Source organism: Streptomyces sp. 1222.5 (assembly GCF_900105245.1).
Taxonomy (GTDB): Bacteria; Actinomycetota; Actinomycetes; order Streptomycetales; family Streptomycetaceae; genus Streptomyces; species Streptomyces albidocamelliae.
Window position 1 is genome coordinate 8,345,323 of the sequence record NZ_FNSZ01000001.1, and the last position, 110,863, is coordinate 8,456,185.

Genomic DNA, 110,863 nt, shown 5'->3' on the forward strand with positions numbered 1-110,863 from the left:
CCTGGAACGGCCACCCCGCCCGGACGCGGAGCTTCGCGGTCACCTGCTTCGACCCGGACGCGCTGACGGTCAGCGGTTTCTGGCACTGGGCGGTCTACGACATTCCGGCGTCCGTGAACGAACTGCCGGCCGGCGCGGGCGACACCGGCGGAAAGAGGCTGCCCGCCGGTGCCCGGATGCCGGCCAACGACGCCGGGCGGCACGGCTTCCTCGGTGCCGGACCCCCGCCCGGGGAGGCCCCTCACCGCTACATGTTCGTTGTTCACGCGCTGCCTACGCCCCGGCTCGACATCACCACGGAGGCGACCCCCGCGTGGCTCGGCTTCCGGCTCGTGTCCCACGGTCTGGCAGGAGCGGGCCTCACGCCGGTGTTCGGGATCCCGGCCTGACCGCGGAGCAAGGCCGGGACCGAGAAATGAAGTCAGTCGAATCCCCCTGCACGTCGTGCGGGGACAAGGAGGCGGAGACCGATGGCGAAAGTCCTCTTCATCGTCAGTGGGGCCACCTACTGGGTGCTCAAGGACGGCAGCAGGTACGCGACCGGCTACTGGGCCGAGGAGTTCGCGATGCCGTACAAGGCGGTCACGGAAGCCGGCCACGAGGTCGTGGTCGCGACACCGGGCGGCGTGACCCCGAACGTCGACATGATGAGCCTGCGTCCCTCCATGGCCGGAGGTGAGGAGGGGGCTCTGGAGCTGGAGGAGATCATCCGGTCCGCCGAGGCGATGCGTCGGCCCCTCAAGCTCTCGGACGTCCGCCTGGAGGACTACGACGCGGTGTACCTGCCCGGCGGCCACGGCCCGATGTCGGACCTCGCCTACGACGCCGACGTGGGCCGGCTGCTGACGGCCCAGCTCGCCTCCGGCAGGCCGCTGGCGATCGTGTGCCACGCCCCCGCCTCGCTGCTGGCCACCAGGATCCACGGCGAGTCGCCCTTCAAGGGCTACCGGGTGACGGGCTTCACCAACGAGGAGGAGGAAGCCGTAGGTCTGGCGTCCAGGGCGCCATGGCTGCTGGAGGACGAGCTCAAGGACCAGGTGGGCGTCGAGTACAGCCGCGGCCCCATGTGGGAGCCGTACATGGTCGAGGACCGCAATCTCATCACCGGACAGAACCCTCACTCGGCGGCGGTCCTGGCGGATCGCCTGCTGGAGATCATCAAGTGAGGAGACCCGGAGTCCCCGCGGCCCGGCCGGAGGCCCGACGGCGCGGCGAGGGATCCCGCCGGCGTCCGTCGGGCTCCGGTTGCTGAGCGGACGGGGCCGCCAGAGGATTGTGTGTGTCGCGGTCGTTCCGCGACCACTTCCGCCCTGGCGGCACGTCGCGTTCGTGGGCTTGGCGAGACCCCATGGTTTCGCGATTCGGTGCGGGCCGAAGGAGGGATTTTGCTCGGCGCGTTGACCAAGGTGTTCGGAACCAGTGATCTGCGGAAGAAGCTGCTCTTCACGCTGGGTGTCATCGTCCTGTACCGACTGGGGTCGCACATACCGATCCCAGGGATCTCCTACAAGGACGTACAGCGGTGCGTGGACGCCGCTGCGGCCGGCAACGGTGGTCTGCTGGGCCTGGTCAACGTGTTCAGCGGCGGGGCTCTGCTGCAGATCACCGTCTTCGCCCTGGGAATCCTGCCCTACATCACCGCCAGCATCATCCTGCAGCTGCTGACCGCGGTCATCCCGAGGCTGGAGGCACTGAAGAAGGAGGGCGCGGCCGGGCAGGGGAAGATCACCCAGTACACGCGCTACCTGACCGTCGCCCTCGCCGTACTGCAGGGGACGGGTCTGGTCGCGACCGCGCGCAGCGGTGCCCTGTTTCCCGGTTGTCCCTCGGCGGCCGGCATCGTGCCGGACACCTCCATCCTCACGACCGTGGTGATGGTCCTGACCATCGCCGCGGGCACGGCCTGTGTGATGTGGTTCGCGGAGATGGTCACCGAGCGGGGTGTCGGCAACGGGATGTCGTTGCTCATCTTCATCTCCATCGCCTCCACGCTCCCGGCCGCGCTGTGGGCCGTGAAACAGCAGGGCAAACTCGCGGACGGCTGGGTCGGCTTCGGCGCCGTCATCCTCGTCGGGCTCGTCATGGTGGCGCTCGTCGTCTTCGTGGAGCAGGCACAGCGACGTGTTCCGGTCCAGTACGCGAAGCGAATGGTGGGCCGCAAGTCCTACGGCGGGACGGCGACGTACATCCCGTTGAAGGTGAACCAGGCCGGTGTGGTGCCGGTCATCTTCGCCTCGTCCATCCTGTACATCCCCGCGCTCGTCGCTCAGTTCTCGCATTCGCAAGCGGGCTGGGCGGAGTGGATCACGCGCAACTTCGTCCGAGGGGACCACCCCTTCTACGTGGTCGCGTACTTCCTGCTGATCGTGTTCTTCGCCTTCTTCTACGTGGCCATCACCTTCAACCCCGAGGAAGTGGCGGCCAATGTCAGACAGGCCGGCGGCTTCATCCCGGGCATCAGAGCGGGCCGCCCCACGGCCGAGTACCTGAGCTACGTCCTCAACAGGCTGACCTGGCCGGGTTCGCTGTACCTGGGTCTTATCGCGTTGGTGCCGACTGTGGCGTTCGCGAGTTTCGGCGGCGCGAATCAACTCACCGGCACCAGCATTCTGATCATCGTGAGCGTCGGGCTGGAGACCGTCAAACAGATCAACAGCCAGATCGAGCAGCAGAGCTACGCCGGCTTCCTGCGCTGAGCGCGCCTCCTCGCGAACGATCGCGGATCAGGCGCCGGCAGGCTCTTCGGCCAGCAGTTCCCGCACTCGCGGGGCTACCTCGCGGCCCAGCAGTTCGATCGTGCGGGCGCGCGCCTGACGCGGGAGGTGCAGGATGTCGTACTTGAGGTCGAAGCGGTTCAGCCGGAGGTCACGGGCCGTTCTGGCGATCTTGCGTGCGACGGTCTCCGGGGAGCCGACGAAGAGTGCGCCGTGGTCGATCTCGTCCCGGTAGCGTTCCCAGGTCGGGGCATAGAAGCCACGCTCCGTCGCCAGGCTGGTCACGACCGGCTTCCAGTACTGCCACCAGGTCTCGGCGGCCTCCTTGTCGGTGTCGGCGACGAGTCCCAGGGAGTGCTGCCCGATCGGCTGCGGAGAGTGTCCGGCCTCGGCCAGGGCCCGCTGGTAGAGATCGACGAGGCCGGCGAAGCGCTGCGGTCGGCCGCCGATGACGGCCAGCATGAGGGGGAGGCCGTAGCGGGCGGCGCGGAGCACGGAGTGCGGACTGCCACCCACGCCGATCCAGGTGGGTATGCCGCCCGTGGGCATCCGGGGTCGCAGCCGTTGCCCGACGAGCGGTGCCCGGAACGCGCCGGACCACGTCACCGTGTCTTCCCGCTGCAGACGCAGGAACAGGTCGAGCTTCTCTTCGAAGAGTGCTTCGTAATCGCCGAGTTCGTACCCGAACAGCGGGAACGAGTCGGTGGCGGACGCTCGCCCCACCACGAGTTGGGCCCGGCCGTCCGAGACGGCGTCCAGGGTCGAGAAGTCGTGGTAGAGCCGCACGGGGTCGTTGGTGCTCAGGACGGTCACCGATGTGCCGAGGCGGATGCGACGGGTGGCGGTGGCCATGGCGGCGAGCAGCACGGGAGTCGCCGTGTCGATGTGGTCCGGACGGTAGTGTTCGCCGACGCTGAAGATGTCCAGGCCCATGTCTTCGGCGCGTACGGCCTCCTCCACGAGCAGCCGTGCGGTCTCGGCATCGTCCTGGACGCGACCGCCGTCCGTGGCGACCTCTCCGAAGGAGTTGAGGCCGAATTCGAAGGTCGCGGCTGCCGATGTCGGGTCCGGCATGGTGTCCTCCTCCGGTGGTCCCGGACGGCGGACCACCTGTAGGGCATGGGGTCGGGGGTGTGTCGATGCGTCGAGCGCCGAGTCGTGGCGACCGCGGCTCTCAGGGCGGCATGCGTCCCACGGGCGGCTGGGCACAGCCTCTCCCTGAGAACCGGCGGGCGGTCGGCGTCAGCTGGCGCGCAGGGGAGCGAGGGCCTTGGCCCACGCCACGACCTGGTCCAGGGTCGTGACCAGCGTGTCCCGCTGGACGTCGGCCGGCTTGAAGGAGGTGAAGTTCTCGAAGTCGGTGAAGAGGGAGAGCGCCACCTGGGAGCGGACGTCGGCCATCTGCATCTCGGCCGCGATGCCGCGCAGGTGTTCCACGGCCCGGGTCCCGCCGACCGAGCCGTAGCTGACGTAGCCCACGGCCTTGTTGTTCCACTCGGCGTAGATGAAATCGATGGCGTTCTTCAGCGCGCCCGGCACCGAGCGGTTGTACTCGGGCGTGACGATGACGAAGCCGTCGAGAGAGTCGATCTTCTCGGCCCACGCCTGCGTGTGGGGCTGGGTGTAGTTGCCCAGCGAGGCCGGGTAGGCCTCGTCCAGTACCGGCAGCTTGTAGTCCAGCAGGTCGACTATCTCGAACTCCGCGTCGGCGCGCTGCGAGGCGATCTCGTGGACCCAGCGGGCGACGGCCTCACCGTTGCGGCCGGGCCTGGTGCTGCCGATGATGATGCCGATCTTGGTCATGGGTGGAGCCTTCCGTGGAAATGGCGGCAGCGCGAGAATACGTCTGCGGCACCAAAGAACTTGCTGAGCGAAGTAAATATGATTAGTGATTGACGCGTCAAGTAAACGTATGTGTGCAGGCGGGCGGGTCCCTGGCGGCGACGGGGGGTGTCCGTCGGCGATCTTCGCCAGTGCGCCCGCGAGTTCGTCCAGCTCCCCGTCGTCCAAGTGGTCGAAGATGTGCCGCCGTACGCCGGCGAATGGGCCGGCCGGGCACGCGTCAGGCGTGCGAGTCCGGCGGCGGTCAGGGGCGGTGCGGCGGGTGCCGCGAGATCAGCCGACGGGCGCTGCGGCTGCGGTGGTGCCGGGCTCGGCGATCGGTGCCGCGTCGAGGAGAACGGACGCGGCTGCGCGGGCCGTCGCGGCGGCCGAGGGATCGCGGTCCATGCGGGCGGTGTGGGCGGCGCCGTCGTAGAGGCAGTGCAACTGGCGGGCCACGTCCTCGGGGTGGGCGTACCCGGACTCGGCGGCCAGTCGGGTCAGCAGACCGCGCAGCCAGGCCCGGTGATGCTCGGCGATGCGGCGGAACGAGCCGTCCTCCGGCGCCTCGGCCGTCGCCCGCATGAACGGACAACCGCGGTATCCCGGGTCGGCGAACGCCTCACCCTGCGCGTCGAAGACGGCCAGCAGTCGCTCCCGCGGGTTCCCGCGGCGAGCCACGGCCCCGGCGATCCGGTCCCGGATGCGGTCGCCGCGAGATTCCAGATAGGCGCACACCAGCCCCTCCTTGCTCCCGAAGGCGTTGTAGAGGGACGCCTTGGCGACGCCGGCGTGCTCGATGACACGGTCGATGCCGACCGTCTGCACGCCTTCGCCGTAGAACAGTTCGTCGGCGGCGTCGAGGAGACGCCGGCGTGCCGTCGGCCTGTCCGCGGCCTTGGTGGCCATGGGATTCACCTGCTTCCAGCCGGTCCGGTTCACTCTGCCCGCGCCGAGGCGTCGGCCATGCACGCGTTCACGGCGACCGAGGTCCCGGAGGGTGATCCGGAAGCCGACCGCACCACCGACACGCGCTCCACGCGGCGACCGCTGAGAACGAGCCCGGTCAGTGCGACCAGCGCCAGTGCGATGACCGCCCCGCCGTACTCCCTGGCCGTCGGGACGAGCCCGCCGCCGTGGACGACCAGTATGCCGCCGATGACCGCCGGCACGCCCAGGCCCAGATAGCACACGACGTAGAGGAGGGACAGCACACCGGCCCGCTCGTGCGGGGCTACACGCGGCATCACCATCCGGATACCTCCCTGGAAGCCACTGCCGAAGCCGAATCCGGAGACCACGCCGCCCGCGAAGAACCCGGCGACGGAGAGCGCGCCGCCCGTCCCGGAGGCGATGGACACCAACGTGGTCGCGACGCCGGTGATCAGCGTTCCGATGCCGATCACCATGACCGTGCGGGTCGCGGTTCGGCGCAGCACCCAGACGGCCAGGCCGGCGGAGGCGGCGAGTACGAACAGCGGCAGCCCGCCCCACACGACGGAGTCCGAGTGCTCCAGGGTCCTGGCGATGGCCGGCCCGAGGGCACCGTAGAGGCCGGTGAGGGCCCACACCGCGAACAGGACGGGAGCGGCGACGGCCACCGAGGAGCGGGCGGCCGCGGGCAGTTTGATCTCGGGCGCCATGCTCGCCAGCGCACCGGGCTTCCGGGCGACGGTCTCGCGCAGGGCGAGCACGCCGAGCGCCTGCAGGGCGAAGACGGCGAGCAGTACGACGTACACGAGGCGGGTGGGTGCGGGCAGGTACTGGACGATCAATCCGGATGCGAGGGCGCCGCTTGCGGTCCCCACGGCAGGGGCGAACGAGTTCAGGAACGCGCCGCGTCGCGGATCGATGTCGAGCATGCCGGCGCCGAGCGCGCCCACCGCCGCTCCCGTGCTCAGGCCTTGAACGACCCGGGCTGTCAGTAGTGCGTCCACCCCGCCGGCGGTGAGGAACACCACCATCGCCAGGGCCTGTCCCAGCAGCGCGGCCAGGAGTACCGGCCGTCGGCCCAGGTGATCGGAGATCTTCCCGAGCACGAGGAGCGACACCAGTACGGCCAGGGCGTAGACGCCGAAGACGACGGTGACCGTGATCGGTGAGAAGCCCCAGCGCTGCTGGTAGATCGCGTAGAGCGGAGTCGGGGCGCTCGACGCGGCCAGCAGAGAGACGATGATCGAGGCCAGGAGGCCGACAGAGGCCACGGGCCCCAGCAAGGGCCTTCTCGGACCGGCGTGAGCGGATGAGGGGCCGGCCGGGTTGCGCGTGGAAGCGCTTCGGTTCACATCGGTTGCGTAGCTCATGGCTCACTTTCGGACTGCTCTGACGGCTCGGGAGCCACCACTAGACAGATCTGTCTGGTCCTTGCTGAACGGGTGGTGGACATCGGCTATTCCCGCCGTCCAGCAGGTTCGTCCGGTACTAGACGGTCGGTCGCCTATGGTGGTGAGAGTCGATCGCCCGACACCTTCCGCAGCCCAGCCCGGTCGTGGAGCGCATCGGGTCACCCCTCAGTTGCAAGGAGGCGCCCGGTCATGCGCGACGACATATGGACCGACATCGCCGGCCCGTGGTGCTTCGTCGCCAAGGCACGCTTCGATCAAGGACTCGGCGCCTTGGCCCACCGGGACCAGCCGGAGGTGGTGCACCGGTCGTACGAACTCGAGCCCCGGGCCGAGAACGGCGATGTGCCGATCATCGACGCGGTCGCCGCCCCGTGCGGACGCACCGGTGAACAGCAGTTCCCGGTCGTAGACCGACGCCTCTCAGCGAAATTCAGCCGGAAGGCGAGGTCCATCAGCTCGCTTTGGCGGCCCCAAGTGGGTCTCGCGGTCGAAGCGGAATTGGACGGGGTGGAGGCCCGGCAAGTCCTGGACAATCCGGCCGCGTTCGCCGATGAGGTACGGGCGGACGAGCGGCTCGCGGCCGAACCGAGTGCCGGAGGCGTCCCCTCCTTCGTGCTGAACCGGCGCTACGGAGTGACCGGCGTCCAGCCGCCCGAGACATTCACGCGGGCACTGGACCAGGCCTGGGCAGATCACCGGGCGGCTTGAGAGGCGCTGTGCAGGGCAGCGGCGGGACGGGGCGAGTAGCGCCGCGCCGCTCCGAGGGCGGTGCCGCCCCCCCCATCATGCCGACGGGGAGGAGCCGCGGCAGGTCAACGGGCGGTGTCGTCGTACAGCCCCAGGTGATCCAGGGGGACGCCGCTCGCCCAGCGCCGCAGCCGGCTGCCGTCGAGGAGGTGGACGCCGCCCTGCTGTGAGGCCCGGACGACGTCCGCCCGGCTGACGGTGCCGGGATGGATCACGATCCGGATGACACGGTCGGCACCAGCGTGAGCCGCCGTCCAGCGCAGAGTGGGGGCCTCGGCGTTCTCCTCCTCGGCCGCCGGGGCCACCGGCCTGAGTTCCATCTCCAGTTGGCGGTCTCGATCATCCCGTGCGTACAGGCGCGGCCGGTCGCGCAGGCTGACGTCGGTGACCTGCCAGCCGTCGCGCTGAAGCATCCGCGACGCCGCCAGCTTCAGGGCCCGGTCGCTCAGCACGGCGATCTCGGCCGGGGTGTAATGGCCGCTCCGCCTGCGGACCAGTGGTCGGCGCAGGATCCGGAGGGCGGTACCGGCGGCCGCGAGGCCCACGACGCCCAGGACCAGTCCGGTGACGCCGAGCGTGCGGTGGAACGAGGTGAGCAGCAGAGCGGCCGTGAGCGCGGTCAGGCAGAGACCGACGAAGGCGGGCAGTACATCGCGCAGCTCAGGTCCGTACCGTCCCTGGGCGCGGACATCGGACAGCGCCTGCTCGCGCTGTGACCGACGAGCGCCGGGGCCGTACGGCGGCCTCGAACGCTTCGCGATGTACGGCCGCTTCCTTGTCTCCGGGGCCAACTCTCCACCTCTCCCAGGGGCATCCCATCGTGCCGTACGGATTCCCACGTCCTGTGCGCGGCCCCGGTCGGGGCGAACTTCCGCACGCCGCTGCCGGATTCTGCACTGCGATCGCAACGGTACGTCCCCGGCTTCCCCCGACTACCGGATCTTCACCGTGCAACGGCAGCGCCCTTGAGTCAGCCGGCCCGACGGTGCTGCGATGTCGGGGTTGGCCCGCAGGTTGTCCTGACCGACGAAACGGCTTGGTCAACTCCCGGCTCTCCACTGGAGCAGCCCGCGCCGGTCGGCGCGTGGTACTGGCCTCCGCCTTCGCGGGAAGAAGTGGCAGCCTGGCAGGACCGGTTGCCTCCCACCTCGTAGGCGCAGGCTCCCAACGCAGGTCAGAGGCTTGACCGTACGAGTCCGCCGGAAACGGGGGTGGAATGTAGTCGACCGGTCGTCCAGTTGTGTCCGGTGACCGGTCAAGGTGACCGGACCTCCTCCGGAAGGACAGCTCATGACCACTCCCGACCAGAAGGTCGCCGTCATCACCGGCGCGTCGCAGGGCATCGGCGCGGGTCTCGTGGAGGCGTACCGCAAGCTCGGCTACGCCGTGGTGGCCACCTCGCGCACCATCGAGCCCTCGCAGGACCCCGACATCCTCACCGTGCGGGGAGACATAGCCGATCCCGCCACCGCCGAACGCGTCATCGCCGCGGGCGTGGAACGGTTCGGCCGGATCGACACCTTGATCAACAACGCCGGAATATTCGTGGCCAAGCCCTTCCACGAGTACACCCAGGCCGACTACGAAGCCGTGACCGGCATCAACCTGACCGGGTTCTTCCGCATCACCCAGCTCGCGGTGGAGCGGATGCTCGCGCAGGGCGGCGGCCACGTCGTCCAGATCACCACGAGTCTGGTGGACCACGCCAGCTCCGACGTGCCCTCCGTGCTGGCCTCGCTGACCAAGGGCGGCCTGCAGTCGGCGACCAAGGCCCTGGCCATCGAGTACGCCACGCGCGGCATCCGCAGCAACGCCGTCGCCCTGGGCGTGATCAGGACGCCGATGCATGCCGAGGAGTACCACGAGACCCTCGCGGCCCTGCACCCGGTCGGCAGGATGGGGGAGGTCAGCGACATCGCCGACGCCGTCGTCTACCTGGAGAACGCCCCCTTCGTCACCGGTGAGATCCTCCACGTCGACGGCGGCCAGAGCGCCGGACACTGACGCCGGCGGTGCGACGTGCAAGCCCCGGCACACCGCTGGGGTGAGCGGCGGGGTGCGGACCGGTCGTCCGAAGTGCTGGACGACCGGTTCTGCACCACGTCACAGCAGGGGAGAGCGGACCGGTGACGGCCGGACGACCGCTTGATTCCGGTCAGGGACCGGGTTGTCGGGGTGGGGCGGCCTGTCGGCGCTGCAGTCGCCGCGTTTCGCGTATCACCAACGCCAGGACGGTCGCCAGCAGTGCCGCTGCCACGGCTACCGCGGGAGGGCCGAGGACACGGGTGAGAACGGCGCCGAGGACGGCGCCGCCGACGAACCCCGTGATGATCGCCGTGTATTGTGCGGCGCGATGTGCGGCTTCCGGTTGTTTGTGGGTGAGCCACTGATGTGCGGCAGCGAGCCCTTTCTGCAGGTTCCCGCTCTCCGCGAGGGTGGTGTACGGAATGCCGCGCAGAGTGGTGAAGGTGGAGAACTGCAAGGCGGCGACGAACGACACCGTGACGGTGGTGATCTGTTCGGGTGCGTCGTCGGGCAGGGCGGCGATCGCCGTCAGCAGAGTGATCTGAAGGGTCAGGACGAGCCGGAGCGGCCGACGCAGGACCCGTTCGACCCGGGACAGGCCGAGTACCTCCACGAGCAGCACGCCGATGCAGAAGGCCGCGATGGGGATCAGCAGCAGGACCGCGCGGTGCCAGTGCCGGGCGGTGGCTTCGACGCAGAACAGCAGGACATTGCCCGACTGCAGGTTGGCGAACACGGTGTGCCGGATGAAGGTGTAGGCGTCCAGGAAGCCACCGACGACTGCCAGGAGCACCCCGACGGCAAGTGTGTCGGGGCGACGGTGGATCGTGGCCATGTCGGGTGCTGCGACTATTCGAGGAGGCCGCGTCGCATGGCCTCAGCGACGGCTGCGGCTCGGTCGGACACCTTGAGTTTCTCGTAGAGCCGCTGGGCGTGTGTTTTCACGGTGCTGGTGCCGAGAAAGAGTTCTTGGGCGATTTGCGGGATGCTGCGGCCGCGGGCCATTCCGTCGAGCACCTGGCGCTCACGCTCACTGAGTGACGGGGTGTTCTGGGATCGCCGCATACGAATTTCCTCGGCCAGCCCTCCGGTGACTTCCGGCGGTACGACGGTTTGCCCGCGAGAAATAGCATGCACTGCTTCCACGACTTCCGATCGCTTGCTGTCCTTGGTGAGAAATCCCGCGGCCCCTTCTTCGAGGGCGCGGTAGACCGAGGAGCTGTCGGTGAAGGCGGAGAGCAGCAGGACGCGGGTGTTCACCTGGTCGCGGACGAGGGCGTGAAGTACGGCGATTCCGTCGAGTTCCGGCATGCGCAGGTCGAGTACGGCGACTTCGGGTAGCTCCCTGCGAATGATCTCCAGTGCGTCCCGACCGTTTTCCGCTTCGGCCACGACATCAATGGTTCCGCTGAGCTGCAGCGCGCGGGAGATTCCCTCCCTGAACAGTGGGTGGTCGTCGGCGATGACCACTTTGATACGGGCGGGGCTCGGTGTTGCCACGGCAATCCCGACCTTTCCTCTGCGCGGAGCTGCTCTATTTCGGCCGTCGACAGGGTTTCCGAATGCTGTTCCGGTCTCTGATTACTGTTCTCAAGGGTATGGGACCCCTTGCCGCCGGGCCAGCGAAGCCCCGACGCCACCAGGCGCGCATTTGGTGTTCGTGCACCCCTCTGCCCTCGGCTCGTGGGCACCGTGTCGTACCCCGGACCTGACCCTGCCGGTCTCCCCGGTCCCGGGCCCCTGCTCGTGGTCCCGAGTCCCCTTGCCCTCCGCGTCACCCGACGAGGGGACGACCCCGTTCCCCCGGACGGTCCACCGGCCGGGGGACGTACAGCGGCGGCCCAGATGGCTGAAATGAATGTAGGCAGTCGCTCACCAGGAACTGCATCCATCCAGACTCAGAAATCGAAATCCGAGGAATTCTCATGATGAACGCCCGACGTCACCTGGCCCGTATCGCCGGTATCTCCTGCCTCGCCGCTCTGGCCGCGGGATCGGTCGGTGTGGCCAGCGCCGAGGCCGCACCCATGGTGAGGCACCACACGGCGTCCCACGCCAGCGAGCATCACCACCGGCACAGCTCCTCCCACAACAGCTCCAAGAGCTCCATGAACAGCTCGTCGAAGAACAGCAGCTCCAACAGCTCGTCGAAGAGCAACTCCTCGAAGAGCATGCCCAAGGGCGGGAACACCCAGGGCGGGACTCAGGGCTCCGGCAACGGAAACACCCAGGGCGGGACCCAGGGCTCCGGCAACGGAAACACCCAGGGCGGGACCCAGGGTGGCGGGAACGGGAACACCCAGGGCGGTACGCAGGGTGGCGGGAGCGGCAACACCCAGGGCGGTACGCAGGGTGGTGGCAGCGGGAACACCCAGGGCGGTACGCAGGGTGGCGGGAGCGGCAACACTCAGGGTGGCACCCAGGGTGGTGGCAGCGGGAACACCCAGGGCGGTACGCAGGGTGGTGGCAGCGGGAACACCCAGGGCGGTACGCAGGGCTGACGGTTGAAGGAAGGCCGGTACCTCGCACAGGGCGACCTGTGTGAGGTACCGGCCTGTCGGGCACGAGCCCGGCCGCCGATCGGCGGCGACCCCCCTGACAGGTCTTCACGCGGCCGCCCAGGTTCGGAACTCGCCACAAGGGACGTTTGTTCGGGCGGAGACGGTGCACACGAAGAGCTAACAAAGTCTTTATACGACGAAGTGGAGACGCACATGGGCATCCTCGCGTGGATCATCATCGGCCTGCTGGCCGGCGCCATCGCCAAGGCACTGATGCCGGGCAAGGACCCGGGGGGCATCATCATCACGATGCTCATCGGTATCGCGGGCGGTCTGCTCGGAGGCTGGCTCGGCAAGGTCATCTTCGGAGTCGACTCCGTCGACGGGTTCTTCGAGCTCTCCACCTGGGTCGCCGCGATCGTCGGCTCCCTCATCCTGCTCATCATCTACCGCCTCGTCACCGGCAATCGGCACTCGCACCGTCACGCGTGACAGCGCACGGCCGCACACCGGATCGGCTCCCTCCCGCACGCGGGACGGGAGCCGATCCGGTGTTCAGGGGCATCCGGCCCCCCGCTCGGGCGAGGAGGCCCGACCGAGCGACTGTCCGCCGAGCGAGTGCCGGTCGAACGACCGCCGATCAAGAGACCGGGCGGCTCGTCAGGCGCGACGAATGCTGACGCCGCCGATCAGCCCCCAGGCGTCCACGCGGACCGTGGGGCCGCCGGGTTCGCTGGGACCGTCGTCTTTCACTCCGCCCAGGCGCAGCCCACGGACGTCCACCCGGACGTTGTGGGGAACTTCGAGGCTGACACCGCCGATCAGGCTCAGCTTGGTGATCCGCAGCTCGGCACCGTCCGGGATGTCGACGTCCGTCAGGTCGATGTCGGCCCCGCCGATGAGGGAGGCGGTCACGGTCCGCTCGTGAAGGGCGGCTCCCGCCAGGCGGTGGCCGCCGATCAGGCTCACCTTGACATCGGTCTTCTGCGGATCCGCTCCGCCGCTCTTCGTCATGGAACTACCGTATGGGCGCGGGGGAGCCGGTCCCCAGTGTCCGCGGTCCGGAATTGCGCATGACAAGTGTCATGTCGCTGGACCCACTTCTCCGGGCGTCGGCCGAGGGTTCGCCGAGCTGCCGGCTTCGGCTGCTCACCGTGCGCCTACGCCGGGGATCACCGTGCGCCTACGACGTGGCTCGGCGTGCGCCGACGCCGCGCAGGAAGGTGTCCGCGACGAGGTCGGCCGCCTGCGGGGCATCCATGGACGGGAAGTCGTGGGCGACGGTGTCGACGAGTCGGTCGAGGACCCCCCGTGTCCAGGCCGCGTCGACGTCGGTGCGGAGATGGCCCTCGTCGGCGGCACGCCGAAGGAACGCGCTCAACCGCTCACTCAGCGCGTCTCGGCGGGCCCGTGCCTCCGGGTCCTGCCGCATCATCTGCCGGGTGTCGACCGGCCACTCGCGGCTGACAGGGATGATCCCTTCCAGGTAGCGGTGGAGCGCCACGGGCACCGGTGCCTCGGTCAACCGCGCCTCGTCCAGGACTCGTTCGGACGAGTCGAGTTTCGCCTGGAAGACCGCGTGCAGCAGCGCCTCGCGGCTCGCGAAGCGGCGATGAACGGTGGTGCGGTCCACCCCCGCGGCGGCGGCGATGGCCGCCATCGACGTGCTCGGATCCTCCGCGAGGAGGCGGGCGCCGGTGCGGAGAACGGTGGCCAGGTTGCGGGCGGCATCAGCTCTCATGGTGACCGGAAGCCTACCAGTGTGGCGTTTCGTAAGACTATGCACCCGTAAATGAAGCATCTTCCCGTCTAACTGCAACATCGAAGTTGCATTTATATCGGGAACGGCTACATTGAAGTGGTGCCGCTGCCCGTCGGGGCGGAGGGAGAGAACACCGTGAGGAGTACGTCATGACGCAGACTTGGCTGATCACAGGAGCTTCCCAGGGGCTCGGCAAGGCGCTGGTCGTCGAGGCGCTGGCGGCCGGGAACCGCGTTGTCGCGACTTCGCGGAAGCCCGAGGCGCTGGCCGACCTCGTGGCGAGGCACCCGGAGAGGCTGGCGGCCGTGTCACTGGACGTGACGTCGCCCTCCGAGGCGCGGGACGTGGTGGCGGCCGCAGTGGCGCGGTTCGGCACCGTGGACGTCGTCGTGAACAACGCCGGCTACGCCACCAGCGGCTCCATCGAAGATTTTCCGGAGGACGAGTTCCGGGCGCAGATCGAGGCGAACCTCTTCGGCGTGATCAACGTGACCCGCGCCGCGCTGCCCGTGCTGCGCGGCCGGCGATCAGGAAGCATCGTGCAGATCTCGTCCATCGGCGGCCGGGTCGGCGGCACCCCAGGACTCGGCGCCTACCAGACCGCGAAGTTCGGCGTCGAGGGCTTCTCCGAGGTGCTGGCGAACGAGGTGGCGCCGTTCGGCATCGACGTGATCATCGTGGAGCCGGGCGCCATCCGCACCGGCTGGGGTGCGGGCGCGGCGACGGCGTCCGGACCGGTGGCTCCCGACTACCGGCAGACGGTCGGCGCGTGGCTGGAGCGCAGGACCGACCACAGTGGCAAGGAGTCCGGCGACCCGGTGAAGATGGCCCGTGCGGTCATCGAGGCGGTGGCGGCGGAGCAGCCTCCGCGCCGGCTGCTGCTGGGCGGTGACGCCCTGGACCTCGCGCTCAAGGCGGAGGAAGGCCGCCTGGCCGAGGCCCACGCGTGGAGCGAGGTCAGCCGCTCCGTCGCACACCGGTGAGCGGCGGAGCGGAACGGTCGCCGTGCGTGCCGCCGGGTCTGACCGCGGACGCGTCGCAGACTCCACTGGTCACAGCAGTGCGTCCAAAGTGATCGGCAGGTCGCGGAGCCGTTTCCCGGTGGCATGGTGGACGGCATTGGCGATCGCGGGTGGAATGCCGACCAGGCCGACCTCGCCGACGCCCTTGGTGGCGGTGGCGGTCCCGCGGTCGGGCTCGCCGACGAAGATCACGTCGAGGTCCGGTACATCGGCGTTCACGGCCACGAGGTAGTCGCCGAACGTGCCGTTGGCTATGCGCCCGGTGCGCGGGTCGGTGACCGTGTCCTCGAACAGGGCCATGCCGATACCGCCGACCGTGCCGCCGATGATCTGGCTCCTCGCGGTCTTCTCGTTGAGGATGCGGCCCCCGTCGATCGCGGACACCACCCGTGCGACCCGGATGAGACCGAGGTCCGCGTCGACCCTGACCTCGACGAACTTCGCGCCGTAGGCGCCGGCCAGCGACATGCCCAGGTCCTCGGCGTCCGGTGGGGTACTGCTTCCGTTCGCCGTGAGTTCGGACAGTCCGTGCCGGGCGAGAACGGCGGCGTACGACTCCCCGCGGTCAGGGCGGCCCGCGAGATGGATCCTTCCGTCGGTGCACTCCACGTCGTCCGGGGAGGCGCCCTGAAGGGGCGACTCGGCATCGCCGCAGGCGAGTTCGACGAAGGTGCGGACGAGCTGCCGGCAGGCGTCGTGCACGGCGTTGCCCAGGCCGCCGGTCAGCCCCGAGCCGCCCGCCATCATGGAGTTCGGCATGTCCGAGTCGCCGAGGTCGAAGCGGACGAGGTCCAGCGGCAGGCCCAGTTCACCCGCTGCCAGTTGGGCCATCACGGTGTAGGTGCCGGTACCGATGTCGGTGGCCGCGCTGCGTACCAGCGCACTGCCGTCGCTGTTGATGGTGGCCTGCGCCGCGCAGGGCCGCGCGAAATAGGGGAACCACGCGCTCGCCATGCCGTAGCCGACGAGCCAGTTGCCGTCCCGCATGGAGCGCGGTTCGGGGTCCCGGTCGGCCCAGCCGAAGCGTCGCGCACCGACCTCGTAGCACTCCAGAAGCGCCTTTTCGGACCAGGGCAGCCCGTTGCGCGGATCGACGTCGGTGTGGTTGCGGCGCCGTAGCTCCAGCGGGTCGACGTGCAGTTCGAGGGCCAGTTCGTCGAGTGCCGACTCCAGGGCGAAGTTGCCCTGCGCCTCCGCCGGGGCGCGCATGGACGTCGGCACGGCGACGTTCAGTCGGGCCTGCCGATCCTGCGTGACCACGTTCGCACACCGGTAGGCGAAGGCGCTCGCCGACGCGAACGGTTCGAAGTCGGTCTCCTCCATGCTCAGGGAACTGAGGCTGCGGTGGTCGACGGCGGTCAGTTCGCCCTCGCGGGTGGCGCCGACGCTCAGCCACTGCACACCGCTGGGGCGATGGCCGATCGAGGTGAACATCTGCGGTCGGGTCAGGACCAGTTTGACCGGTCGCTTGATCATCCGGGCGGCCATGGCCGTCAGGATCACGTGGGGCCACGCGCGCAGTCCGGCACCGAAGCCGCCACCGACGTAGGGCACGAGGACCCGTACCGAACTCTCGGGGATGCCGAACACCACGGAGAGGGTGGTGCGCACCATCGACGGCCACTGACTGGTGTCGTGCACGGTGAGGGTGTCACCCTCCCAGGCGGCGAGCGTGGCGAAGAGCCCCAGGGGGTTGTTGGTGTTGTCGGCCGTGGTGTACATGGCCCGCACCGTCACCTCGGCGGACTCCAGCGCCGCGGCGACGTCTCCGCGTGCGGTGTCCGTGCCCCAGGGGTCCACGAGTGTCTCGGCGCGCGGGTCGCGGAGGTCGAGCAGCGGCTCCGTGGCGTCGTAGTCGGCATGTACCAGGCGTGCCGCTGCCACCGCCTGCTCGGGTGTCTCGGCGACCACGAAGGCGATGTGCTGTCCGTGGTGCACGATCCGGTCGTTGCGCAGGGGTGACGGCGGGGACGCCCCGAGCGCGGTCGTGGGGCCTGTTCCGACCGGGGGGCGGTTCTCGTGGGTGAGGACGCTGAGCACGCCGGGCGCGCCCTCGGCCGCGTCGGTGTGCATGCGGACGATCCGGCCCGCGGCGACGGTGCTCTGCACCAAGGCGCCGTAGGCCTGACCGGGAACGCTGAAGTCCATCGGATACGGGGCTGTGCCGGTGACCTTGCGCGGGCCGTCGACCCGGTTGACCCCCGTGCCGACGAGTGGCCTGCTTTCGACGGTGCTCATACGTCAACTCCGGATACGTTCTGCAGCTCCCGCACCAGGGTGCGCCGGGCGAGTGGCACCTTGAAGGCCGTTCCGGGCACGGTCCAGGCGTCGCGCATCGTCGCGTCGGCGGCGTCCAGGAAGGTGGCCGTCGTCGCGGGCGCGTCCGTCAGTACGTGTTCCGCCTCGTAGGCGCGCCACGGCTTCGTCCCCACGCCGCCCAGGCCGACGCGTGCCTGACGGATCGTGGCGTGGTCGACGACGATGAGCACCGCCGCCGACGTGAGGGCGAACTCGTACGAGGTGCGGTCCCGGACCTTGAGGTATCCCGACCGGGCCGCCGCCGGCGGCAGCGGGATCTCGACCTCGGTGATCAGCTCGGCGTGTTCCAGGACGTTCTCGCGCTGAGGGCTTTCGGCGGCCGTCAGGTAGAACTCGGTGAGGGGAACGGTGCGGGAGTGCGACGGCCCCTGGATGTGTACGGCCGCGTCGAGCGCCACCAGAGCGACGGCGAGGTCCGACGCGTGCAGCGCGATGCACCGCTCGCTCGCGCCGAGGACGGCGTGCATGCGTGCCACGCCTTCGACGGCGGCGCAGCCGGTGTCAGGTGTGCGTTTGTTGCACGCGCTGACGGTGGGGTCGCGGAAGTGGCGGCAGCGGGTGCGCTGCAGCAGGTTGCCGCCGATGGTGGCCATGTTCCGCAGCTGTACCGAGGCCCCCAGGAGAAGTGCCTCGCGCACCATGGGCAGCCGCTCGTCCACGGTCGCGTCGGCGGCCAGCTCCTCCATGGTGACCAGCGCCCCCACATGGAGGGTCTCGCCACGCCGTTCGATGCCGTGCAGGGGGAGGCGGGTGATGTCGATCAGCGTGGGCGGCTCGAGGACCCCGTCCTTCATCAGGTCCAGTTGCGTGGTACCGCCGGCCAGGCAGGCAGCTGCCGGGTCGTCGGCCAGCAACTGCACCACCTCGCGGGTGTCGGTGGCCCGGACGTACTCAAAGGTGCGCATCGGGGCCTCCCTGGGAGGCGGCCTGGCGTACGGCCGCCACGATGTTGCTGTATGCCCCGCAGCGGCACAGGTTTCCGCTCATGAACTCCCGGATCTCCTGGTCGGAGCCCGCGCGGCCTTCGGCCATCAGCGCTACGGCGGACATGATCTGCCCGGGTGTGCAGAAGCCGCACTGGAAGCCGTCCTGGTCCATGAACGCCTGCTGCACGGGGTGCCGTCCGTCCCCACCCGAGACGCCCTCGATCGTGGTGATCTCCCGGCCCTCGGCCTGAGCCGCCAAGGTCAGGCAGGCCAGTACCCTCCTGCCGTCCAGATGGACCGTGCACGCACCGCAGGCGCCCTGGTCGCAGCCCTTCTTCGTACCCACCAGGCCGAGCCGGTCCCGCAGCGCGTCCAGCAGGGTGACCCGGGTGTCCAGGCGCAGTGTGTGTGACCGTCCGTTGACGGTGAGTGTCACGACCCGTTCGGTGATCGCGGGACGTTCGTCAACGTCCCGCGAGCTCGCCACATCGCCCATGCGCGTCCTCCTCCGGATGGGTCGTGCACGGCTCAGGTCCCACCTGGGAGCGAGTCCTGTCCGATGAACTGCTTCGACCACGGGGTACGAATTGCACGTGTTTGCCACCCTATAGTCCGAACGGGCGATCCTGCATGTGGTCACACGGACGGGACCGTCGTCTACTCGGCACCGCCGGGCGCGTTCGCACCGGCGGACGACGGCGGCACCTCTACGACGAAGAACAGGAAGCAGGGTCTGGTGGAGAGGGCGTGGAAGTCGTCGGGGAACAGTTCCCGCGCGGCCGGGTCGGGCTGCGGCTCGCTGATGACGGAAAGACGGAAGCCCGCGGTGGTGAAGGCGTCGGTCATCGCGTGCAACGACTTGCGCCAGAAACGCATGGTCGAGGACTGCCCGTCGAACGTCCAGTCGAAGGTATAGCTGGTGGTGGCGAAATAGTCGGGCCGGGGCTCCTCGAAGGTGTACGCCACGATGGGGTGGTCCACCGAGGCGATCAGCCGGCCGCCGGGTCGGAGCACTCGCCGCATCTCGGCCAGCGTCGGCCCCCAGTCCTCGAGGTAGTGCAGCACCAGCGAGGCGATCACGTCGTCGAAGACACCGTCGTCGAACGGCAGGGGGTCCTTCACATCGACCATGTGCAAGGCCACGCCGTCACCGAGCCGCCGGCCGGCCAGCGCCAGCATCCCGGCGCTGGCGTCGATGCCGGTGACCACCGCTCCGCGGTCACGCAGGGCGGCGGACAAGGCGCCCGAGGCGCAGCCGGCGTGCAGGACGCGACGGCCGGCCACATCTCCGGCGAGGGCGAGTGTCGCGGGCCGCGCGTAGTACGCGTTGACGAGGTTGTCCTCGGTCGCCGCCGAGTAGCCCTCGGCGATTCTGTCGTAGTCGTTCACCCGCGCGGGATCCGCGGGCTGGGGAAAGCTCTCGGGTTCATCGGCTACAGGCTCATCGGCTGGGGGCTCCATCGCCGCAGCCTAGTAGTCACCTGATCCGCCGACCAGGAGCGCGCTGTACGGCCCCCTCACACGGAGGGAGTCTGTCGGCCCCCTGTCCAACGGGTCAGCATGCCGACGGCCTCCGCGCGGTCGGCGGGGGAGAGCTCCGCGATCGCGGTGCTGTGGTTGCTGTCGGGCGCCCAGAGGATCCGGGAGTCACGCGGGCCCGGCCGGAACGCCTCGGCGACGGCGGGATCCTGGGCGCCGTTGACGAACAGCAGCCGGCTGCCGTGCCTGCGGACCCAGCGGTCGACGTCCGGCATGGCGTCACGATCGAAGCGCATCGGGATGTCGCGCGGGACGAACGTACGGGGCTCGACGGCGTCCGGGTAGCGGAGAAGACCGGACAAGTGCCGGACGGGAAAGCCGACGTACCCGAGCTGGGTGCCCAGTTGGTAGAAGTAGGGGACGTAGTGCTGCAGCGCCGTGTCGGCGTAGAGGGCCAGGCCCGTGATGTCGTCCAGCCACGCGTACAACTCGTCGGTACCGGAGTCCGGGCCGGGTATGGAGGCGCCGTCCGCCGTGGTGTTGCGCTGCCAGAACATGGACGCGGCTCGTACGACGGCTATTTCGAGGGCCTTGTCGGCGCTGCCGACGATGCGGAACGAGGTGCTGTTCGCGGCGGCCCAGGCTTCGTACCGGGCGACCAGGTCGGAGCGGCGCAGCAGAGCCTCCCGCTGCACGGTCCGCAGGGCCTCGCGGCACTCGGCGCTGCCTACGCTCTCCAGGAACCGCACGTAGGCGCTGTCGTCGCGGTCGTCGACGTTGTCGGGGGCGGAGTAGGCCACGGTGCCGTCCACGTCACGGGGGTGGAAACGGCGGTGGTAGACGCTGGTCATGCCGCCCTTGCTGCTGCCGGTGGAGATCCACGCGCCGCGGTACAGCCGACGGAAGAGGTGTACGACGCGGTGGTGGTCGTCGGCGGCCTGCCGGATGGTCAGCAGGGAGAAGTCGGCGTTCGCCGGGCGGGAAGTACCGAAGAAGCGGTGCTCGACCTGAAGCTGGTTGCCGCCCAGGATCACCGTCGGTTCGGCCCGACGGGGTGTGAGCACTGCCTCGTAGCCCGTGCTGAACAGGACGGTAGGCCGATCGACCGAGGTGTGGAGCAGGGTCAGGCGCTGCTCGAAGGAGCCGGCCTCGGGGTTCGCGTGGTCGGCCGGCTGGCGCAGCCCGAGGACGAAGAAGCGGTATCCCGGCTCGGCGCCTTGGCGTTCCTCGATCACCCGCAGCCCCGGCAGGGCGTGCAGGGCGGTCAGGATGTCGTCGTCGCCGAGGCGGGTGCGCGACCGCGTCCCGGCAGTCGCGGGCGCGGCGGCCGTGACGGCGAGGCCGGCGGCCGTCGCCGTCGAGGTGAGAAGCCGTCGTCTCGTCCACGTGCGCATCGTGAATCCTCCTGAACCGCGGTCATGGCGACCGTCATTGACTGACGGCTCCAGTACAGCCGTTCGGCACCGCAGAAAGATCCCGCGCGCGGGGGGGACCGTCTCCCCCGGGCGGGGGAGGACCACGTTGTCGTGCCGGGCGCTGTGGGAGGGTGACTGGCCGCTTCGGGCGGCACGGTCAGGGACAGGGCAATTCCGGTCGTTCTCCCGGCAACATGCGGACACACACCGGGAGATGAGCAACGGAGTCACCCTGCTATGGTGCGCCGATGTCATCGATCAAGCAGGTCCAGATCACCTTCGACTGCGCGGATCCCGAACGTGTCGCTCGCTTCTGGTGCGAGGTGCTGGGGTACGTCGTCCCGCCGCCACCGGAGGGGTTCGCCACGTGGGGCGATTTCGATCGGTCTCTGCCGCCTGAGCGGCAGGGGGCGGCATTCGCGTGCGGTGATCCCTCGGGCGTCGGCCCGCGACTGTTCTTCCAGCGGGTTCCCGAGGGCAAGGTCGTCAAGAACCGGGTGCATCTCGACGTGCGGGTCGGCACCGGGCTGGTGGGTGAGGAGCGCCTCGCCGTACTCCAGGCCGAGTGCGACCGGCTGGTCGCGCTCGGCGCGGTACGCGAGCGAGTGCTCCTTGCCGACGACTACAACGAGTCGTGCATCGTGATGCAGGACATCGAGGGCAACGAGTTCTGTCTCGACTGAGTTTGCGCCCCCGGAGACGGCGGGGTGGGTGCCGCCTCCGGGGGACCGGCACACATGGTGCATCCCCTGTGTGCCGATCGGGAGCCGGACTCCGGAGGGAATCGAGGTTCGCTGGCCCGCGAGTCATGGGCGGCGGAAAGCGGACGCCCCGAGTCGTGCGTCCTTGTACGGCTCGGCGGACGTCCCGCCTGGACAACAGGTGGACGAGACTCCGTCCTGTCCCGCGTGCCACCGCACGATGCCGTTCGTCGTCCAGCTCCCGTGAGCCATGTGGGCGCGCGTCGCTCATGTGGCAATGCCGAGGTGGACTCGGACACGTCCACGGTGGTGCGGCTCTACCGGGTCGACCCCGACCGCCGGCTCGGGGTCTGTACCGGGCCGGAGCGGTCCCAGCCGGGGATCAGCTCCTCCCGGTGGACGTCCTCGGCGTGAACCTGCTCGCCACAGGTCTCGCAGACCGCGTGGGTGGCGAGTGCGTGGTCCCGGTGGAGGAAGCGAACGGGGGGCGTGGTGACGGCCCAGCGGTCGCCCCAGCCGATGAGCTCGCGGGTGATGCCCGCCAGGTCCCGCCCCGCCTCCGTCAGGTAGTAGCCCTGGTGGCGTGCGTCGTCCGGCAGGGGGCGCCGTTCGAGGACACCGCTCTCCACCAGCGCTTTCAGGCGCGCCGCCAGACGGTCGGTGGGGGCGCCGGTGTTCCTGGCGATCTGCCGGAAGCGGTGGTTTCCGAGCATCACCTCGCGGATCGCCGGCAGGGCCCAGCGGTCGCCGACCACCTCCAGGGTGGCGGCGAGCGAGCACGGGCGTCCGTTCATGCCCTGCGGATCGATGTGCTTGGTCACGGGCCCAGTATCACCCCGTGGGGTTTGATTTCCAAACCATCCCATGCTTGGCTTGCGGCATGCCCATGATGCTTCGGTTTTCAAAGCACCCTCGCATGGCCACGTCGGTCGTACTGGTGGCCGTCTTCATGACCAACCTGGATCTGTGGATCGTCAACGTCGCGCTTCCGGCCATGGGGACGACCTTCTCCGGGGGCGGCGCGGGTGCGACCCTCGGTTCGCTGTCCTGGGTCCTCAACGCCTACGCGATCACCCTGGCCGCGCTCCTGGTGGTGGCCGGGCGCGCCGGTGACCGCATGGGTCAGCGGCCGGTCTTCCTCGCCGGGATAGCCGTCTTCACCCTCGCGTCGCTGGGCTGTGCCCTGGCCCCCGACCTCGGGACCCTCGTGGTGGCTCGTGTGTTGCAGGCCGTCGGGGCGGCCGCCCAGATCCCGACGTCCCTCGCCCTGCTGCTCGCGACGGTGCCGGCCGAGCGCCGTACCCACGCCACCCGCAGCTGGGCCGCGGTCGGCGGACTCGCCGCGGCCGCCGGGCCCGTCGCCGGTGGCCTGCTGGTCGAGATCGACTGGAGGTGGGTCTTCGCCGTCAACGTGCCTATCGGCATCGCGGCGCTCCTCGCGGGCCGATCGGTCCTGCCGAGGCCGACCACCCGGGAGGCCGGACCGCTGCCGGACTTCCTCGGCGCGCTGCTGGTCGTCTCCTCGGTCGCGGCGCTGTCTGGAGGGCTGGTGCAGGCGCCCGACTGGGGCTGGACCAGCGGCAGGACCGTCCTGCTCCTGGCCGTCGCCGTGATCTGCGGCGCCGGGTTCGTCCTGAGGTCCCTGCAGCATCCGCACCCGCTGTTCGAACTGCACCTGCTGCGGCTGCCGCGCTTCGGAGCGGCGAACGCGGGCAGCTTCCTGTTCGGCGTCGCTTTCGCGATCATGCTGTTGTCGAATGTGCTGTGGTGCCAGGAGGTCTGGCACTGGAGCGCGCTGCGCACCGGGGTCGCCCTGGTGCCCGGTCCCGCCCTGGTCCCGGTCGTCACCCTTCTGACGGCCCGCACCGCGCAGCGCTTCGGGCACGGTCCGCTGGTCGCCGTGGGCGGGTTGCTGTTCACCGGAGGCATGGTCTGGCGGGCGGGCTTCGCGTCCGTCGACCCGGACTATCTACGTGACCTGCTGCCGAGCCAGGTGATGACCGGCACCGGTGTCGGGCTGGCCCTGGGCACTCTGGTGGCCGCCGGTGTGCACGCCCTGCCGGGCCACCGCGCGGCGACCGGGTCGGCGCTGGTCAACTCCGTCCGTCAGATATCGGCCACGGTCGGCGTCGCCGTCCTCGTCGCGGTGGTCGGTTCCCACGTAGGTACCGACTCCCGCCAGGACTTCCGGATCGCCTGGTGCGCCGCCGCCGTACTGAGCCTGGCGACGTCGGTGATCGGCGTGCGCCTCAGTCGCGGCGGCGGACCGGCCCGGACGGCGCCCGTCGCCTCGAAGGAGTCCGAGGCGGACACACAGGCCTTGGCCTGATCACGCTCGCGACGCCGGTCGGGCCGGCGTCGCGAGGCTCGTCGTCGTCCTGCGCGGTCGGCTGCGCAGGACGACGGATCTGCCGACCGAGATCGACGAGGTGGTGCGAGGGCGATCGTCGTCGCCCCCGATGTCCTGCGCCGCCGTCGAGGTGGGGCCGCTGGCGCGCAGCCTGCTCGCGCGCGTTCCCGTCGACTGCGGAAGGGGTGCACCTCAGCGCAGTGGGGTGGCCGAGAGCCGCACGCCGAACCACTGCTCGGCGCCGTGGTCCTCGTACCGCTCCACCTCCGAGAATCCGAGCTTCGCCGCAACACGCATCGCGCGGGCGTTGGCGGTCTGGGTGCGGAGCACCACCGGCTCGCGGGGAGACGCGCCGGCGAACCAGTCGAGTACCGCCGCGCACGCCTCGGCGGCGTACCCGCGTCCCCACGCCTGGGGCAGGAACATGTAGCCGAGTTCGGCCCCTTCGGCGTCGGGACGCACATGACGTGGACTCTCCGCGTCCCGCCGCTCGAGCGTGACCATGCCGATCATCGCTCCGCCGAGGTCGATCACGAAGCAACCGGGGCGCCGGCCGGGCACCTCGGGCATCACGCGTTCGAGTTCCTCACGCGGTCGAGGGCCACCGGTGTAGGCACCCACCTCCGGTGATGCGAACAGCTCGACGAACGCCGCACGGTCCCGGGCTTCTGACCCGCGGAGCAGGAGCCGTTCGGTCCTTATCGGCGCAGGCGGCCAGACACCGGGTCCGAGTTCACTCATGGCGGGCAACCTGGCGCAGGGCTGTGGGAGTGATCCGAGGACGCACCCTAGCGCTTGGTGATGTGTGTCGCACTGGCGAACCTCAACGGAGTGGGAAGCGCACCGGAGTTCAGCTTGGCGGCCAGGTCCCGTGCCTCCTTCTCGGTGAAACCTCCGGAGATCTGCGCGGTACCGTCGGTCAGCGCCTGGTTGACGTAAGGTGCGGACACCACGCCGCCGTCGACGACGATGGCGAACTCGTTCTGCGGCATCTGGTTCTGGGCAAGCCTGCCGGTCGCGTCGGCGAACTTCTTGGCTCCTGCGGCGGTGAAGTCCAGCTGGACCATCCAACCCGCCCCGTTCGTGGTGTCGTTCACCGCCTTGGCCGAGGTGAGTTCGCTGCCGGTGAGAATGGCCGGCCCGAGCAGGTACTTCGAGGGTGGTTGGCCGGCGGAGTGTTCGGTGGCACAGGCGACGGCGGGGCTGTCAGGGTTCGCGTCCTGTTCGGCCTCGGAGTACGTGTGGCCGGCGGAGCAGTCCAATGCCGTGTACTTCGCCAGGAGGGAGGCGGACGTCCCGTCGGCCCCGCCGGAGGCACTGGCCCACGGGGAAGCGGCAGGGTCAGCCCGGAGTGCTCCAGTGGTCGCGCGCCCCTGTGCGTGACTGGCGCTGGGACCGGCCGTGGGGGTCCGGGCGCCGGCGGTCTCCTGCGCCAGCACCGGCCGGAAACGGAGTTGCCCCAGAGCTCCCAGCTTCTCCAACTGCTCAGCCGTATAGGGTCCGACGACGGTGAGGGACGTGCCTTCGGTGGTGACCCGGGTACCTGTCATCCCGAGACTCCTGACCCGTTCCCGCACTCGGTCGGCGGTCCGGTCCAGTCCGTCCGCGGACCCGGACGTCGACGCGGTGAAGGTGACCGACCAGTCGGTGCCGGCGGCGGCCGTCTGCCCGCCGGACGCTGTGCCGGACGGTTTGGAGTCCGGCCGGGACGGGGCCGACGAATGCGAGCAGCCGGTCGATGTGGCCAGGCCCAGGCACAGCAGAACGGTCGCGCTTCTCACGTGAAGGGTATGCACGGTGTGCAGCTTCCCAGGCGTAATGCCGGGTGTGCAGGCAAATGGCCGACTCTCGGGCGGTCCTCTCGGTGAGACGTTAACCTTGCTCCGCCTTCCGGCCGCCCAGGCCGACAAGAGTGCGTAGTGAGACTGCACAATGGCCCTGTGACGGGTGGGGACGAGCAGGCGCAGATACTCCGGTACGACCGAGGGGCGGAGGAGGACGACGGCCGTCAGCGCTCGCGGCGTGGCCCGATCCTGCTCACCACTCTGGCCGTCCCGGCCGTCGGAGCCGCCGGGGTCCAGGCCGGCTCGCTGCGGGCTGGGCAGGGCGGCAACGGCATCCTGCACATGGTGGTGATTGTCGCCCTGCTCCTCATCGCCTTCGTGGTGGTGGCACTTGGCATCATCTGGGCCATCAACACGGTCGCATCCCTGATCGGCGGGATCGCCGCCGGCTGGCGCAGGACGCGCCGAGACGTCACTCGCTAGCCCTGTCCCGCCCGACGACGCGCCAGCCCGACCGCCCCCAACGTCGTTCCTTTCAGGCCGAACTGGCCAGAGCTCAGTGAGTTGCGGCGTCATTTCGGGTACATACCCCGCCATGGGCGTACATTTCATCACAGGTGCTGGTTCAGGTATCGGAGCGGCCCTGGCCGCGGCTTTCGCGGCTCGGGGTGAGGAGTTGTGGCTGCTGGCTCGTAACGAGACGCGGGCGCAGGCGCTGCGGGCCAGGTTTCCCCACAGCCGGACGCCGGTGGCGGACCTGGCGGCAACGGGGTCGCTCCGCGCTGGGCTGGCCGCGCAGGAACTGCCCGCTCGGCTCGACTCGTTGATCCACGTCGCCGGCGTCGCGGAGTCCGGGACGGTCGCGGAACTCGGGGCGGACGTCTGGCAGGACGCGCTCGCGGTCAACGTGGCCGCTCCGGCGGAACTCACCCGGCTCCTGCTTCCCGCACTGCGCGCGGCACGCGGCCACGTCGTCTTCATGAACTCCGGTGCGGGGCTGCACGCGCCGCCACGACTGAGTGCCTACGCGGCATCGAAGTTCGCGCTGAAGGCGCTGGCCGAGTCGCTGAGAGCCGAGGAGTACGGGAGCGGGGTCCGGGTCACCACCGTCTACCCGGGAGAGACCGACACTCCGATGCAGGTCCGCTTGCACGAGCAGTTCGGCCTCCCTTACGACCCCGAAGCCCACATGAGCCCGGATTCCGTCGCCGCCGCCGTGCTCACGGCGCTGGATCTGCCGAGGGACACGACGATGAGCGATCTGATGCTGAGGCCGGGGCGCTGACTGCGCGGCCGGCGTTCCCGGGACACACCTCGTCCGTCCCGGGAACACCGGTGTCCCAGTGGCCGACCAGGTCGGCGTAGAGGGGTGCGGACGCCAGCAGCGTGTCATGGGTACCGGTGAGCGGCCGTACGCCGTCCAGGAGCAGCACCCGGTCCGCCCGGCGGGCCGGAGCGATCCGGTGGGCGATCGTCACCACCGTCCCGGGCCGGCGCCGGAACGCCTCCTCGACGCGGTGCTCGGCCACCGCGTCGAGGTGCCGGGTCGCCTCGTCGAGGATGACCAGCCTGGCGGGGGACAGATAGGCCCGGGCCAGGGCGATCAACTCCGCCTCGCCCGAGGACAGTTCGGCCGGTGTGAGAATCGCGTCGAGGCCGCCGATCCGCTGCACCGCGCCGGCCATGCCCAGCTGCTCGACGGCCGCGACGACGGCGTCGTCCGGAGTGTCCGGGGCGAGGTAGCACAGGTTCTCCCGTACCGATCCGGCGAAGACGTAAGGATCTTGAGGAAGGAGCACCCGGGCGCGGTGCAGATCGCCGCGCGCGATGTGCTCCAGGGGGACGCCGCCGAGCAGGACCTGTCCGCGGTCGGGCGCCAGGATGCCGGCGAGGACGTCCGCCATCGTGGACTTGCCGATCCCGGAGGGACCCACGACGGCCAGGTGGTCGCCGTCGGCGAGCGAGAGGTCGAGCCGGTCGAGCACCGGTTGCGCGTCCGGCCCGTACGCGAAGGTGAGGTCCGACAGTTCCGCCGAACCGTCCAGGGGCGTCCGTCCGGGCTGCGGATCGGTGCCCGGCGCGGGATGGCGCGCGGCCGTGGACAGGCGTTCGGCGGCCACGGCGAGGCGCAGCCAGGACGCGCCGACTCCCTGGATCAGCAGGCGGACAGCGGGTTCGAGGGTGGACAGCACATAGGCGACCACGCCCACGACGTCGCCGGACGTCATGCCGTGTCGGACCAGGGTCGGTGCGGCGAGGACGATGAGCAGGAGAGGGGCGTGGGCGCCCAGTGCCACGATCAGCCTGCGGACCGCCGCCAACCGCGCGAGGGCCCGCGACGCTCGCAGGTGGGCGTCGATCGCGTCCAGCATCTCGCGTTCCGCCTTCTCCGCGGCGCCGCACGCGACGAGGTCGCGCAGCGCGTGCAGGGTCCCGACGGTGCGGTGGGCCAGGACTTCCTCCGCGACGAACACCGTGCGCTGCCTGCGGACGGTCGCGGGGGCCAGGACGGCGAACACCGTCAGAGCGAGCACCAGCGGTGCGGCGACGAGGGGTACCGCGCCCGGGGCGATGGCGGCGGTGCCGGCCACGACGGCGGCCACGGTGAGGACGAACTGCCACACGAGCATCAGCTGACCGGCGAGCGAGTCACGGACCGCCTCCACCTGGCGGGTGAGCTGGGCGACCGCGACAGAGGCGGAGTCGTCCCGCCGCCGGGGGCCCCGCGCCACCGCTCGGCGCAGGGTCCCCGTGACGACGTCGCGCAGCAGGCGGTCGCGCTGGGGCTCCACGATCTCGGCCAGCGACGGGTAGGTCTGCCGTCCCGCCCAGGCCCCGGCAAGGGTGACCAGGGCGAACACACCGAGCCACAGCGCTGCCGTCCTGGGCCGGTGCAGGAGGAAGCCGTGGTCGACGGCCAGGGCGAGCGTCTTGCCGGCGGCCAGTGCGGGCGCGGCGTGGAGCAGCGTCCACAGGGTCAGGCGCACGGCAGCGGCTCGGCTGTGCGACAGGCTGCCCCGCACCAGGCGCATCGCGCTGCCCGTGATGTCGGCGGGCGGTCGGGCCGTCCGGTCGGGTTCCGGCTGGGGGTGCAGTGTGTCGGCCGTGGGGTCGCCCACTGGCGGTCTCCTTTCGTCCGGTCGCGTCCGCCGTCCGTCGCCGCGGAGACGATGCGTCGCTTCGCGTGGTGACGGCGCGTCAGTCGTCGCCGTCGCGGAACACGCTTCGGTAGGCCGGGAGTTCCCAGAGTTCGTCGTGGTGGGCGAATGCCCGGATGCGCCCCTCGTCCAGCCATGCCACGGCATCGGCGCGGGCGGCCGTCGAAGCGCGGCGGGTCACCATCAGCCGGGTGCGGTCCCGGTGGGTGACGGCCATCGCGCCGAGGACCCGGGCCTCGGTGCCGGTGTCGAGACTGGACGTCGCGTCGTCGAGGATGAGCAGCCGGCTGTCGCGTGCCAAGGCCCGTGCCAGCCCGAGCCGTTGACGCTCACCGCCCGAGAGGGGAGCCTCGGACAGCGGAGTCCGGTAGGTGTCGGGCAAGCGGCTGACGAAGGTGTCCGCCTGTGCCGTGCGGGCCGCGGTGCGCACCTGGTCGGCGGCAACCGGGTCCGCGGCGAGACCGACGGCGTCCTGCACCGTGTCCCCGGTCAACGCCGGGTCGGCGAAGGCGAAGCCGACGGTGCTCCGCAGCCGGTCGGGTCGGATGTCGTCCATGGGCACGCCGTCGAGCAGGGCGAGCCCCGTGTCGGGGACCAGGAGCCCGCCGGCCACGGCGGTGAGCAACGAGGTGCCCGAACCGGAGCGACCGACCAGGGCGACGAAACTTCCGGCCGGGAGCGTGAGGTCCAGCCCGTTCAGGACGGCACGGCCGGATCGGCGCACGGTCACCCCGCGGAGTTCGAGGAGTCCCGGACCCGGCGGCAGATCGCGGGTGCCCGGCGGCTGGACGGGCGTGGCGAGCACTTCGGCGACACGGTCGCGGCCCGCGCGGGCGCGCGCGTGGTCCAGCAGACTCTGTGCCGTACCGAACCCGCCGAGGCCGATGGTGGCGTAACCGAGCGCGGCGATCAGGCCGCCCGCGCTCAGCCGGCCGACGGACAGCTCGTACCCGGCGATGGCGAGCACGGTGATCTGCGTGGCGGGGGCCAGGAGTCCGGTGGCCCAGGCCACGCGGCGCTGGCTGTCCCACAGGGCGCGCCCGCACCGGGAGAGCTCGGGGACAGGGCCCATGACCCGCGCGATCTCCTGGTCGACCGTGCCGGCGGCCGCGATGGTACGGCTGCCCGTGAGCGCATCCACCAGCCGTGCCGCCACCTCTCCCTGCGCGCGCTGGTAGCCCGCGCCCTGCTGTGTCGTACGCCTGAGATGGCGTCGCACCAGCACATAGCCCGCAGGGGCGGTGACGAGGAAGGCGGCGGCGAGTTCCGGGGCGAGCAGGCCCAACGCGACCACGGCGCCCAGAGCCATGAGGAGTTGGGCGACGGCGTACACCACCGCCTGGGTGGCGAGGGCGGCCTCCGCGCCGCTTCCGGTGAGGCGCGCCACCAGGTCGCCCGGTGCGGTCCGGCCCGGCGGGAAGGCACCGGCCGCCATGACGCGCCGTACCATCGCGCGACGCAGACGCGCCGTCTCCTCTGCCGTGGCACGCGGTCCGGCGTACTGCGCCGTCGCCTCGGCGGTGGTGAGCAGGGTGAGGACGGCGGCCAGCGGCAGGAAGCCCGCGCCGGTGCCGTCGGACAGGGCCTGGTCGACGGCCTTGGCGAGTACCGCGGGCAGGACCAGGCTCGCCAGGGAGCTGGTCGTCACCGCCAGCGCCAGCAGGGTGGGCCACAGCCAGGAACGTGCTCCGGGCGTGCGGCGGAACCGGTCCGGCCGGCCCGGCTCGCCCGCCCGGCCCTTGCCGGGCCCAGGGGCCGGCTCGCCACGGCGGTCGCGGTCGCTGTCCATGCGTGCCTCCTCGGTGAGCCGGCCGCAACGGGTCCGGACACGAGACGGAGCCGGTCCGGGCTGCGATGCAGTCCGGACCGGCCGTGCTACCCGGGTCGGCCGGCGGGGCCTGTGGCCGACCCGTCGCGTCCGCTAGAGGCAGAGCAGGGTGCTGACGGTGCTGTTGGTGCAGTTGACCGCGCTCAGCGAGCTGATCACCGACATGTACTCGGTGGTCTCTTCGGGGGTCTCCAGTGCCTGCAGGCCGAGGATCGACATGTTGCTCTCCCATCGCATGGTGTGGTGCTCCTGCTTTCCGGCGATCGCCGGAAATCTGTGGACCGCGGTGCGGTCGTCGCGGCGGACCGCCGCTGTCTTGCGTGGACCAGGCGCTCAGGGCGCCTGCAGGACCGGGGCGGACGCCGGCTTGCCGGCCCGCTCGGCGGTGAGGAAGGGAAGGGCCGGGGTGTCGGCGAGTGCCGAGCCCAGCGCCAGGAGGATGCCGGCCGAGCCGGTGGCCAGGTCCATGGACAGCCGCAGCAGCTGCTCGCCGGGGAAGGCGACGTGGCCCTGGTAGGGGATGAGATGCCAGGCGAGCCGCCGGATGTGCCGTCGGATGACCTGGCCGTGGACGTCGGTGCCGTCCTGCAGCGTGTGCAGCAGCGAGATCAGTCCGGCACGGCCGTTGAACAGCCCTGGCTGGACGATGAACTCGGGTTCCGCGGCACGGCGGATCCGTTCGACGTGCTGTCGCAGCTCCGGGTCCGGACGATGGCGCAGGAAGTCGTGGAGCACGGCGGCGATGCCGGCGCTGCCCGATTCGAGGTACGGCAGCACCCGGGTGCCGTCGTCGACCTGCAGGGTTCCGTCGTCGGCCAGGACGCAGTGGGCGAGGTCCTGCTCCAGCGCCTGTTCCGCGAGATCGAGCAGGCCGGTGTCGGCGGTGCTCTCGTAGAGACGGAGGAAGAACAGGGCGGCGCCGGTAGTGCCGTACATGAGCCCGGTGCGTCGGCCGGGTGTCGGATCACCGCTCGCGTCGGCCGGCTTCAGACGTGCGGCGAGGCGTTCGGCGGTGTCCAGCGCGGCGGAGTGCAGGCGCCCGTCGCCGGTCGTGCCGGCGAAGTGCAGGAGAGTCAGGCCGATTCCGGGGAGACCGCCCGCGAGATCGGTGCCGTGACCGTCCGGGGGATCCTGGAGCAGACGGTCCAGGAGGTGCTGCGCCTGCGGGGCGTGGCCCAGGCGGTCCAGGGCGTAGGCCACGCCGTGGGAACCGATGAACAGTCCGGGCCGGCACGGCTCGCGGGGGACGGCGTCCAAAAGCCACTGGACATGGTCCGGATCGACCTCGGCGCCGGTGGAGTGCAGGGCCCAGAGGACTCCTGCCGCGCCGTAGGCGAGCCCCAGCCCGTCGTGGGTGAACTGGCCGGGGTCGCCCGGGAACAGGCGGTCGGTGCGTTCGGGGGCCGCGCTGGCGCCGATGGCCGCCGTCATGGAGTCGCGCAGGGCGGGCCACATCGCGCTGTCGCCGCGGAGGAGGGCGGTGAGTCCGGCGCGCTCGGGATCTCTGGGGGGACCGGGAGGGTGGGGGGAGGGCAGCCCGAATCGGCCGGCCGCGGCCGTGGTGAGTTCCGCTCTCTTCCCGGGATCCAGCGAGGTCAGCTGCATCAGCGGCATGTAGATCCAGAGCCGGAGCGCGTCGAGGGCGTATTCGTCCACGGCGAATCCCTCGAGCTCCGGGGGTGCAGCGAAGCCGGCCGCTCCGAGTGCCGGTCTGACGAACTCCGCCGCCAGTGAGGCGAGTTCGAAGTCGATGAACGTCACCCGGCCGTCGGGACCGACGATGAGGTTGCGTGGGTGCAGGTCCCCGAAGACGACGCCGCGGTCGTGGATGGCGCGCAGGCCCTCCTCGATGCTCGCCAGGACGGCTTGTGCCTCCTCGCGGTACCGGGTGACCGTCTCCTCGTCCGGATCGGGGTGGACCAAGGGGTAACGCTGCCCGAACCAGCGGTTCAGGGGTTCCCCCTGCACGTACTCCTGTACCAGGAAGTGGTGTTCCCAGGCCGTCAGGTAGTCCAGTGCGGCGGGTACGGCGGGCAATCCCGCCAGCCGGTCGAGGATGTCGCGCTCCCGGCCGAGTCTGAGCACCGCGTCGTCGCCGCGCTGGTCGAGGCCGGCGTGCGGCCGCGCCTCCTTGAGTACCACTTGGCTGCCGCCGCCGACGGGCCGGCCGACGTAGATGCCCCCGCCGTTGGAGAAGTGCAGCGCACGCTCCACGGTGTACGGGAAGTCCGCCATGCTGGCCCGGCTCTGATCGGCGAGGGCCTGGGCGAGGACCGCCGGCACGGGGGCCCAGTCGGGCACTTCGAACACGGCGCGCCGTACGTCCGGGCGGAGGCGGCCCGACGGCTCGCGGAAGGCGAGGACGAGCTCTCCGGTCTCCGAGCGGCAGAACTGCTCGGTGAACCCGCCGTAGCGCAGGTGGAGCGGTCCCTCGCGCCAGCGTAAGTCGCTGAGGATGTAGGGCCCTTGCTGTCCGGTCAGTGCCGCGCCGAGGTCGTGGAGACATCGCTCCAGTGCGTCGTCGCCGACCGGGTAGAGCGTCATGAACTTGCCGCTCGAACCGCGCGAGGCGTATTTCGCGTTCTGCGTCTGCACCAGTGCGGGGCTGCGCAGGAACTTGAACGCCATCCGGTTCTCGAAGCAGTACGCGCTGACGACGGAGAGGATGTGCTCGGCGTTGTCCAGGCATGCGGACACATGGATCTTCCAGCCCTGTTCGGGCAGGTCCAGGTCCGCCGGCTGACAGCCCACCCATACGTCCCTCGCCCTGCCCACCCAGCCGTCGGGTAAGGGCTCGCCGGCAGCGGCGAACTCCTCGACGGTGGCCCAGCGGACAGGCGAGTCGTAGAACAGCTTGTCGGCGTATGAGTACGCCTCATAACGCATGTCCATAGCGACCCCCGATGTGACGAGCTCTCGCGACCACCCACATCGCGAATGACGTTCCCGGTCGCGGACGCCTCCACCGTGTGGTGGCTTCGCCGCTCGCGGCCTCTGATGTGAAGGTAAGGGAGGGGAACCGTGCCGGACAGGGCGCGCGGAGTGTACGCAGAGGGGGGCGCGAGGCCCGCACTCAAAAAGTAAGTGTATGTAAATGCGCCCGTATACTTATTCGAGAGCTGTTTTGGTGATTGTCTCTTCGGTATTCCTGCGTTTCCTGCGCGACGGTGGGCATCAGGCGTCACACCATCGGTCTGGCTTGACCCTGACACGGTGACAAGGCCTTGACTGCCTGGCCGAAGGAGGTGGTCGCAGATGACGATCAGCGCACAGGAATCGGACGCGGAACGAGCTCTCCAGGGACTGGAGGACGGTCGTGCGTCCGTGCGTCTGCGGGCCGCTCTGGCGCTCGGCACGGCGCCCGAGCCGCGCTTCGTGGACACGCTCGTCCAACGGAGTGCGATCGAGCCCGAGTTCTTCGTCCGTGACATGCTGACGTGGGCACTCACCCGTCACCCGGTGGCCGTGACCCTGCCCGCACTGCTTCGCGAGGTCCGCGCGGAGTCCGCGCAGGCACGGAGCCAGGCACTGCACACACTGTCCAAGATCGGGGACCGGCGGGTGTGGCCGGCGATCACTCGGACACTCCTGTCCGACCCCGACATCGAGGTGGCGCGGAGCGCCTGGCGGGCCGCGGTCGTACTCGTACCGGAAGGGGAGGAAAGCGTGTTGGCCACGGTGCTGGTCACCCAGCTCGGGCGTGGCGGACGGGAGACAAAACTGAGTCTCAGCAGAGCGCTGGTCGCGCTGGGGGATGTGCCTCCGCTGTCGGCCGCGACGACGGCTCCCGACCCGGTCGTACGCGCCCACGCACTCGCCACACGCCGGCTGCTGCGCGACCCTGATGCCGGATTCGAGTTCGCGATCGAGGAGGCCAAACGCGTAGTGGCCCTCGGTGCTCCCGACGAGGAGGGACGATAGGACGTGCTGATCGGTGAGGTGGCGCGGCGCTCCGGGGTCAGTGCCCGCATGCTCCGGCACTACGAGTCGCTCGGGCTGGTGCGTCCTTCGGGGCGTACCGTCTCCGGCTACCGGGAGTATTCCGGGGAGGACATCCAGCGGATCTTCCAGGTCGAGAGCCTGCGCTCGCTCGGACTGTCCCTGCGTGAGATCGGACGGGCGCTCGACGATCCCGGCTTCACGCCCCCGGCGCTGGTCGAAGACCTCATCGGCCGGACCCGCGAACGCATCGCGGCGGAGACCGAGCTGCTGACCCGGCTGCGTAGGATCGACGCCACGGACCCCGCGGGCTGGGAGGACGTCCTGCAGGTCGTCGCGCTCCTCCAGGCACTGGAGTCGACGAGCGCCGGCACACGCCAGCGCGCGGCCCTGTCCTCCGTCCACGACGTTCCGGTGCCGGTGGAGGCTTTGGTCGAGGCGGTACTCAGCGAGACGGACCCGAACGTCGCAGGGGCCCTCGGGTGGGCACTGGCGCGATCGGGTGATCCCGGCTCGGCGCTGCTGGCGGAGGGCCTCGGGGCACCGGTGGCCGCGGTGCGGGAACGTGCCGTACGGGCCCTGGCCGAGATTCCCGGCGACCAGGCCACCGCGCGGCTGCGGGACGCTCTCGCGAACCCTGACGTCGTCGTCCGTCGCCATGCGGCCCTGCGCTCGGGACGCGTGGTGTGGCCGACGCGGTCCCGACGCTCGTCGACATGGTGGTGGACGGAAGGAACGACACCGACGCGGCCGACGCGTTGAGCGTGCTGGCCGGAGACACCGAGACGGCGGACCGGATCGCGAGCGGACTCGTCGACCGCCTCACGCACGGGACCACCGAGGCGCCGGCGCGCGGGCGGCTGACCCAGGCCCTGGCGGGCATCCCGGGGACGAGGGCGTCGACCGCCCTCGCGGAGCTGTCACATGACCCGGACCGCGCCGTGGCGCTGACCGCCGCGTACGTCCTGCGGCTTCGCGGTGACACGTGAGGGGGCGGCGGCCGGAAACGCCGTGGGCGCCGGTCCGTGGCGCCTTGCACGGTCGGGACGTTGTTCCGTGGGGAGATCCGTGCCGGCCGGTTCAGCCGGCGAGCAGGAGCAGGGCCTTCTCGGACGGCGATCCGGGCTCGACGGTGTACAGACCGAGCGTCTGATCGGCATCGCCCAGGGGGGTGAACGCCTCGAATCCGAGGGTCAGGTCCCCTGCCAGCGGATGGCGGTACCGCTTGACGCCGAACCGAGGCAGGTACACCTCAGGATCGGCCCACCAGCTGCGGAAGTACCGGTCGTCGGCGGACAGATCACTCACCAACTGGTCGAGCTTCGGGTCGTGCGGATGGTCGCCGGCGTACAGGCGCAGCATGCCCACGATCTCCCGGGCCGTCTCGGCCCAGTCGACACACAGCTCGCGTGCGGCCTCGCTGAGGAACATGTAGCGAGCCATGTTCCATTCCTCGGCCGGACGGGCGTCGAAATCGAGATGCAGGGCGCGGGCCAGACGGTTCGTGGCCAGGACGTCCAGACGATGGCCGAGCAGTAGCGCCGGTACGTCGCCGATGTTGTCCAGCGCCCGCACCAGTCCCAGCCGGGCCTGCTGTTCCACCGCGGCACGGGGGCGCTGCCGAACGCCTTCGACCAGCGCGAACAGCTGGTCACGCTCCGTGTCGCCCAGTTGCAGCGCGCGAGCCACGGCCCGCAGCGCGGAGGGGGATACACCCGTGCCGCGTCCGGCCTCCAGCCGGACGTAGTAGTCGACGCTCAGGCCGGCCAGCTGGGCGACTTCCTCGCGCCGCAGGCCCGGCGCCCGGGGCGGGCCCGGGTGTGCGGGAAGACCGGTCTGCTCCGGCGTGAGGCGCGCCCGGCGGGTCCGAAGGAACTCCCGGAGAGCGGTCTCAGGCGCAAACTCACTCACGTTCTCAGGCTAACGGAGAGGCGGTGGGCACCGCCCGTCGTCATCGCCGTGGCCGACATGGGCGACGGGCCGTTCGAGCGCGACCATGACCGTTCCCCCATGCAGAGGCTGGATGGCGCGGGAGCCGGTCCGATGTGATGTGGATCATGCCCCGCGCGTCACATCCCTTTGTGGTGCCCCCGAGTCCGATGAGCGGACGGTCTTGTTTAAGGGGAAACAAAAGATGAGCAAGCGAACTCTCATGGCTGCGGCAAGTCTGTGTGTGACGGCGGTGATGGCCCTCACGGCCTGTGGTGGTGACAAGAAGCACGACGCCAACGGGGCAGGCGGCTCCGGCTCCGCCACCGCGGAGGCGTTCAAGGGGCTGACTGCGGCTCAGATCTCCGAGAAGGCCCGCGTGGCGATGACGAAGCTGGACTCGTTCAAGGTCAAGGGCGGCATGTCCACCGACGGCCAGCACATGACCTTTGATTTCGCCGTCGCCAAGAAGGGCGACTGCCAGGGGACCTTCACCACAGGGGGTGCGTCCGCGGAGATTCGTCAGGTCGGCGACGCCGCCTACATGAAGGGCGACGAGAAGTTCTGGCAGCAGATGGGCAGCGAGGGCGGCTCCTCCTCGAAGGAGACGGATGCCCTCGTCGAGATGCTCAAGGGGCGCTGGTTCAAGATGCCCGCGCAGGAGGCGAAGGCGGACGACAAGTTCCCCTTCTGTGACATCGGCGCGATGTTCGAGAAGGATGAGAAGGACGGCCACCTGACCAGGAAGGCGAACACCGAAGTCGGCGGAACGCCTGCCGTGACGCTCACGGGGAAGGACGGCGCCGCGACCCAGACCCTCCTCGTAGCCGCCAAGGGCGAGCCCTACGCGCTCAGGATGACTGTCGACGGTGGCAAGGAGCCCGGCTCGTTCGACTTCTCGGCCTTCGACGAGCCGGTGACGGTCACGGCCCCGCCGGCCGGCGACGTCATGGATCCGGAGAAGCTCAAGGGCTGACACCGTCGGCCCGCCGCCCCCTTACGATGCGCGCGGGGGCGGCGGGCCTCGTCGGCGGGATGCCGGTGTCTCCAGGCCGGGGCCGCCCGAGCACGAGCCGCACGGCAGGCATCACGGTCGCCGCCGTGCCCGGGGGAGCGGAGTCATGCCGTGGCGCCGACTCGGCCGCTCGCGAGCCGGGTGTGGGTCACATTCCCGACCGGCGGGCACGGAGCTTGCCGAAGAGCCTCTGGGCCTGGGCCCGGCGGCGTGGATCAGCCGCGGTACGGCGTACCTGTTCGATGGTGCGCTGACCCTGCGGACTCCTCGCGAACTGCTTGAGTCGTTGGAGAACTCCCGGCATGTCACTCCTCTCGTCAGGGGTGCCCTCTCGTCGGGCCCCGCAGCGTTCGCCTACCCGTTGACCGACGGTCCAGCCACTTCCGGCCGAAGGTGAGGCGTCGCGGTGCCGTGCTGCTTGCAGCCCTTCCGAAGCGCACTCGGCAGCGAGGCGCGCTGCCTGGGGAAACGGAGCGGGCGCAGCGGAGAGCACTGAAATGGTTGAAGGACCGCGCGGGACGCGGACGCGGTCCAGCTGCCCGGGTGCAGGGCAGCAGCCGGACACACGGTGCAAGCGTCCCCCTGTCCGAAGGCGAGCCAGGCGTGTTGCCTCCGACCGCGTCCCCTGATTCCTTCGAGACCTGAACGCATGACTGGCGTTCGTCCCCATGTCTTTGATCTACGTATCTACCTTCTGTCTAGAGCAAGGGAATCAAGTCGGTGCAGAACTGGATGAATTGGTCCGCTCGGACCGCTGGGTTCATCATGTCTTTGACGCTTCCGTTCGCCCTCGCGGAGCCGGCCTCGGCGCGCTCCGAAAGCCCTGAGCCGGCCCCCGCCTGCGTCACCATGTACGAAAGCTGGCGCTACACCCAGGCCGCCAACGGCTGCGCGGACACCCTGGGGCTGATGGTCGTCTACCAGGACGGTGCCACCGGCCCGTGCTACACGCTGCCGCCGGGTGCCTTCAGCACGGTCGGCGAGGGGTACCTCGGCCTGCACGGCCATCCAGACCACCTCGCCGTCTGCGCCATCGGCTGACCGGCGCGGGTAAGCCGGCCGTCATCGCGTCGACTTGGCGGCGCCGTTACGCGCATCGCCGCCCCGTGCCCTGAGCGGCGCGCCGGATTCGGTGAGGACGCGGTGCACGAAGCCGTACGACCGGCCGTGCGCCTCGGCTATCGCGCGGATCGACCGTCCTTCGCCGTACTCCTCGGTGAAGGTCTTGGCCAGGTCCTTGCGGGCGCTGCCCGTTATCCACTTGCCCTTGTGCATGGTGATCTCCTCTCGAATCGTCGAGACGTGATCACCGGTTGCCCACCTCGCCGCTCCTCATGCGGCCGAGGTGCGCGCGGACTTCCGACCGGCTGCCTGCGGGCAGCGACCTCGGACGGCCGGCAGCCGTACTGTCCGGGGGATAGCCCCCGGTGTCCGTGGGGGAATGCCTCGGGGGCAGAGGGTGGCTGGCAGGCTTCTTCGGGCGCCGAGGCCGACGAAAGACTTGCGGGCATGACGACTTCCCCTGATGTCTCCGTGGTGCCCGCGTCCGCCTCCGCCGCCGTGAAACGGGGCTCTGCCGGTACCGGCAGTGACTTCGCCCGGCTCTCCCAGCGGATAGCCGCGGCCGGTCTGATGCGCCGGCGCCCCGGTTACTACACGGCCCGCATCGGCCTGGTGGTCGCGCTGTACGCGGCGGGCTGGGGAGCCTTCTTCCTCCTGGGCGACACCTGGGGGCAGTTGGCGGTGGCGGCCTTCCTGGCGTTCGTGTTCGGGCAGGTCGCCCTGCTCGCACACGACCTGGCCCACCGGCAGATCTTCGGGCGGCGCCGGCCCAGCGAGATCATGGGCAGGCTCTTCGGCAATCTCGGCGTGGGCATGAGTTACGGCTGGTGGATGAACAAGCACACACGCCACCACGCCAATCCCAATCACGAGGACCTGGACCCGGACGTCGCCCCGGACATCCTGGTGTGGTCCACGGATCAGGCGCGTGCCAGCCGTGGAGTGGCACGTGTGATCGGCGGCCATCAGGCCCTGCTGTTCTTCCCGTTGCTGACCCTCGAAGGCTTCAACCTGCACGTGTCGAGCCTGCGGGCACTGCGTGCGCCGTACCTGAGGAAGCGCATGCTGGAGGGAACCCTGCTCCTCCTGCACATCGCGGGTCTGCTGTCCGCTCTGTTCCTGGTCCTCTCCCCGGGCAAGGCGATCGCGTTCCTGGCGCTGAACCAGTGCCTGTTCGGTGTGTACCTCGGCTGCACCTTCGCCCCGAACCACAAGGGCATGCCCACCCTCACCGGTGACGAGCGGCCCGACTTCCTGCGGCGCCAGGTCCTCACTTCCCGGAACGTGCGGGGCGGCTGGTTGACGGACGTGATGCTCGGCGGCCTCAACCACCAGATCGAGCACCACCTGTTCCCGAGCATGCCCACACCCCACCTGCGGCGCGCCCGGACCATCGTGCGGCAGTACTGCGCGGAGATCGGGGTGGCCTACCACGAGACCGGACTGATCCGCTCCTACCGTGAGGCCCTGACCCATCTGCACCGGGTGGGTGAGCCGATCAGGCGGCAGCGCAGGGCACGGTGACCCGTCGGGAGCAGGCCGGGACATGCCGCAGCCTGGGCACGTGTGACTGTGTCCGGGCTGCGGGATCGCCGGTTTCGCGTGGCCGTGGTGTCAGGCGGTGAGGGTCTTCCGGAGAGCTTCGAGGCCGTCACGGTAGATCCCGGCGAAGAGGTCCTCCGCTTCGGCGTCGCTCACTCCGTCGGGCGTGAAGCGGCCGGACCACTGGACCTCGGCGACGTCGTCCCGGCCGGCGACCGGGCGGACGCGGAGCGTGGAGAGGTAGCCGGTGACGGGGAAGGGCGCGTCGAGGATGGCGTAGGTGTACGAGCGCTCCGCCTCGCTGTAGGCCGTGAGGCGCTCGGTGATCACGTCGCCGTCGGGGTTGGTCAGACGGCGGACCCGGCCGCCTTCCAGCGGGGTGCTCTGGGGGATGTACGGGAGCCAGTCGGGGAGGGCGTCGAATCCGCCTATGAGGTCCCAGACCTGCTGGGGGGAGGCGGGCAGGACGCGGCTGACGGATGTGGAGGCCATGGTCGTGCTCCTGAGGGTCGTGCCGTGTGTCCGGGTGTGGGAGGAGGGGAGGGGTCAGGCGCCGTGGGGAAGCGGCGCGGCCGGGCTGACCAGGCCGGCGGCGCGGAGGTCGGTCCAGAACGCGGCGGGGATGTGCTCGTCGAGGGCGGCGGTGTCCTCGGTGATACGGCTCGGGCGCGTGGCGCCGGGGATGACGGCGACCGCTGCCGGGTGGGCGAGCGAGAACTGCAGGGCGGCGGCCTTGATGCCGACTGCGTGCCGCGCGGCGAGTTCCTTCAGCCGCCCGACGCGCTCGACGATCTCGGCAGGGGCCTGCTGGTACTCGAAGTGGGTGCCGCCGGCCAGGATGCCGGAACTGTAGGGGCCGCCGACGACCATGCCGACGCCCTGCTCCTGCGCCATGGGAAGCAGGCGCTGGAGGGCGTGGCCGTGGTCGAGGAGGGTGTAGCGGCCGGCGAGGAGGAAGCCGTCGGGCCGCGGCTCGTCGAGGGTGAGGGTCAGCTCGATGGGCTCGGTGCGGTTGACGCCCAGGCCCCAGGCCTTGATGACGCCCTCGTCGCGCAGTCGGGACAGGACGCGGAAGGCGCCGGTGCGGGCCTCCTCGTACTTCTGGAGCCACAGGTCCCCGTGGAAGTCCTGGGCGATGTCGTGGACCCACACGATGTCGAGCCGGTCGGTGCCCAGGCGCTTCAGGCTGTCCTCGATGGACCGCTCGGTGGCCTCGGCCGTCCACTGGTGGACCATCTTGTTGGGGTTGCCGTGTTCGAAGAGGCCGCCCTTCTCGCCGAGGTCGCGGATGGAGGTCTCGTGCTCGTCGAGGATGACCCGGCCGACCTTGGTGGACAGGACGTAGGAGTCACGGGGCTTGCCGGCGAGGACCTCGCCGAGCCGCTGCTCGGCCAGGCCGGCGCCGTAGAAGGGGGCGCTGTCGTAGAAGCGGATGCCGTGGTCCCAGGCGGCTTTCACGGTGGCGCGGGCCTCGTCGTCGGGGATCGCGCGGAACATGTTGCCGAGCGGGGCGGTGCCGAAGCCGAGGCGGCCGGGGATGAGGTCGGTGAGTGACATGACTGTGCCTTTGCGTGGTGTGGGGCGAAACCCCAGGGCGCGGCGGCTCCGTCGACGGGGCGGGCGCCGGGGATGCGGGTGGTCCACGGAGTGGCGCCCATATAGTTGCAGGCGCGCCTTACGTGCGATGACAATACTTGCAGACGCTGGCTATTGCAATGTGCGCTGAATCCTGGGTGGTGGGCGGCGGCCGTGCGGTGGGTATGCAGCGCGTTCGGGAGCCGTTCGGGGGCGCCACCTGCGCCCGGGCCCGCACTCGTGGTGATCGCTCTGCCCGCGGTTCACCCCGACAGCGTGTGGACCAGTTCCGCCGTGGTGACGATGGCGTGCGCGTAGGTGGGGCCGTTCAGCTCATGTGCGGCGCGCAGCATGTCGGCGCTGAAGGCCGCGGTCGCATCGGTGACGAGGGTGACGTGGTAGCCGAGTTCCATCGCGAAGCGGCCCGTGGACTCGATGCAGGTGTTGGCGAGCAGTCCGATCAGGATCACGTGCGTGATGCCGCGCTGCTTGAGCCGGCAGTCCAGGTCGGTGTTGGCGAAACCGCTCTGAGCCCAGTGCTCCGCGATGCGCAGGTCCCCCAGTTGCGGCCGGAAGTCCGGGTGGAACTCGCCTCCCCAGCTGCCGCGGGCGAAGAGCCGCAGGCGCCGCGTCTTCTGCTGGCTGGGATTCGGGTGGTCCCAGCCGACGTAGTCGCCCTCCTCGTGGCGCCGGTGCGGAACGAACGCCACCACCAGGCCGGCCGTGCGTGCGGCGTGGACGACCGCGCGCAGGTTGCGCAACAGGCCCACTTCACTGGCCACTGGAGCCAGGCGCGGCCACAACTTGCCCCCTTCGGAGAGGAAGTCGTTGTAGGGATCCACCAGGAGGACCGCTGTGCGGCCGGTGTCGTAACGGTCCGTCATGACGACCGCCTTCCGGGGGAGTGTGTAGTGATCCACCATCGGCCCCCGCATGCAACCCTGCCCTGAGGCTCGCCGACCGGCCGACACCCGCCCGTGCGGCCCGTGCTTCTTGGCCAATAGTGGTCCACAGCCGCGCGAAGCGGCGCGAATGCGGTACTACGCGTGGAGTGGGATGCTCGGGGGCGTTGGTGGTATATCGACGAGGAGAACGGATGACGACTTCTCACCGGGGACAGGAACTCCTGCGCCCTCCGTCATCACTGCCGACGAGGTGTGCGATGCGCAAGATCATGACAGGAACGGCCGCGACCCTGGTCGCGGCAGCCGTGCTCTGCACCGGATCCCCGGCCCAGTCGTTCGACGGCCCGCGAACCGCCCCGGGAGCGAGCAGGTTCTGCGGCACGGACCCGGTCTCCGGCCTGGCCGTTTGGGGCGACCGAGCCGACGCCTGCGCCGCCGCCCTGGAAGTGGCGAGCGCCTACACCAAGGCCGCGGCCGGCACGCCCAAGGGGCCCGGCACGGTCCGCGCGGGCGGAGCCACGTGGAAGTGCCAGGAGCGGCAGGGAGACCCCAACCCCTATCAGGAATGCGTCGACTCGAGCGACAGCGGCCGCAGGGTCATCCTCTCGTCCTGACCCGCCCTTAGCCCGACCTGGCGCCGGGCGCCGCGCGGGACTGCACTAGGGTGCTCGCTGCGCCGAGTCCGAGGGGGGCCATGAAGACTGTCGCCGAGAAGCCGCAGGTCATCAGTACGCCGTTGAAGATGGCGGCTTTCCGGCGGTTCGTGTCGGCGAACCTCATCTCGGCGGCAGGGTCGGCGATGGCCCCGCTCGCGCTGGCCTACGCCGTCATCGAGCAGGGCGGAGGAGCCGGCTCCCTCGGTCTCGTCCTTGCCACGAACACCGTTCCCACGATCGTGTTCCTGCTCGTGGGCGGCCTCTTCGCGGACCGCCTGTCCCGAAGCCGGATCCTCTTCCTCGGCAACCTGCTGGCGGCGGGCGCGCAGGGCGCTCTGGCCGTCACCGTGGCCACGGGGCACGCGACGACGGCGTCGATCGCGGCTTGTGGGTTCGTCTCGGGAACGGCGGCGTCGTTCATCGTCCCGGCCGCGCAGGGTGCCGTCGGGCAGATCGTTCCCGAGGAGCATCTGCAGCAGGCCAACGCGTTGCTCAGGCTCCCGAGCAACGCGGTCAAGGTACTGGGACCGGTCGTCGGCGGATTGGTCGTCGCCGCGACTGGCGCCGCATGGGCGCTGGCCTGGGACGCGTTCACGTTCGCCGTCGCCGCCGTCCTGCTTCTCGGTCTGCGCCTGGAGGTCCCACCCGGCGCGGCCGCCGGCGCCCTGGCCGACCTGCGGGCAGGGTGGACGGGCTTCTGGTCCCGCACCTGGCTGTGGACCTACACGGCCGCAGGCACGGTCCTCGTCGCGGCCTGGCTGGCCGGCTTCCAGCTTCTGGGCCCCCTTGTCGCCGCCCAGCGGTACGCCGGACCGCGCGACTGGGGCCTGATCCAGGCGGCCTTCTCCTGCGGACTACTGGCGGGAACCTTTGTCTGCCTGCGGTGGAAGCCGTACCGCCTGCTCGCGGTCGCGATCGCCACGAGCGGTGCCCTCGCGCTCCCGTTGGCGGCCATGGCCTGCGGCCTGCCGTTGCCCCTGGTGCTGGTGGCCGCCTTGCTGGCAGGTATCGGGCTCGATGTCGCGATCGTCGCCTGGACCACCGCGTTCCAACAGCACGTGCCTCAGGCGGAACAAGGGCGCATGAGCGCCTTCAACGGTGTCGGGGAACGCCTCGCCATCCCCCTCGGGTACCTCATCACCGCCCTCGCGGCCCAGACGTTGAGCAGTCAGGTGGTGCTGCTGGCCTGTGCCGGCATGATCGCCGTTGCCGCCGTCCTCAACCTCTGTGTCCGGGACGTGTACGGCATCAACCGCCGCACGCGAGAGGATCAGCCGAGCGCCTTGAGCGATCAACGCGAGGTCGAGCAGGCGTAGCGGCCGCAGTCCGCGGCACCACCCGGGCAGCCGGGCCGACCGCCGACTGCCGGGCGGGGTACACGGGAACAGGGCCTGCGCCAGGGGCGCCGCCGGGCACGTACCGCCCATCGAATGGATCGTGCGGCTCCGGACTTCGCGAGCCGAGGGGGACTTGACGGAGGAGAGCCATGGGTGCGGACACGACGACGGGCGGCGCGGTGGACGGCGAGCCGCCTCTCATCACAGCGGTTCGGGCCGGCGACATCGATCTGGTGACGAGGCTTCTCGACGACGGCAGCGATCCCGACGCCCGCGACGCCCACGGAACACCCGCGTTGTGGCTGGCCGTCGGCGCGCGCTCCGCGGCCGTCGCCCGACTGCTGTTCGACCGCGGCGCCGATCCCGGGCAGCATGGTCCCGAGGGCCCGCTCCCGCTGCGCGCGGCGGTCGACTGGGGATCACCGGCGCTCCTCGATGTGCTCCTGGAGGAAAGGATGCGCGGACGTCACCCCAGGTCCGAGCTTCTGGACATGCGGGACCTCGCGCGTCGGTGGCACGAGACCGGGGTCGAGGCAGAACTGCGCCGCCGCACCGGGGCCGAGGGCACCGTGGCCCGTACCCGGGTCCGGGACGACGAGTTCAACAGCGTCGACGAGTGCTCCCTCGGCGGGATGACCGTGCGGGACGGGCACGCGGCGATCCTCACACGACTGGAGGAACTGCTCCGCATCCGCGCCCCGTTCGAGATCCTGATGGACCGCGCGTTGGCCCACCCCGACCTGGACCACACCGCGTGGGGGAGTTCCGCCATCCTGCTGGGCAACCGGGGCGACGGAACGACCTGGGCGTCTGCCGCGGCGTTGCGCGCACATGACGATCCCCGTCGTAGGTTGTTCGGTGCCCATGTGCTGCGGCTGACCCACCTCTTCGACTGGAGCGAGGAGGATCCGTTCGCCGGCCCCGCGCTGGACATCTTCACCGACTGGGCGGCTGAGGAGCCGGACGCCTCGGTGCTCTGCGAGGTGCTGGTAGCCCTCGGAGAACACCCGGGCCGCCGCGCGGAGGCGGCCATCCTGCCCCACATCGGCCATCGCGAAGCCCGAGTACGCTGGGCGGTGGCCCACGGGCTCAGCGCGGCGTCCTCGCCGCCCGCGTTCTCCGGCCCCGCGCGCGAGGCGCTGCTCCAGCTGCTGAACGACCCGGAACCGGAGGTGCGGCAGCGCGCCTGCCTCACCGTGGCCGACGGCAGGGACCCCGCCCTCGCCGACGTCCTGGCCGCGCTGCTGGACGACACCGACCGCCGGATGCAGGTCATCGCCGTGTACGGGCTCGCCCTCGTCGATGACGACCGCTGCGTGCCGGGGGCCGGTCGTCTCGGCCCGCCGCGCCCGGGCCACCCGGAGGAGGAGACACACCTCGGCGCGGCGTGGCGCTACGAATGGCGCCGGGACGGCCGATGACCGTTCGGGCGAGTCGCTTCACCGCACCGGGGACTGCGCCGGAACCCGTGAGGACCGGTGGAAGGCCGATTCCCCCGCGACGGCTCACGACCGGCGGTGCCCTCGTTCCCTCCCCGCCCGGTCGACCGCCCTGTCGACCGGTCGTTCCTCCGGCCGGGGGACGTACAGCAGGGGCCGCCGAGGCTGGAATGGATGAGCAGGTTCACCCATCCCGTACTCGAGAACGACGAGGTCTCCTCATGCTCAACGCCCGACGTCATATGGCCCGCATCGCCGGTATCTCCTGCATCGCCGCACTGGCGGCTGGAGCCTTCGGAGTGGCCGGCGCCGAGGCGGCGCCGATGGTGAAGCAGCAGCCGGCCGCGTACTCCAGCAGCGACCATCACCATCACCATCAGTACCACTGGCGTCACCCGTACTGCCGGCACCACCGGGACAGCTCGTGGTCCGACGACTCGTGGAGGTACGACAACTCCGATCACCACGGCTCCCGGCACGACAGCTCGTACGACAACAGCTCGCGGCACGACAGCTCGTACGACAACAGCTCGCGGCACGACAACTCGGACCACGACGGCTCCGGGTCCGGCGACTGGTCGACGGGCGGCAACACGCAGGGCGGCACCCAGGGCTCCGGAGACGGGAACACCCAGGGAGGTACACAGGGCTGAGTGTCAGAACGGGCCGGCACCTCGCGGAGGACGACGTCCGCGGGTGCCGGCTCCGCGTGGGCCGGTGTGGTGCGGCGCGACATGCCCTGGAAGGACGGCACCCGTCTCGACCGGGACTAACTAGGCTCCACGTCATGACTATTCAGCGGATGGACAACGTCGCCATCGTCGTCGACGATCTGGACGCGGCCGTCGCCTTCTTCACCGACCTCGGCATGGAGCTGGAAGGCCAGGCACAGATCGAAGGCCTTTTTGCGGACCGCACCGTCGGACTCGACGGCGTGCGGAGCGACATCGTGATGATGCGGACCCCGGACGGCCACAGCAAGCTGGAGCTGACCAAGTACCACACCCCAGCGGTGTCCGACGCCGAACCGCGGAACCCTCCGCCCAACACGCTGGGCCTGCATCGCGTCATGTTCGCCGTCGACGACATCGACGACACCATCGCCCGCCTGCGCCCCCACGGCGCCGAACTCCTCGGCGAGGTGGCGCAGTACGAGAACATCTTCCGGCTCTGCTACCTCCGCGGCCCCGCAGGCATCATCGTCGCCCTGGCCGAACAGATCGGCTGACGCGGATCCGCCACGCGGAGCATGTCGGCGGTCACCACCGCGGCTGTGCTCAGGGGCTGATGGCCGGCGCCGGCAGGGGCTTGCCGGCCGGGTCTGCCGGAAAGCCCTCCACGCGGTAGACGGTGGAGTGCCGCGCGTGGAAGCCCAGGCGCTCGTACAGCCGGTTCGCGGCCTCGCGATCCGGCCGTGAGGTGAGGTCCACCGTGCGGGCTCCGGCCTTCTCGGCGATCCGCAAGGCCTCCTGGATGAGAAGGCCCGCAATGCCCTGCCCTCGCGCCGCACCGTCGACGACCACGTCTTCGATCCGGCCCCGCAGACCTGAGGGCAGGGGCAGGAGGGTGAGAGTCAGGGTGCCGGCGATGCCGTCCACCGTCCGGGCGATGAGCACGGTGTTGGCGTCGCTGGTGACCATCCGCTCGACCGCCTCGTGGTCGAGCGGCTCGGCTCTCGACGACAACTGCGGCAGCAGCCGGCCGAAGGCGTCCACCAGTTCCTGACCTGCTTCCCGGGCGATCTCCACACGCACGTCCATGGGCGGAGACTATCCGCCGTGCGACCGACGGCAGCGCTCATCCGGCTCATCCAGGAGTCGGTGGGGTCCTCGGTGAGCAGCCGGCCCGCGGGCACCTCGCGCTTCGTCAGCGGTGGTCGTTGAGCCAGTCGCCCGGGATCAGGTCACGTACGCGGTCCAGGTCTTCCGCCGTTCGGCCGCGGGCCAGAACGGCCATCCCGTCGTCGTCGCGCAGCAGGACGTCCCGGCCCAGGAACCACCGGGTCCCACGCCCTTCCTCGCCGGGCGGACACGCCGGGATCGGCAGCCGGGTGGCATTCGACTCCAGCAGTTCCACGCTGTGTTCGTCCGCGTCGAGGTAGTCGCAGAGCCGTTCGTCGGCGTGCAGGGACTCGGACAAGATGATCTCGACGAAACAGAGGGAAAGACGCTCCAGCCAGTCCTCCCATCGTTCGGCGCGCTTGTCGGCGAGGTCGAGCCGGACGAGCACCGCGGGATCATCGTTCCGAAGGCTGTCGAGCAGGATGCCCCAGGAGGCGGCTCCCTGGTTCTCGTGACGGAAGACCAGGGCCTCCTTGGCGTCGTCGACATACAGCTTCGCCGGGTCGAGCAGCGAATCGTGGTTGCTGGTCAGATCCCGCCGGCGTCCGAACAGCAGATACGCCTCGCGCAACGCCGCCGGCAGCCTGAGTCCCAACCTCACCTCGGCGGCGTCGAGTTCGGCCTGCGTGCATCCGTCGGAGCTTCCCAGGGCCGAGCCGTCCCAATGGGCGGCGAAACCCCGGATGAAGGCCCACGCGCCGCTGCGGCCCTCCACGGCTCCGGCGAGGGCCGCCGCAAGGTTGAACTGGTGTGTCATGCCTGGACGATATCCGTCCCGTTCATCAGCGCCGCCGTCCCCCACCTCTACGACGAGTGGCGCCTTCCGCACGTGCGCCCCGTGGATTGCGGTGGGGCACCCCTGGGGCATACTGACGCCCTCACTGATGCAACAAAATGTTGAAGGAGGCGGAGTTGGCAGCCTGTTTCAGGACGGTCACCGAGGTGGGAGAGGCACATCTCTCCCAAGCAGAGGCGCTGGGGCGTGCCTTCCAGGAGGCGATCGCGCCGGCCACGGTCAACTACGACTTCGGTCATATCCGTGATGCGGCCGCCGCGCTCCCGGACAGCGACATCGTCAAGATGGTCCGCGGTTGGGGGCTCAGGGAGGACGCGCCGATCCTGGTCATGGCGCTCTCCCTGAAGGAGGCGGTCCGTCAGGCTCTCCCGCCCGAGGCGGCGAAGGCCTCGTTCTGGGACACCGTCGAGCGAGGTCTCGTGGACGCCTTCACCGACCTCGCGGCCCAGGAGGGAGAACCGGGTCTGGCCTACTACGAACAGGAGCCGGACCACACGAGCTACTACCGTGACCTGTTCTTCGCGCTCCAGGACGAGGAAGCCGGCGCATACCTGTACGGCGTCGCCTTCTGCACCGATGTCACCGTCGGCCTGGAAAAGACCCGTGTCGGCACACTGAGCCTCACCGACACCGCACCGTTCGCGGTACGGCTCAACGCGATCGTCGTGCGCCAGAAGCTCGCGAACCCGGCCTGAAAGGTCCGCACACCGCGCGGCCCGCCGTCCCGGGCCGCGGCTGTGCGTACCGCCCAGGCGTGTCACCGGCCGGTCCGGCCGAAGTGCGAGGCTCGCTGGGCGAGAACGGTCACCCGTTGTTCCGCCGAGGACCGCAGAAGGTACTCCCCGGAGAATTCCCCGTCGGGGCTGTAGACCTCGAACCGGTCGGCGATCTGCTGGATCGTGAACCCGTTCCGGCCAGGAGCGGGAGCGTACTGAGCCGTCATGGTGGGTGATCCTTCCCAGGTGCGGTGGGGGCGGGAGTGGGGCTACCGACAGTCTTGCCGTGTGCCCAGGCGCCTCCGGTCAGCCGACCGGGGGACCGTACGGGGGGACGCGCTGTCGTCGGTACGGCGGGGCCGACGGGGGGAGCCGGGGGTCTGGACGACAGCCCGAGGAGCGACGGCCGGAGGACCGTCGCCGAGCCCGGCCGTGCGGGCCGCCACGGGCGCGCGGCCTGACCGCCGCTCGCCCCGGCCCACCGGGCTCCAGCGCCGGCACAGCCGCACCGGGGCCGGCGGCCGGGAGATGTCACGGCAGGCCCGGCTGCCGGGCGTGGGGGACCATGACCGTATGGAGACCGGGAGCCCGTCCTTCCGCCACGCGGATCAGGTCCCTGCCGGGCACGGGGGCGGCGGTGAGGTTCCGGTACGGCGCCACGGGAGTGCCGATGACCGCCGGCTGACAGGAGACGCCCCGGGCGGCCGGGGACGGCTGCGGACCCCGACGGGCGTACCCGCGTCGGGCCGGGCTGTGTCCGGGGGTTGCTCGTGCCGAGCATGACCGGGCGTGGTCGCCGGCGTACGGCGGGCCTGTTCGCTCCGGCGGCGGGGAGCCGGCCCGCGGTGGTCGCGGGGTTGGGCAACGGAGTCGCGATCAGCGTGCTGCTGCTGGCCGGTATCGCCGCGGGGAACGCGGCGGCCGGAGCGTGGGCCGCGCTCGGCGCGTACGTGACGGCCTTCACGAACAAGGGCGGCCCCCGCGGACCGCGTACCCGGCACCTGCTCGTCGCCGCCGTCGTCAACGCCGCCATGTTCTGGGTGGGAGTCGGGACGATCTCGCTGGTGCCCCTGACGGGGGTCGTGCTCGCCGTGCTGGTCTTCCTCGCCTCGATGGGCTCGGCGGTCCACCCGGTGCTGGAGCGGCTCGGCACCATGCCCGCCACCGCGCTGCTCGTCGCGGCGGGCAGCACCACCGCCGGGGTGGACATGGAGTACGCCACGCTGCTGGTACTGACCGGGGGCCTGTGGTACGCCGCTGCCACCGCGGTACTCACCCCGCCCGCCCGCCTGCGTGACGTCCTCGCCCACGTCGCACAGCCCTATCGCCTCATCGGCCGGCACCTGACCGCCCTCGCCCCCGGCTCCACCACCCCTCCGGACGCGGTGGGCGACCCTGCCCGCACGCCGCGTACCGCCCACGGCGCCGCCCGCCCGCGTTCCGGCGCGGGCCCGGCACCGCCGAACATCACCGTCGGTACCGTCCATCCGGACACGACGGCTGCCCTGCGCCGGGCCGAGGGTGCCACACGGGAACTGCGCGGCCCGCGCGGTGACGAGCACCTCGCGGACCTGACCGACTCGCTGGTGCGACACGCCGCCACTCTCGCCGACCTGACCACCGCGCTCGCCGCCACCGGTCCCCCACCGCCGGCCGTCCGTGTCCCGTACGCCACTCTCACCGACGCGGTCGGCCGGCAGCTCTCCCAGCTCGCCGACGTCCTCACGCGCCGCCGCCAAGCCACCGACAGCGTCGAAGGCGCCCCGGTCCCGGGGCTGGGACGATTCGAGGAGGCCTGCGACCGGATGCGTGCCGACATGCCGGCCGGCGCCCACACCTACCCGGAGATGGCACGCGCCGGCCGGCAGCGCCGCCTGCTGGACCGCATCACCGCCACCCTCGCCGAAGCCCGGGCCGAGGCCCGCACGCTGGCTCTGCTGGCGGCGACCCCGTTGTCGGCGCCGCCAGCCCGACCGGTGCGCCTGGACCGCGCCCGGCCGCGGGAGGCCATGACCCTGCGATCCGGGACGTTCCGCCATGCGCTGCGGACCACCGTGGTGAGCACCGCGGTGTTCGCCCTCGTCCACTGGACCGCACTGCCGCACGGCGAGTGGGCGGTGCTGGCCGTGCTCCGGGTGATGCGCCCGCAGTACGCCGTCACCCGCGAACGCGTCGCCCAGCGGGTCATCGGCAACGTCGTCGGCGGCACCTGCGCCGCCGTGCTGATCGCGGCCGTGCACGAACCGGCCGCGCTGTCCCTGATCCTGTTCGTGGTCATCACGGTCGGTTTCACGCTCCGGCCGGTCAACTACGCCTTCTGGGTCGTCTTCGGCACTCCTCTGGTGCTGCTGATCGGGGACGTCTCCCACCCCGGCAGCTGGCTGGACGCGGCCTCCCGTATCGCCATGACCCTGGTGGGGACCGCGACCGCCCTCGTCGGCAGCCGCCTGCTGTGGCCCAGCTGGGAGCACCCACGCCTGGACACCGAGACGGCCCACGCCCGCCACGCCTGTGCCGCCTACCTGGACACCACCCTGCGCTCCCTCGGTCAGGCCGGTCCCCGTCGCGACACCGACCCCGGCCCCGACGTGCGTCATGCCCGTACCACCGCGGAGAAGGCCCTCGCTCAGGCGGCCGCCACTTCCCGGCACGCCCACCGTGAGCCCGGCCACGACCGGGCCGCCCTCGACCGCGCGGCCACCACGGTGGACGCCCTGACCACGCTCAACCTGCTCGTCGCGGCCCTGGCCACGCACCGCACTCCCCACACCCCCCGCATCCCCGCCCTGGCCGCCTACACCGACCACGCGGGCCCGGCCCTCGCCGACGCCTCCTCGGAGGAGAGCCCGCGTCACGCCGACGCCCTCGCCGACGCTCTCGACGTCATGTCCCTCCACCTGGAAGAACTCCACGTCCGCCGCCACGAGGAACTGGCCGCCGGCCGTACGGGCGACACACCGGCGCGCGCCGCGATCCGCGAGTACGGGCCCGTCATCGAACTCCTCCAAGCGATCGCCGCCGTCGTGGACGACGCCCGCGCACGGCCGCAGCGGGCGACCACCGCCCCCTGGCCCTGACCGCGACCGGGCCTCGCCCGGCCGGCCGGCCCGTGTCTCCTTCCACCGGTCGACCCTCCGGACGGATGACAGTGGGCCGTGGTCCACCGCGGGAGTCTGGCGAGTGACGCCGCCCGGCGACACACCCTCCCGGCGCACATGCCTCCTCGGTGCACGTGCCGGCGGGTGAGCGGGTCGCCGGGCGGCCGTCCCAAGTCGTACGTCCCCTCAAGCCGCCCTGGACGAAGGAACCGGCCGTGACGAGCACCGTCCTCGACCCGCCCACCACTCCGACGCGCACCACCACGGCTCCGGCCGGGCCGGCCGCATCCGCTCCCCCCGGCTACCGTCGACTGCTGTCCTCCCCGCATGTCCCGCGCCTCCTGGCAGGCGCGGTCGTGGGGCACCTTCCGGTGGCGATGGCCCCGCTGGCGCTGCTGATCGCCGTACGCGCCCAGGGCGGGACCATCGGTCTGGCGGGGCTCCTGGCGGCCGCTTTCGGTGTCAGCGCGGCTGTGGCCCAGCCGGGGTGGGCGACACTGCTGGAGCGCCGCGGGCAGACCATGACCCTGGTGGCCTGCGGACTGGGGTCGGCCGCCTGTTTCCTCGCTCTGGCGGCCGTACCGCCGGCCGGGCAGCCGGTCTGGGCACTGGTGCTGACCGTCGCGGCGGGTCTGTGCACGGCGCCGTTGGAAGCGGCGCTGCGTGCGCTGTGGCCCGAGGTGACATGTGGACCCGCGCAGTTGCGGACCGCGTTGAGTCTTGACGCCTGCGCTCAGGAGGTCGTCTTCATCGCCGGGCCCTTGCTGGTCCTCGCCCTGGGCGTCACCGTCGGCGGGACCGCGCCCCTGGCCGCGATCGGTCTGCTGGGCCTGGCGGGCACCCTGGCCTTCGCCACCTCCCGTCCCGCCCGCCACTGGCGGCCGGCCCCCGCAGCGCCCGGCCCCACCTCCGCCGCTCCCACCGTCCCGGTCCGGTTCGTAGGCCCGCTGCGGTATCCCGGAACGCGGACTCTGGCTCTGGCGCTGCTCTGCGCGGGGATCGCTCTGGGTGCTCTCAACGTCCTGGCTCTGGCGTTCGCCGAGCACGACCACGCCCCGGCGCTGACCACGGTGATGCCGGCCGCGCTGGCCGCCGGCAGTCTGATCGGTTCCTTGGTGTACGGGCGTCTGCGGCGGACCGGCACGCTGGCCGGCCACGCCCGGGTGGCTGCTCTCGGCCTGCTGGCCGGGCTGGTTCCGCTGCTGCTGGAGCCGGCTCCGGCGGCCGCGGTCCTTGTGGCGGTCGTTCCGGGACTGTTCCTCGCTCCGCTGCTGATCAACGTCTTCGCGGGTCTGGACCAGGTGGCGCCGTCCGGCGTGCTGCACACCGCGGCGGCCTGGATGATCACCAGCCTCGGACTGGGGCAGGCCGTCGGCACCGCCCTGGCGAGCACCGCGGCGGGCGCCGTCGCGCCCCTCGCCACCGCGCTGACGGGCGCCGCCGCCGCGTACGCCGTGTTGCTGCTGCGCCGTTCCACCCTCGCCCCTCATGACCTCGTCCCCCTGCGACGGTGAAGAACGCACCGGCCAGGCCCTGGCCGATGACCGCGTACCGCCGCGCATGCCGCGGGCGCGGCCCGCGCGGGCCGGTGGCGGACGTGCGACGCCGGACCTGGCTTCGGATCATGGACTCGACGTGCGGCGGACCCGGCCGCTCGACGACCAGCGGGCCCGCGCTGGGGACGCCCCGCCTGTCGGCCGGTCTGGTCGCCCTTGCCTGGGTGACGCAGTTCCTGGTGGGGACCGACCTGTTCGTGGTGGCACCGCTGCTGCCCGACATCGCCGCCTCCCTGCACGTCGCTCCGGCCCGCACCGGTCTGCTGATCACGGCGTTCTCCCTGGCCTACGTGGTGGCCTCGCCGTTCGCGGGCCGGCTGAGCGACCGTTACGACCGCGTCCGCATCCTGTCGGCCGCGTTTGTGCTGTTCTCGCTGGCCAATGTCGCCACCGCGCTGGCTCCGTCGTTCGGGCTGCTCCTGGCCACCCGGGTGGTCGCCGGTGTCGCGGCGGCGGCCACAGGACCCACCGTGTACGCGCTGGTCAGTACACGTGCGCAGGCCACGGCCCGGGCTCAGGTGCTGGCGGTCGTGGGCTCGGGGCTGCTGACCGCGCTGTGGGTGGGGGCCCCGGCGGGAGCTCTGCTGAGCCGGCACGCCGGCTGGCAGGCGGCGTTCGTCATCCTCGCCGCCGGCACGTGCGTGCTGGCCGTCCCGCATGCCGTCGTCTGGCGGTCGGGCCGCACCACCACCGCCGGGCACAGGGCCGCTGCCGACAATGCCCCGGCTGCCGGCCCATCGGTGCTCAGCGGACAGCGGGGCGGGGGCGTGGCGGCCTTCGCGGTCGCGGTCACCGCGTTGTGGGCGTTCTCCGTCTACACCCTGTACACCTTCCTGGCCGTCGCCCTGCACGCCGACGGCAGGGCGGCCGATGTGTCGTGGCTGCTGGTGGTGTACGGCATCGCCGCCGTCGCGGGTGGGCAGGCGGGTGGCCGGCTCGCCGACCGCGCCGGTGCGGTACGGGTCACGGGAGTGGCTCTCGCCCTGCTGGCCGTGGCCGAGATCGCGGTCGCCCTCGTCTTCCCGACCACCTGGGCACTGACGGTGGCCCTCGTGCTGTTCTCGTCGGCCGCCTACGCCTTCTTCCCCGCTCAGCAGCGGCATCTGGTGGACGCCTTTCCCGAGCGGGCGACGGGGATGCTGTCGTGGAACAACAGCGCCCTGTTCGTAGGACTTTCGCTGGCCGGCGCGGTCGGCGGGCCGGTCGTCCACTCCTACGGCTATCCGCAGCTGTTGTTCCTGGGCGCGGCCGTGGCCGCACCGGCCTGGCTCCTCACCCGCCACCCCCCGGCCGACCGCCGTCCGCGGCGGCCCTGACGCGGCGCGGTCCTGGAACGGCTACCGGGCCGATCCCGAGGTTCTGGCGCAGCAGCGCCTGCGCGGTGGACTCCGCTTCGGTGAACTTGGTGTGTCCTGCGTCGGTCAGGGTCACCTCGACTGTCCTGCGGTCTCGGGCGCGGCGATTGCGCTCGATCAGTCCGGCCGCTTGCAGGCCCTTGAGGAGGTAGGACATCCGGTCGCCCGACTCTCGGACGAACGCCGTCAGCCGGGCGATGGGCACCGGTCCGCCCCGGGCTTCGGCGAGGGCGCCGAGTACGAGGTAGTCACCCAGGGACAGACCGTGCCGTACCCGCAGGTCGCCGTGCAGAAGTCCCAGGGTCCGCAGGATCCCGGGACACCCCTGTCGCGGGGGTGTCTCCGTCGGCTCGCGGTCGATCATGCTTCCTCCCGTGGGGGCGGTCGGTCGGCCGCGGGGCGCGGCCGGACAGTGACAACCCGGTGCCGTGGGGCGCCGATGGCAGGCGGACGGGACAGGCAGCCCTCGGATCCGGACATGGCCGCGTGCCCGCCGTGCGGCGTCGGGCAGCGTCAGTCAGCTGTACCGATACGGGGTAGTGGGGCCGTTGCCCGCGCTCGACAATTGGCCTTGCCCTCCCTCTAACCCGGTGACAGGCTCGGAGCAGGCCAGCAGTCGTACGGCCCGAAACACTCGTGCTGTCGGGCCGCTGCCGCGATGCTTGCGGCTTTCTGCTTCGGGGGAGGCGTCCCAACATGGTTGTCTTAGTCGTCATCGTGTCTTTCGTGATGTGCTGGTTCATCGGCGGCGCGATCGTCCACTACCTGATTCCCGAGGACTATGACTGGCGCCTGAGGGCGCGGCACATCGCCCTTCGCCGCAGCGAGCGGGAGCTGGCCGAAGAAGTGCTGCGTATCGTCCGGCAGCCGGGGTTCAGCGAGCTGACGCTTCTTGCCTCGTCTTATGGATCGATCGGGTTGATGGCCCGGGGCACCAGCCGTTCGCCACGTTTCCGTACCGTTCAGCGACGTGTGTGCGGCGCGTGCAGCTACTGCGTGATCGAGAACCTTGTGCGTGGCCTGCCGGAGGAGGCGTTCGGGGGAGCACAGGGGGGCGCGGACCGTGTGGTCACGGAGTACCGGGAGAAGCTTACTTCGCAGCTGGATGCCGTGCGGGTCCGTGTTTTCCACGGACTCGACCGGTCGGTCACAACCGGAACGGCGCGCAGCAATGTATCGCGATATGTGCCCGCCGACTGTCCGGTTCACTCGCGTATCGCAAGGCTGCCGGAGGGCTGCTACCGACGCGCCGAGGAGGAGTAGGAGTTGTCCACGGGCCGCAACGCCCAAGCTGGCAACTGATAGGCCGCCTGCCGAATACCGCAGGCGCCCGCTGGGCGGCGTGAGGCCGGTACCGGCCCAGCGGGGGCAGCGGTGATGGTGTCTGACGCACGCAGGTGCCCCTGGGAGGGGCGGGACCGCTGGGTCCGGGGGCACTGAGGCGCGCTTCGAGAAGCTCAACGGCCGGCAGGCGCAGCTGTCGGAGGAGCTGCGGCCCCAGGCGTTCCAGCAGGCCTTCAGCTGGCCTCGGACACCTGGGCGGCGCCGGGAGGGCTGACCTGACCATTCCGCCGGATCCTCCGACCTCCAGTTGCGTTCGGGACTGCTTGATCGTTAACCGGGGCACCCACGAAACGATCAGGAGAAACTCGTGAAGCAACGCAATCGACTCGCTGTACTTGCCACGGCGGTGGCAGCCGCCTACGCGTTAACGGTCCCGGGTGCCGGGGCCACCGCCTCGCAGGCCGGCGCGGAGAGGGCCCCGGCGGCCGCCGCCGCGACCGGGCCGTTCCAGGTCAGGAACACCGGTACGGGCCGCTGCCTGGGGATGCCGGCCGGTGACGACCGGATGCGGGTGTGGAACTGCGCCACGGAGGCCTACCAGCTCTGGGACCTGGTCCCCGACGGCCGGGGCCACTATCACATGGTGACCCGCAGGGACGGCCGCTGCCTCGCGGGCTACGCGCAGGGTCCGAGCGGCTGGGCGACCTGGCTGTCCATCTGCGACCCGTCCTTCTCCAACGTCGACGTCGACCCGGCGACCCAGTCCGACCCGGCCCGCATTGCGAACCTCTTCGGCCGTGTCCTCGAGCCCGACCGCGGCTGGAACGGCGCGAACGAGTCGCCGGTCGTGACCAGCGACAACCAGGGACTGCCGACCCAGAAGTGGACCCTCAAGAACATTCGGTAAGCGCCACTTAGCCCCGCGCCAGGTGCGGCCCTCGCTTCGACCCTTCACGGGATAGTGCGTCACACCCGATGCAGTGCGCTCGGGGCCAGGGAGAGGAGCGGGTGCCGCCGTCGCCCGCGCGGTCCGTCCCAGCGCCGTCGGGCTCGGGAGGGTGTGCCTTTGGGTAGCGCCGGGCGCGGCGACCGGTCGGTTATGCCGCTGCTGATCTGAGCATCGGAGTTGTCCGTCCGTGCCAAGTGCCGTGCTCAGCCACAGCAGACACAAGCCGCGTGGAACGACACCTACGACGCGCTTGCCGCACCCCGCCCCCGCGACACCACCGCCCTGCGCCGCCGCCTGCTTGCTCCTGTCCGTACGACTACTGTGGTGGCCCCCCTACTGGGAGACAGCGCCCTCGGTGCCCGCGGCACGCTCCGAACTGCGGCAGCTGACCCGCGCACGGCGAGCCGTCGCACGGCGAGCCGTCCAGGCCGTCTGACCGCGCGCCTCGGGCGACCAGGAGCGTCCCCCGTGCAGGCCAGCCCGCGGTCCCGTTGTGGCCCGCTCCGGATCACCAGAGAGAGCGTGCCGGTGCCCCGCGGATACTGTCTCCGCGGGGCACCGACCTGTCAGTGATCAGCCCTGGGTTCCGCCCTGGGTGTTGCCGTTGCCGCCGCCCTGGGTTCCGCCCTGGGTGTTGCCGTTGCCGCCGCCCTGGGTTCCGCCCTGGGTGTTGCCGTTGCCGCCGCCCTGGGTTCCGCCCTGGGTGTTGCCGTTGCCGCCGCCCTGGGTTCCGCCCTGGGTGTTGCCGTTGCCGCCGCCCTGGGTTCCGCCCTGGGTGTTGCCGTTGCCGCCGCCCTGGGTTCCGCCCTGGGTGTTGCCGTTGCCGCCGCCCTGGGTTCCGCCCTGGGTGTTCCCGTTCCCGCCCCCCTGGGTTCCGCCCTGGGTGTTCCCGTTCCCGGAGCCCTGGGTTCCGCCCTGAGTGTTCCCGTTCCCGGAGCCCTGGGTGCCGCCCTGGGTGTTGCCGCCCTTCGGCATGGCAGCAGCGTTCTTCGCCGCGCTGTTCTTGCTGTTGCTGTTGTTCTTGCCGTGGTGCTGCTGGTGGTGGCTGCTGGCGTGCGAGGCGCTGTGGTGCATGGGCGCGGCCTCCGCGCTGGCGACACCGAGGGTTCCGGCGGCCACAGCGGCGATGCAGGAGATGCCGGCGAGGCGGGCGGCCAGGTGACGTCGGGCGTTCAGCATGAGAGATCCTTCGGAAGCTATTCGGGGGACTGGGGCCGGTCGGCCTTTCGTGTCTTCAGTTCAGCCCACCCGGCCGCCCCCGTACGTCCCCCGACCGGCCCACCCACCGGCTGACCCGCCCCTCCACCACCCGACCACTGCTACGGGAGTGCGTCGAGAGTGCCGCGGTCTTCCTCGGCGGGGCCTTGCGCGCTCCGCTCGCTGGACTCCGAAGAGCTGTTCACGAAAGCCCTGACCAACGAGGGATGAGCCTCCGTACGCGACGGCACTCCACCACAGCGGCTTCCCTGTCCTCGAGCAAGGCACGTGCCCCGTCGACGTGCTCGCCCCGCGCGCCGGTGCCGCGTCTCGTGGAGGTCGACGCGGGTGTTGGCAGCGATGTGACGGGGCATTGCGTTGTCTGTCGAGCGAGTGGGCCTGGTGCGCTGGGAGACGGCGAGGACGCCGAGCGGCAGCAGGGCGGTGGCGGCGAGGACGAGGCCGGCCAGGGACGGGCCTCGCAGACCCCCGCCCCCGCGGTCACACGGCCAGCTGACCAGACCGGCCACGCCGACAGCCCTCATCGGAGCATCCAGCATGAGGGCTTCGCCGCTTCCCCGGCCCTGACCAGCAGCCCTCGCAGCACCACCTGGCCTTCGTCGACCATGACGGCTGCCCGGAACCCGTCCCACTTCGGCCTACCCCCCTACCCCGGCAGCAGAGCCGGGTCGGACACAGGGGCGGCGAGCATCAGTTCCGGCAGCGCCCGCGTCACAGCCCCATGCCTTCCACCGAGCCCGCCCGTCGACAAAGCGAGCGTACGCACCCGACTGTCGTCCCGACCATGGCAGGTCAGCGCACTGCAACGTCTCGCCGGGGGCTGTGTGTTGAGCTCCTGGCGCACGTCCAGGTGGCAGTGCAGCCGGACGCCGGGCTGTCCCGGCTCTCGTCTCGTACGGTCTGATGTCGCGGTCGCCCACCGTCCGCAACAGATCTCACCGAACCCGGCGGTGCCGCCGGTACTGCCGAAAGATCGCAACCAATACCGGGAATCAGGCCGCTACGAGCTCCTGCTCGCGGGCCGGCGTTTTTACCTTGGGCTCCTTGTTCGGCAGCGAGAGCCGGAAGACCTTGCGCCACGCGGAGAACACCTGCTTGGGCAGCGGCCCGGTGACGTACTCCAGCTCGTACTTCTCGAACAACGCGCGCACCTTCACCGCGACTTCGGCGTACCGGTTGCTCGGCAGGTCCGGGAACAGGTGGTGCTCGATCTGGTGCGACAGGTTGCCGGTCATGAAGTGCATGGCCTTGCTGCCACTGATATTCGCCGAGCCCATCATCTGGCGCAGGTACCACTGGCCGCGCGTCTCGCCCTGGATCGACCGGCGCTCGAAGACCTGTACGCCCTCGGGGAAGTGCCCGCACATGATTACCGAGTGGGACCAGATGTTGCGGACCAGGTTCGCGGTGAACGTGGCGGCGAGCGTGGTCAGGAACGACGGGCCCGACAGCAGCGGGTGGACCACGTAGTCCTTGAGCACCTGCTTGCGGATCTTGCGGCCCACGTCCTTGGCCCGCGCGCGGAACTCCGGGTTCTTGCGGCGGCGCTTGTGCAGGTTCTTGCCGAGCTCCAGGTCGTACGCTGCGATGCCGTACTCGAAGAAGCAGGCGTTGATGAAGTTCCACAGCGGCTGGCCGAGGTGGAACGGGTGCCACTTCTGGTCCTCGTCGACGCGCATGATGCCGTAGCCGAGGTCGTTGTCCTTGCCGATCACGTTGGTGTACGTGTGGTGCAGCTCGTTGTGCGAGTGCTTCCACTGCTCGGACGGCGAGACGTGATCCCACTCCCAGGTGGTGGAGTGGATCTTCGGGTCCCGCATCCAGTCCCACTGGCCGTGCAGGACGTTGTGGCCGATCTCCATGTTGTCCATGATCTTCGCCACGGACAGACCGGCGGTGCCGATCAGCCACGCGGGCGGGAAGATCGAGAACAGCAGCACGCCCCTGCTGACCAGCTCGAGCTTGCGCTGCGCCGCGATGACCTTACGGATGTAGGCGGCGTCCTTCTCGCCGCGGCTGGCGATCACCTCGTCGCGGATCGCGTCCAAGTCACGGCCAAGCTCCTCGATCTGCTCCGCGGTCAGGTGGGCGGTGGGGTCGATGGCGGTCAAGGTGCTCCTACCGTTCGATGTCGCAGGGGCCCGCCGCGGCGGACACGCAGGTCTGGATGAGGACGCCCGGCTCGGCCTCGGTGATCTCGCCGGTGCGCAGGTCGCGGACGGCGCCCGCCTTGAGCGGCGTGACGCAGCCGAAGCAGATGCCCATGCGGCACCCGGAGGGCATGAGCACGCCGGCCTCCTCGCCGACGTCCAGCAACGGCGTGGCGCCGTCCGCGTCGACGGTCTTGCCGGTGGCGCTGAACGTGACCTCGCCGCCGGCGCCGGCGACGACGACGCTGGGGCGGAAGCGTTCGGTGTGCAGGCGCTCTCGTACGCCGTGCTCGCTCCAGTGCCCTTCGGCGGCGTCGAGCAGGCCCGCGGGCCCGCAAGCCCAGGTCTCGCGCTCGGCCCAGTCGGGCACGAGTTCGTCGAGACGGGCGATGTCGAGCATGCCGTCTGTGTCGGTGTGCACCTCGGTGAGCTGCAGCTTCTTGTCCGCGACCAGGTCGTGCAGTTCGTTGCGGAAGATTACGTCTTGCGGCTGCGGCGCGCAGTGAACCATGACGACGTCGTTCAACTCGGTGTCGCGCAGCATGCCCATCACGGGCGTGATGCCGCTGCCGGCCGTCAGGTAGAGCACCTTGGCGGGCTTGGCCTGCGGCAGCACGAAGTCACCGGTCGCCTGAGTGAGCTGGATCAGCGTGCCCGGCTGCGCCCTGCGGACCAGGTGGTTGCTGACCTTGCCGTCCGGGATCGCCTTCACGGTGATCGTGACGCGGCCGTCCTGACGGTTTGTCGGCGAGGTGATGGAGTAGGCACGCCACAGGCGTACCCCGTCGACGTCGACGCCGATCCGCACGTACTGACCGGCCGTGTGGCCGCTCCAGCCCCGTCCTGGCCTGATCACGATGGTTGCGGCGGCACCCGTCTCGGGGTGCACGGCCTCAATGCGCCCACGCAGGTCAGCGCCCGCACGCAGCGGGCTGACCAGGTCGAGGTAGTCCGACGGCAGCAGCGGTGTCGTGACCATCTCCAGCAGTTTCCACGCCCTACTGCGGAGGGCTGCACTCGTCATGACTCCAGCTTGCTGCGCCTCACGGCGTAAAGTCCTGACCGCAGGACGTAAAGCTAGTCAGCCGAATTGTTCGCAGGGAACAAAAACGTGAGCCATGCAATCCAGAGGGCCAGCGAACTGGCCCTGGATGAGACGACGGTCACCGCACTGCGGGCCGCGCTGAAGAGCACCGCGGACGAGGTCGTCCAGGCGATCATCGACGAGGTCCCTCCCTACGCCAACGCCCTGTCGGGCCACATGGGCGCCACCATCCGCCGAGCGGTCCGCACCGCCCTGGGGCACTACCTGGACCTCGCGAGCGGGAACGCCACAGGCGGCGACGCCGGTGACGCGGCCTACGAGTTGGGCCGCGGCGAGGTACGCGACGGCCGTTCGATGGACGCCCTGCTCAGCGCCTACCGCGTCGGCGCCCGCGTGGCCTGGCGATGCCTGGCAGCGGGTGCCGTACCCGCGGGCCTGCCCGCCGCCGAGGTCGCCAAGTTCGCCGAGCTGACCTTCGCCTACATCGACGAACTCTCCGCCGCGAGCGCCGCGGGCCACGCCGACGAACTGGCCGCCCGGGGCCGGGCCCACGAGCGCCACCTGGAACACCTGGCCCGCGACCTCCTCGCCGGCGCGAGCCCGGACATGCTGCTGGCCTCTGCTCAACGGGCCGGGTGGCAGCCTCCCGTTTCGCTGACCGCGGTCCTGCTGCCCGCCGCCCAGGCCCGGCCTGCCTACCGCGCGCTCGACCCAGGCACCCTCGTCCTCGACGATCTGCCGGACGCCACCGGTGTGCTGCTCGTCCCCGATGCCGACCGATCACATCTCTTGCGGCAGCTGACCGACCGCACCGCCGTGGTCGGCCCGGCCCGGCCATGGACTCGTGCGTCCGCCTCCTACGCACGAGCCGTACGCGCGCGCTCCCTCTCCTCCGATATTCGCGACACCGAGGACCACCTGCCCGAGCTGGTGCTGAGCGCCGACGTGGACGCGTTCGCAGACCTGCGTGCCCGGGCCCTCGCACCGTTGCGGACCTTGCCTGTCGCGACCGCACGGCGGCTGGAGGAGACGTTGCGGGCGTGGCTGCTGCACCAGGGCAGGCGGGATGAGGTGGCGGCGACGTTGTACGTCCATCCCCAGACCGTCCGGTACCGGATGTCGCAGCTGCGGGAGCTGTTTCCGGATCTCGCGTCGCCGCACCGGGTCCTCGAACTGACGCTGGCGGTCGGTCTTGGGGTCAGCTGACGCGTTCTTCGACCGTCCAGGACCCGCATCCGCGAGCGGTCCAGGAATCGGCCTCGTCCCCGGTGCCCCCACGCCGTTACTACCTTTAGCTGCCCCACACGGAGACGCTGCTCCGGCACGCAATGAAACCCCGCACACCGCACACCAGAGTTACTCCACGCGCACCGTCTGGAGCAGACCACCTCACCCTTTGCCAGGCTCGCGCCGAAGGTGCCCAAGTCGTTGACCTGGGTGTCCACATCGCGGGTTCGGGCGACGACGCCCCCGTTGTCCGGGAGCGCGGCGTGTGCGTCGCGGGCCCGGGTGTTGTCGCGTGCGTGGAGCGCCACCGTGTGGCCCTGCCGCAAGAGCAGTTGGGCGGCCATCAGGCCGAGGCCGTCGTGAGTATTTCTGAAGGGTTTGGACCCCGGCCAGTCGCTGGTTCGGGTCGCTGGCCCGATGGCTGGTGGTGACCTTGAGGGGTACGGCGAGCGGCGGGAGGAGGCGATGGAGACCTGTCGCGCACCGGCGCCAAGGCCTCGCCCACCAGCCTTTCGTTCGCTTCCCCGTACCCCTCCGCGGTGTCGAAGAGCGTCACACCGCGCTCGGCGGCCGCCCGGATCAGCTGATGGCCTCACCCGTGTCCGCGGCCGGGCCGTAGCCGAAGGTCATTCCCATGCAGCTGAGCCCGATCGACGACACTTCGAGCCCGCTGTTTCCCAGTTCACGCTTCTTCATTTCGTTCTCCTTTCAAGTGGCCACGAGCGAGGACAACGCCCTGGCGGGTGTGGGTCCTGATGGTCGGTCCGCGTGGTCGCACGGGGTGTTGCTCCAGACGGGTCGGCGCGGGGTCAGCTCGAGTCGGCGCCCTCGGCGATGTTCTTCAGCTGGGTGATCGCGGACATCGCATTGGGCCAGCCGGCGTAGAACGCGATGTGGGTGATGGCCTCGACCAGCTCGTCCATCGTCACCCCGTTCTCCAGCGCCTTCGGCAGGTGGAAGGCAAGCTGGTCGGCCCGGTAGAGGGCGACCAGGGCGGCAACGGTGATCAGGCTGCGATCCCGCTGGGACAGGCCCTCGCTCGCCCACACCTCGCCGAACAGGACGTCGTCGGTGAGCCGGACCAGTTCGGGCGCGAAGTCGCCGAGCGGCTTTGTGCGAGGTCTCCTCGTCCACCGCAGGCAGGGACACCTGAGGCACGGCGTTCCGGGTGGCGCGTATCGCGGCGAGGACGAGCAGGGGAATCAGGCCCAGGTCGGCCATGACCGCGCCGACCACCTCCGGTCCGGTCACGCCCAGGAAGGTGTCCAAGGTCCTGCCCGCCAGCCAGGAGACGAGGGCGATCCCCATGTTGAAGGCCGACACCGTCAAGGCAGCGGCGAGGGCGGGCGAGGAGTGTCCGAAGCGCAGGGCCAGCGGGGTGGCGATCGATGTGATGCCCAGGCCCGTCACGCCCAGGAACACCACCAGGACGAAGGTCGCCGCAGGGCCGGTGGACAGCGGGACCAGCAGGAGCAGCACCAGCACCGAGGCGACGGAGGTGGTGATGAACGGGGCCAGCGGCTTACGGTCGCCGAGGCGGCCGGTGATGTTCGTGCCCAGCAGAGCACCGACGCCGAAGCCGACCAGGACGAGCGGTACGGCTCCTTCGGAGATCCCGGTCCGCTCGGTGAGCAGCGGAGAGATGTAGCTGGACGCGGCCATGAAGCCACCCGTGACGAGCTCGGTGGCGGCAAGGATCAGCCACATACGGCCATGGCGCAGTACGGCGAGCTGGGAGCGGACGGAGGGGGTCACCTCGGCGCGTTCCGCGGCGGGGATGAACCGGCCGACGACCAGCGCAGCCACGCCCGCGAGGGCGGCCAACGCCCAGAACGTGCCGCGCCAGCCGATCGCCTGACCGACCCAGGAGCCCAGCGGCACACCGGCCACGACGGCCAGGCTCATGCCGCTCATCATCACGCCCATGGCGCGGGAGGCGGCGGCCGGTCCCGCGGCGGAGGTGGCCACGACCGAGCCGACGGAGATGAAGGTACCGGTGGCCAGCGCGATGATCACACGGGCCGCGAGCACGATGGTGAAGGAGGAGCTGAGAGCGGCGATCACGTGGCCGACGGCGAACACGGCAAGCGCCAGGACCAGGGTGAAGAGCCTGGGCAGGCGCAGCGTGGCGATCGAGATCGTGGGCGCGCCCACGATCATGCCGACCGTACCGAGAGCCAGCAGCGGGACGACGAACGGCAGCCTGGCGGGCTTTTCTCGGTGAGAAGACATGCGGAGGTAGAGCGGCGAAACGCCGGTGGTTGACAGCCTGGCTCAGATGGCGGCGACCGTGAACGGCTGCGCCCGGGCGTTCATCACGCTGGTGGATGATCAGCGTTCCTTCTGGAAGTCCTGCATCGGCGTCGATGCCGCAGGTGCCGGTCAGTGGCGGAACCCGGTGTCGGAGAGCTTCTGCTACTTCCTCGTCGGCCTGGCGGGGGAGCGGTTCACGGTCGAGGACGCGGCCGACGATCCCCGCGCGCGGGATCACCCGTCGGTCGGCCCGACGAAGATCGGCACGTGGGCGCGTGTGCGTCATCGACGAGAACCACGCCGGGGCCGCTTGGGCGGTACCGGGCTGGTGGCTGTGTCAGGCGGCGAGGGCTTCTCGGAGGCTGGGGCAGCAGTCGATGACCGTGTCGACGCCGACGATCTGCAGGGTGCGCAGCACGGACTGCGTCACGCCGGCCAGGCGCAGCCAGCCCAACGGGGTGAGGTCGCGGTGGGCGGCGAGGAGGACGTTGATGCCGCTGGAGTCCATGAAGGGCACGTGCTGCATGTCGATGACCACGCGGGGTCGCTCGCCGAGCCCGGCGAGATCGAGGGCCTGGATGAGGGGGCCGGCGCTGGCGTGGTCGATCTCGCCGGTCACGACTACCACGGTGACGCCATCGGCGGCGGTGGAGGTCACCTTCAGCGGTTGGGGCTGGTATGGGTGCTCGGTCTCCACGACAACTTCCTCAGCATCCTCGACGACCACTACGAGCTGGCATTTTGCCCGAAGCGATGCCCGGCATCGTACGAGGAGACGCTGATGTGTGGCATAGGCAACAGTCCACGAACACGGTTGCATGGACGAGCCGATCGCGGGTATCTGCGTCTGGATATATGCGGTAGCAGAGGCGGCACGGATGGAACGAGTCTGGCCGGGCGAGGACAGCACGACGCCCTTTTCATATGACGCTCCTTTGAGTGCCACGCTGGCTCTGGACGGCCACGGTTCCTGCATCGCCGAGGCCCGCCACATGGCCGCCGGCTTCTTGATCCGGATGCGTGCCGAGCACGACGTCGCCGTCTCGCAGCGGGCGGTGGAAGTGACGCAGCTGGTGGTGAGCGAGCTGGTCACCAATGCGCAGAAGTACGCCGCCGGACCGATTCTGCTGGACCTGCGGATCGCCGGTGATCTGGTGGAGGTACAGGTGTGGGACTCCGACCCGGTCCTGCCAGTGGCGCGGGCGGCTGATGCAGGGCGTGTCGGGCAGCACGGCCTGGAGATCGTCATGGCCCTCTGCCAGGGCTTCGAAGCCATGCGGGAGCCGGTCGGCAAACGCCTCACCGCTCGCCTGGCTCTGACAGAAGACCCGCTCGGCAGCCGATAAGCAGCCGATAAGCAGCCGTCTCGGGCGACCTGACGGTGCTGCGATCGAATCTTCGGGCGAGACACTGCTCATGGTCACCCGCTAGCGCTCTGATCAGGTGAGCGGCGATGATCAAACGCTCCGCCTGATGCAGGGACTGCGCTCCGAACTGCTGGCTGCAGAGACCCGTACCGCCCTCGACGATGTCCCCACCGCGTGGCCAGAGACGACCGGGCATGTGGCCCCGTTGGCGGCGCTCTTCGTAGCCTCTTGCCGTCGTGGCCGTGCGAGGGCTTGGGCGTGCGGCCGGATGCTGGCTGGTGAGACGCTGGGTCCATGGTCGAGCGTGCCGTACGCGTGGAGGTCCCTCGCGGCTCCGGAGGGCGTCGGGTGTGCCTTGGTGACGAGGTTCTGGGCACGGCGCACTCGCTGCACGAGCTGACTCTTCTCCTGCGGCAGGCCGGTCTGGGCGGGGATGAGGTGGACGTCGCCGAGTCGGACCTCATCGAGTGGCACGGCGGAGGTCCTGAGGTGTGGCCGCACCAGGGCGGTGGGCCGGAGTGCTGGACCGTGCCGGGTGAGCTGCCTTCCCTGCTGCGGTACACGAGACGAGCCTGACCGCGACGACATCCTGATGTTCCGCAGCCCGCGGCGGCTGACCCGTCCAGCGAGCGCTGCTGTGAAGGTGGGCACCGCCTGCGCCCGCTGCGCATCGGACGCCGGACTGATCGTGGGGGCCGGGCTGCTTACCTGGCACCGTTCGAGGGGTATGCGCAGTTCATGAGGTTGCTGACGGGCCTGCAGAGAGCTGACCGGAGTCTGACCCGGCAGGCGGCTTCCCGTGTCCCGCGCGGGTTCGGCAAGGCTCTGTCGGCGGTGGAGGAGGCAGCGGAGGGCACGAAGCTGTGGTGGGCGGCTGCCGCCGCCATGGCCTGGCTGGGCGGGCGGCCAGGCTGCAGGGCTGCAGCGACCGGGCTGGGGGCGTTGGCAGTCGCGCAGTTGGCGGCGAACGGTGTGTGCAAGCAGCTCGCCGATCGCCCCAGGCCACCGGTGGAGTGGATTCCGCACGGCGAGGTTGCCGACCGCCCCGACTCTTCCTCGTTCCCTTCCGGCCATTCCGCGGCCGCGGTCGCCTTCACCGCCGCCGTCACCCCTGCCTGGCCGGCCGCGGGCGCCCTGTGTGCGGTGCCGGCCGCCATGGTGGCCCTCGAACGCGTGCAGTCGGGCGCCCACTACCCCAGCGACGTCGTTGCCGGCGCCGCCATCGGTCTGGCCAGCGCCTGGCTCACACGTCGCGCCTCAGCTGTCTGTCTGCGCCGCCGGTCATAGCCCGGGCCGACGCGAGCCCAACGCAGGCTAACGGCTCGCGCCCACTCGTCCAACGGCCGACTGATCGGCCGACGCTGGCCGTTTGCTACAAGTCAAAAGGGTTATTCGGGATGTGCGCTTCGGCCCGCAGGCGTCCGCCTCGCGGGTCCGACAACGGCTGTCGGCCCTCAATCCGGCAGACCGGACGGCGCCCGTGCGGCGAGCCCCAACCACCAGCACTGGTTCAGGCCCCGGCGAGCCGGCACTCCAGGCCCGGCCTCCGTGGTGCAGGAGGGATTCCGCATGCCGGCCAGTCCTTCGATGAGCCCCTTCGTTGCGCCCACCGCGCGCACAGCTCCCAGGCGGCACGGCCACGAAGACGCCCCCGACACCGCTGCCCTCTTCGCACGGCTGGCAGAACTCGGCGACGGACCCGAACGCGACGCCGTGCGGGAGGAGCTGGTGACCGCGTGGCTGCCCATGGCCCACCGCATCGCGAGCCGTTTCCGTGACCGCGGCGAGTCCGCCGAGGATCTGCGCCAGGTCGCCGCGATCGGCCTGATCAAGGCCGTCAACCGTTTCGACCCCTCACGGGGGGCCTTCGAAAGCTACGCCGTGCCCACCATCACCGGCGAGGTCAAACGGCACTTCCGTGACTGCCTGTGGGCCGTGCGGGTGCCCCGCCGGGTGCAGGACCTGCGCAACAAGGTGCGTCTTGCCCGCTTCGAGCTCCTGTGCGCACCCGGCGGCCGCGAGCCCACCGTTGCCGAACTGGCCGCCTACACCCGTCTGAGCACAGAAGAGGTGGCCACCGGCCTGGAGGCACTCGACAGCTTCAGCACCATCTCCCTGGACAGGGAACTGTCCCCGGCCGACGACAGCCCAAGCTTTGGCGACGCACTTGCCGCAGAAGACACGTCCTACGACCTCGTCATCGACCGCGAGAGCGCCAAGGACGCACTGCGCCGATTGCCCGAGCGCGAACGGGCCATCCTCTACATGCGCTTCTTCGAGGACATGACACAAACCCGCATAGCCGAACAGCTCGGCATCTCCCAGATGCACGTCTCCCGCATCATCAACCGCTGCTGCGCGCGCATCCGTGACGAGGCGCTGAACGACCCCCACGGCGACCCCGTCGTGCAATGACACCGAAATCGTGCCACCGCCGCGGCACGGTGGCACTCTGCGAGGGCTGCGGTGGTTGATCAGTGGATGAGCGGGGCGGTGGAGCGGGCGTGGTCCCACATGCCGTGGAGTTGCTGGAGAGGAGGCATCCGGTGAGAGCGGGCACCGCCCATTGCACGCAGGCGAGGTGGCGCTGGGCTTTGTGGCGCTGGGGTGCTGGGCCGCCATCTCGAGGTCGTGGGGGTCGACGGAGGTGGCGAGGTCGATCTTCTTGCCGAGGATGCGTGCGTAGGCGGTGGCGGCCAGCGCCGCGGCGGTGACGACCGTCTTCGCCGCGGAGGAGGCGGCCACGCCTTTCTGCTTGGCGAGGCGGTGGGCGTTGACGGCGAGCAGGCCGCCGCCGTACAGGTGGGCGCCGATCGCGGCGGCACTGACCGGCATCCACTTGGTCCACCCGGCCGACGCGATGCGCGCTGCGGGGAAGTCCCCTCGAGACCATCGAACCCGTGAAGGTCCGGCAGCACCTCAGTGGGAGGAACGCTTCGATGGGCGCGCAAAGCTGCGCGGGCCAGGATGAGCGTGGGACGACCTGGTTCCGCACCTACTACGAGGCCGATGACGAGGGCTGGGCCACGCGTCACGTCGAGGTCCGGGGAACAGACGCGCGGCCGGTGACGGCGGCCTCCCTGGAAGAGGTGCTGCACTTGCGCAACTTGGAAACTCGCAGGTCAGCGACTCAGCGCACCTTCGGTGCGCGCCGGGGGCGTGGTAAAACCCGTGGCGCGCTGGAGGTGCTTCTGTCTGCCCTGACGGCCATCTGCACGGGTGCATCCTGTCGTCACCGTTCCGTCACAAGTAGTCCCCGCACGGAACCCTGCCGCTCTCCCGCCCTGTCTGCACTCACGTACCACGACCACGCGTACCGCGGGGCAACGACCGACGACCGAAACCCGCGGACGAGACGACTCAGGGGGACCACAGCATGCGGCACAGCAACGGCATTCGCAGGGCGGCTCTGGCGACGACGGCGGTCACGGCCGTCGCGGCGGCGGTGACCGGCATCCTGCCCGGCACCGCCATGGCGGCGAGCACCACCACCTCCACCCCACCGCCCGCCTGCCCGGCCTCCGCCCTCCAAGTCAGCGCCTGGCAGGCCGCCCACCGGCCCGTCGGGACCGGGACCGGGGCGGCGGTCGTGCAGTTCACCAACGTCTCCCGGAGGACGTGCGTCCTGAAGGGCCATCCGACGGTCGCGGGCGCCGGCAACGGCTCCCCCGCCCACAACACCCCGCTCAAGGTCACCCCCACCGGCAGGGCGGCCACCGTGACGGTCCGGCCGCACGGCAAGGCGTGGGCGAAACTGACCTTCGTCCAGGTCCAAGGGGAGGCCGACGGCTACTGCGTGTCGGGCAAGGACCCGGTGACGTATCCGACGATGGTCATCGGGCTGCCGCACTCCGGGAAGCACCAGGTCGCCCTGAACGACGGGGTGTGGGCCGAGTGCGACAACAAGGTGACCGTCACCCCGGTCTCGGCGGTCAAGCCTTCCTGACCCCACGGTCCCCATAAAACGAGCAACCTGCACGACGATCGCAACGCTCTGACCTGCTGTTATTTACGCGACGGGCGATTACGGTGATCATGCCGATCCGCCGGCGACGGACCGCAATGAACAGCAGTACGGCGATCTCGCCGACGCCCCCTTGGACGGCTGGCAGATGCAGCCCAGGCGGCAGAGATCTCCGCGGAAGAGTTCGAGCAGCTGTGGGCTGACACACGGCGAGTCCTGGGCGGACCTGCCCGACCTGACGCGCTGAGGCCCGCCGGAGGTTCCGTCGCCTCGCACGACGCCGGCCCGGCGTCGTGCGAGGCAGAGCAGTGCATGGGTGTGGTGGCTCGCGACTACGGGATCCCTGGCCCGGGCCGGTGGGGATGCCGCTCAGCGCCCGGCTGGATCGGGGCCGCGGGAGGAACCGGCGCCGGGAGCCCGGCGGAGCGTCGCTCCGCCCGGCGGGCGACGCCCTCGTGCAGGCGGGCCGCCATCGCGTGGATGTCCGCCTCCCGGCCCTCGAACGGCGACGCCGTCTCCGCACGGCGTGGGCCCTGCCCGGGCAGCAGGTCACCGAGGTCGCGCTGTAGCGGGCCCGGTAGGAGACGCCGACGTCCCGCTGGTAGGCCGGTTTTGATCGCGGCGTCCAGCGGCGGGCCGAAGACGGCGCGGTGCGTGCGCCACGGCTGCTGCGCCTGGCGCCAGGACATGCCCGCCAGATGGACGTCGATGCCGGGGGAGTCGACGAAGGACACCCACGATGCCTTGACGTCGTGCAGCGGCAGATCCGCGCCCTCGGAAACGCGTACCTGGAACGTCAGGTGAGTCTCGGGCGGCCGCGCGCCGGTCTGGGCGCGTTCGAGCGCGGCCCGCCGGCCCACGGGAGTCCCCCCGTCCACCTCGATGGGCGGCGTGTCGAAGAGACGGTCGTGGGCGAGTTCCTCGAACGCCGCTCGTTCGGTGCTGCTCCAGGCGGAGTCGTGCGGCAGGTTGCCGTAGCCGACGTGGTCCAGTAGCAGCTCGGCGCCGTCGCGGCGGCTGTCGTGGACGATGCGGTGCAGCCCGGGCGGGAGCACGAGCCGCAGGGTGCCGTGCATATCGTCCCGCCGTACGTCCGGTCCCTTAATGTCCGGCTCACGGAAGGCGGGGGCGTAGCGGCGGGCCTCGGCCTCCAGCGCCTCGACGTAGCGGTAGACGTGCTCGCGGTGGCCGTGCCCTGGTAGCGGTTCTGGTAGGTGTTGCGCGCCCGCTGCCCGGCGACCTCGAAGTAGGCGGCCCATTCGGCCGGGGCCTGTTGTGCACGGTGCGCTCGGGCGCCGGCTCGTCATAGCGGTCCCACCACAGCGTGCCCTGCGGGGACCGACCGCCGTGGTTGCTCCACGCCGTGGGGTAGGCCGCATACAGCGCGTCCATCATCACCGACGCGAGCCCCTGCCGCCGAAAGCCGGGCTCGACCTCCAGATCGGCGACGCCGACCGCCTGCTGATCGGGGTGCACGAACACATCGAGGTGCCCTGCGTGAACGCCGCCGACCAGGGCGAGGATGCGGCGGCCCGACCAGGCGCCGCCGTCGTCAGCGGACTCATGGGCCATCAGAGGTCGCTTCTCGTTGACCTAGGACGAGCCCGTTCAGAGGTCACAGTTCGTGCGGCAGACCCCACCGCCGGACTCGGCGGTCGCCCGCCGGCTAGCCGCGTGAAGAACGCTTCAGGCCAATCCAGGTGTGAGGCGACCGCAGCTACTGATCGGTAACAAGATTGGCAAAGAAGTTTGTCCTTGTGGTCTTTAATCGGCGAAGACGTCACGATCGAACCTCAGATCAGGCTCAGCAAACAGTGTTCTCATATCGGACACACGGGTTCCATATTCGGACACGCGGGGTGGTTACTGGAGTTGTATGTTCCGATTGTGCCGGTGAGCTGGGCTTTCTGCCATGGTTCGATGTGCGGCGACGCGAGCAATGACCATGACTCGCCTGCCATTGGGGGAACCAATGTCTTCAGTCGCACAACGGCGCGGTACCACCGTTGCCGTTCAGGTGCTGAGTACGATCGTGCTCACCGCCGGTCTGGCAACTGCCCCGCAGACCCTGACCCCGGGTCATGCGGCTTCCGCAGCCGACGCCACCTCTCCGTGCCCACTTATGTGCTCGAGCCCTCCGGCAGCGGCACGGACGCCAGCAAGCGGGTCCTGCACAAGTACATGGAATGGGGCCCCAGGAGCGCGGACACCGACCTCCTGGACACGCAGTACACGGCATCCCTGCCGGCGACGAGCAAGGTGTTCACCGGCGGCGGCAACGGCATTGTCTACGAAGCCACCAGTGGTGGGCAGGTGAGGACTTATAAGGACAACACCGCCACCGGCGGCTCCCTGCTCACCCCGGTAAAGACTTACAGCCTCAACTGGTCGGCGGCCAAGCGGATCCTGACCAACGGCACCCGCATCCTGGTGATCGGCTCCGACGGCACCATGGATGTCTACAACCAGTCGAGCCCGGCGACCGGTGACGGGACGCTCACCAAGATCATGGATGACGTGAAGACGTCCGTCACCACCTCGCTCGCGGCCGCCGACGATGTGTGGATGGTCAACTCGGCCGTTCAGTGGCTCACGGGCGGCAAGGTCCAGCAGAGCATCATCAGCAACCTGCCTCCTGGCATCGGAAGCATCACCCCGCCAGGTATCCGACTGGAGACGCCCACCACTATGGCCACTGGCGTGGACGCGGCGCAGGCCTGGGCGCCGGGTCCGAACTCCCTGAGCACACAGGCGGTCACCGACGACCCCGACACCACCGGCCAGGTCCGGTCCTACACCACCGGCCCGCTCACCACCGCGGACGACGACGTCCGCTCCGGCATCGTCGGCGACATCATGGCCGACGCCGGCCCCTGCCTCACCGACCGGATCCGGAGACAGTGCCGTACTTCGGTACGGCACCGGCCGACGACACCGATGTGCCTACAGCACAGCAGCCCGGCGAGGACTCCTCGCCGGCCGCACCGTCCAACACCGTCAGCGGTAAATTCACCCTGGGCAACGGGCAGCCCGTGCAGGGCCTGACCGTCACGGTCACCGCGGCCGACGCCACTCCAGGCAGCGACAGCAGCGCCGGCGTCAACGAACCACTCCTGGGCACCGCGACCACCGCTGCGGACGGAACGTGGAGGTTGGACCTGCCTGCCAAGCTCCCCGCCGGCGTTCAGCAGGCCACCAACGACAACGGAGGTGCCCTCAACCTCAACGCCACCACCGCCGCCACCACGACCTCCGGTGTGCCGGTACTCGGCGTCGACGCTCTCACGGCCGTGCCCGTGCCCTCCCAAGGTGCCTCCCTCACCGTCGGGACCGCCGCCAACGCCAAGGCCGCCGAGGCGACCGACGACGACCACACGGTCCCGCTGGTCCCCGACACGGTGGACGACGCCGCCGCCAAGGACCCCTCCGCCTAGCAGGAGCAGCAGTCGCTGGCGGCGAAGGCGGAAGCCGAACCCCAAGCAGTCGGCGAGGAGACGCCCCTGTGGCAGAGCGACCACAGCGTCCTGCCCGCCGACTACAACCCCTACGCCGTGGGCGGCAAGGACGTCAGCGCCGAGGCGGTGACGCCGCGGGCCGGCGATTGCCAGACGGTGACCTACGAGCAGTGGCGCAAGATCAGGTACACCGTGGTCGGCGAGGCACACGCGAACTGGGACGCCAAGGCCTCGTTCCAGTACGACTCCTCCATGAACAGCTCCGTCGAACTGGCCATCAACAGCAACGGCAGCTGGAAGGCCGGCGCGAGCCGCAACTTGTCGAACGAGTTCGGACTGTCGACCGGTTACACGAACAAGGGCTCCTATTACGCCCACCAGTACAAGGTGCCGATCGAGTACCGCAAGTACAAGAAGCAGTACATCTGCACCATGGGTGTGAAGAGCACCTGGTACACGGTGGAGCCCAAGCGCTACAAACTGCCTGCAGGCGGGTCGGTCGGCAAGATCGGCAAGGACGTCTCCGCCAAGGACAGCTCCCGCAACTACAACCGCGCCCTCAAGAGGAATTGGGGCAAGGTCGAACGCGGCACCTTCTTCGAACTGACCCGCAAGAAGAGCACCAAGTTCGGCAACGCCGTCAGCCTCGTCGGCATCGGCCTGAGCGCGACCACCAGCTACGACAACAGCCACAAGCAGAAGATCACGGCAGGCACGCGCAGGAACGCCACGCACCTGATCTGGGGCAAGAACGGGCCGCTTGATGAGAACCCTGGCGTCTTCTATTCGAACTAGCCGTACGCGCATCGCCGCCTTGGGTGCGGCCGTCCTGCTTGTCCTGGCGGCTGGCTGCACACTCATCGGTAGCGGCGCGGGCGGCGCCACCGGCCCCGTCCGGGAGGGGAACGCCCTTGACGGAGGCATGCAGTCCGCTGGCAACGTGGGTTACGAACACGCGCAGATCGCTCACGAGTACTGGGCAGGGTTGCCGCTTCCGTGGGACACATCCAGCAGCGACATCCGACTCACCGCCGCCGAGTTCACGCACGTCCCCAAGAGGCTGCAGGTCGTGGAGTACCGCGCTTTCGACGCCGGCGAGACGGACGGCAACGTCATCTTCGCCAGCACGGACGCCGACGAGAGCAGCATGGGCGATCTGTTCAAGATGCGGAATTATGCCGGCCATGCCGTGACGGTGAAATCGGCTCCATCCTGCAACTCTGGAGGGAAGCCACCCGGCATCAACTCGTACTCATGCGCCCGGCTCCTGTCTGTGGAGCCGCCAGCGCCTCGGAAGGGGTGGAAACTCCGAGACGACCGGAGACGCGGCGCCATGACGACGCTTCATCTCATCACCAAGCAGCTCGAGCAGCTGCTCACCCCGGACCACATCGCGGAGGCGGTCGCCAGTGCGGCCTACACGCTTTGGGAACGGGGTTTAGTGGGTGCGAAGCGGTAGGCCGTCGAAGTCTGAGGTTCCGCCCGGGGAAGTCCTCCAGGAGGGCCGGAGGCCTTCCCGACCGGATGCGCACCGAGCGCCACGTGCCTGCCCTGCAGCGGGCTGGGGAGCGGACCACGGATCAGTGGGTTTCGGGACAACCCGGCTCCTCTAGAGGCTTGGTACCGCGACTACGCACCCAGATCGTGTCCGGAGCATTACGTTGACGGACACACGTTCGCAAAGGCGTGCGACTACGAGTACGGGGGCCGGATGAAGGCATCGGGAGGAGACGGCGTGACGGGGACGGGGGCGCAGAGCGATGCGCGGAGGAGCGAGGACGGCGACAGCCCAAGGGGGTGGCGTTTCCGGCTGGCGTCGCGGAGGCGCCGGGGTCTCCAAGGCGAGGCGACGGAGGCCGGCCTCGGTCGTGTGCGACGGGTGCACCGCTCGCGACTGCCGCTGTGGACACGTCCGTTCTCACCGGTACTGACAACTGCGGTGGGCGGCGTCTGCCTGGCCCTCCTGCTGATACGCCAGCCTGTCGCGGCTGTCTGCGTCGCCTTGCTCATACCGGCGGGGCTGTTCCTCTACGCCACAGCCACGCCGTCCCGGCTCCGCGGGGGCCGGCAGTGGATCGCGGTGTGCGACGGCGGACTGGTGATCGCTCACGAGTACCGGCCGGCACATGCCGTCACCTGGGCGCAGGTGGGGGAGTGGCGGACAGCGGTTGCCAGACCGGGAGTTGAGAGCCCGGACATGCTGATGGTCGAGGGCGAGGGCGAGGGCGAGGGCGAGGGAGAAGAGACGGAGATTCCGGTAGGTGCGGTCGGCCGGCGCGGCGATCTCGTCCACGCCCTGGTCACCCGTGCTCCGGCGCCTCCCAACCACAGGCGGGGCATCAGCATCGTTGCGGCTACGGCCGTATGGGTCGGTCTGCTGGGCTGGCTGGCGCACTGGCAGTACGATCCCCGCCACGAGGAGGCGCTGCCCGGCATCGACCGTCTGGGCGCGGCCTGCGGCAACCCGGGCGTCGCCTACGACGCCGCAGCCGCCTACGACAGTACGCGGCCACGGCCACTGGTCATCTATCAGAAGGCTACCGAGGACTACTACCACCACACGCTCGCGGAACCCGCGGCCGCGTCGTCGGCCATCAACCCCGCGGCGGCCGACAAGGTGCAACTGATCGCCTGCGTACGGCTCGGAGACGATCCCGTCGGTGACCCCACGAAAACCGAGTGCAAGTACGTCTTCAGCAACGGCATGGGCGCCGCACCCCTCTTCGGCCAGCAGCAGCCGGACAGGGTCGTCGCCCTGCGGATCGGCCACTATGTCGTGGACGTCTACGAGCTGCGCACCCACCGCAAGGTCGCCTCACGCCGCCTCGACGGCGACGAGAAAACCTGCCCGGGGTCCATCACGGCCACTCAGACGGACATCTTCAGCCGGATCAGCGACGCAGCCTTCCATCACCTTCTCGACCCCATGACGCGTTGACGGTCCGGCGCCGTTCTCGCACTGCTCGGCGACTCGGTCCCGGGCGTCGGCGTAACAGTTATCCGACAGGCCCGGCTCGGGCATCGGATCGCGCATCGCCATCACTGCGAGCGCGGCGATGGCCGGGCAACTCGACGTCGCGGTCGGCAACATCCTCGGCGGTATCGCCATCCAGACCGTCGTCCTGGCCGTGCTGGATGCGGCCGGAGTCCGCCCGCGCGCTCGTATCAGACCGACTCCGACGGGCTCCACTGGGCTGTCGGGCAGGTCAGCTCCTCCGGTAACTGCACGATCCGTGTTGTGCCCATACCTACTGGCCCCCTGGGCGAGAGCCCACAGGCGGTCCATCAGCGTTTTGCGCAGTTCGGGCTTGGAGGCGAGGTCTTCAGTGAGGGCTTCCCCATGGTGGCTTTCACCGTGCCAGCAGACGCGGACTTCGCCGGCATCAAGGCTCTTTTGCCACGGGGGCAGACGGAGGAGTGGTGGCACTACGAAGTCGGCTGCGGCACCAGCGAATGGTGGAGCGCCTGATTTCTGCGGGAGCCTGCCGCCCTGCGCTTCGAGCCCTGCCTCCCACTCGAAAGGGGAGTGTGAGGTTGCGGGGCTCTAGCGGCGGCGGGCCGGCACAACCCCGCCCCCGCATCCTAAGGACGTTGGCTGGCCGGCCGCGCGCAGATCCTCACAACGCCTGCCGTGCCGAGTCCAAATCATGGCCGGCGCGCACCTTATAGCTGCCTCTTGTTCACCTTGGCCTGCTGGGGTCGGCCTGTCGGGCGGATTCCCGTGCGTCGTCCATGGCTTTGGCGACGTCCTCGTCCCGGCCCCGCCGCCGGTAGATCGCTGCGCTGCTCACGCCGATGGCGGCGGCGGCCGCGATGACGGTGGTGCCCGCTCAGTTCCTCGAGGAAGCGGGCCACGCGCTGGGGAGTGAGCCGGATGACCCTGCTGGCCCCTCCTGGGGGTTAGGCGGCGCTGACCGCGTCGCATGCGGCGGCGAACGTCGGATCGTCTCGCCGCCATGCCCCCGCACCGGTGATACCGAGGATCAGCTCTGCCCGGCCGGGGGAGAGGCCGAGGGCCAGGAGGCGGAGGTAGTCGGCCCGCAGGGTGCGGCCGCGTTCCTCGAGGACGTCGGGATCCCGGCCGGCCAGAGCGATCGCCAGTCGCGTGTCGGTACGTGCCCTGGCCCACACAGCGCGCAGTTCGATGCCGAGTTCCGTGGCCGCAACATCCAGGTCCCGGCCGTGCCGCAGAGCGGTGATGAGTCGGTTGGCCTGGCGGCCGGTGAGCGGGACGGGGTCGGTCATGCCCGCACCCTACGGGCGCGACGTGCCGGTTCTAGAACAAGGTGTCAGTGTCCTCGGAGTCCTCGGTGGGTGGCGGAGCCGGCGTGCGGGGGCGGCGGGGCCGCGGCGGCTTCGGGTCCTTCCCGAACAGTGCTTGGGTCCCGCACTCGTCGGGCACGGCGGGCACCGGTCGGCACACGGCCGCGTCGACCAGGTCGAGCGGGGCGCAGTCGTCGAAGTCGGCGCGCTGCATACGGGTCCAGTCGCGGCCCTGAGGTGTGGCGCTCACTCGCGGCCTCCTGTCTGCGCTCGGGGCCGGGGCGCGGGCGGCGCACCCGGCGGCACATGGATGTCCGGTGCCGTGCGGCGCTCGCGTCGCTGCTGTCGGCCAGTACGAACGAGCCCGGACGCCTCATCGCGCGTCCGGCTCACTCGGCGGGGCGATCCCCCTCTTGACGATCTTGCCGGTCGGCCCCTTGGGCAGTGTGTCCACGATCCATATCTTTCGCGGATACTTGTAGGCGGCGACCTGGCGCTTGAGGTACTCGCGCAGTTCCTCAGCCGTCGCTTGCGCGTCCGGCTTGAGAACGACCGCCGCCCCGACCTCCTCACCGAGATCGGCGTCGGGGAGGCCGATGACCGCGGCTTCGGCGACGGCAGGATGTTCGTACAGAACATCCTCGACTTCGCGGGGGTACACGTTGTACCCGCCCCGAATGATCACGTCCTTCGTCCGTCCAACGATCCAGAAGTATCCGTCCTGGTCGATCCATCCGACGTCGCCGGTGTGCAACCAGCCGTCCCGGATCGTGCCGGCGGTCTCTTTCGGGCGCTGCCAGTACCGCTTCATCACGTTGTGCCCGCGGATCACGATCTCGCCGGTCTTTCCGTGCGCCACGTTCCTTCTGTCGTCATCGACCACCCGCATCTCGACGCCCGGGATCGGGGTCCCGACCGAACCCGGCCTGGGGCCGGCCTGCAGGGTGTTGAACGAGGCGACGGGTGAGGTCTCCGACAGTCCATACCCTTCGAGCACGACACAGTCGAACGCGGTTTCGAAGTCGTGCAGGACGTGGAGCGGCATCGCCGCGCCACCGGCGAGAGCCACGCGCATCCGGGAGAAGTCGTGGGCGTCCCGGCCGGGCTGCCGCACCAGCCGGCCGTACACCGTCGGCACTCCGGCGAAGACCGTCACCGCGTGCTCGTCGAGGATTTCCAGTGCCTGGCCGGCGTCGAAGCGGGGCAGCAGAGTGAGGCAAGCGCCGGAGGTGACGGTGGCGTTGAGGGTGCATGTCTGCCCGAAGGCGTGGAACAGGGGCAGCCCACCAAAAATCACGTCATCGGCGGTGAGTTGGAACAGTTCGGTGGCCACGATGCGGCAGTTGCGGATGAGGTTGGCGTGGGTCAGTTCAGCGCCCTTCGGCTGACCGGTCGTACCCGAGGTGTAGAGAATCACGGCCGTGTCGTCCTCGTGCCGGTCGGTCAGGTCGCGCACGATGTTCCCCTTCGTTGCGGCTGACGACCTGCTTCAGCAATCCGTCCTGGAAGTTGTCGATCTGCAGGCAGGGATTGCGCAGGCCGGTGACTTCCAGGACCGCGGAGTCGCCGATGCGCACCAACGTGCCGACCGGTAGGCCGAGTAGATCGATGCCGCATGTGGTGATGTTCTCGCCGAGTTCGCCGGGCGTCACGTCGAACCCTTCTTCGCCGACCTCGGCCAAGAGCTCTTCATGGATGAGGTGCACCTGGCGCAAATTCGGCTGGGTGGGATCCTGCGCGACACGTGAGCGGTGCTTGACTGTCACACCTGCATGTACGTCCCCCTCCACGCCGAGTCCGGTGAGCAGTCTGACGCTGTTCCGGTTGGGCTTGGCGAACGAGTACTCTCTGGCCGCTCCTGCCTGCGTCGCGCCGGGCCGGAGCCACTGGCCCGCGATGAGCAGGCGGTAGCCGTAGTCGACGGTGTCCCGGGTCAGCAGGTCGGCATGGCGGCGGCGCCAGACTCCTGAGGTCAGGTCTGTGCCACCGAGCCCATCGTCACCGGCGTCCGCAGCTGCGGCGAGGGCAGCGGCACCGGCCAGGACCAGGAAGAGCACGTTGTGCGACTGGGGGCATGGGTGAGTAATCAGCGGTCCAGAGACGCAGCTTTGTCACCCGAGCGGATCGAGCGGGTGGTGCCGGTGCACGGCGAGGTGACGCAGTCGTTTCTGGCCAGGGCGGCAGCCCGGTACGGCATGCAGGTCAGGGAGCTGCTGTCGGCCGTGGCTGAGGTAGGCGGGGTGTCGAACGTCATGGGCCGGATGCGGCCGGACAGCGAGGTCTATCTCAGTGGGGAGGCACGGGATGGTGTCGCTGTGCTGTGCCGTGTCGCGCCGCATCACCTGGAGAGGGCATTGCCTGCTTGGGCCCAGGAGGAGCCGCGGCGGCGGGTGGGCGCAGGGCCGGCGGCGCAGTTCCATCACTCACCGGAAGTCGTCCTGCCGTGGGGGCCGGGCTGTCCTGGATGCGTGGTGCGGCGTACCGGGCGGCCGGAGGGTGTGCGGTGGTATGTAGGTCCGGCCCGCGGGTGTGCGGGGTGCACCGCGTGTGGTTGATGCAGGTGCCGGGCACGGCGGGCTGCGTGGTCGCGTTGCCCGGGGGCGGTGAGCTGTGGGTTCAGGCTCAGCAGTGGCATCGGAAGCTGTTGCGTCTGGGTGTGGTGGGTTGGGTGCCTTCCAGGTGGCTCGGGCGGAAGTAGAGGCGAATACCGCCGGTCAGGCAGCACACCGCTTCCTCGGCCTGCGGGTGCATCTCCCAGTGGTCGGCGTGAACGTCGGCGCCGGTCTCCACGCGGAACGTGGCGATCTGCCAGGCGCCCGAATCGCTGCTCGGCGGCGAGGCCGTGCGCAACCACCTTACGCGCCGTCCAGCGGATGGCTGTGCCCTGCAACATCCGGGTGCAACAGAGGCCGTCTTGCAGGACTGACCTGCGGCAACACCCCACGCGGCCCGGGTCTGGGCGCGCGTTGCACCCCGCGGTGCCGTCCGCGGCCGGGGCCGAGCCAGCCTGCACGGCCTTGCCCCCAGGGGCTTCTCGCACGGCCCTCGCCGGCGGAGTCTCACATGAACCAGAACGGCATGAAGAGAACGAAGGGGTAGGTGAACGCGATCGCGCCGAGGACGGTCCCGGTGACCGCGAGCCACATGCGGCCGATGCCGTTCCGGGCGTAGTGGACGCCCGTGAGGCCGAGGACGACGGCGAGCCCGCCAGCGATGAGCATCACGGGGAACAGGGCCAGGGTGAGCCAGGGGAGCAGGCCCGTCGCGGCCCCGAGACCGAGGAAGAACGAGGTGGGGCCGAGGGCGACGGCGGGTGTGTCGTCCTGGCCGGGCGTGGAGTGGGCAGGCATAGGATCCCCCTGTTTTGAACGTGTTCAAGTTGAACGCGTTCAATACTATCCCCGATCACGGCGAGAGGTGTCCGGTCGCGGGAAGGTATGCGGGAGACTAGGACTTCTGCCTTGCAGGCAAAGAAGCGTCTACTGCCTCACCGCCCGGTCCCTCGTCGACCGGGCGGTGAGAGAGTGCTCGCATGTGGCGGCCGATACAGCCCACCGAGGCGCTCGCACCGAACCCCCGCTGACGACATCTGGCGATCTTGGAGCGCACCCCGCGCGGCGATGACACCGCGGCATCCTCGGGACAGTTGGGCCCCTGCGCCGGCCCCTGTCCCGGCGACGCGCGGGCCGCGGCATGAAGGCCCCGATCGCGCAGACGCCGTCCTCCCGGCCGTTGTCCGAGCCAGAACGGATCATCCGCTTCGACGGCGGCCGCCTCGTACAGCCGACGCCTCACTCACGGTCCTCGGCAGGCTTCCGAGGGGCGGCCACTCACCTGCGGGATCCAGCCGACGGGCAAGGTCGTAGGCGGTGGCGCCTGTGCGGTCCCCGACGTGGGCCCCGACGATGTCGAGACGGCCGCCGGTGATCGAGGAGGTCACCAAGGAGTTGCCCCACAGCTTGCCGTCGATGATGATGGCGAATCCGCTGCGTGGGGCCGGAGCGTCCGCGAGGGAGCCGGTGAGGGCGGCGAAGCGGGTCCGGTCGGCAGGGCTGAGGGTTACCTCAACCTGCCAGGTGCCGTCAGCGGTGCTCTTCTCGGCCTTCGCGGAGGCGACACGGACGTCGGTCATGCCTCTGGCCTGGTCGACATGGACACAGAACGCCGGTCGGGTCGCTGCTGCGGGCACGGTGCAGCCGCCGCTGCCCTGGGCGGGGGGGTGCTCCACGGACGAGGTGACCGGCAGGAGGGAGACCGGGGCCGACTTGCCGCTGCCGTCCCCTGTGGCGGACTGAACCACGTGCGCGCGCGAGGGCGCGCCGTCTGTGAGGGCTACCCAGGCGGTGCCGACCACGGCGGCGACTAGGGCCTGTTGCGAAAGCAACGGACGACTGGGCTCGACTGCCAAAGCAGACCTCTCTGGGAGAAGCCGACGGCCAGGGGGGCGCTGGGGAGCGCGGCCGTTCAAAAATTCCCGTCTTCCGCTGGGGCGCGGGGATAGCCTCGGCGCTGTCATCGTCCAACGGGAGGGGTAGGGGTATGCAAGGACAGGGCTGGATCGAACGTACGGGAGAGCTGTTCGAAGCGGCGATGTTCGGCGGGGACACGTCCGCGCTGGACCGGTCCGACGACGTACTGGACGCGGTCGAGGCGCCGCTTTCCATGGCGCGGGGCAAGGTACTGCACGTCCGCTTCCTGAACGACCGCGAGGAGAACAGCGAGGAACTGGTGCTGTTCGAGCGCGCGGCCGAGTTGTACGAGCGTCTAGGGGACGCGTCGGGTGAGGCGGACGCGTTGTTCTGGGTTGGTTGCTGGCATCAGGTGGTCAAGGGCGACGGCGCCACCGGCAGGCCATACTTCGAGCGGTCGTACGCGCTGGCGAAATCCGTCGACGACCGGATGACGATGTCGTATGAGATTCGCCACCTGGGCTTCGCAGACAAGGACGCAGGTCACTTCGATCAGGCCCGCGAGCGGTTGACCGAATCGGTGACACTGCGTCGGGAGATCGGTTTCAGGCCCGGGGAAGCGGCCGGCCTGGTGGCGCTGGCCTACCTCGCGTCCGAAACCGGCGACCCATCGGCGGCGTTCCACCACCTCGACGAGGCCCAGTCGGTGGCCGAGAGCTGTGGTGCCAAGGCCGTGTTGGGGTGGATCGACCAAGCCCGCACACTCATCCGCTCCTAGCATCTGGCAGGAAACTGCTGGTCATAGCCACTCGTTGAGAACTGCGACCAGCACGGTCGCCTCGTAGCGGACGGCGAGCTTGTCGTACCTCGTGGTCACGGCCCGATGGCGCTTGAGGCGATTGATCCCGCACTCGACGGCATGACGTTCGCGGTAATCGGTCTTGTCGAACATTGGCGGCCGACCGCCTCGGGAGCCGAGCTTCTGACGGTTCCGGACGCGGTCCGCCGGGACTGCGAGGGTCGCCTTGATTCCGCGTCTCCGCAGGTAGGACCGGTTATTGCGGGAGTCGTACGCCTTATCGGCACGCACCCGGTCCGGGCGCCTGCGGGGTCGGCCCCGACCGAGCCGGGGCACCCGGATCGCTTCCAGGACTGGTTCGAACTGTGGCGAGTCACCCCGCTGACCGGCTGTGATCACGACCGACAGTGGCTTCTGTCCCTGCTCGATGGCAAGGTGGATCTTTGTGCTCAGCCCGCCCCAGGAGCGTCCGAGACCGTGCTCGGCCGGCTCGACGGCGATGCCGCCGGGCGGCTCCTTTTGAAGGTCCCCCTTTTTGCCGCCCCAGCGGCGTGCTGGTGGGCCCGGCAGACGGTCGAGTCGACGTTCACGTCCCAGGTGATCAGGCCTTTGACATCCGCCTCGGCCTGGAGCTGGGTGACGATCCTGGCCCAGGTGCCATCCCGCTGCCAGCGACGGAATAGGCCATAGACCCGGTCCCAGGGCCCGTAGCGTTCCGGCACGTCGCGCCAGGGGGCACCGGTCCGGGTCCGCCACCGTATGCCGTCTATGAGCTGCCGCCGCGTCCACACCGGCGGACGGCCCGGCTTGATGCCCTGCGGCAACAGCGGCTCCAGCCGGGCCCACTGCCCGTTCGTCAGATCACCACGTCCCACAGGGCGTGATCATCTACGGCCAAGATCCACTTTCACAACAGACCCTAGGCCGAACCCGGCGCGCGCCAGCCGCTGCCGACGTCGGGCGGCCCGCAACGCGCCGTCGGCCAGGCCGGCCAGACGGGCACTGTGGAGGTGGTGGAGGAGGCCGGCGGTCCTGCCTCGGGCAGGGTGGTGCGGAGCGAGGTGAGGGCCTTATGGGTCTGGCTGCGGACCGTTCCCTGGGCGACGCCCAGGATCGCGGCGATCTCGTCGTCCGGGCGGTCCTCGACGTAGCGCAGCACGATCGACAACGGTGTCGGCCCAGTCGGCGACCTGCCCGGACGGCTGGTCCGGCAGGGTGTCCGTGACCGTCTCCCGTCCCCAGCTGAGGAGCCGAAAGCGATCCACCTGGGGGGAGAGCCCGGCGCACATAGATCTCCGGCTGCTCCCGGTCACGCAGCTTCGACCTGTTCCCAGTCCCCGGTCAGCAAGTAGGCCGTGTGCAGCAGCGATCTGGACCGCGCCGCCAGTCGTTCCTCTTCGGCGTTCAATGCGCCCTCCCTCGTTCCCCTGTACAGACGAGTGGGAAAGAGGCGGTTCCAGGTGTGTTGACGGCAGTGGCCGCGTTCACCGGTCGGCTGCCTGAGCGGTCCTGCCCGGAGGCGATTCGGTGCCGGAAGACGTCTCGGGTCGGAGGACCGGCGGACGCGGTGCGGGCCACCACGTGACAATCGATCCATCACGCCAGGCGGGTGATCCGCTACCTCCCTGTGCCTATGGACACCGGGCGTCGTCGGTGCTGCCGGGCGCGGCGGTGAACCCGAACCGGGCGCGGGTGTCGATCATCAGGCCCGCGCTCGTGGCCGCCTCACTTCAGGCCTGCTCCCGATGCGGGGCTGCCGGCGAGGCCGGGAGGCGTGACCAGACGCCGGGGGGTGCGCCGCCATCTTCACGTAGGCGGCTCGGCCGCCGGATCCTGCCGAGCCGGACGATGCCTGGACCGTGTCGTCGGCTCGCTCGAACGGTACGGGCACTACCCGTAGCTGCATGGACCGCGCCCACGCAGAGGTCGGGTGCAGAAATGGCCCGCCCCACGGGTCGGGGCGGGCCGCTGACGGCAGTTGCACCCCGCTGCAACGAAGGAATCAGCAAGGTGGTCCCGTCCGCGGTTTACCAGGCCGCGACACTGCCAGGTGTTGTCCGGGTCAGCCGGCGAGAATGAGTTGCCCTCCGAGCCAGAGGAGCGCGCAGTGGAGCGGAACGCAGGCAGACCATCCTCGAGCGTTCCGCGGACCGTAGCGGACCACGTGGACCCACCCCACGAGCGTCAGCAATGCTGCAAGGCCCCACAGGATCCACGCGCACACCAGCCACGGTGTCGAAAGACCGGTGAAGATGCGCAGCGCGGCGACCGGGATCAGCACGATGAGCGGCATACCCCAAGTCCCCTCAGTGACCTGGGATGCAACAACCTGGCCCTGGGCGTTTTCCATCATGAATCCCTTCGAGTGCCATTCCCCTTTGGACCCTTCCGGCCTGTCGGTGCTGACAGGCCGGAAGGACAGGCGACTCAGTGGTTGAAGTGCCACCAGATGTCGTAGAGCGACAGGCCAGGAGACACCGCCTTGATGGCGTACTTGACGTACCACGGTCGGCTGTCGACCCACCGCTTGAAATCGTCGTACTTGCCCGCCACAGCCTTGGCAAAGCCGCCGATCTTCTTCAAGGCCCGCATGATCTGTCCCCAGTTGGGGGCCTTCAACGCCACAAGGCCATCGCCGGGCTTGCTATGAGCCGCAGCCGCCAGCTGGAAGGCGGACAGCTCCTCGCTGTTGAAGTTGGCCATGAAGGCCTGGACCTCGGGGTCCTTGCTGTCCAGCAGAGCCTGCAGCGACTCGGCCGCACCGGCCTCCTCGGCGGCAGGCGCCGCCGCTGCGCTCCTCGGCAGCTCCTCGGCACTAGCCAGCGGGGCTGCGGTCGCAAGGCCGATGGCGGCCAGCACGCTCGCGGTCACGACGCGTATGCGTATGGGGTTCACGTACACTTCCTCTTGCAGTAGCAAGGGGGAAGAGAGCATGCGGGAACGCCGGTAGGCGTCCAAACTTAACGGCCCCCGAGTGTTTTCTTCCCCCGCTTTTTCTTCCAATCAGCAGCTGGTCAGGCGCTGATCGGTCGAGAATGGACTTTAGCAGTCAAGATCACTCCCAAAACGCCCATACGCCGTGAGCATGATCACAAACGGCAAAGGGAACCTTTCGACCCAACTGGTCATCCCGTGGGTTCACAGATTTGCGCAAGCGCGGGACGCGCCCCACTTCATGGAACGGGTCGCCCGCGCGCTGCGGGAGGTGACCGACCGGGAACAGTCGCCGGACCTGTCCGACGATGACCGGGCGCTAGCGGCCACGGCGGCCGGAACGAGCCCGCAGTCGTACACGACCGTGCGTGCCGGCGGGCGCGGCACCCGGTATGGACGCGCGATAGCGCCGCTCGAGAGCAGGCGGCAGCAGCAGGGCTGCCCTTCTCCAAAGCGCCGTCAGGAACAAGATCAGTACACATCCTCGACACCCTGCTGACCAAGATCGTCGAGCACAGGACCCAACAGCTCTACCCATTCCGTGACGATCAGTAATTCGTTCACTTTCTACGCAAGCGGACGATGGCCACCCCTGTAAGCAGCACGACGATCACCACAAGAAGCCATGCCGGAAGGGCCGCCGCAAGGGCGCCGCGAGCCATCTGTACAGAGTCCATGCTGTTCGCTCAGCCTCCTAGGTCACGTTCGGAATGGCTAGATGAGACGAACTGGGCACTCGCCTGTCGCCTTCAAGTCGACCTTCGTGATCAGCCGGCCCAACGCCTCTCTCGCGTCCGGATCGACCCAGTCACCCACTGCCTGCCTCCTCGGTCACGTTCTGCCCGCCTCGCCCGCCGCACGCACCCACAGCTTCCCCACCCGCCTGCGCCACGCCGTCTGCGAGAACAGACAAATCGACGTGCGTCAGTGCGTAGTAGGTTTCACCCCCGGCCGTCATGGGGTTGAGCGTGCCCGAGGGTTCCCGGTTGAAGCTCATGTTCGTGCTGACTGCTGTCTAGATGGCCAGGCGGACACGGCTAAGCGGCCAATGCTGAGGCGTAGGCCAGGGACCACCCTGGGGTTTCGGTCCCACAGGCCGAGCAGTTCGTCGCGTTCCTTGGCGTGCGGCTCACTCACCTGGGGGTCCGGGCGCTGATGGAGGCGCTGCTGCTCTGGCGGAAATGCCGGCCGACGCGCCGTTTCGTGGCCTCCTCGGGGGGTTTGGGCCGCACCCACGTATGCACACCGGCAGCCATGCACAATCCATGCGGCACCCGAACGCCAGTCCCGCACAGCACAGTGGGCGCATGACCGGCACACACCACCGGGGGACCTGCATGAACATCCAACTCCTCGGCTGTATCGAGCTGCACACCGACCGCGGGGAGTGGGTCTCGGCCTCCCCCGCGGTCGGGGCCCTGCTGGCCGCGCTGGCGTGGTCGCCCGACACCCTTGTAGCCGACCAGGACATCGTCGACCGGCTCTGGGAGAACAGGTTGCGCGCCCCAGTGCTCGCGGTCGGGGACGGTGCTTTGGGCTTCTGGAAGGGCCTGGCCGAGGTGTTCCCCGAAACCCGCGAGCAGAGGTGCTGGGTCCACAAAACCGCAAATGTGCTCGACGCCATGCCGAAGTCCGCGCAGCCTGGCGCGAAGAAGGCCATCCAGGACATCTACAACGCCGAGGACCACGACCACGCCGAGGCGGCGATCACGACATTCGCCCAGCTCTACGGCGCGAAGTTCCCCAAGGCCGTCAAGAAGATCACCGACGACCAGGATGAGCTGCTGGCGTTCTTCGACTTCCCGGCCGAGCGCTGGATCCACCTGCGGACCACGAATCCGATCGAGTCGACGTTCTCCACCGTGAGGCTGCGGACCAAAGTCACTCGCGGCGCCGGCTCCCGCACCGCCGCCTTGTCCATGGTCTTCAAGCTCGTTGAGTCCGCCCAGCAGCGGTGGAGGGCTGTCAACGCGCCCCACCTCGTTGCCCTCGTCCGTGCCGGAGCCCGCTTCGAACGCGGCCAACTCGTCGAACGCCCCGCCGCCGTGGCAGCATGACCTGCTTCAGCCAAGCGCCCAGGGAGACATCTGCCATGTCCGACCTCGACAGCCAGGTTCCCTACTGGGATGCCGCCGCGGCCACGAAGACGTTCACCCACCCGCTCCATCTGCCCTGGCTCGACGGGATCAGCAGGCACGCCGCGATCCTCGACTACGGATGCGGATACGGCCGCATCATGAAGGAGCTCGAACAGCACGGCTTCGACAACCTCACGGGTGTCGATGCCTCACTGGGAATGATCAGTCGGGCACGGCGCCTGCACCCCACCATGCGCTTTGCCGCCCTGGACGCACCACCGGCCTCGTCCTGTCCAGACGCAGGCTTCGACGCCGTCCTGCTCTTCGCCGTACTGACCTGCATTCCCGGCGATGAAGCCCAGCACCGATTGATCAGCGAGCTGAACCGCATTCTCAAGCCCGGCGGGATCCTCTACATCAGCGATCTTCTGCTGCAGGACGACGAACGCAACCGCGCCCGCTACGGCCGCCATGCTGATCACTACGGAATCTATGGCGTGTTCGAAACCGGGGACGGTGCGGTCTGCCGCCACCACCCCCGCGAGTGGTTCTCCACCCTGCTCGCCGGGTTCCAGACCATCGACACCCGGACCATCACGGTGTCCACCATGAACGGGCACGAGTCGACCGGGATCCAGATGCTCGCCCGCAAGCCCGCCTCAGCATGAAAGCCGCTCGGATCCACAGGTATTGACACCGACCACGGTTCCGGTCTGGGCACCAAGCGGTGGGTCGTCGAGCAGACAATCGCGCTGCTGCACTGGTTCGGCCGCCTGCGCATCCGCTGGGAGATCCGCGATGACATCTACGAGGCGTTCCTCAAGCTCGCCTGCTCGCTGATCTGCTGGCGACGCCCGCGAACCGCATTCCGCTGGGAGCTCTAAGCGATGACGTCGTCGAAGTGGCGGGTCAGGTACGCCTCGAGCCGGGACTGCGCATCGGTCGGCAGCTCCGGCCGAGAGCGTCGCCGTACTGCGCCTAACTGATCCTTTCAAAATGAGCTTCGGAGGCGTCTCAAGCAGATGATGCTGCAGGCGAGTTGGAGCAGGCCGAGGTGGAGGTCGGGTCGTATCTCGTAGCGGATCCGGAGTCGCTTGAACTGGTGGAGCCAGGCGAAGGTGCGTTCCACGACCCAGCGGGTTTTGCCCAGGCCGGAGCCGTGCGGTGCCCCGCGTCTGGCGATGCGCGGGGTGATGCCGCGAGCTCGCAGGAGGCGACGGTATTTGTCGAAGTCGTAGCCGCGGTCTGCGTAGAGCCGGCGTGGGCGGTGACGGGGTCTTCCGTGCAGGCCCCGGATGCGGGGCAGTGCGTCGAGCAGAGGCATGAGCTGGGTGATGTCGTGCCGGTTTCCGCTGGTCAGCGAGACGACAAGGGGTGTTCCGTGCCGGTCGGTGATCAGGTGGTGCTTGCTGCCCGGGCGGGCTCGGTCCACCGGCGAAGGTCCGGTGTGCGCCCCCCTTTGAGGGCCCTCACATGCGAAGCATCGACGGCGGCGTCATCCATGTCCAGCAGCCCCTCGGCCCGCAGCTCCGCCAGGAGCACTTCATGCAGACGGGGCCAGACACCGGCTTCGGTCCAGTCACGCAGCCGTCTCCAGCACGTCACCCCGCTGCAGCCGATCCGCTCCGCCGGAACGTCTGCCCAGCTCACTCCCTTGGACAGCACGTAAACGATGCCGCGCAAAGCTGCACGATCCTCGACAGGGAGCCGGCCCGGATGCCGACGGCGCCGCGGCGGGCGAGGAGGCAGCAGCGGGGCTATGCGTTCCCACAGGTCATCAGGCACAAGATCATCCAACACCTGCCAAACCCTGCCCCACCAGCAACAACACCGCCAAGATCGAATCCAGCCTCATTCTGAAAGGATCAGTAAGGGACGCGTACCCGGGGTAGGCCAGAACGCGGCCGTCCGGAGGTGGTCCGGGGTGCCTATGACGGCGAACAGGGCTTGGGCCTCGTCCTGCACTGCCTGCGCGCGACGGAAGTTGCCGCTGGACTCGTGGACGGCCGCTCGGGCCGTCAACGCCCGGGCATGGGTGAGTCGTTGACCCGATCGGCGAAAACTAGCACTACCTACACCGGATTTGGTGCAAAAATGATGCGCCGTTACTCCCGCCTTCTGTTACCCGCTCCAATCCTCCACCGGCACTGACCACGCCGAGGAGCACGGGGCGCATACGAGGCCAGGGACATGGCGGGCCCGGGGAGGAAATCTCCCGGGCCGGCTGCGTCGCATTCGGCGACAGGTTCCGATTACGCCGCCCACTCCAGCCGCCGTCGTCGTTCTCAGCCGGTGAGGCCCTTTTCGAGGATGGTGCTGGGGTCCACCGGTTCGTCCGGCTGGTCGGGCTGTGCCGGGGGGTCGGCCGGGGGCTCTGCCGGGGGGTGTACCCCCAGGTCACCGGGGGGCCTCCTCGTAGGGGTTGGGCGGGGCCTTGTCCGGGATTTCCAGTGGAGGATCGGGCCGCGCCGGGGGCGGGTCCGCCTCGAAGGGCCCTAGCGGGGGGGCCACCGGATCTACCGGCGAGGCGGTGGGTACCTCGCGGTCGTGAGGGCCGCCATCGCGGTGGTGGCGGGGAGGAGGACGCCTCCCGTGACCGCTGCGGCCGCTGCAGCGATCGTCGCGAACCTCAGGCGGCCGGAGTTGTTGCGGATCTTGCGAGCCATGGGTGTCTCCCGCTGATAGTGAAGGACGCCGATCTGGCGTCCTTGGCCTCGCCTCCAGTAGGCCGGAGCCACCCTGGCGGGGTCATGCGCCGGGTTTTCGGGGTTTGACGCCGCCGCGACTCGTGGACGCTTCCAGGACCCCCAGCTGGTGCCCCGCACGGCGATCTGGGCAGCCCGACCCGCTGCTGCTGACGCCGATGCCTCCCTCCGCACAGGAGCAGTCCGCAGGAGGCCAGGGAATAGGTCACTGGACCACGGTCTCGTGTCCGCTGATCCGGCCGGGCCGCATGCGTGCACTTCCCGTACGTCTGCCGTACTGAAAGCGCACGTGACCCTGTCGGGCACCCGGGTCACACCGCAGGGTGAACCCTCGCTGCGCCTTGCCCGCCCCTTCGCCCCGCTCCGCCCGGCGGGGGCCGTGGGACGGCGTGCGCGGCGAGCTTGGCCGCCCATGCTGCAGCAGCGCGCAGCGGCGCAGGCGTCCCTGACGGATCTGAAGCGGCGCGAGCAGGCCGCCACCGAGCGGGAGGCCAGTGCGGTGCAGCGGGAGGCGCAGGGCCTCGCCCGTGAGCGTGCCGCGGTACGCCGTGCCGTCGACGGGCGACGCCGGGGCAGGCGCTGGCCGCCCGTCCGGTGGAGGAGAGCCGCGCGCCGGCCGGTGGCGGACGCGCCGTCCGGTGGCGGACGCGGTGCTCACGGCAGTGGTGCTCGGCCGGCTCTGTGAGCACCACGACCGCCTCGGCGTGCGGTCGAACCCGGCCGGTGACGCCGTTCACTTCACTCGACAGGCACCCCACCCGACTTGTGCAGTGTGGCAAGGACATGACCGATATTGGCCCTGTTCACCGCAGGGGGCGTCCCGCAGCATCCTGTGGTGGCGGTGTGGGGGCGATGCCACAGGGCCGCCCGGACCGCTGCTGTCAGGGGGACCGACCGGGGAACCCGGCACTTCACCGAGGGGGAAACATGAGCATCAGGAAGGCTGTCACCGCGTCCTTATTTTCGGCGGTGCTGCTCGGCGGCGTCCTCGCCGCCGCGCCGGCCGCCCAGGCCCAGACCAGCGGGGAGACGGGTGCGCTCTCCTGCTACGGCAGTGCGAAGTCCTATTCCAAGCCCGCGGGGAACCGCTGGTACCCGCAGGGTGGCCCGTACCTGACGGCCACCACCAACTGCGCCGACATCAACATCAAGCCCAACACGACCACGAGCATCGCGGTGTGCTGGCTGCCCAGCTCCGGCGGCTCGTACTGCCAGGGCTCGTACAAGACCGCCCCGGCGGGCCAGTGGACCGTTGTCGCGACAGACGTCAAGGACGGCACGCACTTCTACTTCGACTTCGGTTCGACGGCGGCGAACACGGGAGTCTGGGCGGCCTGACCACCGCTCCAAGCACGTTCACACAGGTGCCTGAGGGGGAGACCGGTGCAACCCGGCCGGGGAGCTCCGGCCTCCCCCCGGCGGGATACATCCGCGCGGGGTGGCTCCGAGCAGCGTCGGCGGGCGGGGCCACCCGGTGGTGGAGGCCGGGTCCGCTCGCGCCTGTCAGCCCGGGCTCCACGATCGACAACCTGTGAGCTGGGAGGCGGGGCCGCGCGCAGTGAACGGAGGGCGCCACCGAGGTGCCCCTGTCACCAGCGACGGCGGCGCCGGGGACGGCGAAGACCCCGCCGGAGCGGGGTCTTCACTGTGCGGTCAGGCTGGTGACCGTGGCACGGGTCTTAGGTCACGTCGACGTAGTCGCCGGAGGAGTTGCTAGCACCGGTAGTGGTGTTGCCGCTGTATCGCCAGCGCCAGGTGCCGTCCTGGGAGGCTGTCACGCTGGTTTTCAGGTAGCCGGTACTGCTGGCAGTCACCGTCTTGACCGTGGAGTAGCTGCTGGAACCGGCGGGCTTGAACTGCAGTTTCACCAGCCGGTCACCGTAGTTGTCGTAGCGGTGCCGACTCCAGTTGGCGCGTTGCACGGTGCCGGTGACGGTGATCGGCTTGCCCTTTGCGACGGGTTCCGGGGACGCGTTCGCGTTCTGGATACGCGAGGCACGCTGGAGGCGGACTGTCGCGGAGAGCAGGTCGGTGTCGTAACTGCCGTTCTTCTTGATGGCCGTTCCGAGGGTCTTCCACGCCGCGGCGTCACTGTTGACGAGATGGTTGCCGTTACCGCCCGGCATGCCGTCCGGGTCGATGGTCATCGTCTCGTCGCAGTCGCGGAAGGTGTAACCCCCCGCGGAGGATGTCCTGCAGCTCCACTGAGTCGTGGAGATCGCGAGCAGGTACCTGGTGGACCGGTTGGTGCGGTACGCCTCGACCCACCAGTCGTCGAGTGACACGCTGCTCTTGACCGTGTAGGTCAGCGGGGCCTCGACCTCGGCACTGAGGCCGACGACGATGGGCTTACCCTTGTTGAGGACGACGTTCGAGAAAGAGATGTCGCCTTCGGCCGCGTGTGCCGCCGACGCCGTGAGCCCCACGCCCACCAGCGCCATACCCCCGGCCACCGCCACGGCGGCCACCCGCCGCACGGTCGCCGGCAATCTCCGCTGCACAGCAGCAGACTCTGCAGTGATCAATCCCCACCCCTGAGTCGAGTATCTGAGCGGCGGATCGACTGCCGCCGCCGGAACTCTAGATCATCCATCGCATGCCGATGGCGGCCAGCTGCTCCATCCGCTCGGTGGAGAGCGTGGCGGCCCGGGAGCGTTGGTTGCCGATCGATCCCCCGAGCCTGAGCTCGCGCTGCTCCTGGTCCTCGCCGCCGCTCCCGTCCTCGTGAGCGCTGACGGCGATCCGTGCGACGTGCGTCCGGGGTACGCGAAGGTGCCCCTCGCGCTCGTAGAACTGCCGGGCGGCCGCGTAGTTCAGCGCCCACTTGTCGGCCTGACTCATGCGCGGCTTGGGCTTCTCGTGCTCGTTGGCGGGTGTGATGCCGAGGACGTGTTCCAGTATCCATTGCTGGACGGCGGTGAGTTTGTCGAAGCCGAGGCGTTGTGCCCGTACCCACCGCCCCAGGTCCTCGCCTTGGTGCACGATGTCGCCCGGCGTCATATGCAGCGCACCCGGCTTCGAGGTGCTGGCGGGTGAGGCGGAAGCAGCGTTGCCAGTCGATGGGCCATGCGGGGCACAAGGCGGGGGCGATGTCGTCCAGCTGCTCACGCCGCTCCTGGGACAGCCCGGTTGCCGATCCTACGGGCAGCCCTTCGGCTCGCCGCTGTTCGTCGATTGCCGCTCGCCGGGCCGCGGCCCGCGCGTTCTTCAGATATAGCCCTAGGCGATAACCCCCGTAGGTGGCGTCGGTCGGTGCTGCGAGGTGCCCGTTCTCGGCTGCCCAGCCGCGGGCTGCGGTGAGGCCTTCGTCCCAGGCGACGTCGTAGTGGGACCAGACCATGCCCAGCTGTTCCAGCTGGGCGATGCGGTCGGCGTCCATGTCGCCGCGGGCGTTGAAGCGGCAGGCGTCGGCGATCCATTGTCCGAGCGGGAACGCGGCGAGCGAGGCCGGCCACCCTTCGCCACCCTCCACCTCCGCCTGCTGCTCCTGGTCGTCGCCCGCGGTGGGGACGCGGTAGGAGAACGGCACCTTCAGGTCGCCGTGGAGCCGGTGGTAGATGCCGGCGTCCTCCACACCGCGTCGCCAGTGGGCTCGGGGTTGAGGACGCGGAGGTTGATGAAGGCGGCCAGCTGCGCGGGATCGCGAGGGGTGGAGAACTTCAGTAGCTGCCGGTGTCACCGTCTAGAAGACCTGCTCATGAAGGAGTGCTGTGACCTGTGGTTGTGCACTTTGATTGGTTGCTCTGATTCCGCTGCGAGGCCGTCTTCTTTCTGTGTACTTGCTGGTGGTGCGGTGATGTGATGCGCATTGCTGCTGGTCCGTCAGACCTGTCGTGTCGTGGCTTCGGGGATGCTCAGGTCGTTTTGGCTGGTGTGCACTTCTGGCGGTTCGTCTTTGTGGTGGTCGTTGTGCACCCCCCGGCCGTTACCCCGAACAATGACGGTCCTGTTCCTGCCGGTCCTGAGCCGCGGACGAGGTGGTATCACTGCTGTTCTGGGAGAGCGCGGCATTGCGCGTCGTTGGAGGGGGAGCGTATGGCTCATGGTGAGCAGGGCCAGAACGGGGTGGAGGTAGATGACGAGCGGTACCAGCCCTACCACCAGGGCGGCATCGTGTGGGACCCGCCTCTCGTGCTCACCCCCGAGCAGGAGCGTGCCAAGCAGGAGAAGGAGCAGGAGCACCGGAAGAAGTTCCTCAGGAACAGGGCGGAGTCTCGAGTACGTGGGATGCTGCTGGGTCTGGCGGTGGGGGAGACGCTGGGAGCCGCTGGGGGCAAGTTGCCGGCCGGTGGCCCGTTGCGGGCCAGCGTGAGTACCCAGTTGGCCTGCTTCACTGCGGAGGGCACCATCCGTGCGATCGTCCGCGGCAACCACAAGGGCATCTGCCATCCGCCGTCGGTGGTCTGGCACGCGTACTGCCGGTGGGCAGCCCTGCAGGGCATCGAGGCCGAGCGGATGCGGCGCCGCTGGGCCCCCTACGACACCGAAACGACATGGCCGGACGGCTGGCTGGCCCAGATACCGGTGCTGACGGAACGGCGCGGCTCCGCGCCGGCCACGGTGGCGGCGTTGTCGAAGGTCGAGCAGGGCACCCTGGAGCGACCGGCGACGGACAGCCGTGGCTACCACGCTCTGACCCGCACCCTCCCGGTTGCCGCGGTCGCTGTCTCGGATCTGGGGTACTGGACCGCGCAAGCGCGAGAGTTCGCCGCTTTGACGCATGGTGACGGGGCGGCGCACTCCGCCGCAGCCCGCGCGACCGTGCTGGTCCATCACTGCCTGACCGGCAACGGGGTACGGAATTCACTTCAGGCCGGGCTCTCCGCTCTCCCCTCCCTTGACCGGGGCCTCACCGACGACGAGCACGGGCCGCTCACTGCAGCCCTCCGGCAGGCCGTTGCTCAGCCCGCCGACGCCGGACGGCTCGCCCAGCTCGCACCGGACGCCACGGCACCGTCAGCACTCCTCGGCGGGCTCTATGCCGCTGCCTCCTTCCCTGACCGTAGCGACGTCGAGACCGCGCTGCGCTTCGCGGCCGGCGCACCGAGCGGTGCCTCGGTCGCCTGTGTGACCGGCGCCCTGCTCGGGGCGGCGCACGGTGTCGAGGCACTTCCGGGCGGCCTGGTGAGCCGTCACGAACTGGCCTGGGTTCTCGATACCTTGGCTCGCGACCTGCTGAGCGAAGCCACCGACTCGCCGAGCGGCGGCGAGTACGTTGGGGGCTGGGACCCGAACTGGTGGAACCGCTATCCGGGAGGGTGATTCTGTCGGCGGCCACGCACGGCGGTTGCACTGCTGCCACCTGTGAGCGTAAGCGGTCCGTTATTTGTACCCTGTTCCCATATAGCTACCGCCAGGGGTCCGACGCGAATGTGGAACTCAACTTCTCCGAACTGTGGTGACTCCTCACCTCGTTCTCAGACGCAGCACTCCCTGCGTCTGAGCGCGTCCCCGCCCACCTTCAGCGACCCCACAGCAGCGCTGCCCCACCGTCCCGTAGGCCCGGCCAAGCCAGTCTGCTCCCCGCACGCACGGGGAGGCCGGGTGTTGGTGATCCGGTCGTGGCGGGCTCGGCGTCAGGCGAGGGCGTTGCTGAGGTAGGCGGGCAGCGCCGGGCGGACGACCGGGCCGACTTCACAGCCGGGGGTGGTGAGTTGGTCGGCAATGATGACAACGTGGCGGCCGTGGTCGGTGCGAATGACGACGCGGAACGTTTCGCCCCGGCTGTCCCGGCCGGCCAGGTAGGCGGCCAGGACGGCCCGGCCCAGCGCGATCATGCCCCGACCGGCCGGCCTTCCGTACCGCTACCTGCGAGTACTGGCCAGAAAGCGCGCCTTGCGCACCGGGACGAGGGTGGCTGGCACCACCGGTCAGGCGAGCCCGCCACCGGCGCGGCCCCGGCGACCGGGGCGGGCGTCTGAGTACCAGCCGGAAACCGGGCTGGCAGGGGCGGCTGATGCGGGACCTGCAGACGTGTGCGGCAAGACCCGGTGGACCCCGCATCCCATGACCGTGACGTGCATCAGGTGCAGGACGTGCCCTGGCCGCTGCGAGCAGGAAGGAGCGTCCCCGGCAGATGTCAGAGATCCGCACCAATGCGATCAGACCGGAGGCCTAACCACCAGGTGCGCGACTGGGGTCGACCGTCCGTGGTGGAGGATAGCCCTGTGCATGCTCTCTTCGATGATCCCGGGCTCCGTCGCGTCTCGCTGGGCGAGTACCCCCTGTGGGACGAGGCTCTTGCGCTCCTCAACCGGGACTTGGCAGTGACTCTCCCTGAGCAGGGGCCTCTGCAACTCATGGCCCAGCCTTCCTACGAGGCGGGCGAGCCGGAGTATGTCTACGTTGCGCTGGCCAATGGCGAGTGGCACGGCGGTCACCTGTACCCAAAGGCAGCCGAAGACCTTGCTCATGCCTTGGCGATCGTCGCCGACGCCGCGCAGGACACCGTCATTGAGTGTCTGCGGCAGGCGTGGCCCCTGTGCGTCGAACACAACCTGGGCATGCATGCGCGCGAGGTGCAGGGGCAGCTCTCCTGGTGGTGCGCCGGAGAGCGGCCACGTCTCGGGCCGGCCCACATCCGCGCGGCCGTGGGCGCGCTCGGCACCCTCTGAGCCGCCCGCATCACCGCGACCGCAAGCGATGGAGACCAGATCGGCGTCACGGCGCGGTAGTCGCAGCGGGTGCGCCGTGCCGTGATTGAGGCCGTGCGGGTTGGATGTTCATATGGCGCAACACCTTGGCCGCACGGCCTCTAGTAGTGCTTCGTTAGGTTGTGGGCTGTCTGTGGCTGCTCCGAGGGCGGGGAAGGGGGCGTCCGAAGGTGGTGCAGGTGCCGGTCCAGCACCTCAGCAGGTCCTGAAGGGCGTCGAGGACCTGGTAGAGGGTCAGGCCGGTGTGCGGACTTTTGGGTCGAGCCGCCGGAGAGTGAGGAAGGCCTGGGCGGCGGTGACGAGGGTGACGTGGTGGTGCCAGCCACGCCAGGTGCGGCCTCAAAGTGGTCCAGTCCGAGGCCGTGCTTGAGTTCGCGGTAGTCGTGCTCGATCCGCCAGCGCATCTTCGCCCACCGCACCAGGTCAGCGACGGGCGTGGTGGCGGGCAGGTTCGATATCCAGTAGTCCATCGGGGTGTCCTGGCCGTCCGGCCATTCGACGAGGGGTGTCTCGACGGGCAGGACGCCGTCCCACCGGTTGCGGCCGCCGCTCGCCTCCTGAGCTGCGGCCAGGGACTGCTTGCCCGCAGGCCGCACTGTCAGCACCGCGAACCATGAGGTCATCGCGCCTTTGCTGCCCTGCCTCCAGGTCACCTCGGTGAACCGCTCCGCAGCCGCCTGCGCTGCGAGGGCGCAGACGGCTCGCGGTGGGGTGCGGTAGCGGGAAAGGGTGGGCGGTCCGAGCCCGCCGTAAGCCGGCTGGTGCGGCTCGACGTCCTCCGGGTGGGCGACTTCTTTCCCGTTCAGGGCCAGGACATAGGACAGCCTCGTTCCTGGAGGCCGAGCCGGAAGGGGGTGCTGACGCCGTAGCCGGCGTCGGCGACCACGACCGGCGCCTTCAACTGCCACTGGGCGAGTGTGTCCAGCAGGCCGAGCGCGAGACGCCACTTCTCCCGGTGCACCACGTCGTCGGGGACTCCTGCCCTGCGGCATCGGTCCGGCTCGTCCGTCCACTCACGCGGCAGATACAACTGCCACTGCAGTGGGCACGAGGCGGTGTCGGTGGCGGCGTGGACAATGACCCCGACCTGGCAGTTCGCCCGTTTCCCGACCGCTCCGCAGTACTGGCGGGCCACCCCGGACGACGCCTACCCGCACTTGGGGAACGACACGTCGTCGATCACCCACACCTCAGGAGTGATCACCTCGGACAGCCGCTCGGCGATCCGCTGCCTGACCGGCAGCGGATCCCACGGCGACTGGTTCACGAACTGCTACAGGGCCTGCATGTTCCCGTCCGGCAGCCGCTCGGCCATCGGCTGGACCGACTTGCGCCGGCCGTCGAGCATCAGGCCCCGCAGATAACATTCGCCCCGCCGCCGCTGATCCCGCCGCGGCACCGAGGCGAACACATCGGCCACGAACTCCGATAACTCACCCCGGAGTCGTTCCACTTCCCCCAGCCTCATACCAAGAAGATACCCAACACCAGGCGAGATCACCCGGCGTAACGAAGCACTATTAGGGCCTGTCCTGGCGATCACGAGCGGAGCCAGATGACGAGTGCGGCTGCGGTGACGGTGCCGAGGTAGACGTAGCCGCGTTTGTCGAACCTGGTCGCAACCCCGCGGAGGGTCTTCAGCCTGTTGATCGCCCGTTCAACGGTGTTGCGCTTCTTGTAGCGGTGCTGGTCGAAACCGGGCGGCCGACCCCCGGCGCTGGCGTCCGCACTCAGGTGGCTCTTGGTAGTGAACCCGCCACGCGAGCGGCCGAGCGCCTCACCTCCCGCACCACTCCGCCAGCCGGTCGATCAGTTCCGACCGGAACCGAGCGACTTTGACCGCCTGGACAAAGCCCCCTTTGAAGGATGGCGACGGAGCATGCCGGGCGCCGGCGGCGTGGTGGTGCGCGCGCACGGACGTCGAGTCGACCGAGACCTCCCAGTCGATCTCGCCGGCCGCGTCCGCCTCGTTCTGGATCCGCCGCAGGAGCATCTCCCACGTTCCGTCCGCCGACCACCGGCGATGGCGCTCGTGCACCGTCTTCCACGGTCCGGTGCGTGTCCGGGTACAACACCCCGATCACGACCTGACGATGGTCCCGCCACCTGCCGCAACGCCCGTTGCTCACCGGCAGAGCGGCTCCAGCCGCTCCCACTGGGCATCTGTCAGTTAACTCCTACTCCCCATAGTCGTATCAATGACTGACTGATCGTCGGAATATCGTCCGGCCCCCAGCGATGCTCGGTCCTGACCGCTGAATACGGTGGAGGGGCCCGGTTGAATGAGAGGACGCTAAAGACGTGGATGTGTATGAGGCCGTCGACAGCCGCCGGGCCGTACGGGCGTTCAGCGATGAGCCGGTGCCCAAGGAGGTCCTCGAACGAGTGCTGACCGCAGCAACGCGGGCCCCGTCCAGCGGGAACCTCCAGCCGTGGCACATGTATGTCGTGAGCGGCGAACCCTTGGCCGAACTGAAGAGGCGCGCGACGGCCAGGGCACTGGCGGGAGACCCGGGTGATGAACGGGAGTATCCGATGTACCCGGACGAACTGACCTCGCCGTATCTGGACCGCTTCTCCGCTGCGGCCGCTCAGCGATACGAAGCGCTGGGGATCGAGCGCGACGACCCCGACCGGCCTCAGAAGATCGCTACCTTGAACTCGGAGGCGTTCGGAGCGCCGGTCGTCTTGTTCTGCTACCTCGTCCGGACGATGGGGCGCGGACAGTGGGGTGATGCGGGGATGTACTTGCAGACAGTCATGTTGTTGCTGAGGGCAGAAGGGTTGCACAGCTGCCCCCAGGTGATGTGGACCATGTACCGCAAGACCGTCGGCCGTACAGTCGGAGCCGATGACGAGCTTGTGCTGTACTGCGGCATCTCAGTGGGATTTGAGAAGGAAGGCGTGCCAAGGCTGCGTACCGGGCGGGCGGACATGACGGAAACGGTGAGCTTCATCGGAGTGTGACCGCTGACGGCCGAGAACGACAGGACAGGGCCCAAATCGGCTGACTCCTTGCTCGCGCGCCCCCGGAGACCGCGGGCACCGGCCCTGTGCGCTGCACGCGAGGTACCGTCACACGGGCCCGCGGGAGGCTTCGGAGCCCGAGGGGCACGCGCCATCACGGCCGGGCGCCCCGGTCGGTTGGACATGTGCGAAAGGTGTGGTGGCAGACGGGACGTGTCGGGCGGTAACCTGCCGGGCTCCTGATGAGTCGTCATGCTCGTGGATAGCGAACTACTGGACAAGGCAGTCACTGCCGCCGGCCCCGTCGCGCTGTTGTTTCTTGGCGGATGGGAAAACGCCTGGCGCACGCGCAAGGCGGAAGAGCGCAAGGAAGCCGCCGCCGACCGTGCCTCCCTGGAAGCTCGGGCCGACGAACTGGTGACGGCGGTCCTCGCGCTCAAGGTCGCGGGGAACATGCACGATCAGCTCTACACAGGCTGGGGTGCCAAAGGCCGCGTCATGCTGGCTGCGCTGCCCCAGGGAGGCGCAGCCGCGGTTAGAACTCCTAACAGAATGATCTTTTGGGTTAGGAGTCGATACGCCACCGATGTGGCACGGGTGGTGGAGGCCCCGATCTTCCACGTCAACGGCGACGACCCGGAGGCCGTCGGCCGCGTGGCGCGGCTTGCCTTCGACTCCCGGCAGACGTTCCACAGGGACGTCGTGGTCGATCTGGTCTGCTACCGGCGCCACGGGCACAGCGAGGTCGACGACCCGTCCGTCACCCAGCCGGTGACGTACGCCCTGACCGACGCCAGGCCCTCGGCGCGCAGGACGTACGCGGAGTCCCTGGTGGCCCGCGGGGACATCGGCGAGCGGCAGGTGGAGGCGGCCCGCCGCACGTACCGGGATCGTCTCGAGACGCCTTTCGCCGAGACCAGGGCACTGCCCGCGCCCGCCGAGGGCGTTCCCGCCGCCGGCCGGAGGACCGCCGCACGCGCGATCCACCGGACGGTGACCGCGATCGACGAGAAGACCGCACGTCAGGTCATCGCGGCACAGACGGACCTGCCGCAGGGCTTCACCGTGCATCCGCGGGTACTGCCTCGGCTGTACCGGCGTACGGCGACGCTCGACATCGGCGCGGTCGACTGGGCCACCGCGGAAACCCTGGCGATCGGTTCGCTCCTGCTGGAGGGCCACCCGGTGCGGCTGGCCGGGCAGGACTCGCGCCGCGGCACCTTCGGTCAGCGACATGCCGTACTGACCGACCGGCTCACCGGCGCCGAGCACACGCCGTTGCGCTCCCTGGGGCCGCGGGCCGCGGGCCGCCGGCTTCGCACCGCACGACGATGCTGTCCGAACTGGCGGCGCTGGGCTTCGAGTACGGATAAGCGCTGGCCCGCCCGGAGGGCATGATGCTGTGGGAGGCCCAGTTCGGGGACTTCGTCAAGGGCGCGCAGACCGTCATCGACGAGTACATCCCCTCGGCCGAGCAGAAGTGGGGACAGCGCTCCACGGTGACACTGCTGCTGCCCCACGGCCTGGAGGGGCAGGGGCCGGACCACTCCTCCGCCAGGATCGAGCGTTTCCTCCAGCTGCGCGCGCAGGGCTCAGGGAACAGGCGCTGGGCGGCTCCGGCGACACCGGGCGGCCGCAGGTGGTCTTCACCCCGAAGTCGATGCTGCGGTCGAAGGCGGCCACCTCCGCCTTGACCGAGTTCACCCAGGGCGGCTTCCGCCCGATCCTGCCGGACGGCACACAGGACCCCGGACGGGTCACGCGCGTGCTGCTCTGTGCCGGCAAGGTGTTCTACCACCTCGACGCCCACCGCGGGGCCTCGGACCCGGCGGACACGGCGATCGTCCGCGTGGAACGCCTCTACCCGTTCCCCGAGGACGAGCTCGCGGCCGAACTGGCCCCTCCCGGCGACGGCGGACGTGCGGTGGGTCCAGGAAGAGCCGGCCAACCAGCGCGCGTGGTCCTTCCTCGCGCCGCGCCTGCACCGGCTGGCCAGACGCCCTGTGGACCGTGTCAGCCGACCCGAGGCGCCCGCACCGGCGGTCGGCTCCGCTCGCCGGCACGCTCTAAGCAGCAGGCTCTCGTGAGGGCGGCCTTCCGGTGAGCTTCTGATCACCACGGTCGGGGAGGGTCTGCGCGCCGGGGGAGCGGGGTCGCCGGTGGTGCCGCCGAGCACGTCGTAGCCGCCGCGGCGACGCCGGTTCCCGCACGCCTCCCCGCAGCGAAGGTCGGTGGCCCGTATGTCCCACTAAAATGCACATACGGCGAAAGCGGCCGGAGGATGCGTCATGGCCAAGCAGATCAGCTGCCGCGGAATCTATGAGCAGACGCCTTCCGAGGACGGACAGGCCGGCGAGCGGGTCCTCGTCGACCGGGTCTGGCCGGAGGGCGTACGCCGACAGGGCGCGCCTCTCGACCATTGGGTGCGCGACGTCGCCCCGTCGGTCGAGCTGGAGCGCTGGTACGGCCACGACCCTCTGCGGTTCGACGAGTTCCGCCGCCGCTACCTCGCCGAACTGGGCGACCAAGAGCACCGGCAGGCCGCGGCCCGGCTGCGGGACCTGGCCGAACGCGGCGGCCTCATTCTGCTCAGCGCCGGCCAGGACCTGGCCCACAGCCACACCGCGGTCCTCGCCGAATGGCTCACCGGCGGCGATCGGCGCGTAGCGGAGCCTCCCGGACCCACGCCCGCTGGATCAGGGCCCCACGGGTACCGCGCAGCCGTCTCCGCCGCGGTGGCCGATCTCAACGCGGGCTCGCTCGCGTTCGTCATGGGCACCGCCATCGTCTCCACGGCCCTGTACGTCAACGGCGCCGGCACCGTCTCCGCGGTACTGCTCTGGACGGCCCTCGCCGGGTTCGCCGTGCTGGTGCCCGCCTACGGCTGGCGGCTGCTGCGCCACCGGCAGCGGTTCGTCGCGGAACTGCTGGGCCCGCGCGCCTTCGCCTTCCTCACTCTCGCCATCTCCTCCAACGTGCTGGCCGCCCGCATCGCGCCGGACGGCCACATCCTGGTGGCCGGAGCGTTCCTGGCGTTCGGGGCGCTGGGATGGCTGCTGCTGGACTACGGCATTCCGCTCGCGCTCATCACCACTCTGAAGCGGGGCCCGTCGTTCGACCAGGTGAACGGCACCTGGTTCCTGTGGGCGGTGGGATCGGAGTCCGTGGCGGTCGCCGCGGCCGCATCGGCCCGGATGACCTCGGGCCCGGTGTTGCCGGCGCTGGCGATGGTGTGCTGGTCCGTCGGACTGCTGCAGTACCTGCTGACCGCCGCGATCGTGCTGGCCAGGCTGCTGGCCCGGCCGGTGCGGGCGGAAGGCCTCATGACGTCCGTCTGGATCTTCATGGGGGCGGCGGCGATCTGCGTGCTGGCCGGAGTGCGGCTGATCTCCCTCCCGCCGGGGACCCTGCTGCTCACGCGGCCGGTCATCGCCGGGTCCTCCGTCGTCCTGTGGGCGTTCTCCACCTGGTTGGTCCCGCTGCTGCTGGCTCTGGGCGTATGGCGGCACGCGCTGCGCCGGATACCCCTGCGCTACGACCTCGGCTGGTGGAACCTGGTCTTTCCGATCGGCATGTACGCGGTGACCACGCACGAACTGGGACGCGCGACCGGCACATCGTGGATGACCACCCTGGGCCGCTGGGAAGGCTGGGTCGCCGCCGCGGTCTGGGCTGTCGCCTTCGTCGCCATGGTGGCCACCCTGCTCCGCCACCGCCCGGGGACCGGGCGCGGAGCCGGGCCCCCGGCACGCCGGAGGGACCGCCCCGGGAGCCCGTCCACGACACCCCCTGGGACACAGCCGTAGAGGCGGCCGCCCGGCAGCGGGCGGACCCACCGGCCGCGGGCCGCGGCACGATGGGATCGTTTCCCTGCGCGCTCGCGCGTCAGGCGGGGCGGCGGCGTACGGGCCCCGTCATCGGCGAGCGCTCGCACGCAGATGACCGGCGGCGTGCACCAGTGACTTCCAGGAGACCGCCGACCACGCGGCGACGAGCAGCACGTACAGCGTGACGGCGGCCCAGACGAACAGTTGCGAGCCGGTCCGGGAGGCCAGAGTGCCGGTGCCGGTGACGCAGGCGCCGAGAGGGAAGATGAACGACCACCAGGTGGGTGCGAAAGGCAGACCCGTGCGGACCTCCCGCACGGTGAGCGCCGTCGCGAGCACCAGCCACAGCATGGCGAAGCCCCAGATCCCGATGCCGCCCAGGAGGGCCGCGACCGCGGTCCCGCGCGCGTACGGAGCGGGCAGCGCGCTCGGCGCGGCCGATGCCAGCGTCCCGAGCGCCGTCACCGCCTGGTCCAGAGCGCCCACGCCGATCCACACCGTGGGAACCACCGCACCGCTGGGCGCGTGGTGGTGGACCAGCCGGCTGTACACCATGGCCAGCACCAGCAGGACGGCGACCAGTCCGAGCCCCAGCAGCGCGTAGCACCCCAGCACCATGGCGAGCCGCGGCTGCCCGGCCGGTGCGTACGGGACGAGCAGCGCCCCCGTGGCAGCGGAGACCAAGGGCGGGACCACGGGCATGAGCCAGCCGCCGAAGGCGGCCTCCGGAGTGAACCGGTGCCGGGTGACCATCAGGTACGGAACCGCGCAGGCGGTGGCAACGCCGAGCACCGTACCGGCGGACCACAAGGCCCAGCTCACGTCGAGTGCCGCCCGCTCTCCGACCAGCCGGCGGCCGAGCAGCAGCGTGCCGGCGCCGACGGTGAGCAGGGCCATGGGCGGCGCCCCGAAGAATTGGGCCAGCACGGGGTCCCCGGCATGCGCCCGCAGCGTCCGCTGCCCGAGATAGCCGACAGTGAGCACGATCAGCAGCAGCGCGGCCCCCGCCCAGACCACCGTGGCGGCGTTGCGCAGCCCGGGAAGTCCGCGCGGTAGAGTCGCGGCGGCGTCGGCGACGATTCCGGTGCCCATGACGGCCGCGAACCAGCTGGGACCGAACCGCTCCTGCCTGTCGTGCGCCGCAGCCGGGCTGGCGCGGACCCGGTCGGAGCTTCTCGGACCCGGACCCTCCTGGGGCGGAACGGCTCGGGTGGTGCTGGAGTGGGATGTCACGGCGTGCGGCGCCTTCTCTTGTCGACTCGGGTCATCACCGCCGGTGATCGACGGCAGTGATCGGCCGATCGGTCCGACCCGCGCCCAGCAGCTCACGAGCGATGGCCGAGACCGTCGGCCCGTGGCGTCGTCGACGCTATGGCGAAGTGCGGGGCCGGCCACAGCACAGCACGGGCCAGGACGCCCTCACACACGGACATGGCCTGCGAGCCGGCACCGCCTGCGGTGAGTTTGATATCCAAACTTAGGAGGGATATCGTGGAAAGTCCCAACCGGCCGGGAGGCGCACCATGAAGGGCAGGCCGTCAGGCGGGAAGCCGCTGCTGGTGACCGTGCTCGTCTTTCCGGGCGTACGGCTGCTCGACGTCACCGGTCCCATCGAGGTGTTCGCCTCGGCCAACGAGTTCGGCGGCCGTTACCGCGTGCGGATGGTCTCCCCGAACGGCGCGGACGTGGTCACCGCGGCCGGCACCGGGCTGGGCGTCGACCTCGCCGCCGCAGACGTCGACTACGTCAGCGACGTGGTCGTCGTCCCCGGCGGCCCCGAATGGCCCTCCCTCATCAAGGACGACGCGCTGCTCGACGCCGTACGGGCCCTCGACGCGCGCAGCCGCCGCACCGCGTCCATCTGCACCGGAGCCTTCCTCCTCGCCGCGGCCGGGCTGCTCGACGGGCGCGAGGCGACCACGCACTGGCGCTTCGCCGACCAACTCGCCCTGCGGTACCCGCGAGTCAACGTGGACGCCGACGCCCTGTACGTACGGGACGGACACATCATGACGTCCGCGGGCGTCAGTTCGGGCATCGATCTCTCGCTCGCCCTGGTCGAGGAGCACCTCGGTGCCGACACGGCCCGCGCGGTGGCCAAGGACATGGTCGTCTTCATGCAACGACCGGGAGGCCAGTCGCAGTTCAGCGTCCGCACGCGTACCCCGCACACCAGACAGGAACTGCTGCGCCGCATCCTGGACGCGGTCGCCGAGGACCCGTCCGCCAACCACACCCTTGCAGCCATGGCCCGCCGAGCAGGGGTGAGCGCCCGTCACCTGACGCGGCTGTTCCACGACGACATGGCCACCACCCCGGCCCGCTATGTCGAGCAGGTCCGTATGGAGGCCGCCCAGGCGATGCTGGAAGGCGGCGACGACCCCATGGCGTCCGTGGCCCACCGCACCGGCTTCGGCTCACCGGAGTCGCTGCGCCGGGCCTTCACCCGCAACCTCGGCATCACGCCGGGGGCCTACCGGGAACGCTTCCGCACCACGAACGCCGCCCGCGCCGGTGAGGACAACTGACGTTCCGCAGACACGATCTTCCCCGGGCGAGGACCGTGCCCCGCCCTTCCGGCAGCCCGCCACCCGGGACATGCCGAGGGCTGGGCGCCGATGTACGGTCGACCTACGGCGTAGGTGCGGTCTTCGCAGCCGGCAGACAGGCCGGCCGGAGGTCCGTGCCCGGGAGTGATCATGTCTCAGCAGACGAACATCGCCGCACAGACCGCCTTCGGAGAAGCCGTCGTAGCCGGTGACCTCGACGCCCTCGACGCGATCGTCGCACCCGATTCGATCGACCACGACCCGGCCCCCGGGCAGGGGCCGGGGCCCGACGGGTACAAGGCGATGTTCGGCGAGTTGCGCTCGGCCTTCCCCGACCTGCACGTGCAGGTGGAGCATATGATGGCCACCGACGACGAGTTGGCCTTCGCCTACGTCATCACCGGGACACATCTGGGGCCGTTGATGGGGCGGCCCGCCACCGGCCGGAAGGTGAGCTACCGCGGCATGCAGATCAGCCGCTTCGACGGCGACGGCAAGCTCGTCGAACGCTGGGGCAGCAGCGATGAACTCGGCATGCTGCGGCAACTCGGGCTCGCGGAGGCGTGAACCGCGAAGGCGGCGTACGTCGTGGCCTGGCGGCGCCTGGTGAGGGCGTCAGAAAAGGTCGCGGTATTGGTGGAAACCCGTGCCGATCTTGACTCGTGTCGTGAAGGGCGCCGCCTTCTTGCCCGTCCCCTTGTACAGCCACAGGTAGCCCTGGGGATCGCGGGCGAGCAGGTCACTGTGGCCGTCACCGTCGACGTCACCCGTGGCCACCAGCTTGTCGAACCGGTTCCAGCCGGTACCCACCTTCGCGCGGGACGCGAAAGGCTTCCGCAGATCACCCGTGCCCCGGTACAGCCAGAGGGTGCCCTGCTTGTCGCGGGCGACGACGTCCGACCTGCCGTCGCCGGTCAGGTCGCCCTGGCCGGTGATCCGGGTGAAGCGGTTCCAGCCGGTGCCGACCTTCACCCGTCGTGCCAGTGTGCCGTCGGCCCTGGTCTGGAAGCGCCAGAGGACACCCTGCTTGTCGCGGGCCAGCAGGTCGGGGTGCCCCGCGCGGCCAAGGGTGCCGGGGGAGAAGACCACGTTGTACTGCCCCCAGCCGGTGGCCACCTTCTTGAGGTGCCCGCCGCGCCAGAGATTCAGCTTGCCGTCGTCCATGACGTGATACGCACCGTCCTGGTAGCCCGTCAGGTCGGGGTCGACGGACACCCCGTACCTGAGGTGCGGCCAGACGTACGCGCCCGAGGGGTCGTCGAAACCACCCTTGCCGTCGGGCATGTAGACGTACATCTGGCCCGACGAGCGGATCCCGGACAGGAAGAAGAACGGCGCGGCCGGGGTGGGCATGTGCCGCGCGGCCCCGGCACCGCTCGGAGCGACGGCCTTCGCCGGACCGCTCGCCGCGGGGACGTCCGCCAGCGCGGTGCCGGCGGTGGCACCGACCAGGGTGACGGCGATCGCCGAGGTGACGAGACGGGACAGGGCGCGAGCACGCCGGGCAGACCGGGTCACGTACGGACTCCAAGGGGATGTGCGGAATCAAGCGGTCCGCTCTGCGTGAGTGGGAGAGAGGCCCGCAACCTTGTCCGGATCTTCGCATGTCCGTCCCGGTGGGCTCGCGACGGGGTGCGGAATGGATAATTCCGCCCAGATGTCACCGCGTAAGTGCATGAGACGAGGGGGCGCCGGCCAGCCTTTCAGTGGCCCTGCGTCGTTGTGCGGCCCGGCAGGAGTTCGGGCTGCGAGGTGTGCAGCCGGGTGAGCAGCGGCAGGGCTTCGACGGCGGTGCGGGCCTGGGCTGCGGGGAGGTGGGCGATGCCTGCGGGCAGGCGCATGCCGCGGCGGGGATGGCGAGGACGCGCATGCCGGCGGCTGCTGCCGAGCGGATGCCGGCGGGGGAGTCCTCGACGGCCAGACAGGCCGAGGGTGGCAGCCCGATCCGGGCGGCGGCGCACAGGTAGGGGTCGGGCGCGGGTTTGGCCCGCCGACATCCTCCCCGCAGATCACCGCACTTATACGGGTGGTCAGTCGCAGTGTGTCGAGAACGGTGAGAACGAAGCGGCGGGGGCTGGCCGTGGCGACGGCCACGGGCCCGTGCCGTTCGGCCGCGGCGACCAGGTCGAGTGCTCCGGGCAGGGGGCGAACGGGGCCTGCCGCGTGTTCGTCGAGGATGATGTCGGTGCAGGCGTCGATGACCTCGGCGGTGGTCGCCGGCCGTCGCACACCACTGCGACATAGGAGGCCCAGTCGCCGTTGCCGTGCAGCGCGGCGGTGTCCTCGGGGCGCCACCGGTATCCGTGGCGGGCGCTGAACGCGGCGCACGCCCGTGGCCATGCGCCGGCGGTGTCGATGAGGGTGTCGTCCAGGTCGAAGACCGTCGCCGTGTGCCTCCCGGTCACAGCGCCGTGCCGGAACGGTGCAGCTTCTGGGTTAGCTGCTCGATCGTGACGACGCGGAGGCCGTGCTCCACGGCGAAGTCCCGCAACCGGTCGTCGCGGGCGAGCGAGCCGTCGTCCTCGCACACCTCGCTGATCACACCGACGGGTGCGAGGCCGGCCAGGCGCAACAGGTCGACGGTCGCCTCGGTGTGTCCACGCCTCTCGGCGATCCCTCCCGCTCGGGCCCGCAGCGGGAACATGTGCCCGGGACGGTTCAGCTGGTCGGGTCCCGTGGTGGGGTCGGCCAGCACGCGGGCGGTCAGTGCCCGGTCCGCGGCGGAGATGCCCGAGCCGGTACCGACCGCGTCCACGGAGACGGTGTAGGCGGGTACGTCGGCCGCAGCGGTTCCGGGGGCCGCGGGCACCATCAACGGCAGACGCAGCCGGTCGGCGAGCTCCCCGGCCATCGGCACGCAGATCAGCCCGCTGCCGTACCGCACGAAGAAGCCCATGAGCCCGGCGGTCGCGAACTGTGCCGCCATGACGAGGTCGCCTTCGTCCTCCCGGTCCGCGTCGTCGACCACGATCACGGGCCGGCCTGCCCGCAACTCCTTGACGGCAACAGCCACCGCTTCGAGGCCCTCGTCCGGCCTCGATACCGAAACTGACGTCACCACAACCAGCCCTTCGTCGGTCCGCGTCTTCCTGCGCCCTGCATCGGTGCG

105 protein-coding genes and 14 pseudogenes (1 of these 119 cut by a window edge) are annotated in these 110,863 nt (G+C 70.0%); 56 read left to right on the plus strand and 63 right to left on the minus strand.

Annotated features, from left to right (window positions below; translation table 11 throughout):
* From BLW57_RS37900 to secY, 3 genes are all read left to right on the plus strand, one after another.
* A protein-coding gene (locus BLW57_RS37900; RefSeq protein ID WP_093480181.1) for a YbhB/YbcL family Raf kinase inhibitor-like protein crosses the window boundary here: on the plus strand, positions 1 to 389 show its 3' portion. The gene continues 151 nt to the left of window position 1, outside the view; the window shows 389 of its 540 coding nt (coding positions 152-540); the start codon falls outside the window, past its left edge; its stop codon occupies positions 387 to 389.
* A gap of 81 nt (positions 390 to 470) precedes the next feature.
* Entirely contained in the window at positions 471 to 1,166 is a 696-nt protein-coding gene (locus BLW57_RS37905; protein WP_093480182.1) for a type 1 glutamine amidotransferase domain-containing protein, read from the plus strand.
* Between the two features lie 231 nt (positions 1,167 to 1,397).
* Entirely contained in the window at positions 1,398 to 2,696 is a 1,299-nt protein-coding gene (gene secY / locus BLW57_RS37910) for a preprotein translocase subunit SecY (RefSeq protein ID WP_371127833.1), read from the plus strand.
* A 27-nt stretch (positions 2,697 to 2,723) separates the two neighbouring features.
* Here secY and BLW57_RS37915 read toward each other — a convergent pair whose 3' ends face one another.
* The 4 genes from BLW57_RS37915 to BLW57_RS37930 form a co-directional block, all read right to left on the minus strand.
* A complete protein-coding gene (locus BLW57_RS37915; RefSeq protein ID WP_093480184.1) occupies positions 2,724 to 3,788 on the minus strand; it encodes an LLM class flavin-dependent oxidoreductase in 1,065 nt (354 codons plus the stop codon).
* A 168-nt stretch (positions 3,789 to 3,956) separates the two neighbouring features.
* Positions 3,957 to 4,517, minus strand: coding sequence for an NADPH-dependent FMN reductase (locus tag BLW57_RS37920; protein ID WP_093480185.1), 561 nt, complete (start codon positions 4,515 to 4,517; stop codon positions 3,957 to 3,959).
* A gap of 312 nt (positions 4,518 to 4,829) precedes the next feature.
* A complete protein-coding gene (locus tag BLW57_RS37925; RefSeq protein ID WP_093481124.1) occupies positions 4,830 to 5,444 on the minus strand; it encodes a TetR/AcrR family transcriptional regulator in 615 nt (204 codons plus the stop codon).
* A 29-nt stretch (positions 5,445 to 5,473) separates the two neighbouring features.
* Entirely contained in the window at positions 5,474 to 6,739 is a 1,266-nt protein-coding gene (locus BLW57_RS37930) for an MFS transporter (RefSeq protein WP_256339731.1), read from the minus strand.
* Between the two features lie 618 nt (positions 6,740 to 7,357).
* Here BLW57_RS37930 and BLW57_RS43195 point away from each other — a divergent pair.
* A pseudogene (locus BLW57_RS43195) lies at positions 7,358 to 7,588 on the plus strand (DsbA family protein); the annotation flags it as partial.
* 104 nt (positions 7,589 to 7,692) lie between these two features.
* Here BLW57_RS43195 and BLW57_RS37940 read toward each other — a convergent pair.
* On the minus strand, positions 7,693 to 8,418 hold the full coding sequence (locus BLW57_RS37940) for a hypothetical protein (protein ID WP_093480188.1): 726 nt from the start codon (positions 8,416 to 8,418) through the stop codon (positions 7,693 to 7,695).
* 499 nt (positions 8,419 to 8,917) lie between these two features.
* Between BLW57_RS37940 and BLW57_RS37945 the strand changes: the two genes are divergently transcribed.
* Positions 8,918 to 9,631 (plus strand): SDR family NAD(P)-dependent oxidoreductase, encoded by a 714-nt coding sequence (locus tag BLW57_RS37945; RefSeq protein ID WP_093480189.1) that lies wholly within the window; start codon positions 8,918 to 8,920, stop codon positions 9,629 to 9,631.
* Between the two features lie 151 nt (positions 9,632 to 9,782).
* Here the strand turns inward: BLW57_RS37945 and BLW57_RS37950 are convergent, their stop codons facing one another.
* Together BLW57_RS37950 and BLW57_RS37955 are read right to left on the minus strand one after the other, a co-directional pair.
* Positions 9,783 to 10,487, minus strand: coding sequence for a YoaK family protein (locus tag BLW57_RS37950; protein ID WP_093480190.1), 705 nt, complete (start codon positions 10,485 to 10,487; stop codon positions 9,783 to 9,785).
* A 14-nt stretch (positions 10,488 to 10,501) separates the two neighbouring features.
* On the minus strand, positions 10,502 to 11,152 hold the full coding sequence (locus tag BLW57_RS37955) for a response regulator transcription factor (protein WP_093480191.1): 651 nt from the start codon (positions 11,150 to 11,152) through the stop codon (positions 10,502 to 10,504).
* A 425-nt stretch (positions 11,153 to 11,577) separates the two neighbouring features.
* On the opposite strand from BLW57_RS37955, the gene BLW57_RS41685 reads away from it, so the two are divergent.
* Positions 11,578 to 12,153, plus strand: a complete 576-nt coding sequence (locus tag BLW57_RS41685) for a hypothetical protein (RefSeq protein WP_176985874.1) — start codon at positions 11,578 to 11,580, stop codon at positions 12,151 to 12,153.
* Between the two features lie 213 nt (positions 12,154 to 12,366).
* On the plus strand, positions 12,367 to 12,645 hold the full coding sequence (locus BLW57_RS37965; protein ID WP_093480192.1) for a GlsB/YeaQ/YmgE family stress response membrane protein: 279 nt from the start codon (positions 12,367 to 12,369) through the stop codon (positions 12,643 to 12,645).
* Positions 12,646 to 12,813: 168 nt separating this feature from the next.
* Here BLW57_RS37965 and BLW57_RS37970 read toward each other — a convergent pair whose 3' ends face one another.
* Together BLW57_RS37970 and BLW57_RS37975 are read right to left on the minus strand one after the other, a co-directional pair.
* Entirely contained in the window at positions 12,814 to 13,167 is a 354-nt protein-coding gene (locus BLW57_RS37970; protein ID WP_093480193.1) for a hypothetical protein, read from the minus strand.
* Between the two features lie 169 nt (positions 13,168 to 13,336).
* The gene (locus BLW57_RS37975; RefSeq protein WP_093480194.1) at positions 13,337 to 13,894 is read right to left on the minus strand and encodes a TetR/AcrR family transcriptional regulator; all 558 of its coding nucleotides are present in this window, start codon (positions 13,892 to 13,894) and stop codon (positions 13,337 to 13,339) included.
* A 170-nt stretch (positions 13,895 to 14,064) separates the two neighbouring features.
* Here BLW57_RS37975 and BLW57_RS37980 point away from each other — a divergent pair, with 170 nt between their 5' ends.
* Positions 14,065 to 14,898, plus strand: a complete 834-nt coding sequence (locus BLW57_RS37980; RefSeq protein WP_093480195.1) for an oxidoreductase — start codon at positions 14,065 to 14,067, stop codon at positions 14,896 to 14,898.
* A gap of 69 nt (positions 14,899 to 14,967) precedes the next feature.
* On the opposite strand, the gene BLW57_RS37985 is transcribed toward BLW57_RS37980, so the two are convergent.
* From BLW57_RS37985 to BLW57_RS38005, 5 genes are all read right to left on the minus strand, one after another.
* Entirely contained in the window at positions 14,968 to 17,175 is a 2,208-nt protein-coding gene (locus BLW57_RS37985) for a xanthine dehydrogenase family protein molybdopterin-binding subunit (protein WP_093480196.1), read from the minus strand.
* A complete protein-coding gene (locus BLW57_RS37990) occupies positions 17,172 to 18,161 on the minus strand; it encodes an FAD binding domain-containing protein (protein WP_093480197.1) in 990 nt (329 codons plus the stop codon). Before BLW57_RS37990 ends, BLW57_RS37985 begins: the two co-directional genes overlap by 4 nt.
* Positions 18,148 to 18,678, minus strand: coding sequence for a (2Fe-2S)-binding protein (locus BLW57_RS37995; protein ID WP_093480198.1), 531 nt, complete (start codon positions 18,676 to 18,678; stop codon positions 18,148 to 18,150). The genes BLW57_RS37990 and BLW57_RS37995 overlap by 14 nt, the downstream gene beginning before the upstream one ends.
* Positions 18,679 to 18,839: 161 nt before the next feature.
* Complete coding sequence (locus BLW57_RS38000) at positions 18,840 to 19,643, minus strand: class I SAM-dependent methyltransferase (RefSeq protein WP_093480199.1); 804 nt, start codon at positions 19,641 to 19,643, stop codon at positions 18,840 to 18,842.
* Between the two features lie 56 nt (positions 19,644 to 19,699).
* Positions 19,700 to 21,055, minus strand: a complete 1,356-nt coding sequence (locus BLW57_RS38005; RefSeq protein WP_093480200.1) for a S28 family serine protease — start codon at positions 21,053 to 21,055, stop codon at positions 19,700 to 19,702.
* 269 nt (positions 21,056 to 21,324) lie between these two features.
* Here BLW57_RS38005 and BLW57_RS38010 point away from each other — a divergent pair, with 269 nt between their 5' ends.
* Entirely contained in the window at positions 21,325 to 21,759 is a 435-nt protein-coding gene (locus BLW57_RS38010) for a VOC family protein (protein WP_093480201.1), read from the plus strand.
* Positions 21,760 to 22,094: 335 nt separating this feature from the next.
* Here the strand turns inward: BLW57_RS38010 and BLW57_RS38015 are convergent, their stop codons facing one another.
* Positions 22,095 to 22,598 (minus strand): winged helix-turn-helix transcriptional regulator, encoded by a 504-nt coding sequence (locus BLW57_RS38015; protein WP_256339732.1) that lies wholly within the window; start codon positions 22,596 to 22,598, stop codon positions 22,095 to 22,097.
* Between the two features lie 95 nt (positions 22,599 to 22,693).
* On the opposite strand from BLW57_RS38015, the gene BLW57_RS38020 reads away from it, so the two are divergent.
* Positions 22,694 to 24,106, plus strand: a complete 1,413-nt coding sequence (locus BLW57_RS38020; RefSeq protein WP_256339733.1) for an MFS transporter — start codon at positions 22,694 to 22,696, stop codon at positions 24,104 to 24,106.
* 213 nt (positions 24,107 to 24,319) lie between these two features.
* Here the strand turns inward: BLW57_RS38020 and BLW57_RS38025 are convergent, their stop codons facing one another.
* The gene (locus tag BLW57_RS38025; RefSeq protein WP_093480204.1) at positions 24,320 to 24,868 is read right to left on the minus strand and encodes a GNAT family N-acetyltransferase; all 549 of its coding nucleotides are present in this window, start codon (positions 24,866 to 24,868) and stop codon (positions 24,320 to 24,322) included.
* 47 nt (positions 24,869 to 24,915) lie between these two features.
* Positions 24,916 to 25,677: a SecDF P1 head subdomain-containing protein gene (locus tag BLW57_RS38030; protein ID WP_143051639.1), complete on the minus strand. Its 762-nt coding sequence runs from the start codon at positions 25,675 to 25,677 to the stop codon at positions 24,916 to 24,918.
* Positions 25,678 to 26,067: 390 nt separating this feature from the next.
* Here BLW57_RS38030 and BLW57_RS38035 point away from each other — a divergent pair, with 390 nt between their 5' ends.
* Both BLW57_RS38035 and BLW57_RS38040 read left to right on the plus strand, forming a co-directional pair.
* Positions 26,068 to 26,394, plus strand: coding sequence for a hypothetical protein (locus tag BLW57_RS38035; protein WP_093480206.1), 327 nt, complete (start codon positions 26,068 to 26,070; stop codon positions 26,392 to 26,394).
* A gap of 112 nt (positions 26,395 to 26,506) precedes the next feature.
* Positions 26,507 to 27,196 (plus strand): SDR family oxidoreductase, encoded by a 690-nt coding sequence (locus tag BLW57_RS38040; RefSeq protein WP_093480207.1) that lies wholly within the window; start codon positions 26,507 to 26,509, stop codon positions 27,194 to 27,196.
* Here the strand turns inward: BLW57_RS38040 and BLW57_RS38045 are convergent.
* The 4 genes from BLW57_RS38045 to lanKC all read right to left on the minus strand — a co-directional run bounded on the left by BLW57_RS38045 (position 27,132) and on the right by lanKC (position 33,789).
* Entirely contained in the window at positions 27,132 to 29,030 is a 1,899-nt protein-coding gene (locus tag BLW57_RS38045; protein WP_256339734.1) for an ATP-binding cassette domain-containing protein, read from the minus strand. The two genes, BLW57_RS38040 and BLW57_RS38045, sit on opposite strands and share 65 nt — an antisense overlap.
* A 79-nt stretch (positions 29,031 to 29,109) precedes the next feature.
* Entirely contained in the window at positions 29,110 to 30,858 is a 1,749-nt protein-coding gene (locus BLW57_RS38050; protein WP_093480208.1) for an ABC transporter ATP-binding protein, read from the minus strand.
* Positions 30,859 to 30,990: 132 nt separating this feature from the next.
* Positions 30,991 to 31,134 carry a SapB/AmfS family lanthipeptide gene (locus tag BLW57_RS38055; RefSeq protein ID WP_241841109.1) on the minus strand — a complete coding sequence of 48 codons (144 nt, stop codon included), beginning with the start codon at positions 31,132 to 31,134 and terminating at the stop codon, positions 30,991 to 30,993.
* 96 nt (positions 31,135 to 31,230) lie between these two features.
* Positions 31,231 to 33,789 (minus strand): class III lanthionine synthetase LanKC, encoded by a 2,559-nt coding sequence (gene lanKC / locus BLW57_RS38060; protein ID WP_256339735.1) that lies wholly within the window; start codon positions 33,787 to 33,789, stop codon positions 31,231 to 31,233.
* A 363-nt stretch (positions 33,790 to 34,152) separates the two neighbouring features.
* Between lanKC and BLW57_RS38065 the strand changes: the two genes are divergently transcribed.
* On the plus strand, positions 34,153 to 34,818 hold the full coding sequence (locus tag BLW57_RS38065) for a HEAT repeat domain-containing protein (RefSeq protein ID WP_093480209.1): 666 nt from the start codon (positions 34,153 to 34,155) through the stop codon (positions 34,816 to 34,818).
* 3 nt (positions 34,819 to 34,821) lie between these two features.
* Positions 34,822 to 35,825: pseudogene (locus BLW57_RS38070) on the plus strand (HEAT repeat domain-containing protein).
* Positions 35,826 to 35,916: 91 nt separating this feature from the next.
* Here the strand turns inward: BLW57_RS38070 and BLW57_RS38075 are convergent.
* Positions 35,917 to 36,747 (minus strand): helix-turn-helix transcriptional regulator, encoded by an 831-nt coding sequence (locus BLW57_RS38075; RefSeq protein WP_093480210.1) that lies wholly within the window; start codon positions 36,745 to 36,747, stop codon positions 35,917 to 35,919.
* 223 nt (positions 36,748 to 36,970) lie between these two features.
* Between BLW57_RS38075 and BLW57_RS38080 the strand changes: the two genes are divergently transcribed.
* Both BLW57_RS38080 and BLW57_RS38085 read left to right on the plus strand, forming a co-directional pair.
* Positions 36,971 to 37,741 (plus strand): hypothetical protein, encoded by a 771-nt coding sequence (locus BLW57_RS38080; RefSeq protein ID WP_143051640.1) that lies wholly within the window; start codon positions 36,971 to 36,973, stop codon positions 37,739 to 37,741.
* Between the two features lie 804 nt (positions 37,742 to 38,545).
* A complete protein-coding gene (locus BLW57_RS38085) occupies positions 38,546 to 38,821 on the plus strand; it encodes an alpha-amylase (RefSeq protein ID WP_176985875.1) in 276 nt (91 codons plus the stop codon).
* Between the two features lie 21 nt (positions 38,822 to 38,842).
* On the opposite strand, the gene BLW57_RS38090 is transcribed toward BLW57_RS38085, so the two are convergent.
* A complete protein-coding gene (locus tag BLW57_RS38090) occupies positions 38,843 to 39,055 on the minus strand; it encodes a helix-turn-helix domain-containing protein (RefSeq protein WP_093480213.1) in 213 nt (70 codons plus the stop codon).
* Positions 39,056 to 39,289: 234 nt separating this feature from the next.
* Between BLW57_RS38090 and BLW57_RS38095 the strand changes: the two genes are divergently transcribed.
* Positions 39,290 to 40,366 (plus strand): fatty acid desaturase family protein, encoded by a 1,077-nt coding sequence (locus tag BLW57_RS38095; protein WP_093480214.1) that lies wholly within the window; start codon positions 39,290 to 39,292, stop codon positions 40,364 to 40,366.
* 90 nt (positions 40,367 to 40,456) lie between these two features.
* Here the strand turns inward: BLW57_RS38095 and BLW57_RS38100 are convergent, their stop codons facing one another.
* The 3 genes from BLW57_RS38100 to BLW57_RS38110 all read right to left on the minus strand — a co-directional run bounded on the left by BLW57_RS38100 (position 40,457) and on the right by BLW57_RS38110 (position 42,843).
* Positions 40,457 to 40,876: an SRPBCC family protein gene (locus BLW57_RS38100; protein WP_093480215.1), complete on the minus strand. Its 420-nt coding sequence runs from the start codon at positions 40,874 to 40,876 to the stop codon at positions 40,457 to 40,459.
* A gap of 54 nt (positions 40,877 to 40,930) precedes the next feature.
* A complete protein-coding gene (locus BLW57_RS38105) occupies positions 40,931 to 41,941 on the minus strand; it encodes an aldo/keto reductase (protein ID WP_093480216.1) in 1,011 nt (336 codons plus the stop codon).
* A gap of 281 nt (positions 41,942 to 42,222) precedes the next feature.
* The gene (locus BLW57_RS38110) at positions 42,223 to 42,843 is read right to left on the minus strand and encodes a cysteine hydrolase family protein (protein ID WP_093481128.1); all 621 of its coding nucleotides are present in this window, start codon (positions 42,841 to 42,843) and stop codon (positions 42,223 to 42,225) included.
* Positions 42,844 to 43,121: 278 nt separating this feature from the next.
* Here BLW57_RS38110 and BLW57_RS38115 point away from each other — a divergent pair, with 278 nt between their 5' ends.
* The 5 genes from BLW57_RS38115 (at position 43,122) to BLW57_RS38135 (ending at position 47,524) form a co-directional block, all read left to right on the plus strand.
* On the plus strand, positions 43,122 to 43,478 hold the full coding sequence (locus BLW57_RS38115) for a hypothetical protein (RefSeq protein WP_093480217.1): 357 nt from the start codon (positions 43,122 to 43,124) through the stop codon (positions 43,476 to 43,478).
* 80 nt (positions 43,479 to 43,558) lie between these two features.
* Positions 43,559 to 44,836 (plus strand): MFS transporter, encoded by a 1,278-nt coding sequence (locus tag BLW57_RS38120; protein ID WP_176985876.1) that lies wholly within the window; start codon positions 43,559 to 43,561, stop codon positions 44,834 to 44,836.
* A 170-nt stretch (positions 44,837 to 45,006) separates the two neighbouring features.
* Positions 45,007 to 46,278, plus strand: coding sequence for a HEAT repeat domain-containing protein (locus BLW57_RS38125; RefSeq protein ID WP_093480218.1), 1,272 nt, complete (start codon positions 45,007 to 45,009; stop codon positions 46,276 to 46,278).
* Positions 46,279 to 46,517: 239 nt separating this feature from the next.
* On the plus strand, positions 46,518 to 46,949 hold the full coding sequence (locus tag BLW57_RS38130; RefSeq protein WP_143051641.1) for a hypothetical protein: 432 nt from the start codon (positions 46,518 to 46,520) through the stop codon (positions 46,947 to 46,949).
* A 134-nt stretch (positions 46,950 to 47,083) separates the two neighbouring features.
* Positions 47,084 to 47,524 carry a VOC family protein gene (locus tag BLW57_RS38135; RefSeq protein WP_093480220.1) on the plus strand — a complete coding sequence of 147 codons (441 nt, stop codon included), beginning with the start codon at positions 47,084 to 47,086 and terminating at the stop codon, positions 47,522 to 47,524.
* 49 nt (positions 47,525 to 47,573) lie between these two features.
* On the opposite strand, the gene BLW57_RS38140 is transcribed toward BLW57_RS38135, so the two are convergent.
* The gene (locus BLW57_RS38140; RefSeq protein ID WP_093480221.1) at positions 47,574 to 48,056 is read right to left on the minus strand and encodes a GNAT family N-acetyltransferase; all 483 of its coding nucleotides are present in this window, start codon (positions 48,054 to 48,056) and stop codon (positions 47,574 to 47,576) included.
* Positions 48,057 to 48,162: 106 nt separating this feature from the next.
* Entirely contained in the window at positions 48,163 to 48,894 is a 732-nt protein-coding gene (locus BLW57_RS38145) for an SMI1/KNR4 family protein (RefSeq protein WP_093480222.1), read from the minus strand.
* A 155-nt stretch (positions 48,895 to 49,049) separates the two neighbouring features.
* On the opposite strand from BLW57_RS38145, the gene BLW57_RS38150 reads away from it, so the two are divergent.
* A complete protein-coding gene (locus BLW57_RS38150; RefSeq protein ID WP_093480223.1) occupies positions 49,050 to 49,628 on the plus strand; it encodes a Type-2Aa cytolytic delta-endotoxin in 579 nt (192 codons plus the stop codon).
* 62 nt (positions 49,629 to 49,690) lie between these two features.
* On the opposite strand, the gene BLW57_RS38155 is transcribed toward BLW57_RS38150, so the two are convergent.
* The gene (locus tag BLW57_RS38155; RefSeq protein ID WP_093480224.1) at positions 49,691 to 49,876 is read right to left on the minus strand and encodes a hypothetical protein; all 186 of its coding nucleotides are present in this window, start codon (positions 49,874 to 49,876) and stop codon (positions 49,691 to 49,693) included.
* Between the two features lie 552 nt (positions 49,877 to 50,428).
* Here BLW57_RS38155 and BLW57_RS38160 point away from each other — a divergent pair.
* The 3 genes from BLW57_RS38160 to BLW57_RS38170 all read left to right on the plus strand — a co-directional run bounded on the left by BLW57_RS38160 (position 50,429) and on the right by BLW57_RS38170 (position 55,619).
* A complete protein-coding gene (locus tag BLW57_RS38160; protein WP_093480225.1) occupies positions 50,429 to 52,726 on the plus strand; it encodes an FUSC family protein in 2,298 nt (765 codons plus the stop codon).
* Between the two features lie 236 nt (positions 52,727 to 52,962).
* The gene (locus BLW57_RS38165; protein WP_093480226.1) at positions 52,963 to 54,261 is read left to right on the plus strand and encodes an MFS transporter; all 1,299 of its coding nucleotides are present in this window, start codon (positions 52,963 to 52,965) and stop codon (positions 54,259 to 54,261) included.
* A 110-nt stretch (positions 54,262 to 54,371) separates the two neighbouring features.
* Complete coding sequence (locus BLW57_RS38170) at positions 54,372 to 55,619, plus strand: MFS transporter (RefSeq protein WP_176985877.1); 1,248 nt, start codon at positions 54,372 to 54,374, stop codon at positions 55,617 to 55,619.
* Here BLW57_RS38170 and BLW57_RS38175 read toward each other — a convergent pair.
* The gene (locus BLW57_RS38175) at positions 55,576 to 56,022 is read right to left on the minus strand and encodes a MarR family winged helix-turn-helix transcriptional regulator (RefSeq protein WP_093480228.1); all 447 of its coding nucleotides are present in this window, start codon (positions 56,020 to 56,022) and stop codon (positions 55,576 to 55,578) included. The two genes, BLW57_RS38170 and BLW57_RS38175, sit on opposite strands and share 44 nt — an antisense overlap.
* A 332-nt stretch (positions 56,023 to 56,354) precedes the next feature.
* Between BLW57_RS38175 and BLW57_RS38180 the strand changes: the two genes are divergently transcribed.
* Both BLW57_RS38180 and BLW57_RS38185 read left to right on the plus strand, forming a co-directional pair.
* The gene (locus tag BLW57_RS38180) at positions 56,355 to 56,921 is read left to right on the plus strand and encodes a hypothetical protein (protein ID WP_093480229.1); all 567 of its coding nucleotides are present in this window, start codon (positions 56,355 to 56,357) and stop codon (positions 56,919 to 56,921) included.
* 427 nt (positions 56,922 to 57,348) lie between these two features.
* On the plus strand, positions 57,349 to 57,849 hold the full coding sequence (locus BLW57_RS38185; protein ID WP_256339872.1) for an RICIN domain-containing protein: 501 nt from the start codon (positions 57,349 to 57,351) through the stop codon (positions 57,847 to 57,849).
* Positions 57,850 to 58,464: 615 nt separating this feature from the next.
* On the opposite strand, the gene BLW57_RS38195 is transcribed toward BLW57_RS38185, so the two are convergent.
* The 4 genes from BLW57_RS38195 to BLW57_RS38210 all read right to left on the minus strand — a co-directional run bounded on the left by BLW57_RS38195 (position 58,465) and on the right by BLW57_RS38210 (position 62,283).
* Complete coding sequence (locus BLW57_RS38195; RefSeq protein WP_093480231.1) at positions 58,465 to 59,070, minus strand: hypothetical protein; 606 nt, start codon at positions 59,068 to 59,070, stop codon at positions 58,465 to 58,467.
* A gap of 685 nt (positions 59,071 to 59,755) precedes the next feature.
* Entirely contained in the window at positions 59,756 to 60,088 is a 333-nt protein-coding gene (locus BLW57_RS42715; RefSeq protein WP_101376922.1) for a DUF6207 family protein, read from the minus strand.
* Between the two features lie 13 nt (positions 60,089 to 60,101).
* Positions 60,102 to 61,220: a fatty acid desaturase family protein gene (locus BLW57_RS38205; RefSeq protein ID WP_093480232.1), complete on the minus strand. Its 1,119-nt coding sequence runs from the start codon at positions 61,218 to 61,220 to the stop codon at positions 60,102 to 60,104.
* A 7-nt stretch (positions 61,221 to 61,227) separates the two neighbouring features.
* Positions 61,228 to 62,283 (minus strand): ferredoxin reductase, encoded by a 1,056-nt coding sequence (locus tag BLW57_RS38210; protein ID WP_093480233.1) that lies wholly within the window; start codon positions 62,281 to 62,283, stop codon positions 61,228 to 61,230.
* An 87-nt stretch (positions 62,284 to 62,370) separates the two neighbouring features.
* Between BLW57_RS38210 and BLW57_RS38215 the strand changes: the two genes are divergently transcribed.
* Positions 62,371 to 63,510 carry a PucR family transcriptional regulator gene (locus BLW57_RS38215; protein WP_093480234.1) on the plus strand — a complete coding sequence of 380 codons (1,140 nt, stop codon included), beginning with the start codon at positions 62,371 to 62,373 and terminating at the stop codon, positions 63,508 to 63,510.
* A 364-nt stretch (positions 63,511 to 63,874) separates the two neighbouring features.
* Here BLW57_RS38215 and BLW57_RS42720 read toward each other — a convergent pair whose 3' ends face one another.
* The 4 genes and pseudogenes from BLW57_RS42720 to BLW57_RS38240 form a co-directional block, all read right to left on the minus strand.
* Positions 63,875 to 64,087, minus strand: a complete 213-nt coding sequence (locus BLW57_RS42720) for a hypothetical protein (RefSeq protein WP_256339736.1) — start codon at positions 64,085 to 64,087, stop codon at positions 63,875 to 63,877.
* A 253-nt stretch (positions 64,088 to 64,340) separates the two neighbouring features.
* The gene (locus BLW57_RS38230) at positions 64,341 to 64,670 is read right to left on the minus strand and encodes a carboxymuconolactone decarboxylase family protein (protein WP_093480235.1); all 330 of its coding nucleotides are present in this window, start codon (positions 64,668 to 64,670) and stop codon (positions 64,341 to 64,343) included.
* 79 nt (positions 64,671 to 64,749) lie between these two features.
* Positions 64,750 to 65,763 (minus strand): annotated as a pseudogene (locus BLW57_RS42725) (MFS transporter); the annotation flags it as partial.
* Positions 65,764 to 66,121: 358 nt separating this feature from the next.
* Positions 66,122 to 66,481 carry an STAS domain-containing protein gene (locus BLW57_RS38240; protein WP_256339737.1) on the minus strand — a complete coding sequence of 120 codons (360 nt, stop codon included), beginning with the start codon at positions 66,479 to 66,481 and terminating at the stop codon, positions 66,122 to 66,124.
* A 181-nt stretch (positions 66,482 to 66,662) separates the two neighbouring features.
* On the opposite strand from BLW57_RS38240, the gene BLW57_RS38245 reads away from it, so the two are divergent.
* The 5 genes from BLW57_RS38245 (at position 66,663) to BLW57_RS38275 (ending at position 71,097) form a co-directional block, all read left to right on the plus strand.
* Positions 66,663 to 67,130, plus strand: coding sequence for an ATP-binding protein (locus BLW57_RS38245; RefSeq protein ID WP_093481130.1), 468 nt, complete (start codon positions 66,663 to 66,665; stop codon positions 67,128 to 67,130).
* Positions 67,131 to 67,445: 315 nt separating this feature from the next.
* Positions 67,446 to 67,727 carry a hypothetical protein gene (locus BLW57_RS38250; RefSeq protein ID WP_256339738.1) on the plus strand — a complete coding sequence of 94 codons (282 nt, stop codon included), beginning with the start codon at positions 67,446 to 67,448 and terminating at the stop codon, positions 67,725 to 67,727.
* A 162-nt stretch (positions 67,728 to 67,889) separates the two neighbouring features.
* On the plus strand, positions 67,890 to 68,438 hold the full coding sequence (locus BLW57_RS38255) for a phosphatase PAP2 family protein (RefSeq protein WP_093480237.1): 549 nt from the start codon (positions 67,890 to 67,892) through the stop codon (positions 68,436 to 68,438).
* Positions 68,439 to 68,738: 300 nt separating this feature from the next.
* Complete coding sequence (locus BLW57_RS38260; protein ID WP_256339739.1) at positions 68,739 to 69,566, plus strand: SigB/SigF/SigG family RNA polymerase sigma factor; 828 nt, start codon at positions 68,739 to 68,741, stop codon at positions 69,564 to 69,566.
* Between the two features lie 961 nt (positions 69,567 to 70,527).
* Complete coding sequence (locus BLW57_RS38275; RefSeq protein WP_093480240.1) at positions 70,528 to 71,097, plus strand: DUF4232 domain-containing protein; 570 nt, start codon at positions 70,528 to 70,530, stop codon at positions 71,095 to 71,097.
* A 350-nt stretch (positions 71,098 to 71,447) separates the two neighbouring features.
* Here the strand turns inward: BLW57_RS38275 and BLW57_RS38280 are convergent, their stop codons facing one another.
* Both BLW57_RS38280 and BLW57_RS43200 read right to left on the minus strand, forming a co-directional pair.
* Complete coding sequence (locus BLW57_RS38280; protein WP_143051642.1) at positions 71,448 to 72,374, minus strand: hypothetical protein; 927 nt, start codon at positions 72,372 to 72,374, stop codon at positions 71,448 to 71,450.
* A gap of 127 nt (positions 72,375 to 72,501) precedes the next feature.
* Positions 72,502 to 72,687, minus strand: a pseudogene (locus BLW57_RS43200) (GNAT family N-acetyltransferase); the annotation flags it as partial.
* Between the two features lie 540 nt (positions 72,688 to 73,227).
* On the opposite strand from BLW57_RS43200, the gene BLW57_RS38285 reads away from it, so the two are divergent.
* The 6 genes and pseudogenes from BLW57_RS38285 to BLW57_RS42730 form a co-directional block, all read left to right on the plus strand.
* On the plus strand, positions 73,228 to 74,160 hold the full coding sequence (locus BLW57_RS38285) for a hypothetical protein (RefSeq protein ID WP_143051643.1): 933 nt from the start codon (positions 73,228 to 73,230) through the stop codon (positions 74,158 to 74,160).
* Complete coding sequence (locus BLW57_RS38290; protein ID WP_093480243.1) at positions 74,148 to 74,549, plus strand: hypothetical protein; 402 nt, start codon at positions 74,148 to 74,150, stop codon at positions 74,547 to 74,549. Before BLW57_RS38285 ends, BLW57_RS38290 begins: the two co-directional genes overlap by 13 nt.
* Positions 74,550 to 74,666: 117 nt before the next feature.
* Positions 74,667 to 75,365: a hypothetical protein gene (locus tag BLW57_RS38295; RefSeq protein ID WP_093480244.1), complete on the plus strand. Its 699-nt coding sequence runs from the start codon at positions 74,667 to 74,669 to the stop codon at positions 75,363 to 75,365.
* A 19-nt stretch (positions 75,366 to 75,384) separates the two neighbouring features.
* Entirely contained in the window at positions 75,385 to 76,029 is a 645-nt protein-coding gene (locus tag BLW57_RS38300; RefSeq protein WP_143051644.1) for a hypothetical protein, read from the plus strand.
* A gap of 480 nt (positions 76,030 to 76,509) precedes the next feature.
* Positions 76,510 to 77,508, plus strand: coding sequence for a hypothetical protein (locus BLW57_RS38305; RefSeq protein ID WP_093480246.1), 999 nt, complete (start codon positions 76,510 to 76,512; stop codon positions 77,506 to 77,508).
* Between the two features lie 225 nt (positions 77,509 to 77,733).
* Positions 77,734 to 78,039, plus strand: a pseudogene (locus BLW57_RS42730) (DUF4265 domain-containing protein); the annotation flags it as partial.
* A gap of 431 nt (positions 78,040 to 78,470) precedes the next feature.
* On the opposite strand, the gene BLW57_RS38315 reads toward BLW57_RS42730, so the two are convergent.
* The 7 genes and pseudogenes from BLW57_RS38315 to BLW57_RS43205 form a co-directional block, all read right to left on the minus strand.
* Positions 78,471 to 78,815 (minus strand): hypothetical protein, encoded by a 345-nt coding sequence (locus BLW57_RS38315; protein ID WP_093480247.1) that lies wholly within the window; start codon positions 78,813 to 78,815, stop codon positions 78,471 to 78,473.
* Between the two features lie 31 nt (positions 78,816 to 78,846).
* Positions 78,847 to 79,083: a hypothetical protein gene (locus tag BLW57_RS38320; RefSeq protein WP_143051645.1), complete on the minus strand. Its 237-nt coding sequence runs from the start codon at positions 79,081 to 79,083 to the stop codon at positions 78,847 to 78,849.
* 123 nt (positions 79,084 to 79,206) lie between these two features.
* Positions 79,207 to 80,289, minus strand: coding sequence for an AMP-binding protein (locus BLW57_RS41690; protein WP_256339740.1), 1,083 nt, complete (start codon positions 80,287 to 80,289; stop codon positions 79,207 to 79,209).
* 10 nt (positions 80,290 to 80,299) lie between these two features.
* Positions 80,300 to 80,731, minus strand: a pseudogene (locus BLW57_RS38330) (MOSC domain-containing protein); the annotation flags it as partial.
* Positions 80,732 to 81,515: 784 nt separating this feature from the next.
* Positions 81,516 to 81,662 (minus strand): annotated as a pseudogene (locus BLW57_RS38335) (cupin); the annotation flags it as partial.
* 230 nt (positions 81,663 to 81,892) lie between these two features.
* Positions 81,893 to 82,183 (minus strand): hypothetical protein, encoded by a 291-nt coding sequence (locus tag BLW57_RS38340; protein ID WP_093480249.1) that lies wholly within the window; start codon positions 82,181 to 82,183, stop codon positions 81,893 to 81,895.
* Positions 82,184 to 82,584: 401 nt separating this feature from the next.
* Positions 82,585 to 83,349 (minus strand): SecDF P1 head subdomain-containing protein, encoded by a 765-nt coding sequence (locus tag BLW57_RS43205; protein ID WP_371127835.1) that lies wholly within the window; start codon positions 83,347 to 83,349, stop codon positions 82,585 to 82,587.
* A gap of 23 nt (positions 83,350 to 83,372) precedes the next feature.
* On the opposite strand from BLW57_RS43205, the gene BLW57_RS38350 reads away from it, so the two are divergent.
* Complete coding sequence (locus BLW57_RS38350; protein ID WP_093480251.1) at positions 83,373 to 84,020, plus strand: hypothetical protein; 648 nt, start codon at positions 83,373 to 83,375, stop codon at positions 84,018 to 84,020.
* Between the two features lie 21 nt (positions 84,021 to 84,041).
* Here BLW57_RS38350 and BLW57_RS38355 read toward each other — a convergent pair.
* The 5 genes and pseudogenes from BLW57_RS38355 to BLW57_RS38375 form a co-directional block, all read right to left on the minus strand.
* A protein-coding gene (locus BLW57_RS38355; protein ID WP_371127836.1) for an IS5 family transposase occupies positions 84,042 to 84,916 on the minus strand; the annotation gives its coding sequence in 2 pieces (ribosomal slippage) (positions 84,042 to 84,580 and positions 84,580 to 84,916; 876 coding nt in all).
* 44 nt (positions 84,917 to 84,960) lie between these two features.
* Positions 84,961 to 85,200 (minus strand): RNA polymerase sigma factor, encoded by a 240-nt coding sequence (locus BLW57_RS42735; protein WP_256339742.1) that lies wholly within the window; start codon positions 85,198 to 85,200, stop codon positions 84,961 to 84,963.
* A 481-nt stretch (positions 85,201 to 85,681) separates the two neighbouring features.
* Positions 85,682 to 85,765: pseudogene (locus BLW57_RS42740) on the minus strand (XRE family transcriptional regulator); the annotation flags it as partial.
* A gap of 338 nt (positions 85,766 to 86,103) precedes the next feature.
* Positions 86,104 to 86,334 carry a hypothetical protein gene (locus tag BLW57_RS38370; RefSeq protein WP_143050171.1) on the minus strand — a complete coding sequence of 77 codons (231 nt, stop codon included), beginning with the start codon at positions 86,332 to 86,334 and terminating at the stop codon, positions 86,104 to 86,106.
* Positions 86,335 to 86,468: 134 nt separating this feature from the next.
* On the minus strand, positions 86,469 to 86,936 hold the full coding sequence (locus BLW57_RS38375; RefSeq protein WP_093480253.1) for a hypothetical protein: 468 nt from the start codon (positions 86,934 to 86,936) through the stop codon (positions 86,469 to 86,471).
* Positions 86,937 to 88,312: 1,376 nt separating this feature from the next.
* On the opposite strand from BLW57_RS38375, the gene BLW57_RS38385 reads away from it, so the two are divergent.
* The 3 genes and pseudogenes from BLW57_RS38385 to BLW57_RS38395 all read left to right on the plus strand — a co-directional run.
* Positions 88,313 to 89,032: a transposase gene (locus BLW57_RS38385; protein WP_371127878.1), complete on the plus strand. Its 720-nt coding sequence runs from the start codon at positions 88,313 to 88,315 to the stop codon at positions 89,030 to 89,032.
* Positions 89,033 to 89,067: 35 nt separating this feature from the next.
* Entirely contained in the window at positions 89,068 to 89,721 is a 654-nt protein-coding gene (locus BLW57_RS38390) for a class I SAM-dependent methyltransferase (RefSeq protein ID WP_093480255.1), read from the plus strand.
* A 27-nt stretch (positions 89,722 to 89,748) separates the two neighbouring features.
* Positions 89,749 to 89,937: pseudogene (locus BLW57_RS38395) on the plus strand (IS5/IS1182 family transposase); the annotation flags it as partial.
* A 107-nt stretch (positions 89,938 to 90,044) separates the two neighbouring features.
* Here BLW57_RS38395 and BLW57_RS38400 read toward each other — a convergent pair.
* A protein-coding gene (locus tag BLW57_RS38400) for an IS5 family transposase (protein WP_107450029.1) occupies positions 90,045 to 90,853 on the minus strand; the annotation gives its coding sequence in 2 pieces (ribosomal slippage) (positions 90,045 to 90,505 and positions 90,505 to 90,853; 810 coding nt in all).
* Between the two features lie 1,317 nt (positions 90,854 to 92,170).
* Here BLW57_RS38400 and BLW57_RS41025 point away from each other — a divergent pair.
* Entirely contained in the window at positions 92,171 to 92,443 is a 273-nt protein-coding gene (locus BLW57_RS41025; protein ID WP_143051647.1) for a hypothetical protein, read from the plus strand.
* A gap of 242 nt (positions 92,444 to 92,685) precedes the next feature.
* A complete protein-coding gene (locus BLW57_RS38405; protein ID WP_143051648.1) occupies positions 92,686 to 93,096 on the plus strand; it encodes a hypothetical protein in 411 nt (136 codons plus the stop codon).
* Positions 93,097 to 93,437: 341 nt separating this feature from the next.
* Here BLW57_RS38405 and BLW57_RS38410 read toward each other — a convergent pair whose 3' ends face one another.
* Both BLW57_RS38410 and BLW57_RS38415 read right to left on the minus strand, forming a co-directional pair.
* A complete protein-coding gene (locus BLW57_RS38410; RefSeq protein WP_256339743.1) occupies positions 93,438 to 94,226 on the minus strand; it encodes a hypothetical protein in 789 nt (262 codons plus the stop codon).
* A gap of 112 nt (positions 94,227 to 94,338) precedes the next feature.
* Positions 94,339 to 95,430 (minus strand): annotated as a pseudogene (locus tag BLW57_RS38415) (helicase associated domain-containing protein); the annotation flags it as partial.
* 363 nt (positions 95,431 to 95,793) lie between these two features.
* On the opposite strand from BLW57_RS38415, the gene BLW57_RS38420 reads away from it, so the two are divergent.
* The gene (locus BLW57_RS38420; protein ID WP_101376916.1) at positions 95,794 to 97,020 is read left to right on the plus strand and encodes an ADP-ribosylglycohydrolase family protein; all 1,227 of its coding nucleotides are present in this window, start codon (positions 95,794 to 95,796) and stop codon (positions 97,018 to 97,020) included.
* Positions 97,021 to 97,334: 314 nt separating this feature from the next.
* Here the strand turns inward: BLW57_RS38420 and BLW57_RS38425 are convergent, their stop codons facing one another.
* Positions 97,335 to 97,535, minus strand: coding sequence for a hypothetical protein (locus tag BLW57_RS38425; RefSeq protein WP_256339744.1), 201 nt, complete (start codon positions 97,533 to 97,535; stop codon positions 97,335 to 97,337).
* A 390-nt stretch (positions 97,536 to 97,925) separates the two neighbouring features.
* On the opposite strand from BLW57_RS38425, the gene BLW57_RS38430 reads away from it, so the two are divergent.
* Positions 97,926 to 98,372: a hypothetical protein gene (locus tag BLW57_RS38430; protein WP_093480258.1), complete on the plus strand. Its 447-nt coding sequence runs from the start codon at positions 97,926 to 97,928 to the stop codon at positions 98,370 to 98,372.
* Between the two features lie 273 nt (positions 98,373 to 98,645).
* On the opposite strand, the pseudogene BLW57_RS38435 reads toward BLW57_RS38430, so the two are convergent.
* Together BLW57_RS38435 and BLW57_RS38440 are read right to left on the minus strand one after the other, a co-directional pair.
* A pseudogene (locus tag BLW57_RS38435) lies at positions 98,646 to 99,879 on the minus strand (IS701 family transposase).
* Positions 99,880 to 99,950: 71 nt separating this feature from the next.
* A pseudogene (locus BLW57_RS38440) lies at positions 99,951 to 100,581 on the minus strand (transposase).
* Positions 100,582 to 100,712: 131 nt separating this feature from the next.
* Between BLW57_RS38440 and BLW57_RS38445 the strand changes: the two are divergent.
* The 6 genes and pseudogenes from BLW57_RS38445 to BLW57_RS38470 all read left to right on the plus strand — a co-directional run bounded on the left by BLW57_RS38445 (position 100,713) and on the right by BLW57_RS38470 (position 105,184).
* Positions 100,713 to 101,378 carry a nitroreductase gene (locus tag BLW57_RS38445; RefSeq protein WP_093480259.1) on the plus strand — a complete coding sequence of 222 codons (666 nt, stop codon included), beginning with the start codon at positions 100,713 to 100,715 and terminating at the stop codon, positions 101,376 to 101,378.
* Positions 101,379 to 101,630: 252 nt separating this feature from the next.
* On the plus strand, positions 101,631 to 102,776 hold the full coding sequence (locus BLW57_RS42750) for a thiamine pyrophosphate-dependent enzyme (protein ID WP_093480260.1): 1,146 nt from the start codon (positions 101,631 to 101,633) through the stop codon (positions 102,774 to 102,776).
* The gene (locus BLW57_RS42755) at positions 102,773 to 103,072 is read left to right on the plus strand and encodes a hypothetical protein (RefSeq protein WP_093480261.1); all 300 of its coding nucleotides are present in this window, start codon (positions 102,773 to 102,775) and stop codon (positions 103,070 to 103,072) included. Before BLW57_RS42750 ends, BLW57_RS42755 begins: the two co-directional genes overlap by 4 nt.
* A pseudogene (locus tag BLW57_RS42760) lies at positions 103,039 to 103,218 on the plus strand (hypothetical protein); the annotation flags it as partial. The gene BLW57_RS42755 and the pseudogene BLW57_RS42760, both read left to right, overlap by 34 nt.
* Positions 103,219 to 103,297: 79 nt before the next feature.
* Positions 103,298 to 103,465: a hypothetical protein gene (locus tag BLW57_RS42765; protein WP_256339874.1), complete on the plus strand. Its 168-nt coding sequence runs from the start codon at positions 103,298 to 103,300 to the stop codon at positions 103,463 to 103,465.
* Between the two features lie 201 nt (positions 103,466 to 103,666).
* On the plus strand, positions 103,667 to 105,184 hold the full coding sequence (locus BLW57_RS38470; RefSeq protein WP_306822911.1) for an SLAC1 family transporter: 1,518 nt from the start codon (positions 103,667 to 103,669) through the stop codon (positions 105,182 to 105,184).
* 108 nt (positions 105,185 to 105,292) lie between these two features.
* Here BLW57_RS38470 and BLW57_RS38475 read toward each other — a convergent pair whose 3' ends face one another.
* Positions 105,293 to 106,438, minus strand: coding sequence for a TDT family transporter (locus BLW57_RS38475; protein WP_256339746.1), 1,146 nt, complete (start codon positions 106,436 to 106,438; stop codon positions 105,293 to 105,295).
* Positions 106,439 to 106,728: 290 nt separating this feature from the next.
* Here BLW57_RS38475 and BLW57_RS38480 point away from each other — a divergent pair, with 290 nt between their 5' ends.
* Positions 106,729 to 107,733: a GlxA family transcriptional regulator gene (locus tag BLW57_RS38480; RefSeq protein WP_176985879.1), complete on the plus strand. Its 1,005-nt coding sequence runs from the start codon at positions 106,729 to 106,731 to the stop codon at positions 107,731 to 107,733.
* Positions 107,734 to 107,904: 171 nt separating this feature from the next.
* Positions 107,905 to 108,321, plus strand: a complete 417-nt coding sequence (locus BLW57_RS38485; protein WP_093481136.1) for an ester cyclase — start codon at positions 107,905 to 107,907, stop codon at positions 108,319 to 108,321.
* Between the two features lie 48 nt (positions 108,322 to 108,369).
* On the opposite strand, the gene BLW57_RS38490 is transcribed toward BLW57_RS38485, so the two are convergent.
* The 4 genes and pseudogenes from BLW57_RS38490 to ribB all read right to left on the minus strand — a co-directional run bounded on the left by BLW57_RS38490 (position 108,370) and on the right by ribB (position 110,767).
* A complete protein-coding gene (locus tag BLW57_RS38490) occupies positions 108,370 to 109,272 on the minus strand; it encodes an FG-GAP repeat domain-containing protein (protein WP_093480264.1) in 903 nt (300 codons plus the stop codon).
* Between the two features lie 185 nt (positions 109,273 to 109,457).
* Positions 109,458 to 109,595 carry a hypothetical protein gene (locus BLW57_RS42770; RefSeq protein WP_256339747.1) on the minus strand — a complete coding sequence of 46 codons (138 nt, stop codon included), beginning with the start codon at positions 109,593 to 109,595 and terminating at the stop codon, positions 109,458 to 109,460.
* Positions 109,596 to 109,618: 23 nt separating this feature from the next.
* Positions 109,619 to 109,996: pseudogene (locus BLW57_RS43210) on the minus strand (HAD family hydrolase); the annotation flags it as partial.
* Positions 109,997 to 110,155: 159 nt separating this feature from the next.
* Complete coding sequence (ribB, locus tag BLW57_RS38500; RefSeq protein WP_218138127.1) at positions 110,156 to 110,767, minus strand: 3,4-dihydroxy-2-butanone-4-phosphate synthase; 612 nt, start codon at positions 110,765 to 110,767, stop codon at positions 110,156 to 110,158.
* Positions 110,768 to 110,863 lie beyond the last annotated feature (96 nt).

What these genes read in the sequence shown, in the direction of transcription:
- BLW57_RS37905 (WP_093480182.1), top strand. Translation starts at nt 471, where the DNA reads ATGGCGAAAGTCCTCTTCATCGTCAGTGGGGCCACCTACTGGGTGCTC.
- BLW57_RS37915 (WP_093480184.1), bottom strand. Translation starts at nt 3,788, where the DNA reads ATGCCGGACCCGACATCGGCAGCCGCGACCTTCGAATTCGGCCTCAAC.
- BLW57_RS37920 (WP_093480185.1), bottom strand. Translation starts at nt 4,517, where the DNA reads ATGACCAAGATCGGCATCATCATCGGCAGCACCAGGCCCGGCCGCAAC.
- BLW57_RS37925 (WP_093481124.1), bottom strand. Translation starts at nt 5,444, where the DNA reads ATGGCCACCAAGGCCGCGGACAGGCCGACGGCACGCCGGCGTCTCCTC.
- BLW57_RS37945 (WP_093480189.1), top strand. Translation starts at nt 8,918, where the DNA reads ATGACCACTCCCGACCAGAAGGTCGCCGTCATCACCGGCGCGTCGCAG.
- BLW57_RS37950 (WP_093480190.1), bottom strand. Translation starts at nt 10,487, where the DNA reads ATGGCCACGATCCACCGTCGCCCCGACACACTTGCCGTCGGGGTGCTC.
- BLW57_RS41685 (WP_176985874.1), top strand. Translation starts at nt 11,578, where the DNA reads ATGATGAACGCCCGACGTCACCTGGCCCGTATCGCCGGTATCTCCTGC.
- BLW57_RS37965 (WP_093480192.1), top strand. Translation starts at nt 12,367, where the DNA reads ATGGGCATCCTCGCGTGGATCATCATCGGCCTGCTGGCCGGCGCCATC.
- BLW57_RS37970 (WP_093480193.1), bottom strand. Translation starts at nt 13,167, where the DNA reads ATGACGAAGAGCGGCGGAGCGGATCCGCAGAAGACCGATGTCAAGGTG.
- BLW57_RS37975 (WP_093480194.1), bottom strand. Translation starts at nt 13,894, where the DNA reads ATGAGAGCTGATGCCGCCCGCAACCTGGCCACCGTTCTCCGCACCGGC.
- BLW57_RS37980 (WP_093480195.1), top strand. Translation starts at nt 14,065, where the DNA reads ATGACGCAGACTTGGCTGATCACAGGAGCTTCCCAGGGGCTCGGCAAG.
- BLW57_RS37985 (WP_093480196.1), bottom strand. Translation starts at nt 17,175, where the DNA reads ATGAGCACCGTCGAAAGCAGGCCACTCGTCGGCACGGGGGTCAACCGG.
- BLW57_RS37990 (WP_093480197.1), bottom strand. Translation starts at nt 18,161, where the DNA reads ATGCGCACCTTTGAGTACGTCCGGGCCACCGACACCCGCGAGGTGGTG.
- BLW57_RS37995 (WP_093480198.1), bottom strand. Translation starts at nt 18,678, where the DNA reads ATGGGCGATGTGGCGAGCTCGCGGGACGTTGACGAACGTCCCGCGATC.
- BLW57_RS38000 (WP_093480199.1), bottom strand. Translation starts at nt 19,643, where the DNA reads ATGGAGCCCCCAGCCGATGAGCCTGTAGCCGATGAACCCGAGAGCTTT.
- BLW57_RS38005 (WP_093480200.1), bottom strand. Translation starts at nt 21,055, where the DNA reads ATGCGCACGTGGACGAGACGACGGCTTCTCACCTCGACGGCGACGGCC.
- BLW57_RS38010 (WP_093480201.1), top strand. Translation starts at nt 21,325, where the DNA reads ATGTCATCGATCAAGCAGGTCCAGATCACCTTCGACTGCGCGGATCCC.
- BLW57_RS38020 (WP_256339733.1), top strand. Translation starts at nt 22,694, where the DNA reads ATGGCCACGTCGGTCGTACTGGTGGCCGTCTTCATGACCAACCTGGAT.
- BLW57_RS38025 (WP_093480204.1), bottom strand. Translation starts at nt 24,868, where the DNA reads ATGAGTGAACTCGGACCCGGTGTCTGGCCGCCTGCGCCGATAAGGACC.
- BLW57_RS38030 (WP_143051639.1), bottom strand. Translation starts at nt 25,677, where the DNA reads ATGACAGGTACCCGGGTCACCACCGAAGGCACGTCCCTCACCGTCGTC.
- BLW57_RS38040 (WP_093480207.1), top strand. Translation starts at nt 26,507, where the DNA reads ATGGGCGTACATTTCATCACAGGTGCTGGTTCAGGTATCGGAGCGGCC.
- BLW57_RS38050 (WP_093480208.1), bottom strand. Translation starts at nt 30,858, where the DNA reads ATGGACAGCGACCGCGACCGCCGTGGCGAGCCGGCCCCTGGGCCCGGC.
- BLW57_RS38055 (WP_241841109.1), bottom strand. Translation starts at nt 31,134, where the DNA reads ATGCGATGGGAGAGCAACATGTCGATCCTCGGCCTGCAGGCACTGGAG.
- lanKC (WP_256339735.1), bottom strand. Translation starts at nt 33,789, where the DNA reads ATGGACATGCGTTATGAGGCGTACTCATACGCCGACAAGCTGTTCTAC.
- BLW57_RS38065 (WP_093480209.1), top strand. Translation starts at nt 34,153, where the DNA reads ATGACGATCAGCGCACAGGAATCGGACGCGGAACGAGCTCTCCAGGGA.
- BLW57_RS38080 (WP_143051640.1), top strand. Translation starts at nt 36,971, where the DNA reads ATGAGCAAGCGAACTCTCATGGCTGCGGCAAGTCTGTGTGTGACGGCG.
- BLW57_RS38085 (WP_176985875.1), top strand. Translation starts at nt 38,546, where the DNA reads ATGTCTTTGACGCTTCCGTTCGCCCTCGCGGAGCCGGCCTCGGCGCGC.
- BLW57_RS38090 (WP_093480213.1), bottom strand. Translation starts at nt 39,055, where the DNA reads ATGCACAAGGGCAAGTGGATAACGGGCAGCGCCCGCAAGGACCTGGCC.
- BLW57_RS38095 (WP_093480214.1), top strand. Translation starts at nt 39,290, where the DNA reads ATGACGACTTCCCCTGATGTCTCCGTGGTGCCCGCGTCCGCCTCCGCC.
- BLW57_RS38100 (WP_093480215.1), bottom strand. Translation starts at nt 40,876, where the DNA reads ATGGCCTCCACATCCGTCAGCCGCGTCCTGCCCGCCTCCCCCCAGCAG.
- BLW57_RS38105 (WP_093480216.1), bottom strand. Translation starts at nt 41,941, where the DNA reads ATGTCACTCACCGACCTCATCCCCGGCCGCCTCGGCTTCGGCACCGCC.
- BLW57_RS38110 (WP_093481128.1), bottom strand. Translation starts at nt 42,843, where the DNA reads ATGACGGACCGTTACGACACCGGCCGCACAGCGGTCCTCCTGGTGGAT.
- BLW57_RS38115 (WP_093480217.1), top strand. Translation starts at nt 43,122, where the DNA reads ATGCGCAAGATCATGACAGGAACGGCCGCGACCCTGGTCGCGGCAGCC.
- BLW57_RS38120 (WP_176985876.1), top strand. Translation starts at nt 43,559, where the DNA reads ATGAAGACTGTCGCCGAGAAGCCGCAGGTCATCAGTACGCCGTTGAAG.
- BLW57_RS38125 (WP_093480218.1), top strand. Translation starts at nt 45,007, where the DNA reads ATGGGTGCGGACACGACGACGGGCGGCGCGGTGGACGGCGAGCCGCCT.
- BLW57_RS38130 (WP_143051641.1), top strand. Translation starts at nt 46,518, where the DNA reads ATGCTCAACGCCCGACGTCATATGGCCCGCATCGCCGGTATCTCCTGC.
- BLW57_RS38135 (WP_093480220.1), top strand. Translation starts at nt 47,084, where the DNA reads ATGACTATTCAGCGGATGGACAACGTCGCCATCGTCGTCGACGATCTG.
- BLW57_RS38140 (WP_093480221.1), bottom strand. Translation starts at nt 48,056, where the DNA reads ATGGACGTGCGTGTGGAGATCGCCCGGGAAGCAGGTCAGGAACTGGTG.
- BLW57_RS38145 (WP_093480222.1), bottom strand. Translation starts at nt 48,894, where the DNA reads ATGACACACCAGTTCAACCTTGCGGCGGCCCTCGCCGGAGCCGTGGAG.
- BLW57_RS38155 (WP_093480224.1), bottom strand. Translation starts at nt 49,876, where the DNA reads ATGACGGCTCAGTACGCTCCCGCTCCTGGCCGGAACGGGTTCACGATC.
- BLW57_RS38160 (WP_093480225.1), top strand. Translation starts at nt 50,429, where the DNA reads ATGACCGGGCGTGGTCGCCGGCGTACGGCGGGCCTGTTCGCTCCGGCG.
- BLW57_RS38170 (WP_176985877.1), top strand. Translation starts at nt 54,372, where the DNA reads ATGGACTCGACGTGCGGCGGACCCGGCCGCTCGACGACCAGCGGGCCC.
- BLW57_RS38175 (WP_093480228.1), bottom strand. Translation starts at nt 56,022, where the DNA reads ATGATCGACCGCGAGCCGACGGAGACACCCCCGCGACAGGGGTGTCCC.
- BLW57_RS38180 (WP_093480229.1), top strand. Translation starts at nt 56,355, where the DNA reads ATGGTTGTCTTAGTCGTCATCGTGTCTTTCGTGATGTGCTGGTTCATC.
- BLW57_RS38195 (WP_093480231.1), bottom strand. Translation starts at nt 59,070, where the DNA reads ATGCTGAACGCCCGACGTCACCTGGCCGCCCGCCTCGCCGGCATCTCC.
- BLW57_RS38210 (WP_093480233.1), bottom strand. Translation starts at nt 62,283, where the DNA reads ATGACGAGTGCAGCCCTCCGCAGTAGGGCGTGGAAACTGCTGGAGATG.
- BLW57_RS38245 (WP_093481130.1), top strand. Translation starts at nt 66,663, where the DNA reads ATGGAACGAGTCTGGCCGGGCGAGGACAGCACGACGCCCTTTTCATAT.
- BLW57_RS38250 (WP_256339738.1), top strand. Translation starts at nt 67,446, where the DNA reads ATGGTCGAGCGTGCCGTACGCGTGGAGGTCCCTCGCGGCTCCGGAGGG.
- BLW57_RS38255 (WP_093480237.1), top strand. Translation starts at nt 67,890, where the DNA reads ATGAGGTTGCTGACGGGCCTGCAGAGAGCTGACCGGAGTCTGACCCGG.
- BLW57_RS38260 (WP_256339739.1), top strand. Translation starts at nt 68,739, where the DNA reads ATGAGCCCCTTCGTTGCGCCCACCGCGCGCACAGCTCCCAGGCGGCAC.
- BLW57_RS38275 (WP_093480240.1), top strand. Translation starts at nt 70,528, where the DNA reads ATGCGGCACAGCAACGGCATTCGCAGGGCGGCTCTGGCGACGACGGCG.
- BLW57_RS38280 (WP_143051642.1), bottom strand. Translation starts at nt 72,374, where the DNA reads ATGGGCCGCCTACTTCGAGGTCGCCGGGCAGCGGGCGCGCAACACCTA.
- BLW57_RS38315 (WP_093480247.1), bottom strand. Translation starts at nt 78,815, where the DNA reads ATGACCGACCCCGTCCCGCTCACCGGCCGCCAGGCCAACCGACTCATC.
- BLW57_RS38340 (WP_093480249.1), bottom strand. Translation starts at nt 82,183, where the DNA reads ATGCCTGCCCACTCCACGCCCGGCCAGGACGACACACCCGCCGTCGCC.
- BLW57_RS43205 (WP_371127835.1), bottom strand. Translation starts at nt 83,349, where the DNA reads ATGACAGCGCCGAGGCTATCCCCGCGCCCCAGCGGAAGACGGGAATTT.
- BLW57_RS38350 (WP_093480251.1), top strand. Translation starts at nt 83,373, where the DNA reads ATGCAAGGACAGGGCTGGATCGAACGTACGGGAGAGCTGTTCGAAGCG.
- BLW57_RS38370 (WP_143050171.1), bottom strand. Translation starts at nt 86,334, where the DNA reads ATGCCGCTCATCGTGCTGATCCCGGTCGCCGCGCTGCGCATCTTCACC.
- BLW57_RS38385 (WP_371127878.1), top strand. Translation starts at nt 88,313, where the DNA reads ATGAACATCCAACTCCTCGGCTGTATCGAGCTGCACACCGACCGCGGG.
- BLW57_RS38390 (WP_093480255.1), top strand. Translation starts at nt 89,068, where the DNA reads ATGTCCGACCTCGACAGCCAGGTTCCCTACTGGGATGCCGCCGCGGCC.
- BLW57_RS41025 (WP_143051647.1), top strand. Translation starts at nt 92,171, where the DNA reads ATGCTGCAGCAGCGCGCAGCGGCGCAGGCGTCCCTGACGGATCTGAAG.
- BLW57_RS38405 (WP_143051648.1), top strand. Translation starts at nt 92,686, where the DNA reads ATGAGCATCAGGAAGGCTGTCACCGCGTCCTTATTTTCGGCGGTGCTG.
- BLW57_RS38420 (WP_101376916.1), top strand. Translation starts at nt 95,794, where the DNA reads ATGGCTCATGGTGAGCAGGGCCAGAACGGGGTGGAGGTAGATGACGAG.
- BLW57_RS38425 (WP_256339744.1), bottom strand. Translation starts at nt 97,535, where the DNA reads ATGATCGCGCTGGGCCGGGCCGTCCTGGCCGCCTACCTGGCCGGCCGG.
- BLW57_RS42750 (WP_093480260.1), top strand. Translation starts at nt 101,631, where the DNA reads ATGCTCGTGGATAGCGAACTACTGGACAAGGCAGTCACTGCCGCCGGC.
- BLW57_RS42755 (WP_093480261.1), top strand. Translation starts at nt 102,773, where the DNA reads ATGATGCTGTGGGAGGCCCAGTTCGGGGACTTCGTCAAGGGCGCGCAG.
- BLW57_RS38470 (WP_306822911.1), top strand. Translation starts at nt 103,667, where the DNA reads ATGGCCAAGCAGATCAGCTGCCGCGGAATCTATGAGCAGACGCCTTCC.
- BLW57_RS38480 (WP_176985879.1), top strand. Translation starts at nt 106,729, where the DNA reads ATGAAGGGCAGGCCGTCAGGCGGGAAGCCGCTGCTGGTGACCGTGCTC.
- BLW57_RS38485 (WP_093481136.1), top strand. Translation starts at nt 107,905, where the DNA reads ATGTCTCAGCAGACGAACATCGCCGCACAGACCGCCTTCGGAGAAGCC.
- BLW57_RS42770 (WP_256339747.1), bottom strand. Translation starts at nt 109,595, where the DNA reads ATGCGCCTGCCCGCAGGCATCGCCCACCTCCCCGCAGCCCAGGCCCGC.